Raw genomic sequence first — 95,120 nt, 5'->3', positions numbered from 1 at the left:
TCAAGATTAAATTCCAAAACCCCAATTGCGAAAGCAGTTGGGGTTTTGTTTTTCTGGCTCCTGCAGGAGCGAGCCAGCTCGCGAAAAACTTCAGGACACCCGCTGGCTTCAGTCCACCAGCGTCATTATCAACGACCATCATCGGAACGCCGCCCGGCATGTTGCCGTAGTCCTCAGTCGCCTGTGAAAAGCCCATGCTTGTGTGCGTAGGCATACAGATCCACGCGGTTCGTCAGGCCCAGCTTGCTGTAGATCGATGTCAAATGGTTGCGCAGCGTGTGCTCGCTGATGTGCAGCTTCTCGGCCACCAACTTGCCAAGGGCAGAGGCAACGCCAGGGTCGACGACTGGATGAAGGCTTACTGTCGATGGCAGGGGACTGAACTGGCAGGTGAGCCCTGATGGATGCACATCTTTTTACTAGCTGACTCCGGCCATCCGCGACCAGCTGCCATTCACTGCTTGTAGCCAATCTGCCGCAACAGGTTCTTGCGCCACAGGATGTCTTCATCGCCTTCAATGTCATTGGCACGCAAGCCATCCACGACGCCCAGGATGGCTCGCCCTTGTTCCGTCTCAGCGAGAACCACTTCGGTTGGATTGGCCGTTGCACAAAAAATACGGCATACCTCTGGAACCATTTTGATGGTGTTCAACACGTTCAGCGGATAGAAACCGTCGCCCAGGAAAATGATGAAGCTATGGCCCGCGGCGATGGCTTTTGCATTCTTCTGTGCAAGTTCAATCATTGAGGTATCGGTGCCAGACCATCGCACCAGGCATTTGCCGGAGGCTTCACAAAAGGCCACGCCAAACTGGATACCCGGCACGGCATTGACCAACGCTTCGTGGATGTCTTCGACGGACTTGATGAAGTGCGTCTGACCCAAAATGAAGTTCGTCACTTCCGGCTTATCGATTTTCAACGTGATGAGTTGCATTTCAAACACCTCCTTTCACGATATTGCTATCTGGGGCTGGCAACACATCAAGCATAGCTACTCGGTGGTCATTGCTCTGTTCATGGACTGTTTTTGGCTGCCACCAAGGGCAGCAACCGACCCAATATAGCTGCGTTTCAGCACAAGCAACCGAAATTGGCCGGCAACTGCCTGCTTTCCTGTGAGCCGTGAGGGGGGCGAAAGAAAGTAACGTTCGCAGGGCCCTCACGGCTGACTTTGGTTGTTTCAGAACGGCGTTGAACAAACCTCTCTAATACGGTGGTGTCGGGGGCTCGGCGCCATGGACTGCTCACTCGGAAGCAAGCTCGACGTTCCCCTTTATGTGTTGGGCATCAGCTGCCGTCTGGCGACCCACCTTGAACCAGGCGGCATACAACGCCGGGACGAAGAAAATAGTCAACAGCGTCGCCACAGTGAGGCCGCCCATGATCGCGATCGCCATCGGCCCCCAAAATACGCTACGGGTGAGCGGGACCATGGCGAGCACGGTGGCCAGTGCCGTCAGCATTACCGGACGCGCTCGGTGAATGGCTGCATCCAGCACAGCATTCCACGGGTCACGCCCCTCGGCGATTTCGATTTGTACCTGATCGATCAGGATCACCGCGTTCCGCATGATCATGCCACCCAGAGCGATGATGCCCAGGATCGCGACGAAGCCCAGCGGCGACTGAAACACCAGCAGCGCCGGCACCACACCGATCAGGCCTAGCGGTGCCGTCAGCATCACCATCCACATGCGGGAGAAGTTCTGCAGTTGCAGCATGAGTAACAGCAGGATGGTGATCAACATCAACGGGGCCACCGCGAGCAGCGCCTTGTTGGCCTTGTCACTTTCCTCAACCGCTCCGCCCACATCGATGCGGTAACCGGTTGGCAGCTTGGCTTCGATGTCCTTGAGCAATGGCTGGATTTCCTGCGTCACCGATACTCCCTGCTCTCCATCCTTCACGTCGGCACGCACAGTGATCGCCATGTCGCGGTTGCGGCGCCACAGTACCGGCTCTTCCAGTTCTGAGCGCACCTGTGCGACTTGCGACAGCGGCACCACGGTGCCCTGGCGGGTGTAAAGGTTGATGTTTTTCAGTGTGTCAAGGTTCAAGCGTTCCTCTGGCACGGCACGGGCCACGATGTCGATCAGGTCCTCGCGCTCACGCAGCTGCGACAGGGTTGCGCCGTTCATCACGGTCTGGGTCGCCAGCGACACGTCGGCCGGCGTGAGACCCAGCGCGCTCGCCTTGTCCTGATCAAGCTCCACTTTCAACGTACGCACCGGGTCGTTCCAGTCGAGCTGGAGGTCGCGCACCTTCGGATTGGACGCAACCACCTGCTCCACGTCGCGGGCGATCTTGCGCACCACTTGGGTATCGGGGCCTACGACGCGGAACTGCACCGGATAGCCGACAGGCGGCCCCAACTCGAGCCGGGTCACGCGCACCCACGCCTGCGGGAATTGTTGGTCAGCCGAGGCCACCAGCCGCGCACGAACCCGCTCGCGTGCATCCAGGTCCTTTGTCATCACAACGAACTGGGCAAATCCAGGATTGGGCAGCTCGGGGTTGAGCGAGAGATAGAAACGCGGTGCGCCGGCGCCGGTGTAGGCGGTATAGAAACGCACGTCTTCGTCCTTCGCCAGGATCTCCTCCAAGTGCTTGACCTGCTCGGTCGTCGCGGCGAACGAGGAGCCTTCCTTGACACGCAGGTCAATGACCAGTTCAGGACGCGAACTGTTGGGGAAGAATTGCTGCGGCACCAGCTTGATACAGGCCAGAGCAAGCACCAGAGCGCCAACCGTCGCACCGATGACCACCCAGCGGCGCTCGATGGCGGCGTCGATCAGGCGGCGCAGGCGGCGGTAGAACTTGGTGTCGTGCGGATCAGCGTGCTGGTGCGTGCCCAGGTCGTTGGGCAGCATCTTGACCGCCAGGTATGGTGTGAAGATGCCGGAACAGATCCACGAGAACAGCACCGCGGCGCCGACGATCCAGAAAATGCCACCTGCGTACTCGCCGGTGGTGGACTTCGAGAGGCCGATCGGCAGGAAGCCTACGACGGTGATAAGTGCGCCGGTCAGGCGCGGCATGGCGGTGGACTGATAGGAAAAGGCGGCCGCCTTCACGCGGTCCATGCCGGTTTCCATCTTCGCCACCATCATCTCGATGGCGATGATGGCATCATCCACCAGCAGTCCCAACGCGATAATCAGTGAGCCGAGCGAGATGCGCTCGAGGTTCCAGCCCATCGCCAACATCACCAGCGCCACGCCGCCCAGCACCAGCGGCACTGTGGCCGCGACCACGAGGCCTGCGCGCCAACCCAGACTGGCCAGGCTCACCGCAATCACGATGATCAGCGCCTCGGCCAGCGCACGCCCGAAGTCCAGGATTGCATCCTTCACCGTGGTGGGCTGGTCAGCCACCAGCTCCAGCTCCACGCCGTGCGGCAGTTCCGACTGGATCTTGGCGACTGCCGTGTCCATCGCCTTGCCAAGGTCCACGATGTTGCCGTCGCTGGTCATGGTGATGCCGAGCATCAGCACTGGCTGGCCGTTGTGGCGTACCGTGTAGGTCGGCGGATCCTCGAAACCACGTGTAACGGTCGCGATGTCGCCGAGCTTGATCAGCCGGCCGCCTGCGGAGATGGGCACATTGCGGATAGCCTCTTCGCTGGCGAATTGGCCGCTCACGCGCACCATGACGCGGTCGCCGCGGGTGTCGATCTGGCCTGCGGGCACCATGGCGTTCTGGCTCTTGAGGCTTTCGGCGATGGCCAGCGGTGTAATGCCCAGCGCTGCCAGGCGCTCATGCGAGAACTCGACGTAGACACGCTTGGCCTGCTTGCCAATGAGATCGATCTTCTTGACCATCGGCACCTTCAGCATCTGGCGCTTGATGTCCTCGGCCGCGTCCGACAGGTCGGCATGGCCAACACCGTCGCCCTTGATGGCGTACATCAGGCCATATACGTCGCCGTACTCATCGTTCAGGATCGGGCCGATCACGCCGTCAGGCATTTCGAGGCTCAGGTCGTTGAGTTTCTTGCGCGCCTGGTACCAGGCTTCTCGCTGGTCAGCCTTGGAAGTGCCGCCGCGCACGGTGAGCGTCATGCCTGCGTAGCCTTGCCGCGCGTAGGTGACAACCTTCTCGAAGTTGTCGATCTGCTCGAATTTCTTCTCCATGCGGTTGAGGACCTGGTCCTGCAACTGCTGGGCAGTGGCCCCCGGCCAGATGACCATGGCGGTCATGGAAGGCACGGAAAAGTTCGGATCCTCGAGCTGGCCGAGCCGGGTGAAGCTGAAGGCGCCGGCCGCCGCGACAATGAGGAGCATGAACAGAACGATGGCGCGATGGCGCAGCGCCCAGTCGGTGAGGTTGAAATTGTTCATCGGGTGGCCTGCTGCGTGGTATTCGTGTCAGCGGTCGCCGCACCGGGGAGCGCGACTTTCAGTCCGGACGTCATCTTCTGGACACCGGCGGTGACGATCAATGCGCCAGCCTGCGGCCCGGAGACGAGCACCTGGTCGTTGCGGTAACCCCAAACTGCCACAGGCTCCAGATCGACGATACCTACGGGGTCCTTGCCCGTAGGCGTGACCACCCACAGCGCCGGCTGACCGCCGTTCTGCGTCAATGCCGTGGCTGGCACTGCCGCCACAGAGACACGGGTCATGACTCGCTCGGCCATCACCGTGGCGGTGGCGCCCAGTGGCAGGGCCTGCAACGGCTTGAGCCGCGCGCGATAGGTGCGCGTCTGCGCTGCCGCCTGTGGCGACAGCTCGCGCAGCGTGACATCGAAGATCTCGTTCGGCGCACTGGCCAGCGAGGCCTTGAAGCGCGCGTCCTTGAAGACAGCCAGTTGATCCTCGGGCACGTCGATGACGATCTCGGATTCGCCCGGATTCGCGATCGAGACAACCGGTTGACCCTCCGGCACGACCTGCCCTGCCTCAAAGCGCACAGCCGTGACGACGCCGCTACTCGAGGCGCGCAGCACGGTGTACTTGAGCCGGTTGCGCGCGAGTTCGAGCTTTCGCGCCTCGGCCTCGGCGGTCGCATGCGCGGTTTGGGCATTGGTATGCGCGCGCTCGGCATCGGCCGCACTGACCGAGCCGTCAGCCTTCAAGGCGGACAGGCGCTGGTTGTCCGAGTCGGCCTGGCGTGTCTGCTCGACGGCAACCGACCACTGTTGTCTCGACGTTTCTTCAGCGAGGCGGTAGTCGCTATCATCCAGCACAGCCAGGATGTCGCCTTCACGCACAAACTGGCCTACATCTACCTTGCGTTGGTCTACCTTGCCACCCACGCGGAAGGCCTGGTCGACCTCATGTCGCGACTGTACGGTGCCCACATAGCGACTGATGTCGCGGGCATTGTCGTAGCTGATTGCAACGGTGCGCACCGGTCGTGGTGCCTGCACGGAGGGCTGGTCGGGGCTACACGCGGACAGCATGACGGCGACGGCCAAGGCGCCGGCCGCAGTAAGGGAATTCTTCAAGACGGTTCCTCTTTGGAAAACGACAGATATTCAGGAAAGTGGTGGCCGGTCGGCTTTGGCGGATGCGGTTGGGTTGGCGGGTTGTTCGAACACCTGCCAGCCTCCGCCTAGTGCCTTGTAGAGCTGCACGCTATCGAGCAGCAGGCGAGTGTTGCTTTCGTTGGAACTCAGGCGTGCCGACAGGCGCGCCCGCTGCGAGTCCAGCAGCGGCAACAGGTCGACTTGCCCGCGGTTATACAGCGACTGGGCGCGGTTCTGCGCAGCCTCCGCGGACGCAGCGGCCAATTGCAGCGACCCGGAACGGCGGCGTTCCTGCGCAAGCGTGACGAGGGCGTTTTCCACATCCTCGAGCGCCCGGACGATGCCATCTTCTGCGCGCAGCAGCGCCTCTTGTTGAGCACTTTCAGCCGCTTCGTTGATCGCTTGCGTGCGCCCGGCGTTGAAGAGCGGCATTGCCAGCAGGCCCGCGACATTGGTGAAGCGCGCAACGCCGAGATCGGCACCGTTCACGTTGAGACCCTGGCGTCCGAAGGACGCGCCGAGAAAGAGTTGCGGAAACCACTCGGCTTTCGCTTGCTGGCGACGAGCATTGGCGGCGTCGAGCTGTGCCATCAGCGCCAGTACGTCAGGTCGGCGTTGCAGCAGCTCGGCGGGTTGGCCTGGTTTTGCCTCCGGCACGTCGGTCAAATCACTGATCGAAGGCTGGATGTTCCTGGTGTTGAAAGACTGGTCGGCGACCAGCACCGCGATACGGTGACGCGCCACCGCCACTTGGGTTTCCAGCGGCGGAATCTGCGCCCGCGCCGACAAGGCGTCGGTCTGCGCGCGCTCGACGTCGAAGGCGGATGCCAGCCCCACCTGTTGCCGCGCGGTGACCAGACGCAGCGTCTCATCCTGCATCGCCGAGATAGCGCGTAGCGTTGCGACCTGGCGCTGTGCGCCTACCAGTGTGAAGTAGTTGCTGACGACATCGCTCATCACCAGCAGGCGTACCCCGCGCATGCTGTGCTCCGCGGCTAGCGCATCGGCGTCAGCCGCCGCTGCACCGGCTCGCAGTCGGCCGCTCAGGTCGAGTTCCCATGAGACATCCAGACCCACACTGGCGGTCTTGATATCCGGATACCCCTGTTTTACGGCCGAATTGAAGCCAGTGCTTCTGTCACTGCCGGAAACGGATGTTCCGACGCTCGGGAGCAACCAGGACTGGCTGACCGTTTCTCCGGCACGCGCGGCACGCAAGCGCTCGGCGGCAATCTTGACGTCGCGGTTCTCCCGCGCGGCTCGACGCACCAGATCCGTCAGCAGCGGGTCGTGGTAGACCTCCCACCACGCCGCCTCGGGTTCCATCTCGGAGGCCGTGCTCGCGGCGAAGTGGCTCGGCACGTCGACCGATGGCTTGGCGAGAGGTGTGGAGCAGCCGGAAAGGGCGAGGGAAATCGAAGTGACAAGGGCTGCCACTATGGCGAACCCGGTCGCGTGCTCGGTGCGCTGCAAGGTTGTCCGATCGGTGTGACACGGCAACGGATGGGGGGTGGTAAGTCGCGGCATTAGAGTGGACTCGTGTAGATTCGAGGTTGCGTCAGGGTAGGGGCCCATGTGCGCGAAGTCGTCAGCGAACCGTCGCAGTTCGGTCGCCATGCGCATTTAATGTTGATGCCGTAAGGGTCACTCGCCGTCGCTTTCTACCGCCTGCTCACCCGCTGCTGACGCCAGATCAGAGCCAATCGAGTCCAGCAACTCTTCGGCGGACGAGAACTCGCGCTGGCGTCCGGTGACCAGGTTTTCGAGACGGCCCATCAGGGCCTTCGGTCCGGCATCACTGCGCAGCTTGACGACGTATGTACGGCGGCTCGGATATTTGGATTCAGGGTTAAGACTCATCGCAGACCTGGGGATCAAGAAGATTCGATGCCAGCGTAAGCCGCCCCCGAGACCGAGTCGTAAGCGAAAGGTCAGACTTCGGTCGGTAAACGTCCGCCCTGCAACTGTCGTCACCTGTTGACGGCGCAGCGGCCCTGCCCAGGTACGCGAGATCTCATGCCGTCCGGCCGGAATTTCTGCGGTCACCCCCTGAGGTGCTTGACGAGGGTCTTTTTTCATGTCAAAACTCCTAACATTAGATCTTTAGGTTTATATCTCGTCGGAGGTTCGATGCTTACGCAAAACGTTCAGGATCCAGCCGCAATGAAAGCCATCCCCACTGTGATCAGGGCGGCGGACCTTGCTGCCTACTCGCCGGCGAACCACACCGGCACCTCCAATGTGCGCGTGATCGGCCCCGAGACCGTGGGCGCAACGGCACTCGAAGTGCTGGTCGGCACGATCGTGAAATCCCATGGCGCGAAGCCGCACGCGCATCCGCACCTGGAGCAATGCGCCTACATGATTGAAGGCACTGGCGAGTCGCAAGCCCAGGGTCGCGTCGACGTGATGCACCCGGGAACCTGGGTCTACGGGCCGGCGGGCGTGTTCCATTCGTTTCGCGTGACCAGCGACCAGCCCGGACGGGTGCTGGTCGTCTATACGCCGCCTTATGGCGAGAACCCGGCGCAGACGATCACGGAACCCGACCCTGCGGTTGCTGAGTGCGGCGACGTCCGCGTGCTGACCGTCGACGCCGCCGCCACCGGCAGGGTTCCACTTATCGATCGCGACACCGTCGGCGCGCGGTGGGTCGACATCTCGGCGCTGCGGATGAATGCCGGTAGCGCATTGGCCTGCACAACAGAACCCGAGGCCGAGCAGGTTCTCTACGTCGAAGACGGACAGATCGAGGCGCACGTCGATGGACAGGACTTCAGTCTCGCGGCGGGTGACTTCCTGTTTCTACCTTGCGGGGTTTCCACAGCCCTGCGCTGCCCGCCGGAGCAGCCTGCATCCGGCTTTCTCATCAAAGGACGACTCCCATAAAGGACGACTTCCGTCAACCGCTTTACTCACAACAACAAAAGGAAACAACGCATGAACGCTAAATTTCCCACCCAGCAAAAAACTTCCACCGGCGCGTTGCTGCCGTTGGTCGGCCTCCCGCAGGACACTCTGCTGACCGTCAACATCGAGCAGGTCCCACTGATCAAGAATGTCTTCCCGGGCATCCACATTCAGCCGCTACGCATCGACCCGGAGCGCGGCGAGTGGGTCTTCAAGGCCATCGTGGAGCCCGGTTGTTCCCTGCCGATTCACTACCACACCGGCACGGCGCAGGTGTGGACGATCCAGGGCTGCTGGAAGTACCTCGAGTACCCCGATCAGCCGCAGACCGCGGGCTCCTATCTGTTCGAGCCGGGCGGCTCGGTACACACCTTCTACACCCCCAAGGAAAACACCGAGGACACCATCACCATCGCCTGGATCGAAGGCGCGCAGGTCAGCTTCAACGAGGACGGCACCTTCCACTCGATGAATGACGCAACTTCGATCCAGTACGCGCTCGAGTCCCTTGCGGCGGCGCGTGGTATCGGACCGATGCCCTACATCCGCGGCAACAGCGCCGACATAGCCGGTTCCTGACCGAAAAGAGGAGCACGGACCGAATGAACAACAATTCAAGCCAGGGCGGGCCGCTCGCCGGCCTGCGCATTATCGACATCACCGAAGTCGTCATGGGACCTTCGGCCACGCAGATGCTGGCCGACCTTGGCGCCGACGTGATCAAGGTGGAGCCGCCCGGTGGCGACATGCTGCGCGCCACCGGGCCAGGCGGCCGCGCTGGCGCCGGTCCGCTGTTCCTCAACCTCAACCGCAACAAGCGCAGTATCGTGCTGGACCTTAAGAATCCTGTCGGCAAGGAGGCGCTGCTGAAGCTGGCGCAGACTGCCGATGCGCTGATCTACAACGTGCGGCCGCAGGCCATGCAGCGGCTCGGGCTGGATTACGAAGCGGTACGGCAGGTGAACCCGGGCATTATCTATGTCGGCACCTTCGGTTTCAGCCAGCGCGGCCGCTATGCGTCCTCGCGCGCCTTCGACGACCTGATCCAGGCCGCCGTCGCGATCCCCGAGGCCAGCGTGCGGGCGGGGTCCGAGGTACCGCGCTATGCACCGCTCAACCTCTCGGACCGGGCGACGGGCCTGTACGCGTTCGGCGTGATCTGCGCGGCGCTGCTGGCGCGCGAACGCACGGGACGCGGCCAGTCGGTCGATGTGCCGATGTTCGAGACGACCGCGCAGATGATGCTGGGCGATCACCTCTACGGCCACACGTTCATCCCGCCGCGCGGTGGCTTCGGCTATCCGCGTCTGCTCAACCCGCAGCGGCGACCGTACGCCACGCTGGACGGTCTAGTGTGCCTGGTCGTCTACACCGACGACCAGTGGAAGGCCTTCATGCGCGTGGTCGGCGAGGCCGAGCGGTTCGAGAGCGACCCGCGGTTTGCCGACGGCGAATCACGCACGCAGCATGTCGAGGTGCTGTACGAAATCCTCTCCGACAACCTGAAAACCAAGACCACGAAAGAATGGGAAGAGCTGCTGGGGCCGCTCGGCATCCCGGTGCTCCCGGCGCATACCTTCGAGACCCTGCTGGAGGATCCGCACCTGAAGGACATCGGCTTCTTCCAACAATTCGAGCACCCCACCGAGGGCGTGCTGCGGACCATGGCGGTGCCGAGCGAATGGCCGCAATCGCCGCTGCCGCCGTTTCGCCCGCCGCCGCTTTTGGGTGAGCACAGCGAGGAAGTGCTCGCGGAGGCTGGCTACTCGCGCGATCAGATCCGCGAGATGGTACTGACCAGTGTGACCCAGGTGACGACGGTACCCAAGGAAGCGGAGGTCAGGACATGACGACGGTTCTTCAAGAAAGTCGGCAGGACGGTCGGCTGATTCTCACCATCGACCGCCCGAGCGCCGCAATGCGCTCAACGCGGATGTGATCGCGGCGTTGCAGCAAGCCCTGCAGCGCGCCCGGGCGGACGACTCGATCCGCGCTGTCGTGCTCACCGGCGCGGGTGACGAGGCGTTCTGCGCCGGTGCCGACCTGGGCGCGGATGCCTTCGCGTTCGACTACGCCACGCCGACCATCGCCTATGCCGACCTGCTGCGCACCGCCCGCACGCTCGACGTGCCGCTCATCGCGCGGGTCAACGGTGCCTGCATGGCCGGCGGCATGGGCCTGCTCGCGATGTGTGACCTCGCCATCGCTGCACCGCACGCGATCTTCGGTTTGCCAGAGGCGAAAGTCGGCGTGTTCCCGATGCAGGTGATCGCCGTGCTGCAGGCCCAGGTGCCGCAGCGCTGCCTGGTGCAACTGTGCCTGACGGGTGACCCGATCGATGCCGCGAGAGCGCGCGAAATCGGTCTGATCAATGAGGTGGTCGACGACCTTGACGGTGCGCTTGAGCGCCTGCTGTCGCGTCTGCTCGGCAACTCGCCCACCGCTCTACGCCGCGGCCTGTATGCGATGAAGGCGATGCGCTCGATGTCGTTCGAAGAGGCGATCGCCTTCGGCGAAGGCCAGATCGGCCTGCTGGCCATGACGCAGGATGCGCGCGAGGGCATCGCCGCATTCAAGGAAAAAAGGAAACCGCAATGGACCAACAAGTGAATTCGCAAGCCACGAATAAGCTCGTGCGCATCGGCGGCGCCTCGGGTTTCTGGGGCGACAGCAGCCTCGGGCCGATGCAACTGGTGCGCCAGGGCGACATCGACTACCTGGTGTTCGACTATCTGGCCGAGCTGACGATGTCGATCCTCGCCGGCGCACGCATGAAGCGTCCCGATGAAGGCTACGCCATCGACTTCGTCACGGTGGCGCTGCGCTCGGTGCTCAAGCAGGCTGTAGAGAAGGGCATTCGCATTGTCAGCAACGCCGGCGGCGTGAACCCGAAAGGCTGCGCCGCGGCGGTGCAGGCTCTGGCCGACGAACTGGGCGTGGCGGTTCGCGTCGCGATCGTCGAAGGCGACGACGTGCTGCCGCTCGCGGCCGCCATGCGGGCGGCCGGCACAGTCGGAATGTCCAACGGTGAACCGATGCCGGAACGGTTGGTAACGGCCAATGCCTACCTTGGCGCGCTGCCGGTCGCGCAGGCGCTCGACGCGGGCGCCGACATCGTCATCACCGGTCGCTGCGTCGATAGTGCGGTCACCCTTGGCGTGCTGATGCACGAATTCGGCTGGGCGCCTGATGACTTCGACCGGCTTGCCGCGGGTAGCCTCGCCGGCCACATCATCGAATGCGGTTGCCAGGCCACCGGCGGCTTGCACACTGACTGGGCTGCGGTGCCCGACTGGGCCAACATCGGTTATCCAATCGTGGAGTGCCGCGACGACGGCAGCTTTGTCGTAACCAAGCCCGCGGACACCGGCGGGCTTGTCTCGCCCGGGACGGTCGGCGAGCAACTCCTGTACGAGATCGGCGATCCAGCCTGCTATCTGCTACCGGATGTGGTCTGCGACTTCCGTCAGGTGCGCCTGGAGCAAGTCGGGCCGCATTGCGTGCTGGTGACCGGTGCGCGCGGCCTGCCGCCGACCGCTACCTACAAGGTCAGCGCCACTGCGCCGGCGGGCTTTAAGGTGTCCGGGCAGCTCACCATCGTCGGGATCGATGCCCCCGCAAAAGCCAAGCGCACCGGCGAAGCGCTGCTCGAGCGTGGCCGCCGGTTGCTGCGCGAGAACGGGTTCGCGGACTTCCTGGCGACGCACATCGAGCTGCTCGGCACCGAGTCGGCCTACGGCCCGCTCGCCCGGCCGTTGCCGACGCGCGAAGTGGTGCTGCGCCTGACCGCGACGCATGCTGATCGGCGTGCGCTGGAAATGTACAGCCGCGAGTTCGCCGCCCCCGGCACGTCATGGTCGCCGGGCACGACCGGTTCAGGTGGCCGTCCCTCCGTGTCGCCGGTCTTGCGACAGTTCGCCTGGCTCATTGCGAAGGAGCAGGTGACGCCGACGGTCACGCTCGGCGAGACGACGTTTACCGTGACGCTGCCGCCACCATCACCGCAGGGGATGCCGGAACGGCTGATGCCCATCGAGGGTGCGCTGCCCGCCGGGCCACGCCAGACCGTGCCGCTGGTGAGAATCGCGCTCGGGCGTAGTGGCGACAAGGGCGACACGTCCAATATCGGCCTGATCGCCCGCCATCCGGCGCTGTTGCCGGTGCTGATCGAGCAGGTGACGCCCGAACGCGTGAAGGATTACCTCGGCCACTTGGTGCAGGGGCCGGTGCATCGATACGAACTGCCCGGCATTCACGCCATCAACCTCCTGTGCGAGCGCGCGCTGGGCGGCGGCGGCATGGCGTCGCTGCGCAACGACCCGCTCGGCAAGGGCATGGCGCAGATGCTGCTCGACATGCCGGTCGAGGTGCCCGAAAGCCTGTTGCAGGAACTGCCCGCATGAATTTCGATTTTTCGGACGACCAGCTCGCGATCCGCGATGCCGTCGAGGCGATCTGCGCCGACTTCGGTGCCGATTACTGGCTCGAGCGCGAGCGCGACGGACGCTGGCCGAGTGAATTCTGCGACACCGTCGCCCGCGGCGGCTGGTTTGGCGTGACCATGCCCAAAGAGCATGGTGGCTCCGGCCTCGGCATCTCGGAAGCCGCAATGGTAATGCGCACCATCGGTAAGCTCGGCTCGGCGGCGGTGTCGTCGGTGCATCTGAACCTGTTCGGCCCACAGCCTGTGGTCGTATTCGGCAGCGAGGCGCAGAAGCGGCGCTTTCTGCCGCCATTGATCGAAGGCACGGATCGCGCCTGCTTCGGCGTGACCGAGCCGAACATCGGTTCTGATACCACACGCATCAGAACCCTCGCGCGCCGCGCGGGCGACCGCTACATCGTCAACGGCCAGAAGGTCTGGACCTCGACCGCGCAGCAAGCCAACAAGATCCTCCTGGTGGCCCGGACGACGCCGATCGAGGAATGCGCAAGGCCGATGGACGGTGTCACACTGTTTTATACGGACCTCGACCGCGCGCATGTGCGCATCTGCGAGATCGAGAAGATGGCGCGCAAGGCCGTGGACTCGAACGAACTGTTCATCGACGGGCTGGAGATCCCGGTCGAGGATCGCATTGGCGAGGAAGGTCAGGGGTTCAGGTACCTGCTGCACGGTCTGAACCCGGAGCGCATTCTCGTCGCGGCCTCTGCGCTGGGTGCCGCGCAGACGGCGCTGACGAGTGCGACGGACTATGCCAGGGAACGCATCGTGTTCGGGCGGCCGATCGGCATGAACCAGGCGATCCAGCATCCACTCGCCGAATGCTGGATGCGCCTGCAAGCGGCCGAGCTGTTGATGTGGAAGGCGGCAGCGCTCTACGACGCCGGCAAGCCCTGCGGCGTCGAGGCCACGGCGGCGAAGTACCTGGCGGCCGAGGCCAGCTTCGAGACGTCATTGCGTGCGGTGCGCACACACGGCGGATTCGGCTATGCCACGGAGTACCACGTCGAGCGCGGCCTGCGCGAAAGCGTGCTGTCACTGCTCGCGCCGGTGACCCAGGAGCTCGCGCTGTGCTACGTCGCCGAGCAGGCGCTCGGCCTGCCGAAGTCGTATTGACCTGCGCAACGAGCCAACACGCCTTCCTCATTGGCATTCGCGCCTAACCGTTCAAACAGTTGCAGTACTACGGCACGCTCAGCGTTTGTAAAGGCCGGTCAGGGTGGTCGTGGCGAGTGTGTTCTGGTAGATCAGAAAGCGCACCACCGCGTTGGTCGGGTTGGCCGGCATCTCCAGCGTGGGCACGCCCAGCGCGTGCACAGTGAAGATGTAGCGGTGCGCGGGCAAACCCGCGGGCGGGCAGGGACCGCCGTAGCCGGCGGTGCCATAGTCGTTGGTGACCTGAGTACCGCTGGCGCCCAGGTCAGTGGCATCGGTGGAGCCCAGGCCCGCGGCGAGCTGGGTGACGGACGAATCGATGTCGAACAGGATCCAGTGCCAGAAGCCGCTGCCTGTGGGCGCGTCCGGGTCGTACAGCGTCAGCGCGAAGCTCTTGGTGCCTTCCGGCGCGCCCTGCCATTGCAGCGCGGGCGAACGGTTCTGGCCGGTGCCGTAGAAGCCATCGAACTCATGCTCCCGTTGCAGCGGTTCCTGATCTTTAAATTCAGGCGATGTTACTGTGAAGTTACCCATGCCATTTCCTTTCATTTGATCCTGAACGTTTTGCATAAGCATCGAACCTCCGACGAGACATTTGCCTAAAGATCTAATTATAGGAGTTTTGACATGATAAAAGACCCTCGTCAAGCACCTCGGGGGGGGGCGCAGAGATTCTGGCCGGACGGTATGAGATCTCGCGTAACCGGCAGGGCAGAGGTCCGCATGAGCGCTTCTAATCGTGCTTGCGCTCACCCACCAAGTCCGGTTGGGGTTCGGTCATGCCGGGCATGGTCTTCAATGTGGACGCAGGGAAGTCGATCTCGGCGACATAGCGGTCACCCCGATACCAGGTGACACCGGCGTACAGCACGTTGCCTTTGCCGTCGACCAGGCACCGTGACATTTTCGCCACGGGAGAGGCAAACGGGATCTTCAGCAGGTCACACAGAGGAAAATCCGCAGGCATCACAGAAATGCGTTGTCTCACGCGTTTGCCGCGGGTTCCCAGTTTGTCGAGCACCGCGGCGAGTAGCTTCCTTTTCCTGGCGATGTCCTTGGGCAGCGACTCGAAGACCGCCGTGGACACGTAAATCTCGGCATAACAGAACGCTTCGCCGGAATAGGTATGCAGCTTGCGCACGCACACGTTGTCGTCCGCCGACCGGTCGTCCGCGCCAAGCAGTTCCAGGGGCAATTGAGTGTGGTGCCGGACTTCGAGTATCTCGAAGGAAAGCGCCTGCGGCGCGGCGAACGGATCGTTGATCGTCAGTTCGAGGTCGACGGTAGCGGCGGGCAGCGCGGCCACGTGGGTGCCGACACCCCGTTGGCTGCGGATCAGCCCTTCCTTGGAAAGCATCTCGTACGCTTGCCGGACAGTCACGACCGCGACGCCCAGATCGTCCGCCAGTTTCGTGATCGTCGGCAGCTGTGTGCCGAGCGGATACTCGCCCTTCGCGATCCGGTGTCTCAAAGAGAAGCTAATCGCTGATATTGGGTAACGCCGCGTTCGGCCCCAGCATCGGGCGCTCGGTCCTGATGTCTGCATCACTGTTGCGCTTGTTCACGCTGTCCTTCACCCAAGTGCCTAACATTGGGTTTATGGTATCAGGACCGGCGCTGGCCGTCATTTTGTGCCGTGCGGCTGCTGACCGTGCCCTTGGCGGGATTGCCATCGTTGTGCGCTCGACCGCTTGCTGTAGATCCGCGAAGGCGCCAAGGGTAGCGGGCTGATCGGGCTGCGCTACACAGAGGCAGCCTTTCATTCACGTTTGATATGGATGCTTGAATTCCACGGTCCGCTGTTGGCCGTTCTCTGCCGATCTTGGTTACAAAGCGTGCTGGTCAAATCCGATGCAATCGGTGGTCAGAATGAATACAAATGACGGGGCACTTCGAGTGCAGACGGGTGGTCTGGTAGAGTGCATTTTCGCAGTTGCCAGCAGCGCAATAGCCTCGGGCTCGCCTTGCCGCTTCAAGCCCGCTTGGCAGCCTCAATCAGCGAGCGCGCACGTTTTTCCAGTTCAGTACCCTGCGTTTCGGGCAATTGGTGAATCAGCATCACCAATGCCTGGTGCTCCTCAGCCGCGGAGTCGTGATGCTCGCACAGTTCGACCAGCGCGAATAGCTCCAGCCACGGTGCTTCCTGGGCGCGGGCCTCTTCAATAGCGCACTGCACCGCCGCCTTTGCGGCTTCCGATCGACCCTGGGCTCGCGCGATTGCGGCCTCCTGCAACAGTAGCTGCGGCAGATACACGCGTTCACCCAGTACCTCTCCCACCCGGAGAGCTTCCTGCAATTCAACGTGCGCTGCGTCGTAATCGCCTGCCAGTAGCAGCGCCTCGGCGGCGTAGCCGAGTACTTCGCTGGCACCGGAGCGCATACCGAATCCGGTGTGTTCCTCGTAGGCCTCACGGATTTGCCGGTAGCCGTCGTGGGGTGCGCCGTTGTGCGCATCGGCCCAGCCATGCCACCAGCGGCAAGCCGTGCGTCCGAGCGCGAGCGAATATTCATCGACGAGCTTCTGCATGTCATCAGCCAGCGCTGCCACCCGCACAGGATTTCCCAGTCGTACCTCGATCAACACCTCCTGCCAGGTAGCGACCAGCCATGTCATAGGTTGTCGAAGCGTATGCGCGCGGGTTCGTGCCCGCTGCATATGGGTTCGCCCTTGCTCAATCAGGCCAGACCGCACCAGCTCGATGGCCAGCATACCGTGCAACATGACCTGGGGATCTGCCGCAAAGATCTCGTTTGTCCCGATGCCCAACGGCTCGGCGATCGCGAGGGCGCGCTCTAACCAGCTGCGTGTCATTTTCGTGCGGCCCTGGAGGTGATGCACCTCGCCCTGAACGATGCACGCCGCCAGCATGAGCTCCTGATCGTTTGCGTTCAGGGAGAGCGCTTCAGCACGCTCTGCCACTTCCAGAGCCTGCGAATAGTCGCCGCGCAGACCGAGCAGATAGCCGAATCCGTGCAGAAGGCGACTGCGCATAGGGTGCCCGGGTACGTCTGCGAGCAGCGTGTACGCCCGTTCGAAAGCGCCCTTGGCTTCGCTGCCGACACCGAACATGTGGAAGGCCGAAACCCCCTGCAACGTGGCCAGGGTAATTTCGAGCGTATCGCGCTCCCTCCCTTCGGGTGCCTGCATAAGCAGGATTAGGGCGCGCTCAGTGAGGCTGATGCACAAGTCCGGGCTGAAGTGCAGTAGCGCGGCTTCTGCGGCCTCGGCGTAGTAGCGCAGCGCGATCATCGGCAGCCGGGCACGGTCGAAGTGCATCGCCAGTTCCGAGGCAGCAACCGGCACACCGGCCGAGCGCTCGCGTTCGAGGGCAGTGCCAACCTGGCCATGGAGATCGATGCGCAACGAACGCGGTGTGCGGTCATACAGCACCTGGCGAAAAAGGGCGTGTCGGAACGAGTAAGGAGGCTCTACCGCCTCGTCAACATCGGGAGCCCGCGATTGTGTGAGCCATACCTGCTCACGCATCAGTTCCTCACAGGCGCCGATCACCGAAGAGCGATCGCGCTCGAGGGCCAGCGAAACTGTCTCAATCCGGAAGTCGGACCCGCACACCGCAGCCGCCGAGAGGAGTGTACGTTGCTCCGGATCAAGCTTGGCAATGTAGTGATCGATGATGGCCGCAAGGTTGTCGGGAACCGCCAGATCCGCCAGTCGAGCTTCGATGGTGGTTTCGTCTTCTTTTGCATCCATCACTTCACTGATGACTGAGGAAACGAACAACGGCACACCGTCGGTCCGTTCGTGCAGGGCGCGCACGAATGCTTCATCGCGTGCCAGTGAGGCTGAACGCAGCGCCACATAGTCGGCGACCTCGGTTTCCGAAAAAGGGTCGAGCACCACTTCCTCGCACAAGCGTTGCAGACGCAGTTCGTGGCGCAATGAGCTGAGCGGATGGTCGAGCGCCACCACTTCGGCAAGGCGGAAGCTCGACAGCCACATGAGCCGCGCGGGGCTGCGTCGGCGGGCCATGTAGTTGATGAGCTGGACCGTCGCCCGATCACTCCAGTGCAGGTCTTCGGTCACCAGCAACAGCGGGCGCAGCTCTGTGTAGCGGTCCAACAACTCACCGAATTCCCTCAGCATGCGTTCCGGGCCGACGCCGGCCAGCTCGCGCCGCAATGCGTCGCGCTCCTGCGTGCTACTCAGCCACGGCAATTGCAGCAGCCAGGTTGGGGCCACATCGCGCAACAACGCCGGCAGGGTCGGGTCGCCGCGGCACAGATCGGCTAACGCCTCCAGCACCGGCAGGTACGGTTCGCCGGTGCCGAAGTGCTCCATGCAATGGCCGCGTGCGCAAGCGATGCCGCCAAGGCCGGCGAGGAAATGTTCGATCAACGTGGTCTTGCCGATTCCCGGTTCTCCAGCAAGCCAGACCACGGCTCGCTGGCCGCCACCCGCCCGCTCCCACGCCCGTTGCAGCCTGGAGACCTCGTCGATGCGTCCGATGAATGACGGCAACGCAGGTGAGCCGGCTGCCGAAACCGCCGAGGATGCAGGTGGCATTGAAGCAGCAGAGGACGACACGGCGAGGAAGCGATAGCCGCGCCGGGACACGGTCTCGATAAAACGAGGATGTTTGGGGTCATCGCCCAACACTTTGCGCAGATCGCTGATGGCCGTCTTCAGGACCGAATCGCTGACAAACCGATGCCCCCACACGGCGTCCAGCAAGGCGTCTTTGGACACTAGCGACCCCGGCTGGCGTGCGAGCACGCATAACAACAGGAAAGGGGTCGGCGCCAACGCCACCGCTTGCCCATCACGCAACAAGCAAGCGTTGGCCTCGTCGAGCTCGAACTCGCCGAAGCCAAGCTGGACGGGGGGCGGATGGGGCTGCGGACGCGCCACGGTTGATTCCTGAAGATTTAAAACAGGGTGGTGCGCTAAAAAAGCGCACGGGATTCGGTCGTCTTCGACCTGGGCTCGGCCCCCTCGCAGTCACCCGCTTCAGTCCTGGGCCATTGCTCCCATGACAACGCCGATCAGCTCTGAAGCCAAGCGTCGTCGGTCGGAAACTGGCACATACGCAACTTCATGCCACGAGCCTTCTTCGCTTTAACGCGGGCAGTTACGCCTTGCATCCCAGCTCGTCCGTTCGGTCTCATCACGGATTTTCAATGATCTCAAAAATTAATGACAAAAACATCAATATTGAAATATCTCTCAATATTGCATACCTTTGACACTGCCTGACGATGAGACCTTTGCGCCTCACGACTTCAATCACAACAAGGGCTCGAGATGAACAACAACAAAAAAGATTCCGAATTGCCTACCTCCGCTGTCGATGTGCTGGTTGTCGGTAACGGTCCGGTAGGTGCAACAATCGCGGCGCTGCTCGGCCGCTATGGGGTAACGACCCTGGTACTGGACAAGCTCCATGAAATCGTACTGATGCCTCGTGCCATTGCTCTGGACAACGAGGCTCTGCGCATCCTGCAACTGGCCGGATTGTCGGAGGACGCTTTCGAGAAGATCGTTATCCCTGAAGTGAAGATGCACTCTCCGGTCCTCGGGCAATTCAGTCGAGCCAATACTGAAGGGTGTATCGACGGCCATCCCAAGCTTGTGACCTTCTATCAACCCGACCTCGAGCGAGCGATGCGTGGCCAGGTTTCCCGACTAAAATCAGTGACCAGCCTGGGTGGTTTCGAACTGGAGAACCTGGTCGAGGAAGCGGATTGCGTGGTCGCTACCGTACGGGATCAAAATGGGCACTCGCATTCTGTTCGCGCCCAGTACCTGATCGGTGCGGACGGCGCCAGCTCCAGGGTCAGGGCGCTGATCGGCCAGGAGTTCGAAGGCCAAACCTATGCAGAGGATTGGTTGATTGTCGATGCCAAGAACCGGCATCAGTCGGCCATTGATCACATTGAGTTTATCTGTAATCCACGGCGGCCCACGCCGCACATGCCCGCCCCCGGTGGAAGGGAACGCTGGGAATTCATGCTACAACCCGGCGAATCCCGAGAGGAGCTGGAAAGCCCGGAAAGCATCGCCCGGCTCATTGCGCCATGGGTCAATCCGCAGGAACTGGAAATCGAGCGCAAGGCGGTGTATCGATTCCACGCGCGTTGCTGCAACCGATTCAGCAAGGGACGTACTTTCCTCGTCGGTGACGCCGCACACATCACCCCTCCCTTTGTCGGGCAAGGTCTCGTAGCGGGCCTTCGTGATGGCGCCAACCTGGCCTGGAAGCTGGCTTGGGTTCTTCGTGGCCACGCCGCGCCCGCGATACTCGATACCTACGACGTAGAGCGCCGCCCGCATGCTCAGGCGATGATCGATCTGGCAAAACTCATGGGCCGTCTGGTAATGCCCAAGAACAAGATCGCGGCTTTTTTCATTCATGGCCTGATGCGCATGCTGGCGTTGACTCCCACGACCAGAAGGTACTTCGAGCAGTTGGACATCAAGCCGAAGAACACCTTCAAGCACGGCCTGTTCGTGCCGCATCGTCGAGGTGACAAGCTGGTACGTGGCAGCCTGTTTCCCCAAGCCTGGATTCGCACCCTGCAAAAGCAGATCAAGCTGAGCGACGATGCACTGGGAGACAACCTGACCCTGGTTGGATTCGGTGTTGACCCCTTGTCACTGCTCAGCACTGAACAGATCGTTTCCTGGGAAAAGATGGGCGGTCACTTCCTGGAGGTCAGACCCCGCGGTCAACGCTCCGGCGGCCGTTGTGACTTCATCGAAGACATGAACCATGACATCCTGCAGCTGGCCGCGAAAGGAACACTGGTCGCCGTTCGTCCTGACCGTATCATCATGCACCACGCTCCTGGCACAGAGGCAAGCAGGCTCCTTCAAGACTGCCGGGGCTTACTGATGAGTAATGACGCCACTCCTGACGGCGTTTCCATTACTATCAACGAGCCGATTAGATTACGAGCTTGATCATGGATTCCCCCACACCTCCTTTAGAAGCTACTGTGCCAGAACCTCTCACCAGGGGGCACAAGAAGCGTGAGCGCACCCGGCGCGGTCTGGTGGACGCGGCATTGCGACTTGTCGCACGCAAGGAGGTGGGGGAGATCGCATTGTTGGAAGTCGCCGCCGAGGCGGCGGTATCCAACGGCACCATCTACAACTATTTCCGAACGCGCGACGAAGTCCTCGAAGCAGTGGGCATTGCCATGGCCGCCGAGTTCTCTGACGCCATTTCCGTCTTGAGCGCGGATGTGCAGTGCGGAGCACAGCGGCTTTCGATTGGCGTACGCATGTTTGTGTGTCGGGCCGCCGCTGACCACCCATGGGCAAATGCGTTGCTGCGCATCATCCATTTCGACCAGGCCATGCGCTCGCGTTTGGCTGACCATGTGCTTGGCGACCTGCATGCAGGGCTGCGGGAGGGCATTTTCACTTACGAGGACGAAGGCATCGCCCTGGATATGGTCGTATCGTGCACAACCGGGGCAATGCGCGCGGTTGTCGAGGGACGTGCAGTGGTGGAGCATGATGTGCGGGTCGCCGAAATGATTCTCCGGGCTCTGGGCGTAACGCCTGCCAAAGCCCGGAAAATCGCCGCAAAGCCACTACCTACCTGATCTGAGTTCTTTCTTGATCTGTCAGGCGTTGTTAATCCATTGCCGATAACGCTTCGCCAGGCGTCGAGATTTCAGCTGATTGCCGATCAATGCCATGAGCGGTGACATTCCAGGTCGTGTCCGCTTCCCTTGGCTCAGCAGGCCAAGCTGCTTCTTGATCAACGACGCGACAGCCAGTGACGCCAACGCCTTGTTCTTCCAGCGGACGACGATGGGCTCCACTTCGGTGTCGTGACCTGCCATCCACTGGCTGGGCAGGGTCGGCTCGATGGCTAACGCCGTGGCAAGCCCGACCATCGACACCGAACCGCTCACCACTCGCTCCGCGACTTCCTTTCTACGCACACCACCCGTGACCATTAGTGGCATGCGCGCGATTTCTCCTATCCTCTCCGCGAATTCGAGAAAATACGCCTCTCTAGCCAGACTGCTGCCATCGCGGGTCTGCCCCTGCATCGCCGGGCTTTCGTAGCTGCCACCTGACAACTCGACCAGGTCGACCGCCTTGGCGTTAAGCATTTCCACCACGCGAGCCGCATCCTCGGTGTCGAATCCGCCGCGCTGAAAGTCCGCGGAATTGAGCTTCACCGCGACGCAAAAGATCGGTGCCACGCGCTGACGTATGGCGTCGATGGTTTGCAGGAGAATTTGTGCACGATTTTCCAGGCTACCGCCCCAGCGGTCGTCACGCCGGTTGGTCAAGGGCGACAGGAATTGGCTGAACAGATAGCCATGCGCCGCATGAATCTCCACACCCGTAAATCCGGCACGCTCTGCGAGCACCGCCGCTTGGGTATAGCGCTCAATCAGTTCCTCGATCTCCTGCTCATCCAAGGCTCTGGGCGGTACAAAAGCTTTAGATAACCCGGGGATATCGACCGCAACGGCGGAGGGCCCTCTTGCCGGCTGCCCCATTGAAGCCAAGAGCTGACGTCCGGGATGATTGATCTGCATCCAGGCTTGGGCCCCACTGCTTCGGCAAGCATCGGCCCAAAGCCGGAAATCCACCAGATTCCGATCATCCTCAAGCACCACGCCCGCGGGGCCGGTCAAGGCGTGGCGATCAACCATGACGTTGCCTGTGATGATCAGACCAGCCCCGCCTTCCGCCCACCCCCGATAAAGCCTGGCCAGCGCTTCTCCTGGAGCGTGATTTTCATTGGCAAGGTTTTCCTCCATGGCGGCCTTGGCGATTCGATTGGGAATCACTACACCGTTGGGCAATCGAAGCGGTTCGAAGAGCTTGGAGCCGGTCATGTTCTGTCCTTCAGTTAACGATAAGGGGGGGCGGCCCTCATTCAAAGGGAAATGCCTCTGGAGAAACGTCATCCTCTGGCTGCGTCGGTTTACCTGGGGCTGGGGAATACCCCGATAGATGGCTTTGAATGGACCATTCAGCGACTGAACCAGTTCACATGAATCTGAACACGCATGTTCAATTGAGTCAATGTGCAGGTATCGGAATCGTACCGGATGGTCTCGCAGCTCATTTGATAAACAAGCTAAACACGGGGCGTCAGTGGTTTTTATTCGAAAAAATAGCTTTTTATTCCAAAAACTAGATTGACGTCAATCGAACACGCGTGTTCAATTGCCACATAAGGCAATCCTGGAGAGAGACCGTGGAACTCCTGAATCCAACACAGCGCCGCATTCACCAAGCCGCTTTTCGCCTGTTCGCGGAAAAGGGCACCTCGCAAGTGAACATCCTCGACCTTGCGCAAGAGGCAGGGGTGGCCCGCGGCACGGTTTATAGCAACATCGAGAGTATGGATGGACTGTTCGAGGCGGTCGCCAGCCATCTCGCGAGAGAGATGCATGAGCGGGTCAACAAGAGCTTCAACTCCCTCTCCGATCCCGCTCAGCGCCTGGCCAATGGCATCCGGTTCTTCATCCGTCGGGCTCACGAAGACTCCCACTGGGGGGCATTCATCCATAAGTTCGCCATGAGCAACGCTTCGCTGCGTGAAATGTTTTCCAGCCAGGCGACGACGGATCTTCTGAGTGGACTTTCCACCGGTCGGTACCTGTTTCAGCAAGAGCAATTGCTCTCGGTCCTGACGCTGATATCGAGCAGCGTCCTCGGGTCCATTTTCCTGGTTCTGGAAGGGCACAGAACGTGGCGCGAATCGGGATCTGATACGGCCGAACTCGTATTGCGGGCCTTGGGTGTGCCTCTTGAGGAGGCGAAAGCGCTGGCGACCGTAGAGTTGCCGGCACTTCCTCCGATCGACTAAGCGCGATAACCGACACAACGACAAAACCCCTGGCATTTTCAGGGGTTCAGGGATCGCTTTGCCCAAAAAACTGGAAAACAAGAACAATGAATAGCAAAAATGAAATGCCCCAGTTGGCGACGCCACAGCCTGCCCGACATCCGCAACCGAGGGTGAAGGCCCAAGGTCTGACTCACCTGATTTTTCAAAGGCCGGACTTGAATGAGGCGGCGCGTTTCCTGACCGACTTCGGCCTGACCGTCAGTCATCAGAATGCCGATACGCTGTACCTGCGCGGCACTGAGCCAACTGCCTACTGTTATCGCGTGCACCGTTCAGAAAAGGCAGGCTTTGTCGGTTTCGGCCTGGCAGTCCAATCGCTCAAGGATCTGGAAAAGCTGACGCAAATTCCAGGTGCATCCTCGGTCGAGACCTCGATGCATCCTGGCGGCGGACACTACGTCAGACTGACCGATCCTTCAGGCTTTATCGTCGAAGCCGTTTACGACCAGACGCCTGGTAAAAGCCTGGAACACAGGGCTCCACTGCCTTGGAATCTGGCGCAGGAGCAGCCGCGAATCAACGCCACGCAGCGCACACCGATTGCACCGCCTGAAGTCATCAAACTGGGTCACATCGTCATTGAAGTGGCCGATTATCAGGCAACCTGTGCCTGGTACACCCAGCATTTCGGGTTTATTCCCAGCGATGTGCAGGTACTCCCCGACGGCACCCCCATCGTCGCTTTCATGCGCCTTGATCTCGGTGACAAACCTGCGGATCACCATACGCTCGCGATCGCCCAGGGGTTCATGCCGACCTACAGCCACAGCGCCTATGAGGTCGTCGATGCGGACGCGGTGGGCATGGGGCAACGGGTCCTGCGAGAGCGGGGTTGGGAGCACTCATGGGGAATCGGCCGGCACATCCTGGGCAGTCAGATCTTCGATTACTGGCAAGACCCCTGGGGTGATAAGCACGAGCACTACTGCGACGGGGATATTTTTACCGCCATACAGCCTACGGGCATCCATCCCGTGAGCCCCGAAGCAATGGCGCAGTGGGGGCAGCGCATGCCCAAGAGTTTTACCAAACCCAGGATGAGCGTCAGCAATGTACGAGCGCTGATCCGCAACCTGCGGCGCAGCCCGGACTTGACGATTCGCAAGTTGATCACGCTGATGCGGATGTTCGGGTAGAGCGGCTGCCATGTCGGACAACTCAACCCGGTTTGGCCGGCGGGACGTGCTTAAAGCCGGCGCTTTGATTGCTGGCAGTGCGTGGGTCTACAGCGTTGCCAGCCCGCCCTCAGAACAACACCACGGTTCTCGCGCCACTGAGCACGAGACAAACACTGCTCCAGGAGTACCTTCAATGTCTGCTGTACACGTAGTCCGCTTTGAGTTTGAGAACGGTATCCACTGGGGCGTGCTACGCCAAGACCGTATCACGATGGTCCCGGGAACTTTTGAGACCACGGGTGATTTCATCAGCCAGAACAGTATCGATGACCTCGCTCAACTGAACGGTACTCAGTTGGAGGTGCACAAAGTGAAGCTGCTGTCGCCGGTGACCCGTAACCAGCAGTTCGTCTGCCAGGGCGCCAATTACCGTCAGCACATGATCGAGTCGGGCATGGACCCGGATGCGAAGAAATACAACATGATGTTCACCAAGGCGACCAGTTGCCTGGTGGCCGCAGACAGCGTTCTGATCAAACCGCGCAACGTCCGTTTCCTTGACTATGAGATCGAGCTCGGGCTGGTGATGAAACGCGTAATCAGCGGCGCAGTGACCGTTAACGACGCCAATCTGCATGAGTTCATTGCTGGTGTGGTCATTGTCAATGACTACTCGGCACGCGACATTCAGATCCCTCAGATGCAGTTCTACAAGGGCAAGAGCTTCCGTACGTTTGGCCCGGTCGGCCCCTACCTCTGCCTGCTGGATGCCCAGGACATGCATTACCTGAAAGCATTGCAGTTGCGCCTGACGGTCAACGGCGAAGTCCGACAAAGCGACAGCACGGCCAACCTGGTGTATGGCCCCGCAGAAACCCTGACCGAACTCTCCTCTGTCCAGGATCTCGCCCCCGGCGACCTGATCGCCACCGGTACTCCGGCGGGATGCGCGCTGACCATCCCTTCGCCCGCCAAACAGCGCATTGCAGCCCTGATGCCAGAAGCCACCAAGTGGAAGCTTTTCCTCAAAGCGCAGGAGGGGCGGACGCAGTACCTCAAGGCAGGAGACGTCGTCGAAGCGCGCATTCGCAGCGCGGATGGTGTGATCGACCTGGGCGTGCAACGCAACCGAGTCGTAGAGGAAGCCTGACAATGATGGTGCGATCGCTGAACGACATTGAAAATATCGAGCAGGTTCCATTGGCGGAGCGTGGCTTGGCTTCAAGCACTTATGAAGCACTGACACGGACAGCCGAGCTTAGCCCCAACGCGCCTGCACTGAGTTTCTTCGCCGACGCTACCAGCTTCAGGAATACCCACCACTGGAGCTATGCCGAGCTCGTCGAAGATATCACTCGCGCGGCGAATGCCTTCCACGACCTGGGCATTACCCCGGGTGAAGTGCTGGCCTTCATCCTGCCCAACCTGCCGGAAACCCACTTCACTATCTGGGGGGGTGAAGCGGCCGGTGTCGTCATGGCGATCAATCCGCTGCAAGAGGCCAAACAAATGGCTGCCTTGCTACGGGCCGCCAAGGCCAGCGTGGTGGTAACGCTCGCACCGACGCCGGGCAGCGACCTGTGGCCCAAGCTGGCCTCGCAGCTGGATCAACTTCCCGAGATCAAGCACGTCGTTTGGGTTGGCATGGATCCCTATATTGATGTCGCTCAGCGTGAATTCCTCGCATCCCTGACAGAGAAAGAACGTGAGTTGAACAGGGGGGCCACGATTCATGAATTACGAACGTTGATGGATGCTCAGCCAGGCACGCACCTGAAGAGTGCTCGGTTGTTCAGCCCTGAGGATCGGTCCTCTTACTTCTGCACCGGCGGTACCACCGGGCTGCCCAAGATTGCGATGCGAACCCATGGGGCGGAGGTCTACAACGCGTGGGCCATGGCCACGCACATGCAACCCCATGGGGGTGGCCAGGTCATTTTTTGCGGGTTGCCGCTGTTCCATGTAAATGCTCAGCTGGTGACAGGCCTGATGCCTTGGACCCAGGGTGATCATGTCATCCTCGGCACGCCGCAGGGTTATCGCGGTGAGGGGGTGATCCCACGCTTCTGGGAGATGGTTGAGCACTTCGGCATCAACTTCTTGTCCGGCGTTCCAACCGTCTATTCCGCACTGTTGCAAAACGAGCTGGAAGGCCGCGACCTGTCCAGCCTGCGTTATGCCATGTGTGGTGCCGCGCCGATGCCGGTCGAACTTTTTCGGGAGTTTGAAGGCCGGACCGGGGTAAAGATCCTTGAAGGCTATGGGCTCACGGAAGGCGCGTGCGTCTCCTCGGTTAATCCGCCCCATGGCGAGCGCCATATCGGCTCCATCGGTATACGGATTGCCTACCAGGACATGCGTGCAGTCATGCTCGATGACGCTGGAGAGTATTTGCGCGATGCCGACGTCGACGAAATTGGCCTGATCACCATCACGGGGCCGAACCTGTTCGAGGGTTATGTTGAAGAAAGCCACAACCGGGGCCTGTGGATCGACATCAACGGTCAGCGCTGGCTGAACACGGGCGATCTGGGGCGTCAGGATGAAAATGGCTACTTCTGGCTGACCGGGCGCAAAAAGGAACTGATCATCCGCGGCGGGCACAATATCGATCCCAAGCAAATCGAGGAGGCTTTGCAGGCCCACCCAGCGGTGGCGTTGGCGGCTGCCATCGGCAGCCCGGACGCCTATTCGGGTGAAGTACCGGTCGCCTACGTGCAACTGCGACCAGACCACGACTGTACCGTCGAAGAACTTGAGCAGTTTGCTCAGCGACACATCAGTGAGCGGGCGGCCATTCCCAAGCGGATTGAAATTCTCGAAGCACTGCCGTTGACGGCGGTGGGCAAGATCTTCAAACCCGCGTTGCAGCAGCACGAAATTGCCAGGGTAGTCCGGCAGGATGTGGAGCGCATGTGTCTGAAGGACATTGCGGTCGAGGTGATTCAGCATGAACAACGTGGGTTGGTCGCCCGCATACGGGCCGGGCGACATCAAGAGTCCCTGGCCCTTCTACTAGGTCGCTATAGCTTTCAGGTGGAATGGCTCAAATGATCCCGACTTCGTAAGTCCGGCACCCCGGCCCTGGTAGTTGTCAGCCAGGGCCTATCACAACTTCGATCAATGCCAACCGGCACTGCCCAAGTGCACCGGAAGGCGAAGCTTTGCCTGCGCACCAATCAATAAAAACAATACGAGGTGGGAAATGAAACTGAGCAACCGTGCAACCCCGTGTCTCTCGGCTGTGCGAGAAATGTCTTCCTGGATCAAATTCGCAGGTGCCGCGGCAATACTCAGCGTTTCAACAAGCGCGGGGGCCAATGGCATTGCCTTGAACGAGCAAAGTGCAAGCAGTGCGGGAACTGCTTATGCGGGAAGGTCGTCGTCTGCGCTGGATGCCAGCACCATCTTTGGCAACCCTGCAGGCTTAACCAAATTGAAGCGCAGTGAGATTTCCGGCGGGGCCGCGATCGTCTCGGCGAGCGACGACATTAGTGATGCGCAGAGCAGTGTCGCAGGAACGAATAAGGGGGACTCGGTACCTTTGGGGGTCGTGCCCTTTGCCTATATGTCGACGCCGCTTGATGATCGTCTTTCGATTGGTCTGGGCCTCTATGTTCCGAGTGGTCTGATCAATGACTACGAGAGCACTTTTCAGGGCCGCTACCATGGTTCCTATAGCTCGACCAAGGAGATTACCCTTCAGCCCACCATCGCCTATCGGATCAATGATTACTTGTCCATTGGTGGCGGACCGACCATAAACCATTTCGATGCAAAGCTTCAAAATTACTTGGCCACCGGCGCCCTGAACAATGGCGAGGACACACTGGTCACCATCAAAGGCGATGACACCGCACTTGGCTACAACGTCGGTATCCTGGTTGACTTTACCGAGGCTACCCGTTGGGGGATCAACTATCACTCGAAGGTGAGCTATGAACTCAAAGGGCATACTGAGGTTTCCGGCTCCCCGAGCGTTATCCCGCTGGACGGAAAGTATGACAACAAGATAGACCTCACTATGCCCGAATCCGTGGACACGTCCATCACCCATCATTTCAACAGTCGCTGGACGGGATACCTGGGGACCACCTGGAAACGTTGGAGCCGGATCAAGAAGGTCGAGGCAGTCAACAGTGGACTTTCCCCCTTGGGCCAGGCGGCTGGTCTGGGAAGTGTGACTGAAGAAATGAACTGGCACGACACTTGGTCCACCGCAGTTGGCGCATCCTATCAATTGAACCAACAATGGCTGCTGCGCGCAGGCTACGCCTATGATCCGTCGCCCATCAGGAATGCCGATCGTAGCGTGCGCGTTCCGGTGGGGAATCGCCAGGCCGTGACCTTGGGCGGCGCTTACTCACCGAATTCCGATCTGACGATCGACTTTGCTTACGGTTATCTCTGGGATTCCAAAGTCTCGGTGAAGCAGTCGAACAACTCCGGTCTTCAACCGGAGTACAGTGCCAATTACGACAATAGTGCGAATGGAGTTTCAGTGCAGGCAACCTATCGGTTCTGATCGGCTTGACTCAGGGCATTTCCACTACGAATTGATTGAATGGTTTTTCCAGCGCCCATTACTGAACTTGTCATGGGGGCTCTTTACAGCGGGCGGACGCTACGCGTTCCACGGCGTTAGTAGCCATGCCAAATCGAGGTGCCTTACCAGGCTCCTTGCTGTCGGTGCACTCTCCACAAGAGGGTCTCTGCTTTATCTCTGCGCCTGTCTAAGGGTCGTCGCTATCCGTGGCGATCTGGAAGACTCCGAACTCGCGCTCCGCGAGTTCGGGACGGCGCCACCGAATTTGCAAATCAAAGTCTGGAGGTGTTGGATTGCCAGGCACCTACGAAGTTATGGCGATTTAGTCTAGGTCCGTGGGAAATCAGTGCTCACCATTAATCTTTCGTGAACATACTCCTCAAATTGTTCGGCTGGCAGTGGCGGGGAAAACAGGAAGCCCTGGTAGGTCTGGCAGCCATGCTTGACCAGAAAGGTGCGCTGAGCTTCTGTCTCCACACCTTCTGCAATCACCGAAAGCCCCAATATCCGGCTCAGGCTCACAATCGCGCAGGCGATGGCGGCGTCGTTGGGATCAACCAGCACATCTCTGATGAAGGACTGGTCGATCTTGAGTTGATCCAGCGGAAGGCTCTTCAGGTATGACAGTGACGAGTAGCCGGTTCCGAAATCATCCAGCGAAAGGCCTATGCCGATCTCTTTCAACTCGATCATTTTGGCGACAGTACCTTCCATATCCTCTATCAGCAGGCCTTCGGTCAGTTCCAGTTTCAATTTCTTCGGATCGGCCCCCGTGTATCTCAGTACTTGCAGTACCTCCTCGACGAAGTCCGGATGGTGAAACTGGCGGGCGCTGACATTCACAGCCATACCCAGTCGGGCGGTTTCCGAATGCTTTGCCCAGGCAACCAGCTGAGTGCAGGCTGTCTGCAGCGCCCAACGGCCTAACGGCAGAATCAACCCCGTTTCCTCTGCCAATGGAATGAACTCGCCTGGAAACACGACTCCGCGCTCAGGATTGTGCCATCTCATCAGTGCCTCTGCGCCAATGATACGGCCCTCACTATTGACCTGCGGCTGGTAATGAAGAAGGAATTCGTTGTCCTGCAAGCCTTGGCGCAAGTCTACTTCCAGTCTGGCGCGTGCCGTGGCAACCGCCTGCATTTCCGGATCGAAGAAGCGCATGGTATTGCGGCCCGCCGCCTTGGCGCGATACATCGCCAGGTCAGCGCGCTTCATAATATCGTCCACTGTGCTCAGTTGCCCCTGGAACAGCGCAATGCCGAGGCTGGGGGTGCTGTGGTGCTCATATCCATCCAACTGGTAGGAAATGTTCAGAGACTTGAGAATCTTTTCGCCAATAGCCTTGGCCTGGATAGCTGCTTCTGGAGGATTCTCATCAAGGCCATCCAGCAGGACGACGAATTCGTCTCCGCCCAGGCGAGCCACGGTGTCGCTCTCGCGTATGCAGCCGCAAAGGCGCAGAGCAACTTGCTGCAGCAACATGTCGCCTCTGTCATGCCCCAGTGTGTCGTTCAGTGCCTTGAAGTTATCCAGGTCAATGAGAATTATCCCGCTCGTATGCAGGCTACGAGAGCTGCCCGCCAGCAGATGCTGTAACCGGTCCAACATGAGCCGCCTGTTGGCCAGCCCGGTCAACTGATCGTAGAAGGCCAAACGCTGGACCTCTTGCTCAGCGGTCTTACGGTGGGTGATGTCAGTATTGATCGACAGAACGGATTGCGGCTGGCCATCATCGTCTCGCACCAGGGTTCGATGACTTTCGAGCGTGATGGTGCAGCCATCCCGGCGTCGAAGTGTAACTTCGTCCGCCCAGTCACCCGTTTCTATCAGGCTGTTAGTGGCCGCGTTGAAAGCGGCGCTACCCTGGTAGATCAACTCCTGTGCCGATTTGCCGAGTGCCTCTTCCTTTGACAGACCGTAGAGACGCTCGGCACTTTTGTTCCAGTACAGGATGCGGTTATCCATCCCGTGAACGACAATGGCGTCCTGGGCCTTGTCCAGCAGCGATGCTTGCTGGCGGGCCTGCTTCTCGCTGTCGCGCAGCACTGCCAGATAACCTTCCCTTTCGGCCGCTTGCGACTCCATTTCGCGCCTGATCTTGCCCCCGTAGATAACGGCCGCACTGACCATCAGTAGCACGAACACCATGATCGCGTATTCGACCCGGCGCAGTTCTTCGACCGACTCAAGCTCCTCCTCCAGGAGCTTGCTTTGAATCAGGCCAACGCGATCCCGCACGGTACTGAGCGAGGCGAGCAACAGGGCAAACTTCCTGTCCATCGTTGCCATGCGTTTGCCGGCATTGTCCGACTGCCCCTCCCTGAAGTAGGAAAAGATCAGCAAGGCCTCGTTCACCATTTCGACCATCGCGGCATCAATTGCCCCCAACTCATCCTTCAATGCAAGGGTAAAGGCTTGTATATCTGCACTGTGTTCAGCCTCATTGGCGATCCGTGCTTCCAACTGTTTTTTGGCCATTGCCAAATGCTCGTTGAAGGCGCGCAAGGCTTCATTCATGTTCCGCGATTCGGCTTCAACATTATGTGTATCGAACACATTATTGCCCGGCGCATTGACTGTGGAAGCCAGGCTGCCCAGCGTTGAATAGCTCGACAGCTGTTGGACCCACGACTGGTTTGCCTTGATGGAGCGGTGATAGGTATCGACGATCAGGTGATTCAATAGCACGCTCAGCACAACAACCAGCACGTCGAATCCCGCAAGAAAAAAGTACATGCGGTGCCATTTGGTCGAGCGCGGCTTATTTGAACTGGTGGGTATGGCTTGCTTTGCGGCGCTTCTATTCCTGAAAGAATCCATTTCACAATCTCCAAACATAATCCTTCTAAATTGACCAATAGAAGCGGTATTCGGAAACCCATTAACCTTTTGTGCCGACACCTGAACCTGAGAACACACCGCACGTAGCATTAGCCAAATTTTTTCTCTGTTCTGGATTCACGCTGGTTTTCGTGAGCGAAGCTCCCGAGACAAGCAAAAGCTACCGAAGCTATACGTCTTAAGTGTCACGCCAACCAACTATTCGACACTAAGCAATGCATTTGGCGATGCTAATTTCATGGTGAAATTTTTTACTCTCGGAAGCAGTCTCTTAACATTTCGGCGATAAAACGAAATCATTTTCATTTGTTGTGTTTGAGATCATCGTTTCAGGTAACGATTCTCCTCACTCTCCATTGTAGAACTGAACATCGGCAATCACTTTTGCCAGATGTTCTGTTCCTTTCAATTTCCTCAGCCTCGTTCTGCGCCTCTGGCGAGCGTGCAGGCCTTGGCCAGCATGTCTGGGGTGAGCATATCTCCGTTTTCGCAGTGCCCAGCCGCACCGTAGCGAAAGTCGATTCGATCCTGAGTGATCCCGACAGATCCAGTCCAAACCCTGCGCCTGCAGGTGCAGGGTTTGCTCCATGTCTTCCCGAGTGTCGTTGCGGATTTGCGCCCCTGAACGGGATGCTTCACGAAGAATAGTCGGGTGACATAGGGCACGTTGCGGGTCATTTCCGCGCAGCCTGCCGGACTGCCTGATCAGTTTCGATAGCAGACCAAGCATAGCCACTAATTTGCCATAATTCTGTTCGCCGACTGCTCCAGGTCGATTCTGTTGAAAACAGTCGACTCGTCCAAGCAGGGAGCCGAAGGAATCCAGGCGTATATTGATAGTGTCGATCCAGAGAGTTGAGGCGATAGCAAATCGTCGGTGGTGTGACAGTCGAGAGCGCTGGGGGAGCCCGATATCCCGGAACGTTTGGAGGTGTTACATGAGCCAGTACCAACGACTCTTTCTGATAGCCAGTCCAGTCATGCGTCACACCCCGGCGTTGGAGCGAGCTGTCGCCATTGCCGAAGCCACTGGCGCAGCACTGCATATCACGGTGTTTATCGAAGACTCCAGCCTCTTGGGTTTGATGAGCGGCGGTGCGCGTTTTCGTGAGACCTGTCAGCAAGAAAACGAAAAGTGGCTGAAGGACGAGGCCGATCTGATCCGCGGGCGCGGAGTCGTAGTGAGTACCGAAGTGCTTGTTACGCGCACCGCGCTGCAAGAAATACTTCGGCATGTGGCAGAAATGCAGCCGGATCTGGTTATCAAGGACGTGCACCACGAGTCAGCGCTCAAACGCGTTTTCATTACGCCTCTGGATTGGCACTTGTTGCGCGAATGTCCGGTGGCCGTGCATCTGGTCAGCGAACTCAGGTGCCCACTTCCGCGAGTGGTCGTGGCGGCAGTCGATCCGTCACAACCCGAGACTCAGATCACTGGCATCAACGACCGCATCATCCAGGCGGCGAACGGGTTGGCGATGCAATGCAACGCGGAGCTGCATCTGCTGCATGCCTACGATCTATCGCTGACACATATATCCGACGCAGGCGCTGGTGCAGTGACGATGCCAGGCTTCAGCAGCGATGTACGCAAGTCACTGCAAAAGTCATTTACCGTATTGGCCGACCACTTTGGCGTACCCACTGAGCGACAACACTTCGTTGCAGGGCCGCCTGGCAAAGCGCTAGCCGACTTCGCAGCGCATCACCGCGCCGATGTGATCGTCATGGGAAATGCGCATCGCAAAGGTCTGGGCAAATGGGTGGGCAGTACGACGGAGCAGGTTCTGTATCAAGTGCCCTGCAACATTTTCGCCGTTTCGGGTGCTGCGGATCAGTGATCGGGAAGACAGCGCAAAGTGTAAGTGACTGGAATATTCCCACTGACGCTTGGTAGGGCTGACGTTAATCAGCCCTACCTGAGTGATCCTGTGAGACTGGATCATTGTCCGCTCGCCCGGGCTTAGCCAATCTGTTGCATCGACCGGTTGAATCCACAATCCATAGCTGCCGGTCAGCCTTGGCCGCTTTCACGGTAAGTACCGACGCTTTCAGCGGCTTCACGACGATGGTCAGGGCAGAGGCTGGAGGCTGGTTTTGAAGGTAGTGACCACACGGTTTCGGCCTTCGTGTTTAGCGTGATACAGGCGTTGATCGGCTGCCCGCAGAATTGCCTCGATGGTGTCGCCGTCGCGACCGGATTGCGATACGCCGATGCTCACTGTGACCACGGTTGACCGCTGCAGGCCATGAAAAGAACTGTTTGCAACGGTGCTTCGCAGACGCTCAGCGATTTCGTGCGCGCCTTCAAGTGAAGTCTGAGGTAGCAGTATCATGAATTCTTCCCCGCCCACTCGGGCTACGCCGTCATACGGCCGGATCGAGTCGAGGCATTTCTCCACAAAACTCTTCAGGATGTCATCGCCAACCTGATGCCCGAAGCGATCGTTGATGGACTTGAAATTATCCAGGTCGAGTGCCAACACGGAGAAGGGCGCACCGCCGCGTTTGGTCCGGCCAATTTCGACTTCGACCCGTTCCATGAAACGACGCCGATTATCAGCGCCTGTCAGTGGATCGGTCGCCGCAAGGTGCCCGAGTTCTTGATTGGTGCGCTGGAGTTCCTGCAGGGCGCTCTCGGCATACGCCATCGCTTCGGCAAGACGCACCATCAACTCCTCTTGGCTGTAGATCTTGGAAAACGACCGCGTGGTGAGGAACGCTTGCACCACCCCATAGCTCAACATGAAGAACCCACCGGCGAAGATCGCGTGAGCGAGCCACCACATATGGTTCCACGGGCGTGCAAGGATGAAGGCAAGAGATGACAGCGCGAACGCGGTGACCGAGATGATGAAAATGATCATCAGCGGCGAACGGATACGGCGCAGCAGGAGTATTGTCACGGTGAATGTGGAAAGAACGAGGGCACCACCCTCCATCGAGAGGCGCACCGCGAGATTGCCGGCGATCGGCGAATTCGCGACGTACGCCACTGCCAGGTCAACCAGCAGGAACAGTCCTATCCAGGTCAACCACGGGCGAGCCTTCATTCGTTGGTCCGCGGCATCAGGTGGACGGTGGTACGACAGCAATCCGACCAACAGCAGAATCGACATGACCAGTCGAGAGGCCGGTCCATAAAGCAGGAAGAGCCAGATATTGTGGTGTGCAAGCCCGGTGAACGCACCATGCAGCGCGTAGATCAGTACAAAACCGAGGAAACCAAGCGTCATCCATCGCAGCAGCGGATCTCCCGATGACTGATAGCAGCGCCACGTTACGTAAGTGACAAACGAGCCTGCCAAGGTGGCTGTGATGATCGCAACTATATGGAACAGGTGATTCTCGAATATAAGCGTGGGGTCCTGAAAGAAGTATAAGTAGCCAATCAGATAGGCCGGAACAAACGCAAATCCAGCGAGCAGCAAGTAGGCGTAAACCTTGACCATGAGGCGAACGGCTACATGTGGCTCGTCGGTGGCGATGAGATTGCTCATGGGTCCCTCCAGTTTTAAAGCCATTCAGAGTTTTTTCAGGAAGCCCAACAGCAGCTCATTGACCTCTGTTGCGCGCTCTTGCTGTATCCAGTGGCCGGCACCTTCGAGGATATGACACCCGCGCAGTTCCGGCAGAGTCTGCGCGAAGGCTTCGATCTGTCGTGGGGAGCTCGGAAACTTCAGTACGCCGTCGCGGCTCCCGGCAATGAACATCGACGGCTGCCGGATAATGCAACCGCGCCAGGGTGCCAGCAGTGCCCATGAACGCGTCATGTTGCGGTACCAGTTCAAGCCGCCGCGAAATCCGCTGCGGGTGAATTCGCGGGTGTAGCAGGCAATATCCTCGAGGCTTAGCCAGGCTGGCAGGGTTTCGGGCTCGATCATCGCCCCCAGGAAACCCTGGCCTGGCTGCAGCCGGCCGAACACCGGCCAATCGGGTCCGTCGCCCGAGCCACTGAAGTAGATGCGCCGGATCGACGACTCGACGTCCCTTTCCAGCTCGGCCTCGGCCACACCCGGCGTCTGGAAATACTGGATGTAGAAGTCGCTGATACCCCGCGAGGCAAGCGCGCTGAGGAGTTCCACGCGCGCCGGTGGCGAGAAGGGGACGCTCATGCCGACCACTGCGCGGAACAGATCGGGGCGCATCAATGCTGCGCTCCAGGCCACCTGCGCGCCCCAGTCATGGCCGACGATCACCGCCTGCTGTTCGCCGAGTGCGTTGACCAACTCGACCATGTCGCCCACCAGGTGGAGCGTGGTGTAGGCGTCGGCTTCGACCGGCGCATCTGTGCCGCCATAGCCGCGCATGTCGGGCGCTACCGCTCTGTAGCCGGCGGCCGCCAGCGCAGCCAACTGGTTGCGCCACGAGTACCACAGCTCCGGAAAACCGTGGCATAGCAAGACCAGCGGGCCGCTACCTTGCGTGGCTATCTGCATGCGGATGCCATTGATGTCGAGCAGTTCGAGGTGTGGCTCGTTCATGTGCGCTTCCTGCGATTCAAGCGATGGACCCCAGCAACTGTGGCAAACTCGCCTGAGCCTGCTGCCTGCTGACAGAGAGCCGATGCAGCTGTGCCAGTTTCTCGGTGTCGGTTTCTTGCAAGCCCCTGACCACCGCCGTCATGAAGTACAAACGCGACTGCCTGATCCAGCGGGCCAAGCCTTGATGCTCTCCCCAGCGTAGCTGGTTACCCAGGTAGACGGCCCAGATTCTGATCCAGTCCGTGGGGACGTGAGGCGGGGGGACCATCATGCACAGTGAGTTCATTTGCGCTTGATCGACCAGGTGGCTCTCCACATAGGCGATCAAGGCCGCGCTGAACACGGGTTGGCAGCTGCTTACCATCAACAGGTTGATTTTGTCGCCGTCGAACACCTTCATTTCAGGGAGTGTCGGGATGGCACTGGCGCTGCAATCAATGTGCAGGGCACTTGGGCTCGTGGCGATGCTGCCCTGCTGGAGCACGATGCGCGTTGGCTCGATCACTTGCACTCTCCCCAGGCGCACAATGTTGTCGATGCGCCGAAGCTCGCGTAATTCCGCTTGAGCGACGGTGGCGCAGCGGTAAGCAGTGGGTTCGACGGACGTATCCAGGCGCAGGAGCTGTCCCGCCGCCTCAAGCCTGGAGAACAGGTCCGGGATCGAGTCTGCGGCTGCGATGGCCTCGAACTGTGCCGTGAGGCCGCCGATTGTTCGTTCGAAACTGTCGAGGCCGGGTTGCATGTTGGCCCGGTCGATCAACCACGGATCGTTCGGCATGATCCAGCAGATTGTTGTGGGCGCAACACCGTTTTGCAGCAACCACAGGCAAGCGTCGATCCCGGTCTTGCCCGAGCCCACCACTACGTAGCTGGAGTAGGGGTGGCGGATTTTCGGCAAGTCGTTCAGTGGCACGCATTGCACGCCGGGTTCCACCTTGTACCTGGGCGGGTGGGTCGAGGGAACGGCTGTCTGGGCATGGGTGGCGTCTACCACCTTTTTGTGCACCCGGACCTGATGGTTTACGCCGCTGACCAGCGAGGTAAACCGGTGGTCGTCAATGCGGTCGCCGGTGTAGTAGCACATGGGGAAATAACGGACTCGACCTGACGGCAGAAACTGCTGATTCATCACCTGGTCGAAGTAGCTCACCACCTCGGCGCCTGAGGCTAGCTCATACAAGCCCTCGTTCAGTGCCGTCGTGTCTTTTGTTCCGCTGCCCAGTTCCCGTGAGTTGACGCCATAGCAGGTTGAGGGCTGGTGCAACCGTACGAAGGGGTAGGCATCATTCCAGTGCCCGCCAGGTCGTTCGTGTCGATCCACCATCACGATGCGTGCATTCGTTTCCATGAGCAGCGTATCGACGAAGGCCATGGCCGTCGCGCCAGCACCGATGATCAGGTAGTCGGTTTCGATCGGATTTGCGTCCATATGGCTGCACCTTCCTGAAGGTTGCCCCCCTCAACCTCCGTAGATTAGCCACCTGTGCCGCGCGCCATAGAACGAATACTCCTCACCCACATAACCAATGGAATTAATGGCTGCAGCCTGAATGTTGGCCGTGCGACGTGATGCCGATGCCGGGCTGACGAACTATTTTCCTGTCAGTAATGCTGGCTTAATTCTGATTCGCTGATATCGCGCGCAATCGGCGCCTTGCGCAAGGCAACCGAGAGCCTGTGTTCAATCGATTGTTAGTACTATTTCCGACGGCTACACTCCAACCCCATGAAACGCTACCTGCGGTTTTTCCTCATTTTCGTGATCAGCCTGGCGCTTCCCCTCAGCGGGATGGCGGGCGTTCAAGCGCCGACAGAACCATGCCCCATGAAGACGATGGGCATGGCGATGATGGACGACATGGGGATGGACTGCTGCAACGATATGAAAAGCCCGACAGAGCACGGCAAACCCTGCAAGCCGGGCCAGGAATGCAAGACTGGCGGTATGCTGCAAGTCTCGATCTCCAAGCCAGCTGTAACCGTGTTCAGCCCCGTAGTGCTTTTCCTCATCAGCGATTCCGTACCTGTATCGACCCCGTCCGGGGTATGGCGACCCCCTCGCGTTTAATTCCTGCCCCACATTGAGCGTCATTCCGTTTTAGCGGGATGGCATGACTGTGCGCGTGTCCTTTGATGCGTGCAGTGGATGATCACAGGAATCGTAAACATGAACTCCAAGTGCTATTGCACAGGCTGGTCCCTCGTGGCCGGCCTGGCGGCAAGCGTACTGGCATTGCCGAGTTTCGCTGGTGCATTGACACTCGACGAAGCGTTGCGGCTGGCGGAAAACAATGCGCCGTCGCTGACGGCCCAAGACGCGAAGATTCAGGCTGCCAGCAGTGCGGCTATTCCAGCCGGTGAACTACCTGACCCCAAACTGCTGCTGGGTTTGCAGAACTACCCCGTGGGTGGTCCGGACCGCTGGAGCATCGACCAGGACTTCATGACCATGCAAATGGTCGGAGTCAGGCAGGAGATGCCCAACGGCGACAAGCGCAAAGCGCGCATTGAAGTTGCCGATGCGGCCGTTGATCGAGCCGCTGCGGAGCGTCGAGTCGAACGTCTGAACGTTCGCCAATCCACGGCATTGGCCTGGATCAGCAGCTACTCGGTCGAGCGTAAGGATGCGCTATTCCAGGACTTCTACAAAGAAAACCACCTGTTGACCGAGACCGTCCGGGCGCAGATTGCCGGTGGCCGCGCTCAACCCGCCGACGCGGTGACGCCCAAACAGGAAGCGGTTCAACTGGTGGAGCAACAGGACGATCTGATTCGCCAGAGAACGCAAGCACGAGCGGCCCTCAAGCGCTGGATCGGTCCCGCCGCCAACGACAAGCCTGCGGGCAGCCTGCCGCAATGGCCTGTCGATACCTCAAGCTACGCCCATAAACTGCAGCACCATCCCGAGCTGGCAGCGTTTGCGCCGATGACCCGCGAAGCGCAAGCCAAGGTTCGTGAGGCCGCGTCGGAGAAACAGTCGGACTGGAGCTGGGAAGTGGATTACCAGCACCGTGGCCGTGAGTTCGGCGACATGGTCAGTGTGCAGTTTTCCTGGGATCTGCCGCTGTTTCCTGACACTCGCCAAAACCCCAGAATCGTAGCCAGACAGGCTGAACTCAGCCAGCTTGAGGCCGAGCGTGAAGCCCTGTCACGCGAGCATACCCAGCAATTGGAGAGTGAACTGGCTGACTACGAGCGCCTGAATCGTGCAGTACAGCGAAACCAGCAAAGCCTGTTGCCGCTGGCCAGGGAAAAGGTCGAACTCAGCATGGCCAGTTATCGTGCCGGTAAAGGCGATTTGAATGCCGTTGTTGCCGCCCGACGTGAACTCATCGAAGCCCGCCTCAAACAGATCGACGTGGAAGAGCAGCGAGCGCTGACCAGCGCGCGACTCTATTTTGCTTATGGGGAGTCCGGCCAATGATCCTGAAAATATGGAACGGGGCATTGCTGGCAGGCATCTCGCTGGCATTGGGGGTTGCCGGTGGATATTGGTTCGCTCACCAGCCCATGAGCGAGGTACCCGTTACCGCCCCGCAGCAGAGCCCCGATTCACCGGACGAACGCAAGGCGCTGTATTGGTACGACCCCATGTACCCGCAGCAAAAGTTCGATAAGCCGGGCAAGTCTCCCTTCATGGACATGCAACTGGTCCCGCAATACGCCAGTGGCGGCAGCGACCGTGCGACGGTCAGTATCGATCCAGGCCTGACTCAGAATCTCGGTCTGCGTTTTGCCACAGTCAGTCGCGGGATCTTTGACTCCAGTCTCGATGTGACCGGTGTCCTGGCATTCAACGAACGGGATGTCGCCGTGATACAGGCCCGCACGCCTGGCTTTGTGGAGCGGGTCTACGCCCATGCACCAGGTGATGTGTTGAAAGCCAACGCAGCGTTGGCGGATATCCTGGTGCCCGAGTGGGTCGCCGCCCAGACCGAGTTCCTTGCACTCAAGCGCAGCGGTGATGCTGACTTGCTGGCTGCGGCACGCCAGCGACTGCAGCTCACGGGGATGCCGGCAACACTGATCACTCAGGTGGAGCGGGGCGGTAAGGTCCAACCCTATCTGACGCTGACCAGCCCCATGGGTGGTGTGCTGCAGGAGTTGAATGTCCGGACGGGAATGACCGTTGCAGCGGGCGAGACGCTGGCTCGCGTCAATGGTTTGAGCAATGTCTGGATGGCCGTGGCCGTTCCAGAGTCGGAGGCAGGCACCATCACCGTGGGGCAAACGGTTGAAGCGCAATTGCCAGCCTTCCCGGGGATAAAGCTCAATGGCAAGGTCAGCGCCATTCTGCCAGAGACCAATCCCGATAGCCGTACCCTTCGCGTGCGGGTGGAACTGCCCAACCCGGACGGACGCTTCAGGCCGGGTTTGACCGCGCAGGTACGCTTGAACCGTTCAACGCAGCACAGTGTGTTGTGGGTACCGAGCGAGACCGTCATCCGCACAGGCCGACGTGCCTTGGTGATGCTTGCCGAAGACGCGGGCCGCTACCGGCCGGTGGAAGTGCAGCCCGGGCAGGAAAGCGATGGCAAAACGGAGATATTGCAAGGTCTGGAAGTTGGCCAGAAGGTGGTGACGTCCGGCCAGTTCCTGCTCGACTCGGAGGCCAGCCTGAAGGGCATTGTCGCAAGCCCGGAGAAAGCGTCGCTACCCAGCGCAGCAGCCTCCGGCTTGCATGAAGCGGATGGGCAGATCGTCGAGATCAACGACAAGGAAGTCACGATCGCCCATGGTCCTTTCAAGACGCTGGGCATGCCGGGTATGACGATGACGTTTCCACTCGCCAATCCGGCGCTGATGCAGGGCCTCAAGCCGGGCGACAGGGTTCGGGTCGCGGTGAGCCAGACTGACGATGGCTTGCGGGTCGAGCGCCTGGAAAAAACCGGAGGCCAGCCATGATCGCCGCCCTCATACGTTGGTCCGTGGCCAATCGATTCCTGGTGTTGTTGGCGACGCTGTTCGTCACGGCCTGGGGCATCTGGTCGGTGCAGAACACGCCCATCGATGCGTTGCCGGACCTCTCTGATGTTCAGGTCATCATCCGTACCCCCTTCGCGGGGCAGGCGCCGCAGATCGTCGAGAACCAGGTGACCTATCCGTTGGCCACCACCATGCTCTCGGTGCCGGGTGCCAGGACGGTGCGTGGTTACTCGTTCTTTGGCGACAGCTTTGTCTATGTGCTGTTCGAGGACGGAACCGACCTGTACTGGGCACGCTCGCGGGTTCTGGAATATCTGAGTCAGATACAAAGCCGCTTGCCGCCGAGTGCCAAACCGGCATTGGGGCCGGATGCGACGGGGGTGGGCTGGATCTACCAATACGCACTGGTGGATCGCAGTGGCGGACACGACCTGGCACAGCTGCGCGCACTTCAGGACTGGTTCCTCAAGTTCGAGCTCAAGACCCTCGCGAACGTCGCCGAGGTGGCTACAGTCGGCGGGATGGTCAAGCAGTATCAGGTGCAGCTGGATCCGCTCAAACTGGCCAGCCTCGGCATCACTCAGGCTGAGGTAACCGAGGCTATCGGCAAGGCCAACCAGGAAACGGGTGGTGCGGTGCTGGAGATGGCGGAGGCCGAGTTCATCGTGCGTGCTTCCGGTTACCTGAAGTCGCTCAATGACTTTCGGGCGATCCCGCTCAAGCTCGGTGCGGGTGGCGTGCCCGTGACCCTCGGCGATGTCGCCACGATCCAGTCGGGACCGGAAATGCGTCGCGGCATCAGCGAACTCGACGGGGAAGGTGAGACGGTCGGCGGCGTAGTGATTTTGCGCAGCGGCAAGAACGCTCGCCAGACCATTGCGGCGGTCAAGAGCAAACTTGACGAACTGAAAGGCAGTCTGCCGGCCGGAGTGGAAATCGTCACCACCTACGACCGCAGCAAGCTGATCGACCGCGCAGTGGATAATCTCAGTCACAAGCTGCTCGAAGAGTTCATCGTTGTCGCGCTGGTCTGCGGGATCTTCCTCTGGCACTTGCGCTCATCGCTTGTGGCGATCATTTCGCTGCCGGTGGGGGTGCTTATTGCCTTCATCGTCATGCACTACCAAGGCATCAACGCCAACATCATGTCCTTGGGCGGGATTGCCATCGCCATCGGCGCCATGGTCGATGCCGCCGTGGTGATGATTGAAAACGCCCACAAGAAGATCGAGGCCTGGCACCTGGCCAATCCGGGGGAAGAACTGAAGGGGGAGCGTCATTGGCACGTCATGACCGAAGCGGCGGCAGAGGTGGGGCCGGCACTGTTCTTCTGTTTATTGATCATCACCCTGTCGTTCATTCCGGTGTTCACCCTGGAGGCGCAGGAAGGACGTCTGTTCGGTCCGCTGGCGTTCACCAAGACCTACGCCATGGCCGCAGCGGCGGGATTGTCTGTGACTCTGGTGCCAGTGCTGATGGGTTACTGGATTCGCGGACGAATCCCCAGTGAGCAACAGAACCCCTTGAACCGCTGGTTGATCCGGATCTATCAGCCAGCCCTGGACGCAGTCTTGCGTCGACCAAAGATCACGCTGCTGGTGGCGCTATTGGTTTTTGTCAGTGCGCTATGGCCAATGTCTCGCTTGGGGGGCGAGTTTCTCCCGCCGTTGGACGAGGGCGACCTGCTCTATATGCCTTCGGCCTTGCCGGGATTGTCGGCGCAGAAAGCGGCGCAACTGCTGCAACAAACCGACCGTTTGATCAAGACCCTGCCGGAGGTTGAACATGTCTTCGGTAAAGCCGGTCGTGCCGAAAGCGCCACCGACCCGGCACCGCTGGAAATGTTCGAAACCACCATACAGTTCAAACCGCATGCGCAATGGCGCCCGGGCATGACCCAGGAAAAACTGGTGGAGGAACTGGATCGCGTGGTGAAGGTTCCCGGTTTGACCAACATCTGGATACCGCCGATTCGCAACCGTATCGACATGCTGGCGACGGGTATAAAGAGCCCGATCGGTGTGAAGGTTGCCGGCACCAATCTGGCGGAAATCGATGCTGTCACCCAGGCGGTCGAGCGGGTGGCCAAGGACGTGCCCGGTGTCAGTTCGGCGCTGGCCGAGCGGCTGACCGGTGGCCGCTATATCGATGTGGATATCGACCGTAAAGCCGCCGCCCGCTACGGACTGAACATTGCCGATGTGCAGTCCATTGTGGCTGGTGCCATCGGTGGTGAAAATGTCGGCGAGACCATAGAAGGGCTTGCACGTTTCCCGATCAACGTACGTTACCCACGAGAGTGGCGCGACTCGCTCGGTGCCCTGGAGCAACTGCCGATCTATACCCCGCTGGGGAGTCAGATCACCCTGGGCATGGTGGCGAAGGTCAAGGTCAGCGACGGTCCGCCGATGCTCAAGAGCGAAAACGCACGACCTTCCGGCTGGGTGTACATCGATGTGCGGGGTCGGGACATTGCCTCGGTGGTTGCCGATCTGCGTCGGGTCGTCAATGAGCAGGTCAAGTTGCAACCGGGCATGAGCCTGAGTTACTCCGGGCAGTTCGAGTTTCTCGAAAGGGCCAACGCACGCCTCAAACTGGTGGTGCCGGCCACGCTGTTGATCATCTTCGTGCTGCTGTACCTGACGTTCGCCCGATTCGACGAGGCCTTGCTGATCATGGCCACTCTGCCATTCGCTCTGACTGGCGGGGCATGGTTCCTCTATCTGCTGGGGTTCAACCTGTCGGTGGCCACCGGGGTCGGGTTCATCGCACTGGCCGGTGTTTCTGCCGAGTTTGGCGTGATCATGTTGCTCTATCTGAAGAACGCCTGGGCGGAACGTGAAGACCTCGGTGACAGCACTGAGCGCGGACTGGTGGCTGCGATTCGCGAAGGTGCTGTGCAGCGTGTCAGACCCAAGGCCATGACCGTGGCCGTCATCATCGCTGGCCTGTTACCCATCCTGCTGGGCAGCGGTACGGGTAGCGAAGTGATGAGTCGCATCGCCGCGCCCATGGTCGGCGGTATGGTCACGGCGCCTTTACTGTCTCTGTTTGTCATTCCGGCAGCGTATCGCCTGATGCGTCGCCGACACGTCCAGGTTGAACCCAATACCCCGCAAGGAAAACTCGTATGAAACTGACCCTGATTGCAATGGCTGGCACCTTCGTTACGCTGTCTTTTTCTGCCCTGGCAGAGGACATGCCGGGCATGAAAATGGACGGTATGGAGGGCATGAAGATGGAGCAGGAAACAAAACAGGCTGCAGTCGCCAACGCGGAGGGAACGATCAAGGCCATGGACACTGCAAAGCATACGGTGACCCTCGCTCACGGCGCTGTTCCTGCTGTGCAATGGCCGCCGATGACCATGGCCTTTTCAGTGACGCAAGATCAGCTGAAAGGGCTGAAGGTTGGAGACCATGTATCGTTTTCCTTTCAGCTGGAGGGTGGTAGAGCCACGATTGTCTCCATAAGAAAATGAAGTACTGATATTGCTTATGGCCGATTGCTGCCTGATACCAAAGGCAAAAAAAGCCCGCTCAATGGCGGGCTTCGTAATCGGCTTTTCCTATGGCGCGAGGCCAAAACTCTTGCGGAATTCGTCCTCCAGCTTTCGACAAGCTTCGGCGATTACGCTTTTCCCGACCGCCGGGCCGGAGTAGCTGTCTACTTCCTGGCGGCATCGTTCGACGGCATCTTGGGCCTGCATTCTGTCCTTGTCTTCCGGGGTGTCTCTGACATGAAAGCCGAAAGCCAGGTACAAGGCGATGGCAATCATGATTCCGACGAGGACCTTGCCGACAGGGCCCATTCTCTTGTCTGACGGTAGTGGGCCCCCAAGGGGAATCCGTATTTTCTGCCTGAGATCGGATTGGCAGTGCTTGCATAAAACGGCTTCAGCCATGATGACTTCCGCGCAATAGAGGCAACTCTTTTTTCCAGCCTCCACGGATGAAACTCCTTTTTCAAAACAGGACTCTATCATTGGGCCTGAGGGCGTTGAGGGAGGCGACTCTGTTTTCCACCAAAGATCTTCTGGGGGCGCAATGTCTCGCCAACCTGAATCGCGCCCAGCAGGTCTGGCAAAACAAAATCCGATATTGAATTGTTCCTGACTCCACATCTGGGTCAGGCACGTAACTGCTCGATCAGCAGCACCAGCGCGATGATGATCATGATCACTCCGGACAAACGGCTGACCAGATGCGCAGCGGCAGGGCGTGCCCGGAGTACGACTTGTGAGCCAAATCCGACCAGCAGATAGATCACTCCACAGCTGATGGTGTGGACCAGCCCGAGCGCAATCATTTGCATGGGCACGGGCCACGGCGCGGTGGTGTCGGTGAATTGCGGCAAGAGCGCCAGAAACAGCAGAAACACTTTCGGATTCAGCCCGCTCACGCAAAGTCCCTTTAGCGCCCATCGAGCCCATGAGTCGGTCGTTTGGCTTTCATCAGCGTGCGGTGTGGAAGGGCGTGCAAGCATATTGGCCCCCAACCAAAGCAGATAACCCACGCCGGCCACCGTCAGCACGGAAAAAGCCAGCGGGTGATTGGCGACCAGTGTGCCGACACCGGCGGCGACGATCATCGTGGCGATCAAGTGGCCGGATAACAGTCCCCCCACCGCGGGAATGACAACTCGATGCTTCAAGCCTGCGGATATCGCGTAGGCCCAATCTGCGCCCGGGGTAAGGACGAACAGAATCGACACCGCCCAGAACGCGGCAAATACACTGAAGGTCATGGCGTCACCCACGCCCGTTGATACAACGTTGCTTTGTTCATTTTCGCTTCCCGTCAATCATGATCGCGCCTCTTTGGGAGGGCTCTGTCGTTTATGGCAGAAGGAAGAATAATGAAACTCGGCTAGAATCATCTTTCAAAGATTGTCGTGCTGGCATTGCGGATTGGAAGGTTTTACTGCGTGGACAGAATAGATCGGAATATTCTTGCTGAGCTGCAAAAGGATGGTCGACTGTCGGTCACTGAACTGGCTGAACGGGTCGGCCTGAGCCTTTCACCTTGTCATCGTCGGGTGCGGGCATTGGAAGAGTCCGGGGTGTTGCTGGGCTATCGCGCGCAACTGGACCCCGCCGCGCTCGGTCTGAACTTTTCCGCCATGGTATTCGCCACCCTGCGAGAGGGCGACAGGCGAGCGGTCGAGGCGTTCGAGGCGGCGCTCATTGAGATCCCCCAGGTTGTCGATGCGCAAAGATTGTTTGGCGAACCGGATTATTTGCTGCACGTCATAGCCCGGGACCTGCCGGCCTTTCAGCGACTGTATGACGAGAGCCTTTCAACATTGCCCAATGTTCAACGGCTGACCTCGACGCTGGTGATGAAACGGATCGTTCAAGATCGGCCGCTGCCGTTGTGAGCTTGCGTAGTCGCCGTGAATTTGAAGGGCCGCGTTCGGGACAGCGATCTGTTTTGCTGGTTGTTCAATGAAGTGCTGCGTCGCTGCATGGACGCAGGCTTGGTCGTGATGTGGCTCGGTGCATCGCAGCGACGGCGCAGTACGTGCGCTCTCGCCACGAACGTAAAAAGGTCGAAATGTGACTCTGCGAGTACCTGAAACCGCGTTCGTTATTGGCTGAAAGCAACCTGTCAATTGATGGCGTTCATAGGGGTGTTTTCAAAAAGCGCTGTTCGTGGTCAGGATCCGGCAACAGGCATGTGTCGTATTTCCCGAGGAGCCGATAACGATTAAGCGCAATGCGGTCGTATGCCCAATCTCGAAGTGTGCGAGGGAAGATGCGCAACAGGTTCACGGGGTGCCAGCGTGCGGGAAACTGGGCGATGACTTCGAAAAATGCATCCGAACGTTCCCAGTAGTGTCGGTCGCGGATCACCGCCATGGTGTCGAATTGATCCACGGGCAAACCTGCCCACGCGAGCAGAGCCTGCCCCTCGGGTGACTGAACCGCCGCCAACCGCATGCGCCGCTGGCGGTCATGACGAATCAGGAACCTCACCCAGCCATTGCACAGCTTGCAGACACCATCGAACAACACCACCGTCTCTCCTGGTTTGAGCAGTGGCGCGGGTGAGGGGCGAGTTTGCGAGGCTGGCATAAGCGTGGTTCCAAGGGGGCCTGGTTATCCCGGAGCATAACCGCATGCGAGCGTTAAAGCCTGTATTGGGCCGGTTGTTGCCTGTAGCGACAGCCTGGACCCGAAGCAGCCCTTCGCGAAAGGTTGCTTACGGCTGTGGATTCAACGGGGTGATTCAACGAATTGGATTCTTGTAACCAGGATCCCGGTTAAACCCACACAGCGGCACCTTGCGTGCAGCATTTGAGGCTTGAGGCCGCACATGTCTGCCGGCCTCGGGACGCGCTGCACAGATCAGCCGTTGGCATGATCGGTCGCCTTGGCTTTGCTTTGAGCTACGGCGGCTTCAGCTTTCTGTTTCTGGGCCACCTGGAAGGCTTCCATCGAGACTTTCCGGGCCGACTCCATGCGAGTGAAGGTCCGATCACCGCCACCAGTGGCCATGGCCAGGGAAGAAGCGGTCAGCGCGGCGGCTACGAAGAGAACTTTCATGGATTTCATTTGGGTTTCCTCAATTGAGAGTTGGTAAATAGTTAAAAGTGGTATGTATTTGCTAAAGAAGAATTTATTTATTCAACTTGGCTTTAATATCAAGCCAGGGCGGCGTTTGCTGGTGTCCAGGTGGATTGCTCCAGACGCCCTTCGGTGCCTTTGTTTTTTGCATAGGCGGTGAGCAGTACCATCGTCGCGAATCCACCGACGATGAGAACCGGATAGGCTGCCAGCAACTCGACCAGCGAGTACTTCCAGGCCAGCGGACGACCCACACCGAGCATGGCGGCATAGAACCACGACACCGCAGAGAGCGCACCGGAGAACAGCGCCAGCATGCGCAGGTTGAAGGAAAGATTAAGTAACGAACCGGCTTTTTTCAGCGCCGGCAATACAGCGCTATGCAACACGAAGCCGTTAAAGGTCAACAACACAACTATCCCGATTTTGGCCTGCAATTTTGGATTGAGGAAATACTCCATCCCCTTGCCGGCATAATCGATCCCGACAATACCAATGCCCGTAATCCAAAGCGCCCAAAGTGCAAGTACTACGGTTTTTTGCAGGCTTTCCATGTGCGCGTCATCATGGTGACCTGACGCATCTCCCTTCAGGAGTTGCTTGACCATTGCAACGTCACTGGTCAAGACCAGGCCGATTGCCACACAGCAGGCGATAAGGTGGAAATACACAACGCCCAAACGAACATATTCCACGGTGGACGAAGAAAACATACTAAGATCCATGGTTGCCTCTTTGTTCTAATGTTGAATCAACATGACTCTCGGCACGGATTAATTGGAATTTTCCGTTGCTGACTACAGTCAAGATTCATCCATTACTATTAATTAATCTTGCGGCATTACGCGGCCAAGATAAAAGTGAGCTTCACGAATGAACTATTTTTCATTCGGCACTTCCATTTTCAGGTAATGAAAACCCCCATTCGCACTCGGTGCATATGAGGTTTAACTTCCGCTTCTGGGGTCAGGTGAGGAGCAGAGCCCGTGTCACCTGTGGCGTATTCTGAACGGAAAAATCGGTCTCCGTTCATTTTTTGATCAATTTTACTGACCAACGGCAGTGTTCATGGGTGGTTGCACATTGCCATCTTTGGCGGCGCAGCCCGCGTCGTTACTGGCTTTTCGGCGAGTCGGAAGCTAGTCGAGAGCACCGCCGATTTTTTCGTGTTTTTTTCCGGATTCCATGGGGAAAATCGGAGAGGTATGACCAAATCAGCCATAAAAAACCCCTTGGTTTGGTTAACCAGCCAGTTAAAAGCGCTGCCATTTCTCCCTCGAAAAAGCACATTTTCGGCATGGTCACAGTGGATGATTTTATATTGTGACCGGCAGCAATCGACCAATGGCCAGACATTCGAGTTGCATTTCCAACAACCCTCACACGCGCCTCAGGCAGAGTAGAACTCCAGGCAAACAAGCCTTATTTTGAGAATTCATGCCTGCACACATTCGCCGGCTTTACCCGAAGATGCACCGTTATTGCCCCCTATCGAACGTTGCGCTGCTCAAGCATTCCGTTCGATTGAAGAACTGAGCTGGCTGGCGGACGGCGCCACGATGACAGTCGATCGTCATAACCGGTCAAGAATCGGACCCGCCAGGAGGGCGGGCCCGAAGGGGGTCAAAGTTTCGGCAATTGCCCGATGCGGCCCATCATCTCGGTCACGATCTGCAAGTCCAGCAGGAACTGTCCGGTGGTCTTGAACTCGTTGTCGTTGTGACCGGTGTATTTGACGTCCGGCATGGCCAGGCCGAATTGCACGCCATTCGGCAGTTCGTGCACCGACGTGGCGCCGGCGGAGGTGCCGAACTTGTGTTCCATGCCGAGGTTTTCGCTGGCCGCTGCGAGCAGGGCCTTGACCCATTCACCCTCGGGGTTGCGGTACATCGGTTCGGCAATCGACAGGTCGAAGGCCGGTGCGATCCCGGTCTTCTTGCTCCAGGCGTCCAGCTTTCCGGCGATTTCGGATTTGAGTGCTTCAGGGGATTTGCCCTTCGGCACGCGCAGGTTCACCGCGAGCTTGAAGGCTTTGTCATCCATCCCGACATAGGTCAGGGACGTGGTCAGCGGGCCCATGAACTCATCGGCGAAACCGACACCCAATTTGCCACCCAGGTAATCCAGCCCCCAGTTGTCGGCAGCGTAGCGGGCAGCGTCGGTGATCTGGTTGTGCTTGAGCGCCACCTTGCCGTCGAGGCTATTGATGAAGTCGAGCATTCTGGCCACCGGGTTGACGCCGGACTCGGGCTCGGAGGAGTGCGCGGACACGCCGGTGACTATCAGTTTGACGTCCTTGCCGTCGACCCTGGCAGCCACCTCGAAGTTGCCGCCGTTGCGCTTGGCATATTCGGTGCCGGCCTTTTGCAGGCTGGCGGCCAGTTTGGCGGGCTTGTCCGTCACCAGGGTCGCAACCGATGTCGACGGAATCTGGTTAGTGGCCAGGCCTCCGGTCATTGCGGTGATTTCCGCACCCTGGTCTTCAGCGTTGCGCTTGGCGAAGCTGGCCATGACGGTGCCGTAGCCTTTCTCGGCGATCACCACCGGGTAACCACCATCCAGCGCCAGGTTGTAGTCAGGGGTCGGATTGCGTTCGAAGTAGTAGGGGATCGCGTCGCCCGTTGTCTCTTCGGTGGTGTCGACCAGCAGCTTGAAGTTTCTGGCCAGCGGCAGCTGCTCTTCCTTGATGATCTTCATGGCGTAGAGCGCCACCACGATGCCGTTTTTGTCATCCTCGGTGCCGCGGCCATACATGCGATCGCCGACCAGGGTGACCTTGAACGGATCGAGGCGGGTGCCGTCCTGCAGCACCCAGTTCTCTGGCGTCACTGGCACCACATCGGCGTGGGCGTGAATGCCTACGACTTCATCGCCGGTGCCTTCAAGGGAGATCTCATAGACGCGGTTGTCGATGTTGCGAAAATTCAGGTTGAACGCTTGGGCGAGGCCCTTGATCTTCTCGGCAATCTCGATGAATTCGGGATTGTCGTGCTGGGCAACGCCGTCCACGCGCACGGTCGGAATAGCCACTAGCTCCTTCAAGGTTTCGGTGGCTGCGCTGCCGTATTTCACCCGGGCATAGAGGCCAAGCAAACGATGTATCCGGTTTTGCTGCTCAGCGGTAAGCGACTTGTTGTCGAGGAACGCATGGATGGCCGGGCCGAGGTCGTCGGTTTTGGCGATATCGCTCTTGGCCAAACCTTCCAGGAACTGCCTGAAATCCTTGACCGACGCATCACTGAAGGACTTCAGGATGATTGCGCTCTGTTGTGGTGTGATGTTGGCGTGGGCAGCGCTGGTGAACGATGAAAGGCTGGCGAGCATGAGGGTGGTCGCAGCCAGGTGCTTGAGTGAAAAATCCATTGCTGGGGGCATTCCTTTGCAGGTGGTTTGTAAGAAATATCTGATCGTTTGATCAGAAACATTTGCAAACTAACACCACGAGCCTGTGAAACGGGAGCCCCTGAAGTGGGATCTGTCGCACAGAAATGCAAAAGCGGCGCAGAAACGAAAAACCGCTCAATCAATGCTTACATTCCGAGAACACCACTTTGCAGGTACCCGGTGTGCCGCCGGATCGGCCGGCATAGCGTATGCAATTACTCAGGGATTTCTGGCGAGCGATGGCCAAAGTGTCGCCCCAGGCGAGGCCACCCTCGCCGACGGTGGGGAGTGCCTTTGCAAAGCAGACTGAGCCGATGTTGGAGGCTGGAACTTGAGCTTGAGATTGAGCCGCAGTCGTAGCCGTGCTGGCTTTGCCTGAACATCCGGCCAGCAGCGCCAGGTTGGCAACGAGCAGGGAAAACAGGATCCATGACGAGCGTCGGCGCGCAGTTTGTCCTGTCATCCCGGTTCCCCTGTCTCAAGAGGCGTGTTCAAGGTTGTGTCTGTTCAGATTAGGCCCCTGTCAGGACATCATCCAACTTCGGCTGGTTTTTTCCTCAATCAAAAGAGTCATGTGTTTTTGGCATTGGTCCTGTCCGATTGGCTCTATAGACCACTGAACATACTGATGATCACGGCATTGACCAGGTCAATGAAAAAGCCACACACCAGCGGCACGATCAGGAAGGCCTGGTGGGCCGCACCGTACTTTTGCGTCACGGTCGACATGTTGACGATGGCTGTCGCCGTGGAACCTAGGGCAATCCCGCCGAATCCGGAAGCAATCACGCTGGCTTCGTAATTGCGCCCCATGCAGCGGAAGACCACAAAATACGTATAGAGGACCGTCAGCAGAATCTGCAGGGTCAATGCGCACAGAATGAACATCAACGCGCCGCTGAGTTGCCATAGCTGAAGCCCCATCAGGGCCATGGTCAAAAACATTCCCAGACAGATATCGGAGATCAGCGACAGGCCCAGGCTGGCACCGCTCCAGGTTTTCAGTCGTTGATCGCCCACAAAGGCCAGAACGAGGTGGTGAATGACGATGCCGGCGAACAGACAACTGACAAATTTCGGCAAGGTGACGCCGGCTTCGACCAGCAGCAGGTTGAGCCCATAGCCGAGCATCAGCGTCAGGTTGAGCCACATCCAGGCCCAGAGCACGTCGTAGTAGTCCAGTGGCTTGCTCGGTTGTTGCTCGAGAATGCCGACTTCCAGGTCCGCATCCCGGGATGGCGTCAGTTGATAGCGACGTATCAGTCGGTTGGCGATAGGGCCGCCGATGACGCACGCGGCAATCAGGCCGACGGTGTTGCTGGCGATGCCCAGTTCGTGCGCGTTACCGATGCCCAGTTTTTCGACGAAAAGCGGTGCCCAGGCCAGGGTGGTGCCCACCCCGCCCGTGAGGGAAATGGAGCCCACCATCAAGCCGGCCTTGGGATCGAGTCCAAAAGCCTTGGCCACACCCATGCCCAGCGAGTTCTGCAGGAGAATGAACACCGCGGCGAGCAGCAGCAGGATCAGCAGTGGGCGCCCACCCTTGAGCAGTTGGCGCATGTCCGATTTCAAGCCAATGCCGGCAAAGAAATAGAGCAGCAGGGTGTCGCGAACCTGCAGATCGAATTCGATCTGGATATTCAGGCCGAAGTAGAGCAAGGAAGTAACCGCCGCACAGTCGAAACCGCCGACGACCGATTCGGGGATGCAGTATTGACGGAGAAAGGCGTTGTGCTGGACGAGGGTTTTGCCGAGGAAAAGCAGGAGGATGGCAAGGGTAAAACTCACGAGGCCGTGAACTTGCAAGAGCTGTGAAGTCATTTAAGGCCTACCTAAAAACTGGAAAATCATTATCAGGGTGCGGTCATTCAATGTTTAGACCTGTATCAATGAATCGGTCGATACAGCAAATGCCAGCCGTGCTTTCCAGATGGGTCCCCGATCATCCGCTACATCTGTGCGCCAAGAGTGAGGACAGCCTAGCCTAAATGGAAAACCCACTGCGTTGGCATAGGTCTCCATCACGCCGCCGATGGCCAATCAAATGCCTGACTTTAGCGTTTGATCCGAGTGTAGGAGCGAGCTTGCTCGCGATGGACTCAAGAGCGCTGCGTTTAGTCAGTAAACACGCGGCATCGTTAACGACCATCGTCGGAACGCCGCCCGGAGCAAGCTCGCTCCTACAGTGAGTAGATCGTTATCAATGCCCAGCCGGAAATGTGTTGACCTGACTGTTTCCTACCAACAGACTTTTGTTTTCTTGTGTATTTCTATAGGTCTGTTTGATGCGTAAGTCATTCTCCGTCATAGCGTTAAGTCTTCTTGTCTCTCAGTACTCCCTCGCTGGTGAAGCCACCAACACGGCTATCGGTGGCGGTGTCGGCGGCGCCCTTGGAAGCGTGGTCGGTCAGGCCATGGGAGGTAGCACGGGCGCCGCGATCGGAGCCGGTGTAGGCGGCGCGGCTGGAGGCGCAATGACGGCGAAGAGCGGTAAGAAGACTGAATCAGCTATTGGTGGCGGTCTCGGTGCAGCGGGCGGTCAGGTCATCGGCAACAGTGTCGGCGGTTCCACCGGTGGCTTGATCGGCGCCGGACTGGGCGGCGCAGCAGGTGGTGCTATCGGCAACAATATGGCCGATGACGACGACCACCGCAATTCCGACTACAAGCATAAGAACAAGAATAAATATAAGCACAAACACAAGCATGACGACTGATTGCGGGTGATGAGATAGAGCTATCGAGACAGTTGTTTCAAAAGGGGGCGGGCATAACGCTCCCCCCTGATTGCCGCCAACAGCGCAGGCCAGCGACCCGGCTACATTCATCCTTCACAGCAATGACCATCTCCATGTGTAAAGACCACTGCACTGCGGTCGGTGCAGCACATGTTGATGAAAGCTTATCTTGAAAACGCAAATGCTAATTCGTATCATTAGTTTTCAAAATCAGCGAAGCAGGGAACGCAGCGCCCAAACAATAATAAGGTCAAGGCAATGCTCAAAATGCTTCTCGTATACGGTCATCTGCTCGCTACTTGTATTGCCCTGGGGAGGGTGTTGCAGGCGGATCACAAGCTTTGGAGTTGGCGCAAGGAAACACTGGACCAGGCGCGGCTTGAGTACATTGATGAAACTCAGAGGATCGTCAGCCTCGCACTGCTGGCCCTTTGGGCAAGCGGAATGTTGCTGGTGCTCCAGGGGTACCTCAATGAAGGCGACGCGTATTTGCTCAACCAGAAGCTCTGGGCCAAGGTGACTGTCGTCACGCTGCTTAGCCTGAACGGTGCATTGTTGCATCGAGTCGGCTTCCCGCTGCTGCAAAAGGCTCCATTCGTCGCACTGCGCAGTGCAGGCCGCATGCGGCTCGCGTTGTTGGGCGCACTTTCCATGAGCGGTTGGCTGTTCGCCGCTTTCCTGGGGGTGGCCCGAGCCTGGAATCACGTGCTGCCTTATCAACATGTGATGGGTGCATTCGCCGCATTCTCGTTGCTGGCTTGTTGCGTGGCAATTGCAGTCGCCAGCAGGGCGGGCAGTGTCGGTGCGCAAGAAAACTCGGTCCCGGGGTAGCTATCAAAGAGGTGCAGCCGGTTCGTTGGCTTGTGCGAACTCCGCTGAATTGTGGCGGGCTTCAACGAATCGGGCTGCAGTCACGGGACATTTGCGTAAACGCTGGATGCCTTCGTCCGGGAAGCAGGGGGAGAGGGTGAGTCCTTCGCCTGTTTGAAGACCTTCGGCTGCGCAAGAACTGCACCGGGATGTTCCAGACTTGTCCCCCTATCGAAAAGGCTGATCAGCTGATACTGGTAGTGCTGGCAGTCCTCCCGCCCCATTCCGGTGTTGTCCCAGCCGTCGTCACGTCTCGGTAATCGCCCGTGGTAGAGGCCTCTCGACCACCCGTCCTTTTTCCATGGCCAATTGGCCGTCTCCCGATAATTCGATGGCGCCTCCAACCGTCGGTCGGCTTTCTCCTATACCGGTTGACCCTGAGCCAGAAAGGGCTAATTTCAATGCGTGGGAAAAAATCCCACACGAAAAATTCAAGAGAGACTGTAAGTCTGACGGGTTGCTCCCTTGCCGCTCCCGGTTTGCAACGCGGACTGCGTTGGCACTGCTCGCGGCAAATCATCAGGAGAATGCACGATGAACACTTACCTGCTTTTCAAGAAAGGTTTACTGGCGCTGGCCATCGGCGGCGTCCTCTCGGCTTCCATCGTTTTGGTACCAGATTCCGTTTCCCATGAATCGAGTGCCTATGCTAAGGATGGCGGTGGCGGTGGCGGTGGCGGTGGCGGTGGCCACGGTGGCAGCGGCGGAGGGGGTAGCGGCGGCGGTGGCAACGGCGGTGGCCACGGTGGAGACGGCGGTGGCAATGGCGGAGGCCACGGCGGCAACGGCGGTGGCGGTAGCAGTGGTGGAGGCCATGGTGGCAACAGTGGTCACAGTGGCAGCGACCATGGGAATGGGAATTCAGGTCATGGCGGCCCTGGAAGTTCGAACTCCGGTCGCGGTGGCACCCATGCAGAAGCGGGTGACGACCACGGTAATCATGTCGGCGGTGAACCAGGTGACGACCACGGCGTTCATGTCGGCGGCGAACCGGGTGACGACCACGGCGTTCACGTCGGCGGCGAGCCGGGTGATGACCGCGGCGTCCACGTCGGCGGCGAGCCGGGCGACGATCGCGGCGTCCATGTTGGCGGCGAACCCGGCGACGACAACAGCCAGATGTAAGGCGGGCTGATGACCTCATGCAAAACCCGGGGGACGGGTTTTGCATGAGGCACGGCAGAAATACATGCCTGCATTCATGGGATTATTTCCCACACGGCTATACTGGGGTTATCTGACCAGGAATGCACTGAATGCAATCGTCTACCTTGCCCACCTCGCTCCTCAACGCCTTGCGACATGTCATGCGGCCGCTGGTACGCCTGATGCTGCGCAAAGGTGTGACCTACCTGGTGTTTACCGACCTGCTCAAGGAGGTTTTCGTCGATGTGGCGGACCGTGAGTTCCGTCTGGGCGACAAGGCACCGACCGACAGCCGCATCAGCTTGCTCACCGGCGTGCACCGTAAGGATGTACGGCGTTTGCGCAACAGCAGCGATCCTGCTTCCTCCACGCTTCCGGAAAACATCACCTTCGGTGCGCAACTGGTCAACGCCTGGACCAGCGCACCTTTCTGCAATGACGCCGGCCAGCCACTGCCACTGCCGCGATTGGCCAGCGTGGGCGGCGATTGTTCCTTTGACGCCCTGGTGGCGAAGGTCAGCACGGATATCCGGGCGCGGGTCGTGTTGGACGAGTGGCTGCGCCTGGGGGTCGTCCGCCTTGACGAACAAGAGCGCGTGCACCTCGAAGCCCAGGCCTTCGTGCCGCAAAAGGGCTTCGATGAGAAAGCGGCTTACCTGGGGCATAATCTGCACGATCATGCCTGCGCTGCGGTACACAACCTGAGCAGCGAAGGTCCGGCCTTTTTGAACGCAGCGTCCACTATGACGCACTGGCCCCGATGAGCGTCGAGGAAGCTGCGCGAGGCCGTTGCCAGCGAGGGGATGCAGGCCCTGTTGAGCTTCAACCGACTGGCCGCCGAACTGGAATTCCAGGATCTGCCCAGTCTTGAACCGCGTCAGCGCATCACCGTCGGCCTTTACTTCTACACTGAGGCTTCCGATCCCAATTCACCGACGGCCCCTAAGCCATGACCGTCAATCTGCGCCTGATTCGAGCAACCGCCCTCGCTCTGGGCCTCGGGCTTCCGATTGCGTTGCAAGCCGCCCCGGCCTGTGTCAGCCAGAGTGATGCGGGCACAATTGGAGTGCCGGTCATCCAGGCCCCTGGTGGCACCGGCGGTACGGGTGCTGCGCCTGGCGGCATGGGCGGTACAGGCATAGGCACCGACAACGGCGGGGTGGGTGGTACCGGCGCACCGGTCACAAAACGCCCCGGCGGCATTGGCGGCACCGGCGCCGTTGCAGGCGGTGTGGGTGGCACGGGCATCAGCGACGACAACGGCGGGATCGGTGGCACCGGCATTGTCGGCACCATCACCGGGTTCGCCTCGATCTGCGTCAATGGCGTGGAAGTGCACTTCAACAACAATGTGCCTGTCAGCGAGAACGGCATTATCGCCACCAGCACCCAGCTGGCAGTAGGCCAAGTGGTGGCCGTGGAAGCGTTCAATTCCCGGCGCGGTCTGGAGGCCGGGCGCATTTCCATCCTGCACGTCTATGAAGGGCCCTTGACAGCTCTGCCACGCGATTCCATGCCCATGCGTGTCATGGGGCAACCGGTACGCCTGGCCAGCGGTGCTCAAGTCGCTGCCGGTCTGCGCCCGGGTGACCCTGTACGAGTCAGCGGGCTGCGCGATGCCCGTGGTGAAGTGGTGGCCACTCGCATCGACCGGGCTCCCGACCTCAAGGAGGCCAGTGCCATCGGCCCGGTGGATCGCAGCGGTTATCTCCAGGGGCTGAAACTCAGCAATCACCCTGGCCCTGCGCAGGAAGTGCTGGTGCGCGGCCAGTGGTCCGGCCGCGAGCTGGACGTGACCCAAAGCCGCCCCGACCCGAGCCTGCCCTTCATTGGCCGGGTACGCAATGCAGTGATCGAGGGCCTGGTGCAGGGCCGGCAGGAACGCCATTTGGTGGTGGGTGGCTTTAATGTGACGCTGGCGCGCGACACCGTATTTGTGGGTGTACAGCCTTCGGAGCTGGCGCTGGATCGACGCGTGCGGGTCATTGGCGTGTTCAGCGGCGCGCGAGAAGTGCAGGCCACGCGTATCGAGTTGCCCCGCGAGCGTTCCGATTCGCCAGCCGGCAACCAACACGGGAAACTCCGAACCAGTGAGCAAAACACGGACGACTCAAGTGGATCGGGCAACTCGGGCAGCTCCAACAATTCGGACAGCTCGGGCAGTTCGGGCAACTCCGGTAACTCCGGCAGCTCGGGCATTGACCGGAGTGGCCGCTCCGACAGCGAAAGCAGCGTCGGCGACGATACTCGCCACGGCGGCAGTGACAGTCATGGCGGCGGCGACAGAACGGAAAGCGTGGACAAGTCCGGCAGGTCGGAGCGTGTCGAGAAGGTCGAGCAACCCGAAAAAGTCGAGAAGGTAGAGAGGGTAGAGAAAGCCGAGAAGGTCGAACGCCCCGAAAAGGTTGAAAAGGTCGAACGCCCGGAGAAAGTCGAGAAAGTTGAACGGCCAGAAAAAGTCGAGAAGGTAGAGAAAGTCGAAAAGGTCGAGAAGGTTGAGCCGGTTGAAAGAATCGATCACTCTGGCAGGTCGGGTTAGAAGTGCAGTCGTGATGCACTATCGTCATAAGTGACTAGGCTGGGTAAGTCACGCAACAAAACACGCGTGTGAACTTCGATGACGCAAGACACGAGGTGAACATGAACCGCAAGCGCATCCTGCTCGTCGGTTTGCTTGCCAGCCTGGCCTTGCCGGCCTTGGCCGATACTTTCACGACCTCGATCGCAACCGATTACTCTCGGGGCGACTATGGCACCGGTACGACTTCTGAAACCTGGTACGTCCCGCTGGTGGGCAAATACCAGACCGGCCCCATGACCTACAAGCTCACGGTGCCCTGGCTGCGCATCACCAACCCTTCGGTCGGCCCTGACGGCGAGCCGTTGCCCGGCGGTTGCGGCAAAGTTGAAAGTGGTTTGGGCGACACTATCGCCGGTGCCGACTATGCCGTGTTTGAGGACAGTGTTGGCGGGCTGTTCGTGGACCTGATCGGCAAGGTCAAGTTGCCTACAGCCGACGAAGACAAGTGCCTGGGCACCGGCAAAACCGACTATTCCGCCCAGGTCGATGTCACCAAATCCTTTGGTCTTGTGACCGGATTTGCCACCCTGGGCTGGAAAAATTCGGCGACCCGTCGGGCTCCGACTTCGACGACCCGATATTCACCAGTCTGGGCTTCGCCATACCCGTGTTTGCGCGCACCTCGGCGGGCGCGTCCTACGACTGGCGGCAGAAGGTCGTTTCCACGGGCGACCCGATCAAGGAACTCACCCTTTTCCTGACGCACAAGCTCAATCAGCACTGGAAGTTCCAGTTGTATGCCGTCAAGGGCTTTTCCGATGCCAGTCCGGATGGCGAGGCTGGATTGTTGTTCAGTCACACCTTCTGATACCCACCCTGCTTTCCTGCACTGATCGAGGCCGGGGCCTGTTGCACCCCCCCGGTTCGGTGACGCCGGCCAGTAAGTTTCCATGTCCGTGAGAATCAGTCCAGATGTTCGGTCGTTGACACTCAGGCTGACAGCACTAATCTGTAGGTGTGGGAATAATTCCCACGCAATATTGCTAACTGGCTCTGAGGGATCGTGCGGATACCGCAGTTGCTCGTTATTGCTGCAGATTTATGTTCGTGCCGGTTGGCTGGCCGCTCCAATGGGCGGCCGGGAACTCACTGGACATTGCGTTCGATAGGGAGATGACTACGCAACTCCAAGCGGAGGTGCATCATGCTGCTCAAGAAATGTTTGTTGGCTCTGGCGATTGGCGGAGTCCTGTCGGCATCGACTGTCCTGGTGCCCGATTACATCGGTAGTTTCTCCAGCGTGTATGCCAAAGATGGCGGCAGCGGAGGTGGCGGTGGTGGTCACGGCGGCGAAGGCGGCGGTGGTCACGGCGGCGAAGGCGGTGGTGGTCACGGCGGCGAAGGCGGTGGTGGTCACGGCGGCGAAGGCGGCGGTGGTCACGGCGGCGAAGGCGGTGGTGGTCACGGCGGCGAAGGCGGCGGTGGTCACGGCGGCGAAGGCGGTGGTGGTCACGGTGGCGAAGGCGGTGGCGGTCACGGTGGTGCCGGCGGTGGCGGTCACGGTGGCGGCGACCATGGAGAGGGTGGCGATCATGGTGCAGCAGGCCATGGCGGTGACGGTCATGGAGGCCCAGGGCGCGGCGACGCTGACCATGGTGGTATGGCCGGGAACAGAGGTCCGGGCAATGCGCATGACAACGCCAACGACAATGACAAGGCAGCCGATGCAGCCAGGGACGCTGCCAGAAACGACGCCAATGCGGCCAGGGACGCTGCCAGAGCTGATGCGGACGCAGCTCGGGACGCTGCAAGAGCTGCTGGCGTAGTGGGCGCCGATGCGGCCAGGGACGCTGCCCGGGCTGCTGCAGATGCGGCCCGGAACGCTGCCAAGGCAGACGCCGATGCAGCCAGAGAGGCTGCCAAGGCTCAGGCGAGGGCAGCCAGAGAGCCCAGAGAAGCCAGAGAGGCTAACGAGGAGGCTAACAAGGCAGCCAGAGAGGCTAACGAGGAGGCTAACAAGGCAGCCAGAGAGGCTAAGGAGGAGGCTAACAAGGCAGCCAGAGAGGCTAAGGAGGAGGCTAACAAGGCAGCCAGAGAGGCTAAGGAGGAGGCTAACAAGGCGGTCAGAGAGGCTAAGGAGGAGGCTAACAAGGCAGCCAGAGAGGCTAAGGACGAGGCTAACAAGGCGGCCAGAGAGGCTAAGGAGGAGGCTAACAAGGCGGTAAGAGAGGCTAACGAGGAGGCTAGAGAGGTGGCCAGAGAGGCTAGAGAGGACGCCCCTGATGCCCTAGACGCGCCGGATGTCGACGTGGTTGAGGTACAGAACTAGGCCTGCACCTGGTGCAATGAGCACGGCAGGCATACCCGTAGAAATCGTCCCGGGAGTCTGAGGGACGTATCGGCAATGAGTCGCAAGCCCTGTAGATTCACGGGGTTTGCGACTTGTTTTTGAACGGTTTGAAGTTCGTTTGGTGGTTAAGAAATGCCCGGCAAATCGCCGGGCGTTATCTATCTGATGCAATAGCCGGTTATCCCTGACACGCAGCTGCGCGGTTATCGGTCCAGTAGAGGTGCCAGCAGTGCACACATGCCGCGCCAGTGCGAACCCTCCCAGTAAATCCGTTGGCAGGCGTCGCAGCGCAGGAAGTGTGAATAGAGGGCACCAATGCGTGGCGGCACCTGCAGCCGGGCCAGTTCCGGGCTGATCTCGTGCAGCGGCAGGTTGCAATGAAGGCACAGGCTGAATGGCCGCGCGCTACGCGCCAGGTCGAGGCGCTCGTACAATTCGCGCAGTTGCAGTGACGGTTTCAGGGCGTGCACGTAACAGCCGTGGCTGATGATCCGTCGCTTGAGCAGTTCGCGGTCGCGGGTTAGCACGATGCGTCCTTGCTGCGCAGCGATCTCGGCGATCACGCCGTCCTCGAAGCCGTTGTCGTAGAGAGTGTCGAAGCCGCTCATGCGCAGCAGGCTGGCCAGCCCGCCAAGGTGCGCATCAGCAACGAAGCGCAGCACCCGTAAAGGTTGCGCACGAACCTTTAGCAGCGGGCTGATGTCCAGCGCTTCGAACTTGGGATACACCGCCAGCCGGTCACTGTCGAAGATCGCCCGCTCGAGGCCTACCGACTCGCCGTTGAGCAGTACCAGTTCGACCTCCGTGTGCGGTACGCCGAGCGCCTCGATCATGTGCTTGACCGTCGCCCCTTGCGCGCATTCGCAAGTAAAGGACTGCCGCCGCCGTTCGGCCGGCAGGAAATCGTTGAGCTCCTCGTAGAAGCGGAAGGTTGCACGGGTCATGCTGAACAGTATGGCAGGGCTGCAGGATAAGCGAGCCCCGACCGGACATCTGCTCTGGCAGACCCCAAACTACGAAACACCCGCTGAAAGATTGAGCCAATATTTCAGCGGGTGATTTGCAGTTTATTTTTTCCTGATCAGTTTGCTCATGTAGTACTTTAGGCTTAAACGATCTTTGGGCCTTGGTTTATAGTGGGTTTTGTTTCTTTGTGTGGGGTCGGCCGCCATGGTTCCTGCGGTGTAGTAGTAAAGCGCTATAGACTTGCGGGTGATGTGCGCTGGAGTCGTTAAAGGCTCTGGGTGCCCATGATTGCTGTCTTTGTCTGTGTTGAAAATGACACAGCGATTGTAAATTGGCAGGACTTTTTTAAGGCAGGTCTTCATGTCGACATCCCAGAGTTCCAGGTTGCCGCCGTATTCCTCTAGCCAGTCTTCACTCAGGTAAATGATGACATTCAGTCTGCGCTCGACATTAAGCTTTTTGTTGAGCCTGAAGTCCGAATGCACACCCAGGAAGCCACCGTTTTTCGTTTCATGCAGGCCGCCACCGGTAAAGTAGGGGTCGGGTATCAAGCCTTCGATGCCTGTGAGCTTTTCGAGAAACTGCAGCATGGGGGCCGAGTTAAAGGCGTTGAAGATAGTCTTCAGATAGGGGGAGCATTCGTTGGGACTGATTTGACGTTTTCGTTGGCCTTTATAACCGCGCTCGTAGAGCATTTCGTTGTTGGTTGGCTCGGTTGGGAAGTGCGAGCAGATGCTTGCAATCAGGTCTTCGTGCAAGAAATTGTCGATGACGATGTGCGGAAATGGCGTAGCCTGAATATAGCGACTGGTCAATGAGCTACCGAAGGCGCTGGCGGCGTGTTGGTCGAAATCAAGCTCCGGGGATAGGGTCATGGGTAGTGCTTGAGTGATGGGTGCCATTAACGCTCCAATAACTTGATATAAAGACTTGTGGGTGACATCAAGCGGAATTGAATGCACTGCTGGTTGCGTCAATTCGTAGCTTAGATTTTTCTGTCGTCCTTGTTCAGGCGCTTAAGAATGTTGTTGTACATTTTGGTTCGTCTATGAGTCTTTCCATAGCCGCCAGCCGCTGCGACAGTGCCGGCCTGAATGTGATCCAGATAGCTGAAGATTTTACGCGGCGATAACATTTCAACGGCATAGCCAAGCTCGGTCATGCGGTCCTGGAGAGTGTAGCCTGGCACGCGATCATCCATCGAAAAGTGCATGTTATGCTGTTTGATAAGTTTGCAGTTCCACAATGTGCAGAAACTTTTCAAGTAGACTTCTTTGTACGGTTTTGGTTCTCTGGAACGCAATCCCATGGAGATTTTCAGGCGTCTGTAGTGGTGTTTGAACAGTCGTGAGCTAAAGCGCCAAAGCGTTCTCGTGGTGCCACGGTTTAATTGCTCGACACAACCGACGGCCACGACTTTCTGGTTTTTTATGCATTTGTTAAGCATCATCGGAAAAACATTTTTATCGAAAATAAACGTATCGGTGTGCATCAGGAATAAATAATCAGTTTCAACTCGCTCCAAAACCAGGTCAAGTGCTTTTCCATGCGCGATATGGCCCGCTTCGGGTTGGGAAGCGGAGCGCTCGATTAAATTGATCCAGTCAAGAGTGCGTAAATACTCAGTGCTTTCATCGGCGGAATAGTTGTCGACTACCCAAATTGGCACGCCGCTACTTCCAAAATGCTGGTGCAACAGGTCCAGGCATATTTTTGTGATTTCTGGTGTTTTGTAATTTACTATGACTATGCTGAAGGCTTTAGGGCTTTCGGCCGGGAAATCAGGGTTGTTCATTGTTCATGTGCTCAAAATTATTATATTTAATTGTAGAAATAATTTAGCCTGCATGCAGCTTTTGCTGGTCTTTTGCACAAAATCTTGCGTGGCTATAGAGCATAATTTGTTAAGTCACTTTGTCTTGCATAATAACAGTGGCTTGCTCAAGCCCGATGGAGAACCGTAGATGCGGACTTCATCGTATAAGGATCTGCTCTACAGGTAAACATCCGTGACTTGATTCGTTATATCCGGAGGCGTCAGGCGAGCGTCTTGGAGGTGTCGGCGACATCGACTGATCCACGCTGCTCGACCCGGTTCGAAAGCTCCATGATGGCGGCTTAGAGGGCGAGTTGATTTTCGTTGATCCTGAACAGTAGGGAAGGGCGCAGATCTGAGTTTGGCATCGCGAATCCTCGGTTATGGGGGGCAGCGCGGTACCAGGTTCCATGAAGGTGTTTTCACGATTGGCAGAACGCCGGGAGAGGGTGTAAACCGGGCTGGTTCTGGAACGCCTTTCGTGCGGCAAGCTTTTTGCCAAACCCCGGAAACGACAAAGCCCTGAAAAATCAGGGCTTTGTCGTATAAAGATGGCGGAGGCGATGGGATTCGAACTCATGGACCTGTTACAGTCGACGGTTTTCAAGACCGTTGCCTTAAACCACTCGGCCACACCTCCGTTTGCGTTGCGGGCGCCATAATACCTGAATGAAACACACTGTCAAACTCTCTGCATAGCTTGTTACAGAGCGTCTGTTATGATCTTTGCGACTGAACGTTTCAAACCAACAGGAGTGTCGCCATGCGCGAACAGGATTACGCAGTTAATAACAGCGTGCAGGCTGAGCAGCTAGAGGTTAGCCGCGTCCTGCGCAACACATACGGCTTGCTCGCCCTGACCCTCGCATTCAGCGGTGTGACGGCCTACGTTGCCCAGCAGATGCGTGTTGGCTACCCGAACATCTTCGTGGTGCTGATCGGCTTCTACGGTCTTTTCTTCCTCACCAACAAACTCCGTGATTCGGCGTGGGGCCTGGTGTCGGCATTTGCCCTGACCGGTTTCATGGGTTTCCTGCTTGGCCCGATCCTCAACCGTTACCTGGGTATGCAGGGCGGCGCTGAAGTGGTCAGCTCGGCGTTCGCGATGACGGCGCTGGTGTTCGGCGGTCTGTCGGCGTATGTGCTGATTACCCGCAAGGACATGAGCTTCCTCGGCGGTTTCATCACGGCAGGTTTCTTCGTGCTGCTGGGTGCAACGCTGGCGGGCATGTTCTTCCAGATCAGCGGTCTGCAACTGGCGATCAGCGCAGGTTTCGTGCTGTTCTCCTCGGTCTGCATCCTGTTCCAGACCAGCGCCATCATTCATGGCGGCGAGCGTAACTACATCATGGCCACCATCAGCCTGTATGTATCGATCTACAACCTGTTCGTCAGCTTGCTGCAGCTATTCGGCATCATGGGGCGCGATGATTGATCGTCGGCCTTGAAGTAAAAAACCCGCTCAGGCGGGTTTTTTTATATCTGGAATTCAGGACTATTCAACAATGATGATGCTGCCGTCGGCTTGCTGGCGGTAGATGGTGTAGGGCAGCAACAAGGTGTCGAGCGCACCGGAAATGACTACGTCGATCAGCACGATAGCGGGGGCAGGGCCATGTACCTGCGCATCCCGACCCTCCTGGAGGGGCGCATTCAATGCGCAAAAGTCGTAAGTCACGCCACTGTAGATGCGCGGTACCGCGCCGCAGTAACTCTTTTGCTCCCTGAGGCTTTTTGCGGCCGCTTCGTCACTGCGTACAACCGTCTGAATCGTGCCGCAACCCGCAAGCAGCATCGCCACGAGTAGCATTGCCTGAGTTTTCATGCCGTCAATCCTTCGCCGGAAACCGTCAATCTACTTCAGACTGAAACAAATATCACTCACGCCATGGGTGGCAACCGGCGCTTGACCGGGGTTTTCTTGACGATCGCCGTATTGGTTTCGGCAAGGATGTTGAGGCGGTCGAGCAGGGTGTCCAGTTGTTCCATTGAGCGCACGTGCAGGCGTGCAATGAAGCAGTCGTCGCCGGTGACCTTGTCGCACTCGGTGAACTCGGGAATGGCCATGATTTGCCGTTCCACTTCTTGCAACTGGCCCGGCAACGGACGAATACGCACGATGGCCTGGAGTTGATAGCCAAAGCATTTCGGGTCGATTTCAACGGTGTAGCCCGTGAGCACGACACGCTCTTCCAGGCGGCGCAGACGCTCGGCGACGCTGGGTGAGGACAGGCCACTGATTTGCGCCAGGGCCTTGAGCGAACGTCGCGAGTCTTCCATCAGGGCCGTGATCAGCACCTGGTCGATGTCATCGGTCATGGCGAAACCCTCTGTTAGGCATTTTTTCAAAATGGCCTTGATAAAAAAGGCTGATCTCGAGTTTAGCCTGCTTTTTGCTATGGAGTGGCGCCTGAGTGCATTGGCATACTTTGGCCACAAACACAGGAGTCTGATGATGGACAAAACCCTACGCCGCGGTTCGTTCGAAATGACGGCCGCCATGCTGATCTCCGGCACCATCGGTTGGTTCGTGCTGGTGTCCGGGCAACCGGTGCTGGATGTGGTGTTCTGGCGCTGCCTGTTCGGTGCTGGCACCTTACTGCTGATTTGTGCCGCCTTCGGCTTTTTGCGCCCCGGCATTTTGACCCGCACCACCTTCTTGCTGGCGGTGCTCAGCGGTGTGGCGATTGTCGGCAACTGGGTGCTGTTGTTCGCGTCCTATTCCCGGGCGTCGATTGCCATTGGCACTGCTGTCTATAACGTCCAGCCGTTCATGCTGGTAGGGCTGGCGGCGCTGTTTCTCAATGAAAAGATCACCGCGCAAAAGCTGGCCTGGCTGGGTGTGTCGTTTCTCGGGATGCTGGCGATTGTCAGCGCCCATGGCAGCCAGGGCGAAAGCGGCAGCGATTACCTGACGGGCATTGCCCTGGCGTTGGGCGCGGCGTTTCTCTACGCGATTGCCGCGTTGATCATCAAGCGTTTGACCGGCACTCCACCGCATTTGATTGCGCTGATCCAGGTCAGCACTGGCGTGTTGTTGCTCGCGCCATTCGCGCATTTTTCGGCATTGCCACAGGGGCCGGGCGCGTGGGCCAGCCTGGTGACGCTGGGCATGGTGCACACCGGTGTGATGTACGTGTTGCTGTACGGCGCCATTCAAAAACTGCCGACGGCGTTGACGGGGGCGCTGTCCTTCATCTACCCGATCGCGGCGATTTTCGTCGACTGGTTTGCCTTCGGTCATCGCCTGGAGCCGCTGCAGTGGATCGGTGTCGCGGCGATCCTGCTGGCCGCTGCCGGCATGCAACAAGGCTGGTCGCTGAAGTTTCGGCGCACGGTGACGCCGTAACCCGCTACACAGGCGTCAGATGTTCCAGCGCGGCGCGCTCCCGGCCAGTCGCTGGCGCATCTCGCCGACGTTGGCGGCCAGTTGTCGAGTCAACAGGCGATACCCGTCCAGCGTGTTGTAGATCGGCGCATCAAGGCTGACCAGCGGCAAGTCCATGGGCCGATTGAGCCGCTGGGCGGCGCCTGATTTCAAGGCCCGGGCCATTCCGATCAATTGCACGCGAATCTGTCGATGCTCGGCTTTCAATGCCGTTTGCAGGAGCGTCATCGCCTCGGGGTCATTGGCATCCGGTCGGGTATTGCCGAGGATTTCCAGGGTGCTCACACACATGCGCAGGTTGCGCTGGATGGCATCCAGTTCGGTCATGGAAATCTTCACCTCCTTGACACCGAAGGCATCAGTGAGCGAAGTTGCACCATCACCGCGTTCAGGCGAGTCATGAGTTTGAGGTGTTCGTCGGCGGTGATGGCCTGGCCGTCAATGATGCGCCCGTAGACTTTCGCGCAATCACGCAGCGCATCGGCCAGGTTGTAGCGCCAGGAGTAAACCGCATACAGCGGCAGGGCGAAGGAAAACGCCAGGGCCAGGGCAATGCCGATCAGGATATCCACCCCGCGCCACAAGCCATCGGTGACCGGGTTGTCGCCGTGCCCCGCGACGATAAACACGGTAATCGCCGACAGCAGCGCGGTGTAACCACCCTTGCCGATGGCGTGATACGAGAAAAACCCGCAAACCACCGACATCGCGAAATAGGTCAGCCAGGGCATCCCGAGCCAGGCCTGTTGGGCCACCAGCGCCAGGCCGACGCCGGCGCCGATCAAGGTACCGATGGCACGCTCGGCGGCTTTCTTGCCGATGTTGCCGTGGTGCTGCAAGCCGCCGATCACCACCAGCATCGTCACCGACGCCCACTCACCGTGGGGCAGATGGATGCCGGTGGTCAGCAGGATCGTCGCCAGCAACCCGAGCGACACCCGCACCGCATGGATCACCCGGGCATGGCGGTAGCGCCGATACGGGTCCAGCAACGGCCGCAGCAATCGGCGCAGCAGCGGTGGCAATCGTTGGGCTCTGGCTGTGCTCAGGCTGGCTCTCCTCAGAAGATGTAGTCGGTGGTCAGAAGCTCGAACTGCGGCCGCTGATGATCTCGCTGATCAGGTCCTTGTTGGTTTCCTGGAACTTGGTGGCCACCAGGGTACGGATCGAAAACACCCGCAGTGCGTCATGGACCGACAAGGTGCCTTCGGCCGAGTTCTTGCGACCATTGAAGGGGTAGGTGTCCGGGCCGCGCTGGCATTGGGCATTGAGGTTGATGCGCCCGACCTGATTGGCAAAGGTGTCCACCAGCCGGCCAACCGCCACCGGGTTGGTGCCGAAGATGCTCAACTGCTGGCCGAAGTCCGATTCCAGCACGTAATCGATCACGGTATCCAGGTGACGGTACGGCACGATGGGGATGACCGGGCCGAACTGTTCTTCCTGATAAACGCGCATCTGCGGCGTGACCGGGTATAGCACCGCCGGGTAGAAGAACGACGCACGCGCCTCGCCGCCGTTGGGGTTGACCACCTTGGCGCCTTTGCTTTCGGCATCCGCCACCAATGCATGCAGATAGTCGACCTTGCCCGATTCCGGCAGTGGCGTCAGGGACACGCCACTTTCCCAGGGCATGCCGGGTTTGAGGTTGGCAAGTCTGGCATTGAATTTGTCGATGAAGGACTCGACCACGTCTTCGTGGACAAACAGGATTTTCAGCGCTGTGCAGCGCTGGCCATTGAATGACAGCGAGCCCGTCACCGCTTCACTGACCGCATTGTCCAGATCCACTTCCGGCAGGACGATGCCCGGGTTTTTCGCATCCAGGCCCAGCGCTGCGCGCAAGCGGTGTGGTTTGGGATGGAGTTTTTTCAGGTCGCTGGCGGCCTTGTTGGTGCCAATGAAGGCAAAGATGTCGATCTTGCCGCTGGCCATCAGCGCGCTGACCGTCTCGCGGCCGCTGCCATAGATGACGTTGATCACCCCGGCCGGGAAGCTGTCGCGGAAGGCTTCCAGCAGCGGGCGAATCAGCAGCACGCCCAGTTTGGCCGGTTTGAACACCACGGTGTTGCCCATGATCAGCGCCGGGATCAGCGTGGTGAAGGTTTCGTTCAACGGATAGTTGTAAGGCCCCATGCACAGGGCGACGCCCAGCGGTACACGACGGATCTGGCCGAGGGTGTCCTGCTCCAGTTCGAAACGGCTGGAGCGACGGTCGAGTTCTTTCAGTGCATTGACGGTGTCGACGATATAGTCGCAGGTGCGGTCGAACTCCTTTTCCGAGTCCTTGAGGTTCTTGCCGATTTCCCACATCAGCAACTTGACCACGGCGTCGCGCTGCTCGCGCATGCGCCCCAGGAAGGTTTCGACATGCTGGATGCGCTCGGCCACGCGCATGGTCGGCCACAGTCCCTGGCCACGGTCGTAGGCGCGCACGGCAGCGTCGAGGGCGGTCAATGCGGTCTCGGCATCGAGCAACGGCGTGCTGCCGAGGATCACTTGCTTGTCGCCATCAGCGCCGGTCAGGTACACCGGGCTGCGGACCTGGGCCAGTGGCCCGTTCCAGGTTCTCAGCACGCCATCGACCAGGTACTCGCGCTGCTCGGTCTGGCCATCAAGGCGGTACTTTTCCGGGATGTCGGCGGGGCTTGGGAACAGGTTCTCGAGAATCTTGGCTGTGGTCATGTCGCTACCCCTCAGGAATGGGTGATGCACTGATGAATCGTTTTAGCAGACCTCAGCAACGCTTGTCATGACTCATCTCAGCGTTTTGTCGCACAGCGTGATGGATCGCGGATTCATCGACGCCTTCAGTCATGGCCTCATAAGCGCCCCTTGTTGGCCCCCAATGCCCTCAACCCGCCCACGCGGGGTGCCTTAGTGTTGACCTCTGCTTGATCACAACAAAAAAAGGTGCACCCGGCTGACCGGGCACCCAAAGAGAGGACAGCCATGCGGGCAAGCCGGTTAACTGAAAAGCCTAGCCTTTGTTTGGCCTTGGTGGGGAGCGTCTTGGCGGCGTTGCTTGCGGGGTGCGGCGAAGAGCCGAAAAACCCGCCGAACCGCAGCGAAGTGGGCGTCGCGAGGCCTCCCGAGGCCGAGCTGGCGCAGGTTTACGACAACAGCTGCAAGCTTTGCCATGCCAACCCGGCGGCCGGGGCGCCGCTGACCGGTGACATGAAGGCCTGGGAGCCACGGGTGCTGCAGGGCGCCGACACGCTGCTCGATCACGCGATCAACGGTTACAACGGCATGCCGCCGATGGGCATGTGCATGCAGTGTTCGCAAGAGCAGTTCCTGGCGCTGATTGCCTTTATGTCCGGCCAGCCAATCCAATAACAACAAGGCAGGGTGCGATTCATGACGATGGACATGACACGGCGTCAGTTGTTGCAACGGGCGAGCGTCATTGGCGCCTTTACCGCCCTCGGCTCGACACCGGCATTGGCCGAACTGCTGCGCGCGCCACGGTTGATTCCCTGGCGCAACTGGTCGGGCGGCCAGAGTTGCCTGCCGGCGGCGCGGCTGGCGCCCAGGAGCCTGGATGAATTGACTCAATTGGTGCGTCAGGCTCCCGGCAAGATTCGTCCCGTGGGCTCGGCGCATTCCTTCAGCGCGCTGGTGCCCACCGACGGGACTTTGCTGTCGCTGAGCTATTTCTCGGGTTTGCTCGATCACGATGCGAAAACGCTGCAAGCCGAGTTCGCCGCCGGCACGCCAATGTCACGCATGGGCACTCCGCTCAAAGACATTGGCCAGGCCCTGCAAAACATGGCCGACATTGATTACCAGACCCTTGCCGGCGCGATCTCGACCTCGACCCACGGCACCGGCAAGAACTTTCAATCCTATTCGGCGCATGTCTGTGGCTTGCAGTTGGTGGCCGCCAACGGTGACGTGCTGGAGTGCGACGCCAATCGTCATCCTGAAGTATTCAGCGCCGCCCGGGTGTCGCTGGGGGCGTTGGGCGTGGCAACCAGGGTGCGCCTGCAAAACCGTCCGGCGTATCGCTTGAGGGAGCGGCAGTGGATCGCCAGGACGGAAGAGTTGCTGGAAGACCTGGACAAGAACACCCGGGAAAACCAGCACTGGGAAATGCTCGTGGTGACCCATTCCGACTACGCCTTGTCGATCGCCCTGAACGAAACCAGCGACCCGGCCACACCGCCGGTCCCTGCAGATGAGGAGGGCGGCAACGAGTTCGTCACGCTGATCGAGAACATCGACAAGTACGCCAGCGACTTCCCGGACCTGCGCCGCACCATGCTCAACAGCCTGCGCCACCTGGCCAGTTTCGATGACCGGGTGGGTGATTCGTTCGATATCTACGCCAACGTGCGTACGGTGCGATTCAACGAAATGGAATATTCCGTGCCGGCCGAGTACGGTCCGGCGTGTTTGCGCGAGATCCTCAAGCTGATCCAGGACAAGGACCTGCGCACCTGGTTTCCGATTGAGTACCGCTACGTCAAGGCCGACGACATTCCCCTGAGCATGTTCGAAGGCCGCGACAGCTGTTCGATCTCGGTCCACCAGCATTACCAGATGGATCACCACAACTTCTTCGCCGCCATCGAGCCGATTTTCTGGAAGTACAACGGCCGGCCGCACTGGGGCAAGTTGCATACGCTGAACGCGAAAAACCTGCAGCCGCTGTACCCGCGCTGGCAGGATTTCATTCAGGTACGGCAGGAACTCGACCCCAGCGGCAAATTCCTCAATGCGCATTTGTCGTCCATTCTGGGGGTGAGCTGATGGCCGTCAATCGCCGTAATTTTCTGCTCGGCACCGCAGGTGTCGGTGCCTTGTTGGTGGGGGGCGGGGCGTGGTTGCGTCCGGGTGACCGAGGTGCGCCGTACAGCGATTACTTCCGCGCGCTGAACCGCGAGCTCAAGGACCACGGCCCGATGCGACCGGTGATGCTGATTGACCTTGATCGGCTGGATCACAACATCGATGTGGTGATGCAATCGGTCAAGCGCGGCAGCAAACACCTGCGGCTGGTGGAAAAATCACTGCCGGCACCGGGGCTTTTGACCTATATCGCCCAGCGCGCCGGCACGCAACGCCTGATGTCCTTTCACCAACCCTTTCTCAACCGCGACGCGGTGCAGTTTCCCGGGGCCGACATTCTGTTGGGCAAGCCGTTGCCGGTGCGTTCGGCCGAGTTGTTCTATCAGTCGCACAAGGGGCCTTTCGACCCTTCGACGCAGTTGCAATGGTTGCTTGATACGCCGCAACGCTTGCAGCAATACCTCGCCCTGGCTCAGGGTTTTGGCACGCGATTGCGAGTAAACATCGAACTGGATGTCGGACTGCATCGCGGTGGTGTCAGCGACCTTGGCGTACTCGGGCAGATGCTGACCCTGATCAGCCAGCACCCGCAGCACCTGGAGTTCGCCGGGTTCATGGGCTACGACCCGTTCGTGGGCATGGGCGTGCCGGGGATTCTGGGCTCGCCTGAGGAGCTGTTCGCCAAGGTGATGGTGATTTACAACCGCTGCGTCGATTTCACCCGTCAGCACTACCCCGGTTTATGGCGCGAAGGGTTGACCCTCAATACGGCCGGCAGTCCGAGCTATCGCATGCATGAGCACGAACAACTGAGCAGCGAAGTGTCGGTGGGGACGGCGATGCTCAAGCCCACTCATTATGATTTGCCGTCACTGGCGGAGCATGTGCCCGCCGCCTACATCGCCACGCCAGTGCTGAAAAGCACTGGGGCGGTGAATATTCCGGCGCTGGATGACAAGTCCGGGTTGTTCTCCTGGTGGGACACCAATCAGCGCGAGACGTTTTTTATCTATGGTGGTAACTGGATGGCGGAGTTCGAATCGCCGCAGGGGTTACAGAGCAATGGTGTGTATGGCCGCAGCTCGAACCAGGAAATGGTCAATGGTTCGGCGGCGGTAGGGCTGACGGTGGAGGACCAGGTGTTTTTGCGGCCTGTCCAGACGGAGTCGGTGTTGTTGCAGTTCGGGGATTTGCTGGCGGTTCGGGGTGGGAAGATTGTTGATACCTGGCCGGTATACTCCTGAAGGATTTTCAGTGTTAGTTCCGCCGCCATCGCGGGCAAGCCCGCTCCCACAAGGACAGCGCTGCACCCTGTGGGAGCGGGCTTGGTCCGGGCGGCGTTCCGACGATGGCGTCAGTTCAGTCAAAACGCATAGGGAATACTGACCTTGGCCCAAAGCATTTCCCCTTCAGGCCGGTTTTCCACGTCGAATTCCTTGGCCCAGCGAATCTCTGCGCTGGCGTATTTGAGAAAGGTCCAGTGCAGCGCCGGACCAATCGCAAACACCTGTCCGCGCACCCCGTCGTTCACGTCCTGGCCATTGAACTGCACGGTGTGGCCGAACTGTTTGTCGTCGGTGGTTTGCTTCAGGTAGTAGCCGTTGAGCCCGAGCATCAGGTCGTCGGTGATTTTGAAACTGGCCGAATAGTCGATGTGGAAAATCTGCCCCGACTTGTAATCGGTGTCCTTGTTTTTCTCGTTGAAACTGTAGGTGGTCTTCATCGACACCTCGGTTCTGTCCGTCGGCAGCCAGGTGAAGGAGAACAAGGGTTTGTAGGTGTAGAAGTTGTTGCTGGTATTGGCCAGGCGATCAACGCTGTATTCGCCGGTCGGCACGGTGACTTCAATGGCGGCGCCGAGGGTCAGGTTTGGGCCCATGTCCCAGAGAATGATCGGCGCGAACGTGGTGTCGCCCATGCCTTCGCGGGTGTCCTGCAAGCCGAACACCGCGACTTCCTGCTTGAGCCACGGTTGCGCGATGTAGCCGGCCAGCCGGCCGCCAAACACGCGCACCGGGCTGAGGTAGTCCAGGCGCGGAATGACCGCCGTGGATTCGATCTCGACGTTTGGCACCTTGCCGCCAAGCGAGCTGATGTTCAGCTTCGTGGCTTTGTAGTGGTTGTAGTAGAGGTTGAACGCAACCATGTGGTCCGGAAGGCTGTCGGGCGAAAGCGGCAACATGAAAAAGCCGTCGGTGCCGGGGCCGATGTTGTCCACGCCAGCCTCGGTGGCCAGTGCCGGTTGCAGGGCGCAGACGCCGGCCAGGCCAATGACCAGTAAGGGAAGAGTCGTGCGGGTCGGGATCATGGGTGTACTCATTATTATTGTTAGCGGGCTTTCCGGCGTCCATACGAGGGCCGCAACATAGAAATAAGCTGTCCGCGCCCTGCAAGGCAGGGTATTGGCGGCCATTTAGGGGGGCATCTGCGGACAGCCTTTGAACCCTGTGCTAACTTCCTTCGACATAACCGGTTACAAAAATAAGAATGAAGCTCGACCCGGAACGTATAGCCCCATGCAAATGAAAGTGACTGACCCCACCTTTGAAATGGCGCTGGTGTCGCCGTTTCTCCTGCAAACCCTGGCCGAAGTCGCCGAGCAAAAAGGCATCGACCCCCAGAGCCTGTGCCGAGGGTTGGGTTTTGACTTTGAAGACCTTCAGGACCCGGCACAGCGCATTTCCTATCGCCAGGCCGTGGCCATGATTCAGCGAGCGCTCAAAGCCCTGCCCAATCAGGGGCTGGGCTTGTGGGTCGGCGCACAGAATATGCTCGGTACGCTGGGGTTGTTGGGGCATGTATTGTCGCTGTGCAAGACCCTGCGCGATGCCTTTGAACTGGGCATTCGCCATCAACACACCTCCGGCGGCATTGTCGTATCGAGTGTGGAGGAGGCGGGGGACCGGGTGTTTGTCGACGTTGAATGCCGCTTGCCGTTCGCCGACGTGCAGTTGTTCGCGGTCGAGGAATTTTTCGCCAGCCTGCTGGTGTACGGCCGGGCGCTGGTCGGGGCGGATTTCAAGCCGATGGCCGTGGAGTTCATGCATGCCGCGCCAGACTATCTCAGCGAATATTCGCGCCTGCTGGGGCCTGGCGTGCGTTTCGGTTGCCTGCAGAACCGCATGGTGATCGATGCGTATTGGCTGGACATTCACTTGCCCAATCACCATTCCCTGGCCTTGCGTCAGGCCGTGAAATTGCTCGAACTGGAAGCCGCGCAGGTGCACCGGAAAATGGATTTGATCCAGGCGGTGGAACGGGCGATTGCCCGGGACCTGACCGAGGGCAGCCACATCGAGAAAATCGCCGGCGACCTGAACATGAGCAGTCGCACCTTGCGCCGCCGCCTCACCGAACACGCCCTGACGTTCGAGACATTGCTGGAACAAGTGCGCCAGGCCCGCACCATGAGCCTGCTGGCCAACCCGGACATGTCCATCGAACGCATCACCGAGGAAGTCGGCTACAGCGACGTGCGCAGCTTTCGCCGGGCTTTCAAGCGCTGGACCGGCATGAGCCCGAGTGCGTTCCGCAGCGAAAGCCCCAGCGCGGTTTGATCTCCTTGTGATGAGGGGGCTTCTGTGGCCTCTGACAGCACACAAACCCTCATACTCCGGTTAAACTCCGAACTCTTTTTCGAGGAGTTCATATGAGTCATTACCAGCCGGGCATTCTCGCCACCCCCGTTCCGCCTCAAGCCCGCCATATGTTCTTCGCTCTCGAATCCGTCGCGGCTCTACCGGCCGCGCTCGATAACCTGCAAGGCCTGGTGGACGGCAAGTCGGCGGTGGTCGGTTTCGGTGAATCCCTGGTCAAGGCACTGGATGGGCAGATCGAAGGCCTGCGCGTTTTCCCGGCCCTGACGGGTGTTGGCGTCGACAATCCATCGACCCAGCATGCGCTCTGGTGCTGGCTGCACGGTGAAGACCGTGGCGAGTTGCTCAACCGCAGCAACGCCATCGCCGCGGCACTGGCCCCGGCATTGCGCCTGGTGCAGATGAACGAAACCTTCCGCCATATGACCGGGCATGACCTGACAGGCTTCGAAGATGGCACCGAGAACCCCCACGACGCAGCCGCCGTGGCCGCCGCCCTGGTGGGTGAGGGCGCGGACGGTACGGTGGGTGGCAGCTTTGCCGCGATCCAGCAGTGGCAGCATGACTTGAAGGGTTTCCATGCGCTGTCGGCGGATGAAAAAGACAACATCATGGGTCGCCGCTTGAGCGATAACGAAGAGATCGACGGTGCGCCGGTTTCCGCCCACGTCAAACGCACCGCCCAGGAAAGCTTCGCGCCTGAAGCCTTCGTAGTGCGCCGTTCGATGCCGTGGATCGAAGGTGACCGTGCCGGCCTGATGTTCCTGGCCTTTGGTTTTTCCCTCGATGCCTTCGAAGCCCAACTGCGCCGCATGAGTGGCTTGGAAGACGGCATCACCGATGGTCTGTACCGCATCAGCCGTCCGATCACCGGTGGCTACTACTGGTGCCCGCCGCTCAAGGACGGCCGACCGGACCTGCGCGCATTGCGCATCGGCTGAGAAGCAGGGAGAGCCTATGAACCTGGTGCGCTGGGGCATGATCGGTTGTGGCAGTGTCGCTGAACGCAAAAGCGGCCCGGCCTTCTACAAGGCACCCGGATCGGCGTTGGTGGCCGTGATGGGCCGGCGCCTGGAAGCCGTTACCGACTACGCCGCGCGCCACGGCATCGCTCGGGTTTACACCGATGCGCAAGCGCTGATCAACGATCCCGAGGTCGACGCGGTGTACATCGCCACGCCCCCCGACAGCCATCACGCTTATGCCTTGCAGGTGGCCGCCGCCGGCAAACATTGCTGCGTCGAGAAACCGATGGCGCTGAACGCCGGGCAAAGCCGCGAGATGCAGCAGGTGTTTGCCGATGCGGGGCTGCACCTGTTCGTGTCCTATTACCGACGCTCGCTGCCACGCTTCCGGCAAGTGCGGCAATGGCTGGAGGAGGGGCGGATCGGCGAGGTCCGGCACCTGAGCTGGACGCTCACCAAAGCCCCGTCGGCAGCGGATCGCGATGGCACCGATAACTGGCGCACGGACCCGGCGATTGCCGGTGGAGGCTACTTCGCCGACCTGGCCAGCCATGGCCTGGACCTGTTTCAGTACCTGCTCGGCGATATCGTCGAAGTCGCCGGGTTCACCGCACGGCAGGCCGGCTTGTACGCGGCCGAAGATGCCGTCAGCGCCACCTGGCGGTTTGCCAGCGGGGCACTGGGGACGGGCTGCTGGAACTTCGTCGCCGATCGTCGAGAAGACCGGGTCGAAGTGATTGGCAGTAAAGGCCGAATCACTTTCTCAGTGTTCGATGAACACCCGGTCGAGTTGCACGCCGATCAACACCTGAGCCTGAACATCGAGCATCACGCACACATCCAGTGGCACCACGTATTGGGCATGAATGCGCATATTCGTGGTGACGCGCAGCATCCAGCCGTGGCCGGGCAGGCGCTGAAGACCGATTGGGTCATGGACCAGATCCTCAAGCGCCACTGATTCTACAGATCACACATGACCCCCTGTAGGAGCGAGCCTGCTCGCGATGGTCGTCAACGATAACGCTGGAAGCCTGACACCCCACGGCGTTCTCGGGTTTATTGCGAGCAGGCTCGCTCCTACAGTTTTGGATTGCGTTGTGCATCTAACCTTATGCGCATTCGGTATTTCTCAAGCTTGTCATAACCTCTCTAAGATCACGTCATAACTCGTTATAACAAGTTATCTGCCATGACCGATAACGTTCTATCCCTGAGCAGCGTCCCGTTGCATACCCAGCTGCGAGATGTGCTGCGCGCCCGCATCCTCGACGGCGAATACCCGCAAGACAGCCAGATGCCTTCCGAAAGCGAGCTTGGCGCGTTGTTCAAGGTCAGCCGCATCACCGTGCGCCAGGCCTTGGGTGACCTGCAAAAGGAAGGGCTGATCTTCAAGATCCACGGCAAAGGCACCTTCGTCGCCAAGCCGAAAACCTTCCAGAACGTCAGTACCCTGCAAGGCCTGGCCGAGTCCATGACCGATCGCGGCTACGAGGTCATCAACCGCCTGCGCAGCTTCAAGTTCATTGCCGCCGACAAGCTTGTCGCCGAGCGTTTGCAGGTGGCCGAAGGCGAGATCGTGGCGCAGATCAAACGGGTGCGCCTGATCAATCGCGAGCCGATCTCCCTGGAAATCACCTACCTGCCCAAGGCCGTTGGCGAGCGCCTGGAAAAAGCCGACCTGGTCACCCGCGACATTTTCCAGATCCTGGAAAACGACTGCGGCCTGACCCTGGGGCACGCCGACCTGGCCATCGATGCGGTACTGGCCGACAGCGACCTGACTCGGGCGCTGAGCGTCGAACCCGGCTCGCCGATCATGCGCATCGAGCGCCTGACCCACGATGTCGAGGGTCGCCCGCTGGACTTCGAACACCTTTACTACCGTGGCGATGCCTTCCAGTACCGCCTGCGGATCGACCGGCACAAAGGGGCTTGAACATGACACGCGACACCCTCGAACAGGAATACGACATCGTCGTGATCGGCGGCGGCACTGCTGGCCCGATGGCGGCGATCAAGGCCAAGGAACACAACCGCGACCTGCGGGTGCTGTTGATCGACAAGGCCAACGTCAAGCGCAGCGGCGCGATCAGCATGGGCATGGACGGCCTGAACAATGCGGTCATTCCCGGCCACTCGACGCCGGAGCAGTACACCAAGGAAATCACCATCGCCAACGACGGCATCGTCAACCAGGCCGCGGTGTACGCCTATGCCACCCACAGTTTCGAAACCATCGAGCAACTGGATCGCTGGGGTGTGAAATTCGAGAAGGACGAAACCGGCGACTACGCGGTGAAAAAGGTCCACCACATGGGCGCTTATGTGTTGCCGATGCCGGAAGGGCACGACATCAAGAAAGTCCTCTATCGCCAGTTGAAGCGTGCGCGGGTGAGCATCACCAATCGCTTGGTCTGCACCCGATTGCTGACGGATGAAGAAGGCGCAGTCAATGGCGTGATGGGCTTCGACTGCCGTACGGCGGACTTCCATGTGATCAAGGCCAAAGCGGTGATCCTAGCCTGTGGTGCCGCCGGGCGCCTGGGGTTGCCGTCCTCGGGCTACCTGATGGGCACCTACGAGAATCCGACCAATGCCGGTGACGGCTACTCGATGGCCTACCACGCCGGGGCCGAGCTGGCGAACCTGGAGTGTTTCCAGATCAACCCGTTGATCAAGGATTACAACGGCCCGGCCTGCGCCTACGTCACCGGTCCCCTGGGTGGCTACACCGCCAACAACAAGGGCGAGCGTTTCATCGAGTGCGACTACTGGAGCGGACAGATGATGTGGGAGTTCCATCAGGAACTGGAAAGCGGCAACGGGCCGGTGTTTCTCAAGCTCGATCACCTGGCCGAGGAAACCATCCAGAACATCGAAGAGATCCTGCACAGCAACGAGCGTCCGAGTCGCGGCCAGTTCCATGCCAATCGCGGCACCGACTACCGCACGCAGATGGTCGAGATGCACATCTCGGAAATCGGCTTCTGCAGCGGGCATTCGGCGTCGGGGGTGTGGGTCAACGAGAAGGCCGAGACTTCGGTCAAGGGCTTGTACTCGGCGGGTGACATGGCCGCGGTGCCGCACAACTACATGCTCGGCGCGTTCACCTACGGCTGGTTCGCCGGCCACAACGCGGCGGACTTTGTCGCCGGGCGTGAGTTTACAGCGCTGGATGCCCGGCAGATCGAAACCGAAAAACAGCGGGTCTACGCGCCGCTGGATCGCGAACACGGCCTGCCGCCAGCGCAGGTCGAGTACAAGCTGCGGCGCTTGGTCAACGACTACCTGCAACCGCCGAAAGTGACAAAGAAGATGCAGATCGGCCTGCAACGCTTCAACGACATCCAGCGCGACCTCGACCAGATCAAGGCCCACAACGCCCACGAGCTGATGCGCGCCATGGAAGTCAGCATGATCCGCGACTGCGCCGAAATGGCCGCCCGCGCTTCATTGTTCCGCGCCGAAAGCCGCTGGGGGCTGTACCACTATCGCGTCGATCACCCACAACGCAACGACCGCGACTGGTTCTGCCATTGCCACCTGAAGAAAGACCAGAACGGTTTGATGAGCAGTTTCAGGAAAGCCGTCGAGCCTTACATCATCCCGCTGGATGCCGACGAGATGCAGGCCTACGACCGGCTGCGGGTCGGTGCCGACAATCAAGGAGAGACCGAACATGGCTTATCAACCCCAGGAAATCCTCTTTCGCTCCAACGCACCTGTCACGGTCGATGAGGACAAATGCATCGCCCACAAAGGCTGCACCGTGTGCGTCGACGTTTGCCCGATGGACCTGCTGGCGATCAACCCGGCCACGCAAAAGGCCTACATGGCGTTCGACGAATGCTGGTACTGCATGCCCTGTGAAAAGGACTGCCCGACCGGGGCGGTGAAAGTGGAGATTCCCTATTTGTTGCGCTGAAATACAGTCAAAAAGTGGGAGCGGGCTTGCTCGCGAAGGCGGAGTGTCAGTCGACATATTCTTTGCCTTATACACCGCCTTCGCGAGCAAGCCCGCTCCCACAATGGACCGAGGCCAGCCGCACATTTTGTTTACACCCACAAACCTGTGGGAGCGGGCTTGCCCGCGAAGAGGCAGGTACAGACAACAAAACGCCATCCGGCAACACCGGACGCTTGATCTACCCACCCCTCGTTTCCCACCGCGCCCTGATCGTGGCGGAGACGAACATCCAATAAATGATTCGAGGGGAAACACTCATGATGTTGCGTGCAACTTTGGCCGGTCTGGTACTGGCTTCATTCACCCTGTCGGCGTCAGCCGAAACCATCCGCATTGCCATCGGCACCCAGGACACCACCATCAACTGCGCCGCTGGTGGTCTGTTGATTCGTGAGTTGGGCCTGTTGGACAAATACCTGCCCCACGATGGTCCCTACAAAGACACCCGATACGACGTGCAGTGGAAAAACTTCACCAGCGGCGCACCCCTGACCAACGAGATGGTGGCCGGCAAACTCGACTTCGGCGCCATGGCCGATTTCCCCGGTGCGTTCAACGGCGTGGCATTCGAGACGGCGGGCAAGCACAGTCTGTTTATCAGCGTGCTATCGGGCAGTACCAAGGGCAGTGGCAACGGCATTGTGGTGCCGAGTGCGTCTGGCGTGCAGTCGCTGGCCGAGCTCAAGGGCAAGAGCATTTCCGTGCCGTTCGCCTCCACCGCCCATGGCATGTTGCTGCGCGCCGTCGCGGCCCAGGGCTGGGACCCGCTCAAGGACGTGAACATCATCGCCCAGCCACCGGAAGTCGCCGGCTCCGCGTTGCAGGCCGGCAAGATCGATGCTCACGCTGACTTCGTACCCTTCGCCGAACTGTTCCCGAGCCGTGGTTTCGCCCGCAAGATTTATGACGGTTCCCAGGCCAGCGCGCCGACCTTCCACGGTGCGCTGGTCGATCAGGCCTATGCCAGGCAGTACCCGGAAATCGTCGTTGCTTACCTGCGGGCGAGTATCGAAGCCAACCAGCTGCTGGCGGCTGAACCGGAGAAATACAGCGAGCTGATTGCCAAGGTCTCCGGGGTCGATGCCGAGGTTAATTACCTGTTCCATGGCCCCCTCGGAGTGCAGACCCGCGACCTGAGCTGGAAGCCGGAATACCGCCAGGCCGTGGGCACCGCCATCGATACCCTGAAGTTGTTGAAGAAGGCCGATCGCGGTCTCGATCTGAATACCTTCATCGACGACCAATACATCCGCGCCGCGTTCAAGGCGTCGAACCTGGACTACACAGCGCAACTGGCCAACTACGCGCAGACGCCGCTCAAGGCGGTGGATGCGTCGAGCGGCAAAGCCATCACCGACTTCAGCCACGTGGCCGAGATCTGGGTACGCGGCGAGCCGAAAGTCCGCCAGTACGCGTCGGCGGAACTGGCGTTCACGGCGTTGGCCGCCCTGAAGCAGGAAGGCAAAAACATCCGCGCGGTGTATGCCCAGGCCAGCGATAGCGGGATCAAGTTGCTGGCGGATCAGGCGTGGTTTGCCAGTGATGCAAAAGGTCGCCTCAGCGCGTTTCTGCTCAAGGGCCAGGTCCAACAGTTCGCCACCGCCCAGGGCGGCAAGGTGTTCGACTTCACTGATGCCACGACTCAGGCCGTAGCCGTTCGTTAACAGTCATATCACCGCAATCCCCTGTGGGAGCGGGCTTGCTCGCGAATGCGGTTCAACATTCAACATCTGAGTTGGCTGAAACACCGCTTTCGCGAGCAAGCCCGCTCCCACAGGTTTTTCGGGTTGAGAGGAAGAATTGTGTACGGATCATTTAACCGCTGGCTCCCCCGAGCCGCTTCACTGCTGCTCTGCCTGCTGTTCTGGCAACTCGCCGCCAGTCACCACTGGAACCTCGGCCTGGTGACCTTCGCCAATGTGCCGACCCCGCTTGCCGTGATCGAAGCTGCGCTGGGCCTCGGCGACTCGGGCAAACTCGCGCAGCACCTGGGCAGCAGCCTTGGCCGGGTATTCGCCGGTTACCTCGCGGCGCTGATCATCGGCGTGGCCCTGGGCCTGGCCATCGGTCGCTCGAAATGGGCCGAAGACCTGTTGCTGCCGCCCCTGGAAGTGCTGCGCCCGATCCCGGCGGTGGCGTGGATTCCCCTGGCGATCCTGATGTTTCCTTCGTCGGAACTGTCGATGGTGTTCATCACCTTCACCGGCGCACTGTTCCCGATCCTGCTCAACACCGTGCATGGCGTCGAAGGCGTCGACCCACGGCTGATCGCCTCGGCGAAAAGCCTCGGGGCAGGGCGCCGGGCAATCCTGCTGGAGGTCGTTCTTCCGGGGGCCGGCCCCAGCATCATTACCGGCCTGGCCATCGGCATGGGCACCTCGTGGTTCTGCCTGGTCACGGCAGAAATGATCTCCGGCCAATTCGGCATCGGTTATTACACCTGGGAGTCCTACACCCTCCAGAACTACGCCGACATCGTCGTCGGCATGTTGCTGATCGGCGTGCTCGGCATGGGCAGCAGCCTGCTGATCAAGCGTTTGGGCGGGCTGTTCACGCCTTGGCATCGACCACGAGGAAAAGCCTGATGAGCGTTTTTCAACACCTGGAAGGGCGTATTGATATTTGCGGGCTGTCGATCAGCCTGGGCGAGGGCCAAGCGGCTTTCGAAGCGGTGCAGGGCCTCGATTGCCAGATCGAACCGGGACAGTTCGTGTGCATTCTCGGGCCGTCCGGCTGCGGCAAGTCGACTTTGCTCGGCGCACTGGCAGGGCACCTGCAGCCGCGCACCGGCACCTTGAACGTGGATGGCGCGCCAGTATCGGGGCCATCGCCACAACGTGGCATGGTGTTCCAGCAGCACACCTTGTTTCCGTGGCGCACGGTGCGTGACAACGTGGCGTTCGGCTTGAAAATGCGTGGCGTCGGCAAGGTCGAACGGCACAAGGCAGCGGATGAAATCCTCGCCCTGGTGGGGCTCGAAGGGTTTGCCGGGCGCTGGCCCGACCAGCTCTCCGGCGGCATGCAGCAACGGGTGGAAATTGCCCGGGTGCTGGTCAACCGTCCGCGCCTGTTGCTGATGGATGAACCCTTCGGTGCCCTTGATGCCCTGACCCGGTTGAACATGCAGGAGCTGCTGCTGGACATCTGGACGCGCATCCGCACCACCGTGGTGTTTGTCACCCATGACATCGATGAAGCGCTGTTTCTCGCCGACCGCTTGCTGGTCATGAGCTCGCGACCCGGGCGGATCATCGAAGACCTGCGCCTGGACTTCCCCAGGCCGCGCAGCACGGAGCTGGTGACCCGCTCTGAATTCTCGCACCTGAAGCGTCATTGCCTCGAACTCCTGCGCCACGAAGACGGCCGGCAACTGCCGCGCCTGAACCCGCTCGGCCTTCCCCCTGAAAACAAACTGCCGCGATTTGCCCTATGACCTCACTATTCGATGTAACCGATAACGACGACATCCTTGCCCTGCAACCGCGCCTGACCGATGACGACCCCGGTGTACGCCGGATCGCGCTGATCGAGTTGGCCGATCTTGAGGAGCCGGACGGCCTGCAGTGGTTGATCGATCGACTGGCCGAAGACCCGATTGCCGACGTTCGCGCCGAAGCCGCGCGGTTGCTGGAAGCCTGGGAGGACGAGCCCGTGGTCGAAGCGTTGTGCCAGGCGCTGACGGATCCATCCCCGGCGGTGCAGGCGGCCGCTGCGCAAAGCCTCAGCCTGCTCAAGAGCGAGGCGGCGGGCCGGGTCATTCTGCCGTGGACCGGGCACGCTGACATTGGCGTACGCATTGCCGCGTTCAGGTCGTTGCGCGAGTTGCGTTGCCCCGATGCCGCCGATGCGGCTGCACGGGCATTGGACGATGAAAGCGCCGGTGTGCGCCGCGAAGCGGTGGGCGTGCTCGGCTGGCTCAAGCAACTCGGAGCCTTGCCGGCATTGGCGCGGTTGGCCAGCGATGACCCGGACACCGACGTGCGGCGTGCCGCCACCGGGGCGTTGGGCCTGGCGTCTGACGCGCAGGTGCTGCCGGCCCTGCGCCAGGCCTTGCGGGACGCTGCCTGGCAAGTCCGCGAAGAAGCCGCCACCACCCTGGGCAAGGTCGGCCACCTCGACGCCGGCCCGGCCCTGATCGACGCCTTGGGCGACGATTACTGGCAAGTGCGCCTGCGCGCCACCCGCAGCCTCGGTCGCTTGCGTTTTGTACCTGCGCTCGATGCGTTGATCGACACCCTCGGCCACCGCATCAGCAACCTGCGCAAGGAAGCCGCCCTGGCCCTGGGTGAATTGAACGACCCGCAGGCCATTGCGGCATTGCAGGCCGCACAGGACGACGGCGACCCGGAAGTGCGCAAGGCCGTGCGCATTGCCTTGAGTCAACTGCAATGAATCCGCTGGCGGTGGGTAATTTACGGAGCAGACAACAACTGCGCCTGAACTGGCCCGATGGCCGCGAACAGTGGCTGGACCACGCCGAACTGCGCCGGCAGTGCCCGTGTTCGCAGTGCCGGGCGTTTCGTATGCGGGGGCTGACGCCGATGGTCGATGCGCGGGTGCAGGTGATCGAATTGCACTCGCAGGGGTATGGCCTGCAACTGGTGTTCAGCGATGGCCATGAGCGAGGGATTTATCCGTGGGCGTATCTGGCGCAACTCACCCCTTGAATTACCGCAATCCAATGTGGGAGCGGGCTTGCTCGCGAAAGCGGTGTGTCAGGCAGCAGTGGTATCACTGACACGAAGCCTTCGCGAGCAAGCCCGCTCCCACCAGTCATCTGCCCAGCAGATGACTGGCGGTCCTTGCCAGGTAAAAGCCAAAAGAGTACAAATGTACTCCATGACGACTCTGACTCCCCGCCGTACCGCCATCCTGACCTTCATCCGCGATCGCATCGCCGAGCACGGTCAGCCTCCGAGCCTCGCCGAAATCAGCGAGGCGTTCGGTTTTGCCTCCCGCAGCGTGGCGCGCAAGCATGTGCTGGCGCTGACCGAAGCCGGTTTCATCGAGGTCAACCCGCACCAGGCCCGGGGCATTCGCCTGCTCGGGCAGCCGCCGCGTCCCGAGTTGCTGGACATCCCGGTGCTCGGCCGGGTGGCGGCCGGTGCGCCGATCGGGGCCGATGCGGAGGTCCATAGCCGCTTGCTGCTCGACCCGTCGATCTTCTCGCGGGTGCCGGACTACATGCTGAGGGTCCGGGGGGACTCGATGATCGGGGACGGCATTCTCGACGGCGACCTGGTGGGCGTGCACCGCAACCCCGAGGCGCTCAACGGCCAGATCGTCGTGGCGCGGCTCGACGGCGAAGTCACCATCAAGCGCTTCGAACGGGTCGGCGATGTGGTTCGTCTGCTGCCACGCAACCCGGCCTACCAGCCGATCATTGTCGAAGCCGACCGGGACCTGGCCATCGAAGGCGTGTTCTGTGGCCTGGTGAGGCAAGGCTGATGGGTGCCGTCGTTGCGCTGGATACGCTGTTCAATGGCGGCCAGGTCTGGAAGGGCCGGCCTGCGCCACCGGCCGCCTGCCCGCAACCCACCGGGCATGCCGCGCTGGACGCCGCCTTGCCCAGCGGAGGCTGGCCGGAGGCGGCGCTGACGGAAATCCTCTTGGCCGGGCAGGGCGTGGGCGAGTTGCAACTGGTGTGGCCGACGCTGGCACGGCTGTCGGCGGCGGGCGAGCGCATCGTGCTGGTGGCGCCGCCTTATGTGCCGTATCCCCAGGCGTGGCAGAGCGCCGGGGTCGATCTGCGTCAGTTGTCGATCATCCAGGCCAGCGAGCGCGATGCGCTGTGGGGCGCGGAACAATGCCTGCGTTCGGGCAGTTGCGGTGCGGTGCTGTGCTGGCCGCTCAAGGCCGATGACCGCGCCTTGCGCCGCTTGCAGGTGGCGGCGGAAACCGGCCAGACCCTGGCTTTCGCCTATCGTCCCCTCAGTGAAGCGATCAACCCTTCGCCGGCGGCCTTGCGCATCGCCATCGATGCCCGACCGGCACAACTGCGTGTGCTCAAGTGCCGCGGCGGCCTGGCCCGTTCGGCGCCGATTGCCTTCGCCGTGGGGCATTGAGGTTGCCATGCGCTGGGTCTGCATTGTTTTCCCGCAATTGGCGCTGGACGCGGTGCTGCGTCAGCGCGCCGATCCCGATGAGCCCCTGGCGTTGCTGACCGGCCCGGCCCAGCGCCGGGTACTGCAGGCAGTCAACGGTGCGGCGCGGGCGCTGGGTTTGCGTCCCGGCCAGTCCATGAGCGCGGCACAGGCCTTGAGCAAAGGCTTTGCCACGGCCGAATACGACGCCGCTGACATCGAACACTGGCAGCAGTTTCTCGCCGCCTGGGCCTATCGCTTCAGCTCTCAGGTCAGCGTGCATTACCCCCGGGCCGTGGTGTTCGAGATCGAATCCAGCCTCGGCCTGTTTGGTGCCTGGCCGCAATTCGAAGCGCTTTTGCGCCGTGAGCTCGGCGAGCTGGGGTTTCGGCACCGCATCGTGGCCGCGCCCAACCCGGTGGCGGCGCGGGTGCTGGCCAACGCCTATGACGGTCTGGTGGTGCCGGACGATCAAGCCTTGCGGCATCATCTGGGGCAAATGCCCGTCGATCGGATCGGCCTCGAAGCATCGGTCGCCACGGCCTTGTCGCGCATGGGCCTGCGCACCTTGAGCCAGGTGCAGGCGTTGCCCCGGCACAGCCTGGCCCGGCGTTTCGAGGCCCAGGTGCTCAAGCATCTGGATGCCCTGTTCGGTTTGCGGCGGCTGGCGCTGGCGTTTTACCTGCCGCCGGACCGCTTCGATGTGCGTATCGAACTCAATTTCGATGTGCAGTCCCATCAAGCCTTGCTGTTTCCGTTGCGCCGGTTGACGGGCGACCTGTCGACGTTCCTCTGCGGTCGCGACAGCGGCGTACAGCGTTTCGACCTGCATCTGGAGCATGCCGGGTTGCCGGACACGGTCATCAAGGTCGGTCTGCTCAGCGCCGAGCGCGATCCGGCGATGCTCTTCGAGCTGGCCCGGGGGCGGCTGGAGCAAGTCCAGGTCGAGGCGCCGGTGCGCGGCTTTCGCTTGCGCGCCGAGGATTTGCCGGCCTTCGTGCCCCAGCATCGGGAACTGTTCGACGATCGCCCGCAGCAGTCCTTGCCCTGGGAGCAGCTGCGCGAACGCCTGCGTGCACGGCTGGGGGATGACGCGGTGCATGGCTTGGGTTTCCAGGCCGATCACCGCCCCGAGTGCGCGTGGCAGGCCAGTGCCGACAGCCAGCCTTGCGCGGTGCCGGCCGCCGTGAAGCGGCCGGGCTGGCTGCTGACTGAGCCGCTGGCCGTGCATCAGGGCTCGGCGCGCATTCTCATGGGGCCGGAGCGCATCGAGTCCGGCTGGTGGGACGGCGACGACGTACGCCGTGACTATTACCTGATCGAAACCCGTGCCGGCCAACAGGGCTGGGCTTACCGGGCGGTCGGTGAGGATGGCCCGTTGTGGCTGCAGGGCTGGTTCGCATGAGCATCGACTATGCCGAACTGCACTGCCTGTCGAACTTCAGCTTCCAGCGCGGGGCGTCCAGTGCCCTCGAGCTGTTCCAGCGCGCGAAAAAACAGGGTTATCAAGCCCTGGCGATCACCGACGAATGCACCCTGGCGGGCATCGTTCGCGCCTGGCAAGCGGCGAAGTCCGTGGAGTTGCCGCTGATCATCGGCAGTGAAATACGCATCGAGAACGGCCCGAAACTGGTGCTGCTGGTGGAGAACCTCGAGGGCTATCAGGCGCTGTGCCGATTGATCACCCGCGCCCGGCGGCGCACGCAGAAAGGCCAGTATCAGGTGCTGCGCGAAGACTTCAGCGAACCCTTGCCGGGGCTGTTGGCGTTGTGGGTGCCGGACGCTGTCGATGCCTTTGAACAGGGCCGCTGGCTCAAGCAGGTCTTCGCCGAGCGCCTGTGGCTGGCCGTGCAGTTGCATCGCGGCCAGGACGATGCCCGGCGCCTGGACGATCTGCTGACCCTGGCCAGGGAATTGCGGATTCCTGCGGTGGCCAGTGGCGATGTGCACATGCACGCTCGCGGCCGGCGCGCCTTGCAGGACACCATGACTGCGATTCGTCATCACCTGCCGGTGGCCGATGCCGGGTTGCGCCTGCATCCCAACGGCGAACGCCATCTGCGCAGCCTCGACGTGCTGCAGGCGCTTTATCCGCCAGCCTTGCTGGCAGAAACGCTGACCATTGCCCGGCGTTGCACCTTTGATCTTGGCCAGTTGCGTTACCAGTACCCCCGCGAACTGGTGCCGCAAGGGCACTCGGCCACCTCGTGGCTGCGTCATTTGACCGAAGAAGGCATCGAGTGGCGTTGGCCAAAAAGGCCGAAAAGCGAAGTGCTGGAGCAGATCGACAAGGAGCTGCAACTGATCGCGGAACTGGGCTATGAAAGCTATTTCCTGACGGTCCACGACATCGTCCGCTTTGCCCGCCAGCAACAGATTCTTTGTCAGGGTCGTGGTTCTGCCGCCAACTCGGCCGTGTGCTTTGCCCTGGGGATCACCGAAATCGATCCGGATCGCACCACGTTGCTGTTCGAGCGCTTTTTGTCCAAAGAACGTAACGAACCGCCGGACATCGACGTCGATTTCGAGCACGAGCGCCGCGAGGAAGTCTTGCAGTATGTGTTCCAGCGTTATGGCCGGCCCCGGGCCGCATTGACGGCGGTGGTCAGCACTTATCACGCCGCCGGTGCGGTACGGGATGTGGCCAAGGCACTGGGCTTGCCGCCGGACCAGATCAACGCCCTGGCCGATTGTTGCGGTCACTGGAGCGATGAAACGCCCCCCGTTGAACGCCTGCGTGAAGGTGGTTTTGACCCGCAGAGCCCGGTGCTGCACCGGGTGCTGAGCCTGACGGGGCAGTTGATCGGCTTCCCCCGGCATTTGTCCCAGCACCCCGGCGGTTTCGTGATTTCCGAGCAGCCGCTGGACAGTCTGGTGCCGGTGGAAAATGCCGCCATGGCCGAGCGCACCATCATCCAGTGGGACAAGGATGACCTCGACGCAGTGGGCCTGCTCAAGGTCGATATCCTGGCGCTGGGCATGCTCAGCGCGATTCGCCGATGTTTCGATCTGCTGCGCCGGCACCGGGGCCTGGACCTGAGTCTGGCAACCATCCCGTCCGAAGATGCGAGCACCTACGAAATGATCGGTCGGGCTGACACCATCGGCGTGTTCCAGATCGAATCCCGGGCGCAGATGTCGATGCTGCCAAGGCTCAGACCGAAGACGTTTTACGATCTGGTGATCGAGGTCGCCATCGTTCGACCGGGGCCGATCCAGGGCGGCATGGTGCATCCGTACCTGCGGCGACGGAACAAGGAAGAACCGGAGGCGTATCCGTCGCCGGAACTGGAAGTGGTGCTCAAGCGCACCCTTGGCGTGCCGCTGTTTCAGGAACAAGTGATGCAGATCGCCATCGTCGCCGCCGACTACAGCCCCGGTGAGGCCGACCAGCTACGCCGCTCCATGGCCGCGTGGAAACGCCACGGCGGGCTCGAACCGCACAAGGAACGGTTGGCCGCCGGGATGAAGAAAAACGGCTACACCGCCGAGTTCGCCGCGCAGATCTTCGAACAGATCAAGGGCTTTGGCAGCTACGGCTTCCCCGAGTCCCACGCAGCCAGTTTTGCCTTGCTGACCTACGCCAGTTGCTGGTTGAAATGCCACGAGCCGGCGGCCTTCGCCTGCGCGCTGATCAACAGTTGGCCGATGGGGTTCTACAGTCCGGACCAGATTCTGCAGGACGTTCGCCGCCATCATTTGCAGGTTCGCCCGGTGGACGTGCGTGCCAGTGACTGGGATTGCAGCCTGGAACCGATCAGCGGTGCGCAGCCGGCGATTCGCCTGGGCATGCGCATGATCAAGGGCTTTCGTGAGGAGGATGCACGGTGCATCGAGGCGGCCCGCTCGAAAGGCGCGTTTGCCGACATTGCCGACCTCGGCGAACGGGCGCGACTCGATGCCCGCGCCCAGGAGCAACTGGCCGATGCCGGTGCGTTGCGTGGCCTGGCCGGCGACCGGCACCGGGCACGCTGGGAAGTGGCCGGGGTACAAAAGCAGCTGGGGTTGTTTGCTGGCCTGCCGAGACGGGAGGAGGACGCGGTGTCGTTGCCCAAACCCACCGTGGGCGAAGACCTGCAAGCCGATTACGCCAGTGTCGGCACCACCCTCGGGCCGCATCCGCTGGCCCTGTTGCGCAGTGAGTTGAAGGCCCGGCGCTGCCGCAGTTCGAAGGAGTTGCTGGACGTCGAGCACGGTCGGCCGGTCAGCGTCGCCGGGCTGGTCACCGGCCGACAACGCCCGGCCACCGCCAGCGGCGTGACCTTCGTCACCCTTGAGGACGAGTTCGGCAACGTCAACGTGGTGGTCTGGCGTGACCTGGCCGAGCGACAGCGCCGGGTGCTGGTGGGCTCGCAGTTGCTCAAGGTCGATGGTCGCTGGGAGAAGGAGGGCGAGGTGCGACATCTGATTGCCGGGCGCTTGAGTGACCTGAGCCCGCTACTGGACGGTATCAGTGTGCGCAGTCGCGATTTCCGCTGACGACGCGCCCCCCTGTAGGAGCGCTTGCTCGCGATGAACCTAAGAGCGCCGCGGGGTGTCAGGTTACCAGCGTTATCGTTGACGACCATCGCGAGCAAGCTCGCTCCTACAGGTTTTGTGCAATCTCTGGTTATTTGGTGACAGGCCAAAACCGCTCCCCACCGCCCGGCTCTTCCGTCCACGCCTGCAACGACCGCGTCGGCAAATCGAAATAATCCCGCGTGCGCGCATAGCCATGCCCGCCCATGCGTCCGATCGCATCCAGCCCCAATTGATCGATGTACAGGGTTTTCGGGTCGATCAGTTCGTCTCGCACATGGGCCATTAACACTTCACCAAAGATGATTTCCCGCGACTGGCCGATGGACAGCGCCATCATCCGCCGGCATTCCAGTGCCACGGGTGCTTCGCCGATGCGCGGGCATTTGACCGTGGTGCCGGGGATGGCGGTGAGGCCGGCGGCGGTCAATTCGTCGAAACCGGGGGCGAAGGGCACGGCGCAGACGTTCATGGCTTCCACCAGTGCATCGCTGACGATGTTCACGGTGAATTCCTGGTTGAGCTGAATGTTGCGGGTAGTGTCCTTGGGGCTTTGGTCACCGTAGTTTTCCACGCCCAGGGCGAGGATGGGCGGGTCGGCCGACAGCGCATTGAAGAAGCTGAATGGCGCCGCGTTGACCCGGCCTTCGCCGTCGACGGTCGTGACCAGGGCAATCGGCCGTGGCACGACGCTGCCGATCAGGATCTTGTATTTTTCCCGTGGGCTCAATGTGCTGAAGTCGAAGCTTTGCATGGGCAGAATTCTCTAAAGAAGGGGATCGATGGCGCTCAGTGGCGCCTGTGCGCTGTGGTCGTCGGCGAACGGGATGGCTGGCTGGAACAAGCCTTTCCAGTCCGGTTGGCCAAAGGCCCGGTCGCTGTGGCTGCGCATCAGCTTTTCGAATTGCCGTTGGGCCTGGCGTTGCAGGGCGGGGTAGTCGATGCCCTTGACCTGGCCGTCCTGCATCACGCAGCGGCCATCGATGTAGCTGGCGATGCAGTCGTCACCGCGACCGGCCAGCACAAGATTTTTCAGCGGATCGAATAACGGTCCCAGGTGCATTCCACGCAGGTTGAACACGGTGATGTCGGCCTTGCACCCCGGCGCCAGACGTCCGAGATCGTCGCGACCCAAAGCCGTGGCGCCGCCGAGTGTCGCGGCGTTGTACAGGTCCAGCGTGCTGGTCAGGTCATTACCGCCCTCCATCAGGCGGGCGATATTCAAGCCCTGGCGCATGTTGTCCAGCAAGTCCGCCGGCCAGGTGTCGGTGCCCAGGGCGAAGTTGATGCCCTTGGCCCGATAGCGTCCGAACGAGTTCAGCGCCTCGCCATCCCGGGCAAACACCACCGGGCAATGCACCAGGCTCGCGCCGCCGTCCACGACTCGCTGCAAGTCGTCATCACCTTGGGTGTAGATGCCGTGGGGCAGCAGGCTGCGTGGGTTCAAAAGCCCAAGCTGCTGCAACCAGCCCAACGGTGAAGCGCCGCGCAGTTGCTCGACCATTGCCACTTCGCCCAGGCCCTGACAGCAATGCAAACGCATCGGTGCGTTCATTTCCTGGCTCAGCTTGGCGGTGCGCTGCAGCAGCGCCGGGGTGCAGGTCTGGATGCGATCGGGCAGCAAGGCGCCGCGAATCAGGCCGTCATTCGTGCCGTCGAAATCGCGGAAAAACCGTTCAGCCGCATCCAGTCCCGCCATACCCCGGGCTTCGTCCCAGTGGTGGGCCAGCTTACCGTCGGCCTGCCAGTAGCTCATGCCGCTCATGTAGCAAGGGCCGAGGTAAGTGCGCAGCCCCAACTCGGCCGCCACATCGGCTACCGCCGCAAACTCGTCATAGGTCTCGGCCCACTCGCGGTAATACATCGAGGTGATCGGCATGGCCGTGGTAATGCCGTTGCGGATCAGCTGCGTGAAGGCGTAGCGGTATTTGAAGACTTCTTCTTCGGGGCTGTAACTTTCCCGCGATCCACGTGCCAGATACTGCGCGGACCACATCCGGCCCATGTCGCGCTCGTCACCGTTGTCCAGGGTCAGCACCGTGGAATCGAGGTCGCCGAGGGCATCCAGATCGATGAAGCCGGGGCCGATCAGCGCATTGCCGTAATCAACCCACTGATCTACCGGACCCGGATAATTGCGCCCGACAAACTCAATGCGCGAACCTGCGAACACCACTTCGCCGTCGCGCCACAGCACATGCTGTGTGCCGTCGAAGCCGACCACGCAACTGGCCCGCAAGCCGATGAGCTTCACAGACGGCTTTCCAGCAAACGGCCACTCGCAGCAACCAACTGACCCGCGCGATAGACCTGACGCAGCGGCCGCGAAACCACCGCTTCACCCAGCGTTTGCACCGGCATCAGCAGGAAGTCCGCCGGCTGGCCGATCGCCAGGCGATTGGCTTCGCAACCCAGTGCCTGGGCGCCGTTGACGGTTGCCGCCGCGAACGCCGCCGCCAGTTCTGCGTCCTTGCCCAAGTCGAAGCGGAACGCCAGCAGCATCGCCCGTTCCAGCATGTCGCCGTTGCCCATGGGCGACCAGGCATCACGAATGCCGTCGGAGCCCAGGCACACATTCACGCCGGTTTCGCGCAGGGCCAGGAACGGCGGCACCGCGCAATCGGCCGGGGCAGAGCTCATCAGCGAAATGCCCAGCGTCGCCAGGCGTTCGGCCACCGGTTTGACCTGGCTCCACGGCAACATCCCCAGGCAATAGGCATGGCTGATCATCACCCGGCCTTGGCGGCCAAAGCGTTCGGTGTAGTCGGCGATCAGCGCGATCTGCCACAGGCCCAGCTCACCCTTGTCGTGCAGGTGAATGTCGACGCCACGGTCGAACTCGCTGGCCAGTTTGAACACGAAATCCAGTTGCGCAATCGGGTCGTTGTCGATGCCGCACGGGTCCAGTCCGCCGACGTTTTCCACGCCCAGGGCCATGGCTTCGCGCATCAGTTCGGCGGTGCCGGGGCGGCTGATCAGGCCGGTCTGGGGGAACACCACCAGTTGCAGGTCGATCAGGTCACGGTAGGTTTCACGCAGCTGTTGCATGGCTTCGACATGGCGCAGTCCGAACTCCGGGTCGATGTCGACGTGGCAACGCATGGTCAGCGAGCCACGGGCGATGCAGTTTTCCAGCAGGGCACCAGCCCGTTGCGCAATCGGTGTGGTGACTTCGCGCAGGATGCGCCGTTCGTTGGCAATGTAGTCCTTGAGGGTCGGGCCGGCGCTGTTGGGGCGCCATGGCTGGCCCCAGAGGGTTTTGTCCAGGTGCACATGGCTTTCCACCAGAGCAGGGGTGAGCAGTTGGTTCTGGCCGTCGATGTCGGTGGCGGAGAGGGCTTCGTTCGACGCGGGACGGCGTTGACTGAACCGGCCGTATTCGATCAGCAGGTCTTCGGCGGGGGCGCCGTAGGGACGCACGTTGCGCAGCCAGCGGGGTTGATTCATTGCAAACCTCAAGTTGTATGTTGTCAGGGGCGGCCTCTTCGCGAGCAAGCCCGCTCCCACAGGATTTGGGGGTGCTCACAAAATGTGTGATCAGCACAAATCACTGTGGGAGCGGGCTTGCTCGCGAAGGCCGCGACTCGGTCTCGGATCAGCCCTTGAGCTTCGCCCAGATGCGGTCTTGCAGCTCACGCGCCTTGTTGCTGCACTCCTTTTCCGGGCGCAGGCGCGAGGCGAATTCGTCGGGCA

The 95,120-nt window shown here is 60.2% G+C and carries 77 protein-coding genes, 1 tRNA gene and 6 pseudogenes (1 of these 84 cut by a window edge); 47 read left to right on the top strand and 37 right to left on the bottom strand.

The genetic code is table 11. The annotated features are described in order from the left end of the window. The 7 genes from RS887_RS23770 to RS887_RS23740 form a co-directional block, all read right to left on the bottom strand. Positions 1–196, bottom strand: a 196-nt coding sequence (locus tag RS887_RS23770) for a hypothetical protein (protein ID WP_416340003.1), incomplete at its 3' end; no start/stop codon positions are given. Then, positions 174–308, bottom strand: a complete 135-nt coding sequence (locus RS887_RS23765) for a response regulator transcription factor (RefSeq protein ID WP_416340002.1) — start codon at positions 306–308, stop codon at positions 174–176. The genes RS887_RS23770 and RS887_RS23765, both read right to left, overlap by 23 nt. 146 nt (positions 309–454) lie before the next feature. After that, complete coding sequence (locus RS887_RS23760) at positions 455–940, bottom strand: adenosine-specific kinase (RefSeq protein ID WP_322617287.1); 486 nt, start codon at positions 938–940, stop codon at positions 455–457. A 310-nt stretch (positions 941–1,250) separates the two neighbouring features. Next, positions 1,251–4,346, bottom strand: a complete 3,096-nt coding sequence (locus tag RS887_RS23755; RefSeq protein WP_322617286.1) for an efflux RND transporter permease subunit — start codon at positions 4,344–4,346, stop codon at positions 1,251–1,253. Next, entirely contained in the window at positions 4,343–5,455 is a 1,113-nt protein-coding gene (locus RS887_RS23750; protein WP_322617285.1) for an efflux RND transporter periplasmic adaptor subunit, read from the bottom strand. The genes RS887_RS23755 and RS887_RS23750 overlap by 4 nt, the downstream gene beginning before the upstream one ends. A gap of 30 nt (positions 5,456–5,485) precedes the next feature. Next, a complete protein-coding gene (locus RS887_RS23745; protein ID WP_322617284.1) occupies positions 5,486–7,003 on the bottom strand; it encodes a TolC family protein in 1,518 nt (505 codons plus the stop codon). A gap of 117 nt (positions 7,004–7,120) precedes the next feature. Then, complete coding sequence (locus RS887_RS23740) at positions 7,121–7,336, bottom strand: hypothetical protein (protein ID WP_322617304.1); 216 nt, start codon at positions 7,334–7,336, stop codon at positions 7,121–7,123. Positions 7,337–7,639: 303 nt separating this feature from the next. On the opposite strand from RS887_RS23740, the gene RS887_RS23735 reads away from it, so the two are divergent. From RS887_RS23735 to RS887_RS23710, 6 genes and pseudogenes are all read left to right on the top strand, one after another. Further along, positions 7,640–8,365 carry a cupin domain-containing protein gene (locus RS887_RS23735; protein WP_322617283.1) on the top strand — a complete coding sequence of 242 codons (726 nt, stop codon included), beginning with the start codon at positions 7,640–7,642 and terminating at the stop codon, positions 8,363–8,365. Between the two features lie 51 nt (positions 8,366–8,416). Further along, positions 8,417–8,965 (top strand): 2,4'-dihydroxyacetophenone dioxygenase family protein, encoded by a 549-nt coding sequence (locus RS887_RS23730; protein WP_322617282.1) that lies wholly within the window; start codon positions 8,417–8,419, stop codon positions 8,963–8,965. Between the two features lie 23 nt (positions 8,966–8,988). After that, complete coding sequence (locus tag RS887_RS23725; RefSeq protein ID WP_322617281.1) at positions 8,989–10,236, top strand: CoA transferase; 1,248 nt, start codon at positions 8,989–8,991, stop codon at positions 10,234–10,236. Positions 10,237–10,303: 67 nt separating this feature from the next. Next, positions 10,304–10,996, top strand: a pseudogene (locus RS887_RS23720) (enoyl-CoA hydratase-related protein); the annotation flags it as partial. Then, positions 10,981–12,789, top strand: a complete 1,809-nt coding sequence (locus tag RS887_RS23715; RefSeq protein WP_322617280.1) for an acyclic terpene utilization AtuA family protein — start codon at positions 10,981–10,983, stop codon at positions 12,787–12,789. The pseudogene RS887_RS23720 and the gene RS887_RS23715, both read left to right, overlap by 16 nt. Beyond that, positions 12,786–13,946 (top strand): acyl-CoA dehydrogenase family protein, encoded by a 1,161-nt coding sequence (locus tag RS887_RS23710; protein ID WP_322617279.1) that lies wholly within the window; start codon positions 12,786–12,788, stop codon positions 13,944–13,946. The genes RS887_RS23715 and RS887_RS23710 overlap by 4 nt, the downstream gene beginning before the upstream one ends. Before the next feature lie 78 nt (positions 13,947–14,024). On the opposite strand, the gene RS887_RS23705 is transcribed toward RS887_RS23710, so the two are convergent. From RS887_RS23705 to RS887_RS23695, 3 genes are all read right to left on the bottom strand, one after another. After that, on the bottom strand, positions 14,025–14,519 hold the full coding sequence (locus RS887_RS23705; protein ID WP_322617278.1) for a YbhB/YbcL family Raf kinase inhibitor-like protein: 495 nt from the start codon (positions 14,517–14,519) through the stop codon (positions 14,025–14,027). A 199-nt stretch (positions 14,520–14,718) separates the two neighbouring features. Then, positions 14,719–15,531, bottom strand: a complete 813-nt coding sequence (locus RS887_RS23700; protein ID WP_322617277.1) for a GntR family transcriptional regulator — start codon at positions 15,529–15,531, stop codon at positions 14,719–14,721. Positions 15,532–15,957: 426 nt separating this feature from the next. Further along, positions 15,958–18,855: an AAA family ATPase gene (locus RS887_RS23695; RefSeq protein WP_322617276.1), complete on the bottom strand. Its 2,898-nt coding sequence runs from the start codon at positions 18,853–18,855 to the stop codon at positions 15,958–15,960. A gap of 393 nt (positions 18,856–19,248) precedes the next feature. Here RS887_RS23695 and RS887_RS23690 point away from each other — a divergent pair, with 393 nt between their 5' ends. Together RS887_RS23690 and RS887_RS23685 are read left to right on the top strand one after the other, a co-directional pair. Then, on the top strand, positions 19,249–20,907 hold the full coding sequence (locus tag RS887_RS23690) for a bifunctional 3-(3-hydroxy-phenyl)propionate/3-hydroxycinnamic acid hydroxylase (RefSeq protein WP_322617275.1): 1,659 nt from the start codon (positions 19,249–19,251) through the stop codon (positions 20,905–20,907). 2 nt (positions 20,908–20,909) lie between these two features. Beyond that, complete coding sequence (locus RS887_RS23685) at positions 20,910–21,557, top strand: TetR/AcrR family transcriptional regulator (RefSeq protein ID WP_322617274.1); 648 nt, start codon at positions 20,910–20,912, stop codon at positions 21,555–21,557. 21 nt (positions 21,558–21,578) lie between these two features. Here the strand turns inward: RS887_RS23685 and RS887_RS23680 are convergent, their stop codons facing one another. Beyond that, entirely contained in the window at positions 21,579–22,814 is a 1,236-nt protein-coding gene (locus tag RS887_RS23680) for an NADH:flavin oxidoreductase/NADH oxidase family protein (RefSeq protein ID WP_322617273.1), read from the bottom strand. Positions 22,815–23,179: 365 nt separating this feature from the next. Here RS887_RS23680 and RS887_RS23675 point away from each other — a divergent pair, with 365 nt between their 5' ends. The 5 genes from RS887_RS23675 (at position 23,180) to RS887_RS23655 (ending at position 29,479) form a co-directional block, all read left to right on the top strand. After that, a complete protein-coding gene (locus RS887_RS23675; protein WP_111288717.1) occupies positions 23,180–23,794 on the top strand; it encodes a TetR/AcrR family transcriptional regulator in 615 nt (204 codons plus the stop codon). Between the two features lie 86 nt (positions 23,795–23,880). Further along, entirely contained in the window at positions 23,881–24,972 is a 1,092-nt protein-coding gene (locus tag RS887_RS23670; RefSeq protein ID WP_322617272.1) for a VOC family protein, read from the top strand. A gap of 175 nt (positions 24,973–25,147) precedes the next feature. Then, positions 25,148–26,104, top strand: a complete 957-nt coding sequence (locus tag RS887_RS23665; protein ID WP_322617271.1) for a fumarylacetoacetate hydrolase family protein — start codon at positions 25,148–25,150, stop codon at positions 26,102–26,104. A gap of 2 nt (positions 26,105–26,106) precedes the next feature. After that, a complete protein-coding gene (locus RS887_RS23660) occupies positions 26,107–28,008 on the top strand; it encodes an acyl-CoA synthetase (protein ID WP_322617270.1) in 1,902 nt (633 codons plus the stop codon). Between the two features lie 151 nt (positions 28,009–28,159). Then, entirely contained in the window at positions 28,160–29,479 is a 1,320-nt protein-coding gene (locus RS887_RS23655; protein ID WP_322617269.1) for an outer membrane protein transport protein, read from the top strand. 348 nt (positions 29,480–29,827) lie between these two features. Here RS887_RS23655 and RS887_RS23650 read toward each other — a convergent pair whose 3' ends face one another. Continuing rightward, a complete protein-coding gene (locus RS887_RS23650) occupies positions 29,828–32,323 on the bottom strand; it encodes a putative bifunctional diguanylate cyclase/phosphodiesterase (protein ID WP_322617268.1) in 2,496 nt (831 codons plus the stop codon). 959 nt (positions 32,324–33,282) lie between these two features. Between RS887_RS23650 and RS887_RS23645 the strand changes: the two genes are divergently transcribed. Further along, the gene (locus RS887_RS23645; RefSeq protein ID WP_322617267.1) at positions 33,283–34,185 is read left to right on the top strand and encodes a universal stress protein; all 903 of its coding nucleotides are present in this window, start codon (positions 33,283–33,285) and stop codon (positions 34,183–34,185) included. A gap of 231 nt (positions 34,186–34,416) precedes the next feature. Here the strand turns inward: RS887_RS23645 and RS887_RS23640 are convergent, their stop codons facing one another. Genes RS887_RS23640 through RS887_RS23630 form a run of 3 tightly spaced genes read right to left on the bottom strand, consistent with a single transcriptional unit; the run spans position 34,417 to position 38,257 of the window. Then, positions 34,417–35,844 (bottom strand): GGDEF domain-containing protein, encoded by a 1,428-nt coding sequence (locus tag RS887_RS23640; protein ID WP_322617266.1) that lies wholly within the window; start codon positions 35,842–35,844, stop codon positions 34,417–34,419. Between the two features lie 24 nt (positions 35,845–35,868). After that, a complete protein-coding gene (locus RS887_RS23635; protein WP_322617265.1) occupies positions 35,869–36,828 on the bottom strand; it encodes an alpha/beta hydrolase in 960 nt (319 codons plus the stop codon). A gap of 16 nt (positions 36,829–36,844) precedes the next feature. Beyond that, on the bottom strand, positions 36,845–38,257 hold the full coding sequence (locus RS887_RS23630; RefSeq protein WP_322617264.1) for an FAD/NAD(P)-binding protein: 1,413 nt from the start codon (positions 38,255–38,257) through the stop codon (positions 36,845–36,847). Positions 38,258–38,554: 297 nt separating this feature from the next. Here RS887_RS23630 and RS887_RS23625 point away from each other — a divergent pair, with 297 nt between their 5' ends. From RS887_RS23625 to RS887_RS23605, 5 genes are all read left to right on the top strand, one after another. After that, the gene (locus RS887_RS23625; RefSeq protein ID WP_322617263.1) at positions 38,555–38,896 is read left to right on the top strand and encodes a hypothetical protein; all 342 of its coding nucleotides are present in this window, start codon (positions 38,555–38,557) and stop codon (positions 38,894–38,896) included. 99 nt (positions 38,897–38,995) lie between these two features. Then, positions 38,996–40,252 carry a TolC family protein gene (locus RS887_RS23620; RefSeq protein ID WP_322617262.1) on the top strand — a complete coding sequence of 419 codons (1,257 nt, stop codon included), beginning with the start codon at positions 38,996–38,998 and terminating at the stop codon, positions 40,250–40,252. Continuing rightward, positions 40,249–41,733 carry an efflux RND transporter periplasmic adaptor subunit gene (locus RS887_RS23615; RefSeq protein ID WP_322617261.1) on the top strand — a complete coding sequence of 495 codons (1,485 nt, stop codon included), beginning with the start codon at positions 40,249–40,251 and terminating at the stop codon, positions 41,731–41,733. The genes RS887_RS23620 and RS887_RS23615 overlap by 4 nt, the downstream gene beginning before the upstream one ends. After that, positions 41,730–44,888: an efflux RND transporter permease subunit gene (locus RS887_RS23610; protein ID WP_322617260.1), complete on the top strand. Its 3,159-nt coding sequence runs from the start codon at positions 41,730–41,732 to the stop codon at positions 44,886–44,888. The genes RS887_RS23615 and RS887_RS23610 overlap by 4 nt, the downstream gene beginning before the upstream one ends. After that, complete coding sequence (locus RS887_RS23605; protein ID WP_322617259.1) at positions 44,885–45,235, top strand: copper-binding protein; 351 nt, start codon at positions 44,885–44,887, stop codon at positions 45,233–45,235. Before RS887_RS23610 ends, RS887_RS23605 begins: the two co-directional genes overlap by 4 nt. A gap of 87 nt (positions 45,236–45,322) precedes the next feature. Here the strand turns inward: RS887_RS23605 and RS887_RS23600 are convergent, their stop codons facing one another. Further along, positions 45,323–45,658, bottom strand: a complete 336-nt coding sequence (locus tag RS887_RS23600) for a hypothetical protein (protein ID WP_322617258.1) — start codon at positions 45,656–45,658, stop codon at positions 45,323–45,325. A 224-nt stretch (positions 45,659–45,882) separates the two neighbouring features. Continuing rightward, positions 45,883–46,500 carry a LysE family translocator gene (locus tag RS887_RS23595; protein WP_322617257.1) on the bottom strand — a complete coding sequence of 206 codons (618 nt, stop codon included), beginning with the start codon at positions 46,498–46,500 and terminating at the stop codon, positions 45,883–45,885. Positions 46,501–46,680: 180 nt separating this feature from the next. On the opposite strand from RS887_RS23595, the gene RS887_RS23590 reads away from it, so the two are divergent. Further along, the gene (locus RS887_RS23590; protein WP_322617256.1) at positions 46,681–47,133 is read left to right on the top strand and encodes an Lrp/AsnC family transcriptional regulator; all 453 of its coding nucleotides are present in this window, start codon (positions 46,681–46,683) and stop codon (positions 47,131–47,133) included. Between the two features lie 244 nt (positions 47,134–47,377). On the opposite strand, the gene RS887_RS23585 is transcribed toward RS887_RS23590, so the two are convergent. The 6 genes from RS887_RS23585 to gltS all read right to left on the bottom strand — a co-directional run bounded on the left by RS887_RS23585 (position 47,378) and on the right by gltS (position 53,527). Continuing rightward, a complete protein-coding gene (locus tag RS887_RS23585) occupies positions 47,378–47,830 on the bottom strand; it encodes a thiol-disulfide oxidoreductase DCC family protein (RefSeq protein ID WP_322617255.1) in 453 nt (150 codons plus the stop codon). 273 nt (positions 47,831–48,103) lie between these two features. Further along, positions 48,104–48,310 (bottom strand): co-regulatory protein PtrA N-terminal domain-containing protein, encoded by a 207-nt coding sequence (locus tag RS887_RS23580; protein ID WP_111288777.1) that lies wholly within the window; start codon positions 48,308–48,310, stop codon positions 48,104–48,106. An 89-nt stretch (positions 48,311–48,399) separates the two neighbouring features. Beyond that, positions 48,400–49,047 carry a hypothetical protein gene (locus tag RS887_RS23575; protein ID WP_322617254.1) on the bottom strand — a complete coding sequence of 216 codons (648 nt, stop codon included), beginning with the start codon at positions 49,045–49,047 and terminating at the stop codon, positions 48,400–48,402. Between the two features lie 898 nt (positions 49,048–49,945). Then, a complete protein-coding gene (locus tag RS887_RS23570; RefSeq protein ID WP_322617253.1) occupies positions 49,946–51,685 on the bottom strand; it encodes a dipeptidase in 1,740 nt (579 codons plus the stop codon). Positions 51,686–51,845: 160 nt separating this feature from the next. Next, a complete protein-coding gene (locus RS887_RS23565; protein ID WP_322617252.1) occupies positions 51,846–52,169 on the bottom strand; it encodes a hypothetical protein in 324 nt (107 codons plus the stop codon). 143 nt (positions 52,170–52,312) lie between these two features. Continuing rightward, positions 52,313–53,527 carry a sodium/glutamate symporter gene (gltS, locus tag RS887_RS23560; RefSeq protein ID WP_322617251.1) on the bottom strand — a complete coding sequence of 405 codons (1,215 nt, stop codon included), beginning with the start codon at positions 53,525–53,527 and terminating at the stop codon, positions 52,313–52,315. A 464-nt stretch (positions 53,528–53,991) separates the two neighbouring features. On the opposite strand from gltS, the gene RS887_RS23555 reads away from it, so the two are divergent. From RS887_RS23555 to RS887_RS23530, 6 genes and pseudogenes are all read left to right on the top strand, one after another. Continuing rightward, the gene (locus tag RS887_RS23555) at positions 53,992–54,423 is read left to right on the top strand and encodes a glycine zipper domain-containing protein (RefSeq protein ID WP_322617250.1); all 432 of its coding nucleotides are present in this window, start codon (positions 53,992–53,994) and stop codon (positions 54,421–54,423) included. 279 nt (positions 54,424–54,702) lie between these two features. Then, on the top strand, positions 54,703–55,275 hold the full coding sequence (locus RS887_RS23550; protein WP_322617249.1) for a hypothetical protein: 573 nt from the start codon (positions 54,703–54,705) through the stop codon (positions 55,273–55,275). A gap of 573 nt (positions 55,276–55,848) precedes the next feature. After that, positions 55,849–56,439: a hypothetical protein gene (locus RS887_RS23545; protein WP_416340001.1), complete on the top strand. Its 591-nt coding sequence runs from the start codon at positions 55,849–55,851 to the stop codon at positions 56,437–56,439. 131 nt (positions 56,440–56,570) lie between these two features. Further along, positions 56,571–57,413, top strand: a pseudogene (locus RS887_RS23540) (DUF6502 family protein). After that, positions 57,410–58,999: a DUF5666 domain-containing protein gene (locus RS887_RS23535; RefSeq protein ID WP_322617248.1), complete on the top strand. Its 1,590-nt coding sequence runs from the start codon at positions 57,410–57,412 to the stop codon at positions 58,997–58,999. Before RS887_RS23540 ends, RS887_RS23535 begins: the two are co-directional and overlap by 4 nt. Positions 59,000–59,100: 101 nt before the next feature. After that, positions 59,101–59,849 (top strand): annotated as a pseudogene (locus RS887_RS23530) (hypothetical protein). 309 nt (positions 59,850–60,158) lie between these two features. On the opposite strand, the gene RS887_RS23525 reads toward RS887_RS23530, so the two are convergent. Then, positions 60,159–60,674, bottom strand: coding sequence for a hypothetical protein (locus RS887_RS23525; protein ID WP_322617247.1), 516 nt, complete (start codon positions 60,672–60,674; stop codon positions 60,159–60,161). 132 nt (positions 60,675–60,806) lie between these two features. On the opposite strand from RS887_RS23525, the gene RS887_RS23520 reads away from it, so the two are divergent. Then, positions 60,807–61,310, top strand: a complete 504-nt coding sequence (locus tag RS887_RS23520; protein WP_322617246.1) for a hypothetical protein — start codon at positions 60,807–60,809, stop codon at positions 61,308–61,310. Positions 61,311–61,534: 224 nt separating this feature from the next. Here RS887_RS23520 and RS887_RS23515 read toward each other — a convergent pair whose 3' ends face one another. From RS887_RS23515 to RS887_RS23500, 4 genes are all read right to left on the bottom strand, one after another. Further along, the gene (locus RS887_RS23515; RefSeq protein WP_322617245.1) at positions 61,535–62,275 is read right to left on the bottom strand and encodes a Mut7-C RNAse domain-containing protein; all 741 of its coding nucleotides are present in this window, start codon (positions 62,273–62,275) and stop codon (positions 61,535–61,537) included. A gap of 123 nt (positions 62,276–62,398) precedes the next feature. Continuing rightward, complete coding sequence (locus RS887_RS23510) at positions 62,399–63,199, bottom strand: 2OG-Fe(II) oxygenase (RefSeq protein WP_322617244.1); 801 nt, start codon at positions 63,197–63,199, stop codon at positions 62,399–62,401. An 83-nt stretch (positions 63,200–63,282) separates the two neighbouring features. Further along, entirely contained in the window at positions 63,283–64,092 is an 810-nt protein-coding gene (locus RS887_RS23505; RefSeq protein ID WP_322617243.1) for a glycosyltransferase, read from the bottom strand. Between the two features lie 573 nt (positions 64,093–64,665). After that, a tRNA-Ser gene (locus RS887_RS23500) sits at positions 64,666–64,753 on the bottom strand. A gap of 123 nt (positions 64,754–64,876) precedes the next feature. On the opposite strand from RS887_RS23500, the gene RS887_RS23495 reads away from it, so the two are divergent. Continuing rightward, positions 64,877–65,548 carry a Bax inhibitor-1/YccA family protein gene (locus tag RS887_RS23495; RefSeq protein ID WP_007995889.1) on the top strand — a complete coding sequence of 224 codons (672 nt, stop codon included), beginning with the start codon at positions 64,877–64,879 and terminating at the stop codon, positions 65,546–65,548. Between the two features lie 60 nt (positions 65,549–65,608). On the opposite strand, the gene RS887_RS23490 is transcribed toward RS887_RS23495, so the two are convergent. Both RS887_RS23490 and RS887_RS23485 read right to left on the bottom strand, forming a co-directional pair. Next, complete coding sequence (locus RS887_RS23490; protein ID WP_322617242.1) at positions 65,609–65,938, bottom strand: YceK/YidQ family lipoprotein; 330 nt, start codon at positions 65,936–65,938, stop codon at positions 65,609–65,611. Between the two features lie 56 nt (positions 65,939–65,994). Beyond that, positions 65,995–66,432 carry an Lrp/AsnC family transcriptional regulator gene (locus RS887_RS23485; RefSeq protein ID WP_322617241.1) on the bottom strand — a complete coding sequence of 146 codons (438 nt, stop codon included), beginning with the start codon at positions 66,430–66,432 and terminating at the stop codon, positions 65,995–65,997. Positions 66,433–66,568: 136 nt separating this feature from the next. On the opposite strand from RS887_RS23485, the gene RS887_RS23480 reads away from it, so the two are divergent. Next, positions 66,569–67,462 carry a DMT family transporter gene (locus RS887_RS23480; protein WP_322617240.1) on the top strand — a complete coding sequence of 298 codons (894 nt, stop codon included), beginning with the start codon at positions 66,569–66,571 and terminating at the stop codon, positions 67,460–67,462. Between the two features lie 15 nt (positions 67,463–67,477). Here RS887_RS23480 and RS887_RS23475 read toward each other — a convergent pair. Both RS887_RS23475 and RS887_RS23470 read right to left on the bottom strand, forming a co-directional pair. Further along, positions 67,478–68,517: pseudogene (locus tag RS887_RS23475) on the bottom strand (FUSC family protein). 44 nt (positions 68,518–68,561) lie between these two features. Then, a pseudogene (locus tag RS887_RS23470) lies at positions 68,562–70,186 on the bottom strand (NADP-dependent glyceraldehyde-3-phosphate dehydrogenase). Positions 70,187–70,453: 267 nt separating this feature from the next. Here RS887_RS23470 and RS887_RS23465 point away from each other — a divergent pair. From RS887_RS23465 to RS887_RS23455, 3 genes are all read left to right on the top strand, one after another. Next, positions 70,454–70,840, top strand: coding sequence for a c-type cytochrome (locus RS887_RS23465; protein WP_322617239.1), 387 nt, complete (start codon positions 70,454–70,456; stop codon positions 70,838–70,840). Between the two features lie 21 nt (positions 70,841–70,861). Next, positions 70,862–72,256, top strand: coding sequence for a D-arabinono-1,4-lactone oxidase (locus tag RS887_RS23460; RefSeq protein ID WP_416340000.1), 1,395 nt, complete (start codon positions 70,862–70,864; stop codon positions 72,254–72,256). Between the two features lie 74 nt (positions 72,257–72,330). After that, positions 72,331–73,539, top strand: coding sequence for a DSD1 family PLP-dependent enzyme (locus RS887_RS23455; RefSeq protein ID WP_322617301.1), 1,209 nt, complete (start codon positions 72,331–72,333; stop codon positions 73,537–73,539). A 119-nt stretch (positions 73,540–73,658) separates the two neighbouring features. Here RS887_RS23455 and RS887_RS23450 read toward each other — a convergent pair whose 3' ends face one another. Next, positions 73,659–74,603 carry a SphA family protein gene (locus RS887_RS23450; RefSeq protein ID WP_322617238.1) on the bottom strand — a complete coding sequence of 315 codons (945 nt, stop codon included), beginning with the start codon at positions 74,601–74,603 and terminating at the stop codon, positions 73,659–73,661. Between the two features lie 208 nt (positions 74,604–74,811). On the opposite strand from RS887_RS23450, the gene RS887_RS23445 reads away from it, so the two are divergent. The 15 genes and pseudogenes from RS887_RS23445 to RS887_RS23375 all read left to right on the top strand — a co-directional run bounded on the left by RS887_RS23445 (position 74,812) and on the right by RS887_RS23375 (position 91,388). After that, positions 74,812–75,852: an AraC family transcriptional regulator gene (locus RS887_RS23445; RefSeq protein ID WP_322617237.1), complete on the top strand. Its 1,041-nt coding sequence runs from the start codon at positions 74,812–74,814 to the stop codon at positions 75,850–75,852. A 92-nt stretch (positions 75,853–75,944) separates the two neighbouring features. Next, complete coding sequence (locus tag RS887_RS23440; protein WP_322617236.1) at positions 75,945–76,832, top strand: Dyp-type peroxidase; 888 nt, start codon at positions 75,945–75,947, stop codon at positions 76,830–76,832. A gap of 16 nt (positions 76,833–76,848) precedes the next feature. Beyond that, complete coding sequence (locus RS887_RS23435) at positions 76,849–77,817, top strand: Gfo/Idh/MocA family oxidoreductase (protein WP_322617235.1); 969 nt, start codon at positions 76,849–76,851, stop codon at positions 77,815–77,817. A 231-nt stretch (positions 77,818–78,048) separates the two neighbouring features. Continuing rightward, complete coding sequence (locus RS887_RS23430) at positions 78,049–78,795, top strand: GntR family transcriptional regulator (RefSeq protein ID WP_322617234.1); 747 nt, start codon at positions 78,049–78,051, stop codon at positions 78,793–78,795. Between the two features lie 2 nt (positions 78,796–78,797). Then, a pseudogene (locus RS887_RS23425) lies at positions 78,798–80,519 on the top strand (fumarate reductase/succinate dehydrogenase flavoprotein subunit); the annotation flags it as partial. 19 nt (positions 80,520–80,538) lie between these two features. Further along, on the top strand, positions 80,539–80,784 hold the full coding sequence (locus tag RS887_RS23420; RefSeq protein WP_253141079.1) for a 4Fe-4S dicluster domain-containing protein: 246 nt from the start codon (positions 80,539–80,541) through the stop codon (positions 80,782–80,784). 299 nt (positions 80,785–81,083) lie between these two features. Then, a complete protein-coding gene (locus tag RS887_RS23415) occupies positions 81,084–82,490 on the top strand; it encodes an ABC transporter substrate-binding protein (protein ID WP_322617233.1) in 1,407 nt (468 codons plus the stop codon). A gap of 138 nt (positions 82,491–82,628) precedes the next feature. After that, positions 82,629–83,411 (top strand): ABC transporter permease, encoded by a 783-nt coding sequence (locus tag RS887_RS23410; RefSeq protein WP_322617232.1) that lies wholly within the window; start codon positions 82,629–82,631, stop codon positions 83,409–83,411. Beyond that, a complete protein-coding gene (locus RS887_RS23405; RefSeq protein ID WP_322617231.1) occupies positions 83,411–84,259 on the top strand; it encodes an ABC transporter ATP-binding protein in 849 nt (282 codons plus the stop codon). The genes RS887_RS23410 and RS887_RS23405 overlap by 1 nt, the downstream gene beginning before the upstream one ends. Further along, complete coding sequence (locus tag RS887_RS23400) at positions 84,256–85,218, top strand: HEAT repeat domain-containing protein (protein ID WP_322617230.1); 963 nt, start codon at positions 84,256–84,258, stop codon at positions 85,216–85,218. The genes RS887_RS23405 and RS887_RS23400 overlap by 4 nt, the downstream gene beginning before the upstream one ends. After that, positions 85,215–85,493: a DUF971 domain-containing protein gene (locus RS887_RS23395; RefSeq protein ID WP_322617229.1), complete on the top strand. Its 279-nt coding sequence runs from the start codon at positions 85,215–85,217 to the stop codon at positions 85,491–85,493. Before RS887_RS23400 ends, RS887_RS23395 begins: the two co-directional genes overlap by 4 nt. A gap of 163 nt (positions 85,494–85,656) precedes the next feature. Next, complete coding sequence (lexA, locus tag RS887_RS23390) at positions 85,657–86,274, top strand: transcriptional repressor LexA (RefSeq protein ID WP_322617228.1); 618 nt, start codon at positions 85,657–85,659, stop codon at positions 86,272–86,274. Next, positions 86,274–86,891, top strand: coding sequence for a translesion DNA synthesis-associated protein ImuA (gene imuA, locus RS887_RS23385; protein WP_322617227.1), 618 nt, complete (start codon positions 86,274–86,276; stop codon positions 86,889–86,891). The genes lexA and imuA overlap by 1 nt, the downstream gene beginning before the upstream one ends. 7 nt (positions 86,892–86,898) lie before the next feature. After that, positions 86,899–88,314, top strand: a complete 1,416-nt coding sequence (locus tag RS887_RS23380) for a DNA polymerase Y family protein (protein ID WP_322617226.1) — start codon at positions 86,899–86,901, stop codon at positions 88,312–88,314. After that, the gene (locus RS887_RS23375; protein WP_322617225.1) at positions 88,290–91,388 is read left to right on the top strand and encodes an error-prone DNA polymerase; all 3,099 of its coding nucleotides are present in this window, start codon (positions 88,290–88,292) and stop codon (positions 91,386–91,388) included. Before RS887_RS23380 ends, RS887_RS23375 begins: the two co-directional genes overlap by 25 nt. Positions 91,389–91,518: 130 nt before the next feature. Here the strand turns inward: RS887_RS23375 and RS887_RS23370 are convergent, their stop codons facing one another. The 4 genes from RS887_RS23370 to RS887_RS23355 form a co-directional block, all read right to left on the bottom strand. Further along, on the bottom strand, positions 91,519–92,181 hold the full coding sequence (locus tag RS887_RS23370; protein WP_322617224.1) for a flavin reductase family protein: 663 nt from the start codon (positions 92,179–92,181) through the stop codon (positions 91,519–91,521). A gap of 12 nt (positions 92,182–92,193) precedes the next feature. Next, positions 92,194–93,681, bottom strand: a complete 1,488-nt coding sequence (locus RS887_RS23365; RefSeq protein ID WP_322617223.1) for an amidohydrolase family protein — start codon at positions 93,679–93,681, stop codon at positions 92,194–92,196. Beyond that, positions 93,678–94,874, bottom strand: a complete 1,197-nt coding sequence (locus tag RS887_RS23360) for an amidohydrolase family protein (RefSeq protein ID WP_322617222.1) — start codon at positions 94,872–94,874, stop codon at positions 93,678–93,680. Before RS887_RS23360 ends, RS887_RS23365 begins: the two co-directional genes overlap by 4 nt. Before the next feature lie 148 nt (positions 94,875–95,022). Then, positions 95,023–95,120, bottom strand: partial view of an extracellular solute-binding protein gene (locus RS887_RS23355; protein WP_322617221.1) — the 3' portion only. 955 nt of this gene lie beyond the right edge of the window; the window shows 98 of its 1,053 coding nt (coding positions 956–1,053); the start codon falls outside the window, past its right edge; it ends in the stop codon at positions 95,023–95,025.

The organism is Pseudomonas sp. BIC9C, assembly GCF_034541995.1.
In the GTDB taxonomy this organism is placed as follows: Bacteria; Pseudomonadota; Gammaproteobacteria; order Pseudomonadales; family Pseudomonadaceae; genus Aquipseudomonas; species Aquipseudomonas fluorescens_CC.
Note: the sequence above shows the minus strand (reverse complement) of the source record. Positions and strands in the feature narration are given on the sequence as shown.

Bases quoted from the DNA above. Each gene is read 5' to 3' on its own strand.
- RS887_RS23465 (WP_322617239.1), top strand. From the start codon at position 70,454: ATGCGGGCAAGCCGGTTAACTGAAAAGCCTAGCCTTTGTTTGGCCTTG.
- RS887_RS23405 (WP_322617231.1), top strand. From the start codon at position 83,411: ATGAGCGTTTTTCAACACCTGGAAGGGCGTATTGATATTTGCGGGCTG.
- RS887_RS23525 (WP_322617247.1), bottom strand. From the start codon at position 60,674: ATGCGCATTGCCCGGACCTCTGTTCCCGGCCATACCACCATGGTCAGC.
- RS887_RS23625 (WP_322617263.1), top strand. From the start codon at position 38,555: ATGAAACGCTACCTGCGGTTTTTCCTCATTTTCGTGATCAGCCTGGCG.
- RS887_RS23655 (WP_322617269.1), top strand. From the start codon at position 28,160: ATGAAACTGAGCAACCGTGCAACCCCGTGTCTCTCGGCTGTGCGAGAA.
- RS887_RS23740 (WP_322617304.1), bottom strand. From the start codon at position 7,336: ATGAGTCTTAACCCTGAATCCAAATATCCGAGCCGCCGTACATACGTC.
- RS887_RS23580 (WP_111288777.1), bottom strand. From the start codon at position 48,310: ATGAAATCCATGAAAGTTCTCTTCGTAGCCGCCGCGCTGACCGCTTCT.
- RS887_RS23555 (WP_322617250.1), top strand. From the start codon at position 53,992: ATGCGTAAGTCATTCTCCGTCATAGCGTTAAGTCTTCTTGTCTCTCAG.
- RS887_RS23665 (WP_322617271.1), top strand. From the start codon at position 25,148: ATGTCTGCTGTACACGTAGTCCGCTTTGAGTTTGAGAACGGTATCCAC.
- RS887_RS23570 (WP_322617253.1), bottom strand. From the start codon at position 51,685: ATGGATTTTTCACTCAAGCACCTGGCTGCGACCACCCTCATGCTCGCC.
- RS887_RS23505 (WP_322617243.1), bottom strand. From the start codon at position 64,092: ATGAACAACCCTGATTTCCCGGCCGAAAGCCCTAAAGCCTTCAGCATA.
- RS887_RS23360 (WP_322617222.1), bottom strand. From the start codon at position 94,874: ATGAATCAACCCCGCTGGCTGCGCAACGTGCGTCCCTACGGCGCCCCC.
- RS887_RS23700 (WP_322617277.1), bottom strand. From the start codon at position 15,531: ATGCAGACATCAGGACCGAGCGCCCGATGCTGGGGCCGAACGCGGCGT.
- RS887_RS23430 (WP_322617234.1), top strand. From the start codon at position 78,049: ATGACCGATAACGTTCTATCCCTGAGCAGCGTCCCGTTGCATACCCAG.
- RS887_RS23575 (WP_322617254.1), bottom strand. From the start codon at position 49,047: ATGGATCTTAGTATGTTTTCTTCGTCCACCGTGGAATATGTTCGTTTG.
- RS887_RS23545 (WP_416340001.1), top strand. From the start codon at position 55,849: ATGAACACTTACCTGCTTTTCAAGAAAGGTTTACTGGCGCTGGCCATC.
- RS887_RS23445 (WP_322617237.1), top strand. From the start codon at position 74,812: ATGCAAATGAAAGTGACTGACCCCACCTTTGAAATGGCGCTGGTGTCG.
- RS887_RS23420 (WP_253141079.1), top strand. From the start codon at position 80,539: ATGGCTTATCAACCCCAGGAAATCCTCTTTCGCTCCAACGCACCTGTC.
- RS887_RS23395 (WP_322617229.1), top strand. From the start codon at position 85,215: ATGAATCCGCTGGCGGTGGGTAATTTACGGAGCAGACAACAACTGCGC.
- RS887_RS23440 (WP_322617236.1), top strand. From the start codon at position 75,945: ATGAGTCATTACCAGCCGGGCATTCTCGCCACCCCCGTTCCGCCTCAA.
- RS887_RS23650 (WP_322617268.1), bottom strand. From the start codon at position 32,323: ATGGATTCTTTCAGGAATAGAAGCGCCGCAAAGCAAGCCATACCCACC.
- RS887_RS23460 (WP_416340000.1), top strand. From the start codon at position 70,862: ATGACGATGGACATGACACGGCGTCAGTTGTTGCAACGGGCGAGCGTC.
- RS887_RS23710 (WP_322617279.1), top strand. From the start codon at position 12,786: ATGAATTTCGATTTTTCGGACGACCAGCTCGCGATCCGCGATGCCGTC.
- RS887_RS23670 (WP_322617272.1), top strand. From the start codon at position 23,881: ATGAATAGCAAAAATGAAATGCCCCAGTTGGCGACGCCACAGCCTGCC.
- RS887_RS23600 (WP_322617258.1), bottom strand. From the start codon at position 45,658: ATGGCTGAAGCCGTTTTATGCAAGCACTGCCAATCCGATCTCAGGCAG.
- RS887_RS23705 (WP_322617278.1), bottom strand. From the start codon at position 14,519: ATGGGTAACTTCACAGTAACATCGCCTGAATTTAAAGATCAGGAACCG.
- lexA (WP_322617228.1), top strand. From the start codon at position 85,657: ATGTACTCCATGACGACTCTGACTCCCCGCCGTACCGCCATCCTGACC.
- RS887_RS23685 (WP_322617274.1), top strand. From the start codon at position 20,910: ATGGATTCCCCCACACCTCCTTTAGAAGCTACTGTGCCAGAACCTCTC.
- RS887_RS23595 (WP_322617257.1), bottom strand. From the start codon at position 46,500: ATGACCTTCAGTGTATTTGCCGCGTTCTGGGCGGTGTCGATTCTGTTC.
- RS887_RS23745 (WP_322617284.1), bottom strand. From the start codon at position 7,003: ATGCCGCGACTTACCACCCCCCATCCGTTGCCGTGTCACACCGATCGG.
- RS887_RS23660 (WP_322617270.1), top strand. From the start codon at position 26,107: ATGATGGTGCGATCGCTGAACGACATTGAAAATATCGAGCAGGTTCCA.
- RS887_RS23415 (WP_322617233.1), top strand. From the start codon at position 81,084: ATGATGTTGCGTGCAACTTTGGCCGGTCTGGTACTGGCTTCATTCACC.
- RS887_RS23450 (WP_322617238.1), bottom strand. From the start codon at position 74,603: ATGATCCCGACCCGCACGACTCTTCCCTTACTGGTCATTGGCCTGGCC.
- RS887_RS23610 (WP_322617260.1), top strand. From the start codon at position 41,730: ATGATCGCCGCCCTCATACGTTGGTCCGTGGCCAATCGATTCCTGGTG.
- RS887_RS23480 (WP_322617240.1), top strand. From the start codon at position 66,569: ATGGACAAAACCCTACGCCGCGGTTCGTTCGAAATGACGGCCGCCATG.
- RS887_RS23435 (WP_322617235.1), top strand. From the start codon at position 76,849: ATGAACCTGGTGCGCTGGGGCATGATCGGTTGTGGCAGTGTCGCTGAA.
- RS887_RS23485 (WP_322617241.1), bottom strand. From the start codon at position 66,432: ATGACCGATGACATCGACCAGGTGCTGATCACGGCCCTGATGGAAGAC.
- RS887_RS23620 (WP_322617262.1), top strand. From the start codon at position 38,996: ATGAACTCCAAGTGCTATTGCACAGGCTGGTCCCTCGTGGCCGGCCTG.
- RS887_RS23605 (WP_322617259.1), top strand. From the start codon at position 44,885: ATGAAACTGACCCTGATTGCAATGGCTGGCACCTTCGTTACGCTGTCT.
- RS887_RS23690 (WP_322617275.1), top strand. From the start codon at position 19,249: ATGAACAACAACAAAAAAGATTCCGAATTGCCTACCTCCGCTGTCGAT.
- RS887_RS23490 (WP_322617242.1), bottom strand. From the start codon at position 65,938: ATGAAAACTCAGGCAATGCTACTCGTGGCGATGCTGCTTGCGGGTTGC.
- RS887_RS23565 (WP_322617252.1), bottom strand. From the start codon at position 52,169: ATGACAGGACAAACTGCGCGCCGACGCTCGTCATGGATCCTGTTTTCC.
- RS887_RS23535 (WP_322617248.1), top strand. From the start codon at position 57,410: ATGACCGTCAATCTGCGCCTGATTCGAGCAACCGCCCTCGCTCTGGGC.
- RS887_RS23615 (WP_322617261.1), top strand. From the start codon at position 40,249: ATGATCCTGAAAATATGGAACGGGGCATTGCTGGCAGGCATCTCGCTG.
- RS887_RS23515 (WP_322617245.1), bottom strand. From the start codon at position 62,275: ATGACCCGTGCAACCTTCCGCTTCTACGAGGAGCTCAACGATTTCCTG.
- RS887_RS23645 (WP_322617267.1), top strand. From the start codon at position 33,283: ATGAGCCAGTACCAACGACTCTTTCTGATAGCCAGTCCAGTCATGCGT.
- RS887_RS23510 (WP_322617244.1), bottom strand. From the start codon at position 63,199: ATGGCACCCATCACTCAAGCACTACCCATGACCCTATCCCCGGAGCTT.
- RS887_RS23735 (WP_322617283.1), top strand. From the start codon at position 7,640: ATGAAAGCCATCCCCACTGTGATCAGGGCGGCGGACCTTGCTGCCTAC.
- RS887_RS23635 (WP_322617265.1), bottom strand. From the start codon at position 36,828: ATGAACGAGCCACACCTCGAACTGCTCGACATCAATGGCATCCGCATG.
- RS887_RS23755 (WP_322617286.1), bottom strand. From the start codon at position 4,346: ATGAACAATTTCAACCTCACCGACTGGGCGCTGCGCCATCGCGCCATC.
- RS887_RS23715 (WP_322617280.1), top strand. From the start codon at position 10,981: ATGGACCAACAAGTGAATTCGCAAGCCACGAATAAGCTCGTGCGCATC.
- RS887_RS23640 (WP_322617266.1), bottom strand. From the start codon at position 35,844: ATGAGCAATCTCATCGCCACCGACGAGCCACATGTAGCCGTTCGCCTC.
- imuA (WP_322617227.1), top strand. From the start codon at position 86,274: ATGGGTGCCGTCGTTGCGCTGGATACGCTGTTCAATGGCGGCCAGGTC.
- RS887_RS23400 (WP_322617230.1), top strand. From the start codon at position 84,256: ATGACCTCACTATTCGATGTAACCGATAACGACGACATCCTTGCCCTG.
- gltS (WP_322617251.1), bottom strand. From the start codon at position 53,527: ATGACTTCACAGCTCTTGCAAGTTCACGGCCTCGTGAGTTTTACCCTT.
- RS887_RS23725 (WP_322617281.1), top strand. From the start codon at position 8,989: ATGAACAACAATTCAAGCCAGGGCGGGCCGCTCGCCGGCCTGCGCATT.
- RS887_RS23760 (WP_322617287.1), bottom strand. From the start codon at position 940: ATGCAACTCATCACGTTGAAAATCGATAAGCCGGAAGTGACGAACTTC.
- RS887_RS23585 (WP_322617255.1), bottom strand. From the start codon at position 47,830: ATGCCAGCCTCGCAAACTCGCCCCTCACCCGCGCCACTGCTCAAACCA.
- RS887_RS23495 (WP_007995889.1), top strand. From the start codon at position 64,877: ATGCGCGAACAGGATTACGCAGTTAATAACAGCGTGCAGGCTGAGCAG.
- RS887_RS23380 (WP_322617226.1), top strand. From the start codon at position 86,899: ATGCGCTGGGTCTGCATTGTTTTCCCGCAATTGGCGCTGGACGCGGTG.
- RS887_RS23370 (WP_322617224.1), bottom strand. From the start codon at position 92,181: ATGCAAAGCTTCGACTTCAGCACATTGAGCCCACGGGAAAAATACAAG.
- RS887_RS23550 (WP_322617249.1), top strand. From the start codon at position 54,703: ATGCTCAAAATGCTTCTCGTATACGGTCATCTGCTCGCTACTTGTATT.
- RS887_RS23680 (WP_322617273.1), bottom strand. From the start codon at position 22,814: ATGACCGGCTCCAAGCTCTTCGAACCGCTTCGATTGCCCAACGGTGTA.
- RS887_RS23730 (WP_322617282.1), top strand. From the start codon at position 8,417: ATGAACGCTAAATTTCCCACCCAGCAAAAAACTTCCACCGGCGCGTTG.
- RS887_RS23630 (WP_322617264.1), bottom strand. From the start codon at position 38,257: ATGGACGCAAATCCGATCGAAACCGACTACCTGATCATCGGTGCTGGC.